This window comes from Cyanobium sp. Cruz-8D1, from assembly GCF_024345975.1.
In the GTDB taxonomy this organism is placed as follows: domain Bacteria; phylum Cyanobacteriota; class Cyanobacteriia; order PCC-6307; family Cyanobiaceae; genus Cyanobium.
The window spans coordinates 1-111603 of the sequence record NZ_JAGQCD010000006.1; the positions used below are offsets into that span (position 1 = coordinate 1).

A 111603-nucleotide genomic window follows, 5' to 3' on the forward strand; every position below is an offset into this window, starting at 1 on the left:
AAAGCCCATCCAGCGCAGCTGAGCTACCGGGGCCATGTGCTGATGGACAACCGTCATGACCTGATCGTCGATTGCCGCGTCACACAAGCCACGGGCACCAGTGAGCGGGATGCCGCCAAGGAGATGGCAGCAGGCCTCGCCGGTGCCCATCAGAAAACGCTCGGTGCCGACAAGAACTACGACACCAAAGGTTTTGTCGCTGAGATGCGGCGGATCGGTGTCACGCCCCACGTGGCCCAGAACACCGCCCGCAGCGGCGGCTCAGCGATCGATGCCCGCACCACCCGCCATGTGGGCTACGCCAAGTCGATCAATGCCCGCCGGGGGATCGAAAAGGTGTTTGGTTGGATCAAGGCGTTCGGCGGACTGCGCCAGTTCAAACTGCGCGGCACCGAGAACGTCAGTGCTGTATTCGGCCTGCACGTGATCGCCTACAACCTGATCCGCCTGGGCAACTTGCTCAGGCCCACCATGGCGGCGGCATGAACCACCAGATGCCCAAAGGTGTGCGCAAACGGCAGCAGCCGGGCCACCAAAACAGTCCAAATGCTGCGAAATCGGGCTGTCTGAGCGCTTGAACTGAACCCATCTGACGAAATCACCGAGAAATCAGCTCGGAGATGGGAAAACACGACTGCTTAGACGGTTTTTCCGCAAACTCCTAAGCCGCCTGCAGCACCCGCCAGCGGCCCCGCAGCACCTGCTGCAGCGCCGCCATCGCAGCCCCGGCCGCCTCCCCTCGCTCTTCGTCGCTGTCCGGCAGCCAGCCCAGCCAGGGCAGGCCGTCGCGGCGGCGCTTCGCGGGCTGCCAGTCGCCGCCCACCTGCACCAGCCCGGCCAGGGGCACCCGCCAACGCTCAAGCAGGGCGGCGCCGGCCGCCGGCAGTCCCGTGGCCATCTGCTCGCCCCGCAGCACCAGCAGGCAGGGCTGGCGCCAGGCTCCGAGGGCCTCGGCCCAGCTGCCGCCCCGCGTCAGCGGCAGGCCGGGATCCAGGGGCAGGGCGGCCAGCCACGGGGCCGCCGCCGCCCCTGTCGCTTCCGCGCTCAGGGCCGCCAGGCCGGCATCGGGATCGCCGGCGTCGGCCAGCTCCCGCAGGGCCACACCTTCAGCGGCGGCCAGCCGCGCCGCCACCGCCGCCAGGCCCTCCAGCTCCCGCCGCAACCCCAGGCCCACCAGCAGCAGGCCATCGCGGCGCTGCGTTTCGGTCCCTGAAACCGTCATGGTTGTTTGCACTGTCCGGGCCGGCTCGCTTCTACCATCGTGCTGCGAAGCAACGCCGCCTGCGCCCTTGTCCACTTTCTCAACCGCTGAACGAGTGGAGCAGAGCGGGCAGCCGCCCCTCACCAGCCACGACCCTCGCCGGTTGAGGTTGTTTTGCGGCAACGCCAACCCCGACCTGGCGCGGGAAATCGGCGCCTATCTCGGTGTGCCCGACGGCCCGAGGGTGATCAAGCGCTTCGCCGATGGTGAGCTCTACATCCAGATTCAGGAGTCGATCCGCGGCTGCGATGTCTTCCTGGTCCAGCCCACCTGCGCTCCGGTGAACGATCACCTGATGGAGCTGCTGATCATGGTGGATGCCTGCCGGCGGGCCTCGGCGCGCCAGATCACGGCCGTCATTCCCTACTACGGCTATGCCCGGGCCGACCGCAAGACGGCCGGACGGGAATCGATCACGGCCAAGCTGGTCGCCAACCTGCTGGTCAAGTCCGGCGTCGAGCGGGTGCTGGCCATGGACCTGCACTCCTCCCAGATCCAGGGCTACTTCGACATCCCCTGCGACCACATCTACGGCTCGCCGGTCCTGGTTGACTACCTCTCCACCCGGGATCTGGGTGAGGTGGTGGTGGTCTCCCCCGACGTGGGCGGTGTGGCCCGGGCCCGGGCCTTCGCCAAGCAGATGAAGGATGCGCCCCTGGCGATCATCGACAAGCGGCGCTCCGGCCACAACGTGGCCGAAAGCCTCACTGTGATCGGCGATGTGGTCGGCAAGACGGCGATCCTGATCGACGACATGATCGACACTGGCGGCACCATTTTCCAGGGCGCCCAGCTGCTGCGGGCGCGGGGGGCGGCCCGGGTGCTGGCCTGCGCCACCCACGCCGTGTTCTCCCCGCCCGCCGTCCAGCGGCTCTCCACCCCGGGCCTGTTCGAGGAGGTGGTGGTGACCAACAGCATCCCCATGCCCCCCGACCTGCACTTCCCCCAGTTGCGGGTGCTCTCGATCGCCAACATGCTGGGGGAAACGATCTGGCGGATCCACCAGGAGAGCTCGGTCAGCTCGATGTTCCGCTGAGCGGCACCGCCATGATCGCTCCCGAACCACCCGTCCAGCGGCTGCCGCTCAAGCGTTTCGCCCATCTCAAGCGCCATCTGCCGGTGCCGCTCACCGTGCTCGTCACGGCCCTGCTGGCCCTGACGGTGGCAGCTCCCCGGCCGGCCGGCGCCCAGGGCCGCCTGCCAGCAGGCTTCGAGCGACGGGTGGGGGTCTGGCTCACCAACAGTCCCAGCCCCCTCTATTACGACGCCAACCGCATCGAGGCCGCCGTGGGCCAACTCGATGCCGCCGGCTTCAACACCCTTTATCCCAACGTCTGGAGCCGGGGGGCCACCTTCCACCGCAGCCGCTGGGCACCGCTGGAGCCGGCCCTGGCCCGCTCCAACCCCGGCCTCGACCCCATCTGCCGCTTCACCAAGGCGGCCCACCGCCGTGGCATGCAGGTGATCCCCTGGTTCGAGTACGGCCTGATGGAGCCGGCCGACGCCGAGGTGGTGCAGCGCCATCCCGAGTGGGTGCTGCGCCGCGCCGACGGCAGTGCGCTCTACGCCATGCACGGCGCCAACCTCAAGACCTCCCCGCTCAAGGACCTGCGGGTATGGCTGAATCCGGCCCACCCGGGGGTGCGTGCCCGCTTCATCGGCCTGATCAGCGAGATAGTCCAGCGCTGCGGGGTCGACGGCATCCAGCTCGATGACCACTTCGCCTGGCCGGTGGAACTGGGCTACGACCCCTACACCCGTGCCCTCTACCTGGCGGACACCGGCCGGGAGCCTCCCGCCAACTTCAACGATCGCTACTGGATGAAATGGCGCCGCCAGCGGCTCACCGCCCTGCTGCGGGAACTGCGCAGCACCATGCAGACCGTGGGCGGCCCGCGCCGCACGGTGATCAGCCTGTCGCCGGGCCCCTTCCGTTTCGCCTACAACCACTGGCTGCAGGACTGGGAGCTCTGGGCCCTGGGTGAACTGGTCGACGACCTGATCGTGCAGAACTACGCCTATTCGGTGAAGGGCTTCGAGCGCGATCTCGACCAGCCGGCCCTGGTCAAGGCCCGCCGCTGGGGCATGCCCGTGGAGATCGGCATCCTCTCCGGCTTCGGCGGCCGCACCCCCGAGATGGCCATCCTCGAGCAGAAGGTGCGCCTTGCCGCCGCCCGGGGACACGGGGTGATCTTCTTCTACTGGGAAGGGCTCTGGGGCCAGCACGCCGGGCCGGAGGGCGCGGCTTTCCGTCTGGCCGCCTTCCGCCGCCTCAACAAAGAAGTGTTCGGAACCGGGAGCGGTGCTGCCCCCAGGATCCAGCCTCCGCCACGCCCCTAGGTGCTCTGCACCGGTCCGCCCAGACACTGCCCCACCACTTCCCTGGTGTTGGTGGAGAGCTCCGCTGCCGCCAGCTGTTCGAGGGCTTCCTGCATCCGCTCCCGCCTTCCGGGGCCGTAGCTCTGCCAGCGGCTGAAGACCTTGGCCAGGCGCGAGGCCGTGATCGGATTGCGCTGGTCCAGGGCAGCGATCTGGTCGGCCATGAAGCGGTAGCCGCTGCCGTCGGCGGCATGGAACACCGGCGGATTGCCCGCCAGTCCCCCCAGCACCGCCCGCACCGAGTTGGGTGCCGCCGGATCGAAATGCGGATGGTCGAGCAGCCGCTGCACCCGCTCCAGACCATCGGCGAAGGGGGCTGAGGCCTCCAGGGCGAACCAGGAATCGAGGATCACTGGCTTCTGCTCCCAGCGGGCATAGAAGGCCTCCACCGCCTGCTGGCGGGCGGCGATCGGGTGATCCTGCAGCGCTCGCAGGCCAGCCCGGGCCAGGGTCATCGACGGGCCATCCACCGCCGCCCGTGCCGCGGCGATCACCAAAGTGTCGCCGGCGGCCGCGCGCCAGCTCCAGATCGAAGCCGTCAGCATCCGGTCGCCCACCCCCTCCGGCCAGGCCAGGGACCACTGGGCGCTGACCCGCTCCAGGGCCCGCTGCAGCGGTTCGGCCAGGGCCTCCCCGAAGCGGCAACGCAGGGCCTGCAGGGCAGCGAACAGGGCCGGTGGATCGGGTTGCGGGGCGGCATCCTCCAGTTCGGCCAGCCCCGGCAGGGCCAGGAGCACACTGCGGCTGGCCTCCGAGAGGGAGGGATCGGCCAGGATCCGCTCGAAGGCAGCGATCAGCGCCTCTTCCAGGACCACATCCACCCGGCCGGCGGCCCGGCGCAACACGGCCCGGCGCAGCAGCAGCTGGCCCGCGTCCCAGCGGGCGAAGGGGTCGCTGTCGGCGGCCAGCAGGTGCACCAGCTCACTGCAGGGCCGCCCCAGTTCCACCTTCACCGGCGCCGAGAACTGGCGCAGCAGGGACAGGGCCGGCGGCGGCGCCTGGGCCGGCAACCCTTCGAAGCGAAAGCACTGCTCCTCCTGATCGATCAGCAGCAGGCGGGTGCCCGCCCCCCAGCGCCGCGGCAGTAGCGGGGCGGCGCCATGGTCGGGGTCTTCGGCCACCAGCCGCATCGGCAGGGGCTGGCCGGCCTGGCTCACCAGTCCCACGGCCAGCGGGATCACCAGGGGCTGCTTGTGGGGTTGGCCAGGGGTGGCGGGGGTCGACTGGCGCACGTACAGCTCCAGGATCCCGGCCGCCTTGTTCCAGCGGCGCCGCAGCTGCAGCACGGGCGTGCCCGCCTGGTGGTACCAACGCCGGAACTGCATGAAATCGAAGGGTGGCAGGCGGCAGCTGTCGTCCACTTCGCCGGCCGCGTCCTGCATCGCCTGGACGAAGTCTTCGCAAGTGGCGGCGGTGCCGTCATGCCGCTCCACATACAACGCCATGCCCCGCTGGAAGGTTTCCTCCCCCAGCAGGGTGTGCAGCACCCGGATCACCTCCGAGCCCTTTTCGTAAATCGTGGTGGTATAGAAATTATCGATCGCCTGGTACTGATCCGGCTGGACCGGATGGGCCGTTGGCCCCGCATCTTCCCGGAACTGGGTGTTACGCAGCATCGCCACGTTCTCGATCCGGTTCAGGGCCTGGCCATGCAGATCGGCCGAGAAGCTCTGATCCCGGAAGACGGTGAGCCCCTCCTTCAGTGACAGCTGAAACCAGTCGCGGCAGGTGATGCGGTTGCCCGTCCAGTTATGGAAATACTCATGGGCGATCACACTTTCGATGCGCTCCAGCTCAGCATCGGTGGCCGTGGCAGCGTCCGCGAGCACCAGCTTGGAATTGAAGATGTTGAGGCTCTTGTTCTCCATGGCGCCCATGTTGAAGTGGCGCACGGCGACGATGTTGTACTCATTAAGGTCGTACTCCAGGCCATAGACACGCTCGTCCCATGCCATCGCCCGCTTCAGGGACGCCATGGCGTGGGCGGTGAAGGGGGCATCGCCCGGCTCCACATGCAGGCGCAACTGCACCGTCCGGCCGCTGGCGGTGACGAACTGATCGCGGATCTCCTCCAGCCGTCCCGCCACCAGGGCAAACAGATAGGAGGGCTTGGGGAACGGGTCGTCCCAGATGGCGTAGTGGCGGGCTTCCCCGTCGGGTCCGGGCGGCAGGGCGCCGGCCTCGACGCTGTTGCCGTTGGAGAGCAGCACCGGGGCGGTGTGGCGGTCGGCCTCGATCCGCACCCGGAAGCGGCTGAGCAGGTCGGGGCGATCCGGGTGATACGTGATGCGGCGGAAGCCCTCCGCCTCGCACTGGGTGGTGACCATCCCACCGCTCACGTACAGCCCTTCGAGGCTGGTGTTGGCCCGCGGATCGACCCATACCGTGCTGGCGATCACAAAGGGTCGCTGGGGCGGCTGCAGCACCAGCAGGCGGTCCCCCTCCAGCTGGATGGCCTCGGCGGGCAGGGGAACACCGTCGAGCTCCAGGGAGCGCAACTCCAGATCCACGCCCCGCAGCTCCAGCGGCGCGATGGTTCCCTCCAGCGCGTCGGCGCCAGCCCCGGGGAGGAACGCCAGTCGCGCCTCCACCAGCGCGTGGTCGGCGAACAGGCGCAGCGTCAGATCGGTGCGCTCGAGCCGGTAGGGCGCGGGCCGGTAGTCGGCGAGGTGCACGACAGCCATCAGTGACTCACTTGGGGGCTGGCTTGGCGGCGCCCTGCTGCTTGATGGCGTCCTGAACCTTCTTCATCACGTTGGCCGGGACCTCCTTGGGGCAGATCTCGGCCGCTCCGAGCACGGCCGAATTGATGGCACCGCGGCGCAATTCCTCGATGGAGAGGGCTTTGGTGCCCACCTGTTGGATCTCGCCCTTGTGCTGGCCGAGAATCAATTGGGCAATGGTTTCTCCGGCGATGCCCACCGATTTCTCGAAGTCGATACCGGCGGCGCGGGAGATGCAGACGTTGACGGCGCCGATGCGGGTGTAGAGACCCATCTCGGCGGCGGTGGCGGGTGCGGCATGGGCCGCCACGGGTGCCAGCAGCAACGGCATGGCCAGCAGGGGTGCTGCCAGCAGCGGCCGGGTGCGGCGAAGCAGGAGAGACAAAGGGGTAGAAATCCGTGAACCCCCATCGTGATGCATCGCAGCGGCTGCCACACCCGCCACAGAGACCGCTCCGCGAGGCGGCCCTGGCGCCAGGGCCAAGGCGCTGACAGCGCTTAACCGATCGGCTCTCCCGCGGGCTCCAGCCGGATCTCGTGGTGGAGCTCCACCAGTTCGAGACTGCCGTGGCGCCAGGTGTGGATCGAGCGGGAGCGGTAGTTGTCCTGGTCCACCAGGCGGATCTGCTCCAGCACCTCCCAGTCGTCGTAGTGGGACTGGAACGCCATGGTGTGCTCATCGATCTGGCGGATCTGGCTGACGGTGGGGGCCCCCGCCAGGTAGCCGCAGCTGCGCCGCAACTGGTGACCGCACAGCCAGGCCTCCATGGTGCCCTCGGGCCTGTAATCGGGTTTGCTCTCAAAGAAGGGCTGATGCCCCTCCGCCCACCAGCTGAACCGGTAGCCCTCCTCCCCGTCCACCAATTCGCCGTGGACCTCGATGCGGAGGTTCATGTCGACGCGCAGCACCGCATCTTCCTCGGTGAAGAAGTAGGTGCGGCGCGAGCGCCACAGGCCCAGGTTGCGGGCAAACCAACGCCTCAGGTTGCTGTCGAGGCGGATGCGGCTCTGGACGGGAGCTCCCCTGGAAAGACCTGGTTGGCTTGGTGCGGTCATGGCTGGCCCACCCCGGCGCAGTCTGGCGAACCCTGAAGTCCTAGCGAGGTTCACGGGGTTGTGCCCAGAACCCCATAAGGTTGAGTGCATCGCCGCATGCCTGCCGTTGCCGGTCCTGGGGGAGTCCGAGTTCCCGTCGTCGGCGGTGGCAACCGCCACCACAGAGTCCGGCGCTGCCAGTGCGGAGGCCCAGAAACCGCTGCAGCTGCTGCTGGTGGCGGCCCGCCACCACATGGCCTCGGCCGACCTGAGGTCCCTTCTCGGCTTCATGAGCTCCGAGGAGTGCACCTGCAAGGTGTCGCTGCAGGTGGCCGATCCCGCCGACCATCCCGAGCTGCTCGAACTGCACCGGCTGGTGGCCACCCCGGCCCTGATCAAGCTCGACCCCCTGCCGAAGCAGGTCTTCGCCGGCAACACCCTGGCGGTGCAGCTGCGCACCTGGCTGCCCCGCTGGCAGCAGATGGAGGTGGTGACCAGCCTGGGGCTCAGCCTGAGGCCGGCGGAGATCGACGGCAGCCGCAGCCAGCGGGAGGTGCAGCTTGAGGACCAGCTGCTGGTGCTGCGGCAGGAGAACGAAACCCTGATCGAGCGGCTCGGGGTCCAGGAACGGCTGCTGCGCATGGTGGCCCATGAGCTGCGTACCCCCCTCACCGCCGCCAAGCTGGCCCTGCAAAGCCACGCCCTGGGCCAGATCGACGAGAGCCGCTTCCGCGACGTGCTCAACCGCCGGCTCGACGACATCGAGGCCCTCTCCAGGGACCTGCTGGAGGTGGGCACCACCCGCTGGGAGGCCATGTTCAATCCCCAGCGCCTTGACCTGAGCCAGGTGGTGGCCGAAGCGATCCTGGAGCTGGAGAAGCTCTGGCTGGGTCGGGGGTTGCAGCTGGTCACCGACATCCCCTCCGACCTCCCCGATGTCCATGCCGACCAGCGGCGCATGCGCCAGGTGCTGCTCAACCTGTTGGAGAACGCCCTGAAGTTCACCCCCGATGGCGGCAAGGTGAGCCTCAGCCTCATGCACCGCACCAGCCAGTGGGTGCAGGTGAGCATCTGCGACAGCGGTCCGGGCATTCCCCGCCAGGAGCAGCACCGCATCTTCCAGGATCGGGTGCGGTTGCCCCAGACCTCCGGCACCACCTCCGGCTTCGGTGTTGGGCTGTCCGTGTGCCGCCGCATCGCCGAGGTGCACGGAGGCCGCATCTGGGTGGTGTCCGAACCCGGTGAGGGTGCCTGCTTCAACTTCACGGTGCCGGTCTGGACCGGCCAGAGCTCCCCCGAGCCGGAGCGCGCCGCCAGCCCACCGTCCGCCGCCAGCGGCCTTCCTTGACGAAGGGTCCCTCTGGCCCGTAGCGTCCATCACATCAGATCGGCGGCAAGCCGGCTGTGGCCTCGCCCCCATCGTCTAGAGGCCTAGGACACCTCCCTTTCACGGAGGCGACAGGGGTTCGAATCCCCTTGGGGGTATGCATCGGTTACGGGTCCGAGCTGATAAAGCTTTGGACCCCAGGGCTATCCGTTGCCCTGTGGGCAGAGACAAGAGCCCCATCGGCGGCTAAGCCCCCATGGCTGGCTCTCGGCCTGGATCCGCGAAGCCTTTGATCAGCGGAGGGCTTCAGTCCGCTTCGAAGCGCCGCTGCGCTTCCCGCTGCACGCCCCGGAGATTGCTGGCCAGATCCTCCTTGAGGCGCTGCTCGATCAGACCGATCGGCATGCCCGGTTTGCCCTGCACCGTGAGGTCGTAGAGGAGCCAGGTGCTGGTGTCGTCGACACCCACCTGCCAGAGGCCCTGGAAGCAGCGGAAATCGCCCTCCAGCATGCGGAAGGCGAGGCGGCCCTGGTCAGGCTCTTCATTGAGCTCCAGCTGCACGCGAGCACTGAAGCGCAGGCCGCAGAACTGCTGGGTGCCCACCTGCTCCAGGGCCACCTGGTTGCCGCGACGCCAGAGCTGGCGGGAACTGGCCAGGTTGGGGATGAACTGATCGAGGTGGTCGTAGTCGATGAGCACCGACCAGATCCACTCGGGAGCGAGGTTGAGGCGCAACTGCACCGCCAGACGGCGGGTGCCGTGGGGCAGCCGCTCCATCTCCTGCTGGATCGTGTCGAGGGCACAACAGGCCTCTCTGGCGACCATGGCCTCGGGGGACGGGAGGGTCACGGGGCTGGGAAAGAACGCCAGAAGCTGTGCCAAGACGGATCGGAGCTCGCTCGGGGCTTGGGGGAAGGTGGCAGCGGTCGGCACCGGGAATGGTGCGACGGAACACAAACTAGCCCGTGTTTCCGCTTTCCGGTCAAAGAAGGCACACCGATCGGTCTGAGGCGTGTTCTCTATGATCGGGCCGATTTTCGGCACCGTCGCCCGCATGCGCGTTTCCACCGGCAAGGCCACCCAGTCCGACGGCCGCATGTTCACGGTCGTCGTTGAAGGATTCGGCGTCGGTCTGCAGCGGCGGGCTGAACGCCGCCTCACCGTGCCGTTCGGCCAACTGCAGCGACTGATGCAGACCATCGCCCTTCAGGGTGGTCGGATCCGGGCCATCAGCGCAGAGGAGGTCCCGGTCGGGTCTGCCACTGAGGCCGCCGCCACTGAAGCCCCCGCCGAAGCCCCGGCCGCCACCCCCACCCCCACCCCCGCCAAGAAAGCCCCCGTGAGCCACGCCGACGTCCCGGTCAACCTCTACAAGCCGAAGGACCCCTTCATCGGCACGGTCATCGACAACTACAGCCTCCTGACGGAGGGGGCCATCGGCCGTGTGAACCACATCACCTTCGACCTCTCCGAAGGCAACCTGCACTACGTCGAAGGCCAGAGCATCGGCATCATTCCCGATGGCGAGGACGCCAACGGCAAGCCCCACAAGCTGCGCCTCTATTCGATCGCCAGCACCCGCCATGGCGACAACTGCGAGGGCGGCACGGTCTCCCTCTGCGTCCGCCAGCTCCAGTACGAGAAGGACGGCAGCACCATCAACGGCGTCTGCTCCACTTTCCTGTGCGACATCGAACCGGGGGCCAAGGTGAAGATCACCGGCCCGGTGGGCAAGGAGATGCTCCTTCCCGCCGATGAGGATGCCAACGTGATCATGCTGGCCACCGGTACGGGGATCGCACCGATGCGGGCCTACCTGCGCCGCATGTTCGAGCCGAGCGAGCGCGCCAAGAACCCCGCGTATCAGTTCCGTGGCAAGGCCTGGCTGATCATGGGCGTGCCCAAGACCCCCAACCTGCTCTACGAAGACGACCTGCAGCGCTACCTGGCCGAATTCCCGGAGAATTTCCGCTACACCAAGGCGATCAGCCGCGAGGAGCAGAATCCCAGCGGCGGGCGCATGTACATCCAGGACCGGGTCACCGAGCATGCCGATGAGATCTTCTCCCTGATCGAAGATCCCAAGACCCACGTCTACATGTGTGGTCTGCGCGGCATGGAGCCCGGCATCGACGAGGCCATGACCGCCGCTGCCGCCGCCAAGGACCTCAACTGGAGCGAACTGCGGCCCCAGCTCAAGAAGGCCGACCGCTGGCACGTGGAGACCTACTGACCCCAGCGGCCCACCAGACCCACCAACCGCTCCAAGGCCCGCTTCCGGCGGGCTTTTTCCATGGCCGACGATCCGAGAATGCACACACCGGCAGGCTCCCTGCGGCGGCGATGCAGCGGGATGCCGGAGCAGCCGTTAAACCAGGGTGACCGGACGACCTCCCCATGACCGCCATCCTCACCAATCCCCTGCGGGTGGGTCTGCGCCAGGAGCGGGTGATCTCGCCCCAGTGCATCGTCATCTTCGGGGCCAGCGGGGATCTCACCCACCGCAAGCTGATCCCGGCCCTGTTCGAGCTGTTCCGCCAGCGCCGCTTGCCCAGCGAATTCGCCGTGCTCGGCTGCGCCCGGCGGCCCTGGAGCGATGAGGAGTTCCGGGAAAAGATGGGCGCCGCGCTGGCCGAGGAGATCGCCTTGCACCGCAGCGCCTGGGAGCAGTTCGCCCAGGGCCTCTTCTACGAGCCGGTGGATCTGCAGCAGCCCGACCACCTGGTGCGCCTCGGCCAGCGGCTGGAAGGCATCGACCGGTTGCGGGCCACCCGCGGCAACCGCACCTTCTACCTCTCGGTGTCGCCGGAGTTCTACGGCAGCGGCTGCCGTGCGCTGGCCGGGGCGGGCCTGCTGGCCGATCCCGAGCGCAGCCGGGTGGTGATCGAGAAGCCCTTCGGCCGTGATTACGCCAGCGCCCAGGCCCTCAACAAGGTGGTGCAAGCCTGCGCCAAGGAAAGCCAGGTGTTCCGCATCGACCATTACCTGGGCAAGGAAACGGTCCAGAACATCCTGGTGTTGCGCTTTGCCAACACGATCTTCGAGCCGATCTGGAACCGCAACTACATCTCCAGCGTCCAGATCACGGCGGCCGAAACCGTGGGGGTGGAGGAACGGGCCGGCTACTACGAATCCTCCGGCGCCCTGCGGGACATGGTGCAGAACCACCTCACCCAGATCCTGGCCCTCACCGCCATGGAGGCCCCCGGCCGCTTCGATCCGGAGGCGATCCGCAACGAGAAGGCCAAGGTGCTGCAGTCGGCCCGCCTGGCCAATGAGGAAGAGGCCTGGAAGTGCTGTGTGCGGGGCCAGTACGCCGCCGGCGGCAGCCTGGCCAAGCCCCTGCCCGGCTACCGCCAGGAGCCCGGGGTTAACCCCAACAGCACCACCGAGACCTACGTGGCCATGAAGGTGGCCATCAACAACTGGCGCTGGCAGGGCGTGCCCTTCTATCTGCGCACTGGTAAGCGGTTGCCCAAGCGCCTCAGCGAAGTGGTGCTCACCTTCCGCGAGGCCCCGGTGCATCTCTTCGACGCCGCCGGTGGCGCTCCCACCCCCAACCAGCTGATCCTGCGCATCCAGCCCGATGAGGGCGCCGAGTTCAAGTTCGAGGTCAAGGCCCCCGGCTCCGGGATGCGCAGTCGGCCCGTCGACATGGCCTTCAGCTACGACGAATCCTTCGGGGAACCCTCCGATGAGGGCTACGTCCGGTTGCTCGCCGACGCCATGCTGGGGGATCCCACCCTGTTCACCCGCAGCGACGAGGTGGAAGCGGCCTGGCGGCTCTACACGCCGCTGCTGGCCCTGATCGAGGAATCCCCCTGGCAGCTGCCGGTGCACCCCTACGAAGCCCGCACCTGGGGTCCGGCCGCCGCCGATGGCCTCCTGGCCGATGACGGCCTGATCTGGCGCCGCCCCTGACGAACGGCCCCTGGCCGTCCCACGTCCGATCCGTTACAGCCGCCCGGCGATCTCCGCCCCCTCCAGCGCCCCCCTATGGCTCCCCAGCTCACCCTCCAGGCCCCCCTCGATCTGCCGCCCGAGGAGGTCCATCCTTACCTCCAGCGCCTCTGGACCCATGACCTGGAGGGGTCCATCGGGGCTGCCACCTTCACCCTGGTGGTGTGGGAGCCCTCCTGGCTGGAGCAGCAGATGGTGCGCATCGGCCGGGTGGATGGGCCGATCACCGGCCTGCTGCGCCAGGAGCTTCTCGAGGCGGCCCGGCTGGCGCTGCCGGACACCGACCTGCCCCTCAGCACGGCGCCGATGGATCCCCGGCTGGCCTGGGCCATCGGCCAGAAAGATGGCGACCACAAGAGCCAGGACCTGCGGGGTCAGTTCGTGGAAAGCGCCATCAGTGCCCACATGCCGCGGCGGCTGATCACCCTGGCGCCCACCCTCGACCCCGGCCATCCCCTCGAGACCCTCGTGGCCGCTTACTGCCCGCTGCCGGAGGAGGGCGGCGTGGGAGCCGCCTGCGGGGATGTGGTGGTGCTGCGCGGCGGCATGGGAGCACTCCAGCAGAGCCTCGACCTGTTCCAGACCCTGGTGGACGACAGCCTGCCCTGCTGGGTGTGGTGGAACAGCAGCCTGGATGAACCCTCCGAGATGCTGGAGGCGCTGGCACCGGTGCCCCGCCGGCTGGTGATCGACAGTTCCCTCGGGGAACCGCGCCGCTGCCTCGACCTGATGCTGGGTCGGATCAACGCCGGTCAGGCCGTTAACGATCTCAACTGGCTGCGGCTGCGCACCTGGCGTGAATCCTTGGCGATGGTGTTCGATCCCCCGTCGCGTCGCGATGCCCTCGGCCATGTGGTCCAACTCGACATCGATGTGGAGGGGGATCACCCGGTCAAGGGTCTGCTGCTGGCCGCCTGGATCGCCGACCGTCTGGGTTGGCACCTGGTGAGCAGCTACGCGGTGGAGGTGGATGGGCCGGGCCCCGGCATCACCGCGGAGTTCGAGCGCACCGACGGTGTGTCGGTCCAGTTCACGCTCATGCCTGTGCCCATGGGGATCACCAAGACCCACCCCGGCGCCATCGTCGGCATGCGGCTGATCTGCGAACCGGTGCACCGGCCGCCCCTGTGCGTGATTCTGTGTTCGGAATCGGGGGGCTGCATGCGGCTGGAGTCGGGCGGCATGGCCAGCATGGAGCTGGCCGAGGACGTGGTGCCCTTGCCTGAGGAGAGCGAGGAGATGGAGATGGCCCGCCTGCTCTCGGGTGGCCACGATTCCACCGCCCCGTTGCTGGCGGCGGCCGTGCCCCTGGCGGCCAGCCTGCTGCCAGGCTGAAGCGCCCTCCCTCCCCGGCGAGCCACCCCGCTCACCACCACGCGACCGCATGAGTTGCCTGATCGCCGCCCCCTGCAGCGGCAGCGGCAAGACCCTCCTGAGTCTCACCCTGGCGGCCGTGGCCCGGGCGCGGGGGGAGAGCCTCCAGGCCTTCAAGGTGGGGCCCGACTACCTCGACCCCCAGCTGTTGGGGGCCGTGGCGGGTCGCCCCTGCCGCAACCTCGACCCCCTGCTCTGCGGCGAGGAGTGGGTGCGGCGCTGCTACCGCTGGCATGGCGGCCGGGCCGGGCGGGTGCTGGTGGAGGGGGTCATGGGCCTGTTCGATGGCCGTGGCTCCGGCAGTGAGGGCAGCTCCGCCGCCGTGGCGGATCTGCTGGGGCTGCCGGTGGTGCTGGTGGTGGAGGCGTCGCGCCAGGCTGGCAGCCTGGCGGCCCTGGTGCGCGGTTTCCGTGACCACGGCCCGCCCCGGGTGGCCCTGGCCGGAGTGGTGCTCAACCGGGTCGGCAGCGACCGGCACCACCGCCTGCTCGCCGAAGCCCTCGCGGCCATCGAGGTTCCCCTGCTGGGGCTGCTGCCCAGCCACCCCAGCCTGGAGCTGCCCTCCCGCCACCTGGGCCTGCTCACCCCAGGTGAACTGGGTGACCTGGGCGAGCGCCAGCGGATCTGGGCCGCTCTGGCCGAAGAACACCTCGATCTGGCCCGTCTCTGGCCCCTGCTGGGGCCGCCGGCCGGCCGGCCGGAACCGCTGGATCCGATTCGCTGGTGCCTGCAGCAGGGCCCGCCGGAGCCAGCCATCTCCGCCAGCGCCAGTGTCAGCGCCGGATCCGCGGTGGCCCCTGGCCCGCTGCCAGTGGCGATCGCCACCGATGCGGCCTTCCACTTCCGGTACCCCGAAGCCCAGGAGCTGCTTGCGGCCTGCGGCCTGCGGCCGGTGCCTTGGAGTCCCCTGGCCGACGAGCCCCTGCCTGAGGACTGCCGCGCGGTGTTGCTACCCGGGGGCTACCCCGAGCTGCATGCCGCCCAGCTGGCGGCCAGCCGCCGCAGCCTGGGATACCTCAGCGCCGCGGCCCGCGCCGGTCTGCCGATCGTGGCTGAATGCGGTGGCTTGCTGCTGCTGGGTCGCGAGCTGGAGGATGGCGATGGCAACCGGCACCCCATGGCCGGCCTGCTCCCCTTCAGCGCCCGCCGGGGTGCCCTCAGCCTCGGCTACCGCCAGGCCCTGCCCGGCGCCGATGGGCTGCTGGTGCGCCGCGGTGAAGCCCTCTGCGGCCATGAGTTCCACCGCTGGCAGCTGCGGCCCCAACCGCCCCTCGGTGATGAGTTGTCAGGCGGGGAGTGCCTGTGGCAACTTGATGGCTGGGGAACACCAGCAAGGAGCGAAGGATGGACCGCCCCGAACGTTCACGCCAGCTGGCTGCACCTCCACTGGGCTGGATGCCCGGCGATTCCCTCGAGACTGGCGAGAGCCGCCGCCAGCGCCGTGCCGCTGCCGATGAACGCCGTTTCCTTCAGCCCGCTCTCCGGGTGACCACCACCCCCCATGAACGCTGGCGCATGAACGTGCGGGGGCTGGTGCAGGGGGTGGGCTACCGGGTGGGCTGTCGCCAGAAGGCCATGGATCTTGGCCTCAGTGGCTGGGTGCGCAACCGCTCCGACGGTTCGGTGGAACTGGAGGCGGAGGGGCTTCCCGATCGGCTGGTGGAACTGCGGCTCTGGTGCGAGAAGGGGCCCCAGGGCGCCCATGTCAGCGGGGTCACCAGCGCCCAGGTGGCGGTGGCTGGCACCGACTGGTTCGAGATCCGCACCTGAACGCCCGGGGCGCCCGACGTCGCAGAGTGCTCATAGTTCCGCGTCCAGATCGTCCAGCATCCGGCGCATGGCGTAGGGCTCGTCCTGCAGAGGATCCAGCACACCCAGCTGCCGCCGCCAGTCGGCCAGGGGCCGCTCCCAACCCTCCTCCCAGCGCTGCACGCAGAAGGGGGCACTGGCCAGTCCGATGGCCATGCCGCGGGCGATCGCCTGGCTCACCAGGGCGTAGCGCTCGGGCTGGAAGCGGAAGCTGCCGAAGGACGCAGCCGTGTTCAAGACGACGAAGGCGGGGAAACCGATCTGCACGGCCGTGATCGCCAGCACTCCGTTCTCCCCTTCGCCGACGGTGGCGAAGCCGCTCACCACGTGGTGGATGTCATGGGTGGTGGCGAGGCGCTGGATCAGCCACTGCTGCGGCGTTGCCACGGGCCGGGGCCGGGCGAAGTCCGGGTCGTAGCCGAGCCGCAGCAGCACCCCGGCGACGCTGTGGCCCAGTGTCCCCCGCGGCAGCTGAGCCAGGGACGCCAGATCCAGCTGCAGGGGCGCTGGCGCCTCCGCCAGCAACTCCCGGCCACCGGGCAGGGCCAGGAAGCGCTCGAGGCAGAAGGACATCTGCTGGCTGTCGGCGAAGTTGTCCACCAGATCGGCCACGCTGGTCAGGGATCCACCGCTGCGGCCGATGTCCCCCAGCAGCCGCAGGGTGCGAAGCGAGCGCAGGGCTTCCTGGAGACGGGCCATTGGGACGGGCATGCAACCAACCGCCACTCTGACGCTTCCCTCAAGCCACCCCCACCACTGGCCTGGGCAGGGCGGTACCGGACAATGGGGTGTGAGAGACCACCGCGATGCCGACCACCAGCCTCTGGCGTGAACTGTTCGGATTCGGTCTGGCGATCAGCTTCAGCCCCTTGCACATCGGCCTGCTGCTGCTGATCCTGGTGGGCCCCAGCCCGCTGCGCCGGGGGAGCTGGTTCGTGATGGGGTGGCTGCTCACCTCCGCGGCGGCCATGGCCCTGCTGCTGGGCGTGGGCCATGGTCTGCTGCTCACCATGGAGCAGGGCACCGATCAGCGCACTGGCCTCGACCTGCTGGGGGCGGGCGGACTGCTGGCGTTGGGCCTCAACGGGCTGCTTGGTAGACGCCAGGAGGGTGGTCCCCCTGGCTGGACCCGCCGACTGGATGGTTTCTGCGCCCTGCCCCTGCCGCTGCTTCTCGGCCTCAGTGCCGCCGTGCAGGTGTCGAGCCCCGACGATCTGTTCCTGTATGCCAAGACCGCCGCCAGCCTGCTGGAGGCGGGGTTGAGCCGGCCCAGGGAAGTGCTCACCACTGGCGTCTTCAGCCTCTTCACCGGCCTGCTGCTGCTGCTGCCCCTGGCGGGGCTGGCGCTGGTGGGCCAGGAACGGCTGCTGCCCGTGCTGCAGGCGAGCAAGGGCTGGTTGTTTGCCAACGCCGAGCTGATCGTGGCCGCCGTCTGCTTCGGCCTGGCCGCCTACCTCGGCTCCCAGGGGATCGAGGGGCTGCGGGCCGGCTGAGATCAGGGACCGGCCGGTGGGTCCTCAGCCTCAAGAATCCGGCCGAGGTACTTGGGATCGTGGATGGTGCCGTGGCGCGATAACGGCAACACCCGCTCCCGTGGTAGCCCCGGCATCGTTGGCCGAGAGCGCAGCCTCAGCCAGCGTCGCACCACCGCGATCACCCCCACCAGGACCGCTGCGACGAGCAGGGCCCCCACCTCGGTGATCAGCTCTCCGCCGCCAACGATCCCACTGGCTCCGGCCTGGCTGGCGGAGGACTTGCGGGCCGGTGGGGTGGTGCCCATGTTGGGCGCAGGATCCGCCAGGGGTGGCGACGCGGCGAGCAGGGAATTCAGGTGAGGCCCCAGCAAAAACAAACGCATCAATGCTAGGAGGTGGGCTCCGGTCCGTGCCCTGCGCTGGCGTCAGCCTCCCGCAGCCAGTGTCCCCAGTGCTCCCGCTCGGCAGCATCACCGGCCCCGGCCATCAGGGTCACCGCCTGGCTGGCCCGGCTGACGGCCACATAGACCAGCCGCTGCCGCAGCAGCAGCTCCCGGGGCCAGAAGACGTCCTCGTCGATGAAGACTTCGCCGAAGGTGCTGCCCTGGCTGCGGTGGACGGTGAGCACGGCCGCCGGTCCCAGGGAGGCGAAGGCGTCGCGTACCAGGAAGTAGCGGCGCCAGAAGGGTTTGCCATCTTTCTTGCCCGCCTCGCGTGCCTGCTGGCGTAGCCCCTCCATCACCCCATCCAGGCTGGCGCGTGGACCGCTGCCGAGGGGCGGCAGCAGCCGCAGGTTCAGCTGGGCCTCCCCTGCCTCCACGGTGGCGGTGAGGGTGTCGATCACGGGGGCGCCGAGGCAGGCTTCGACACCGAAATCGGCCAGATCACAGCGGTCCGGGCGCACATCGCGCACCACCAGCTCCCGGTTACTGCCCAGCAGCAGGTCCGGTTCCTCGGCGGCGGCGTCCCCCTCACGGCAGGCCGGCGCCATCACGGCCGTGCGGGTGATGAGCACCTCACCGGGGAGCACGGGCAGCTGGTCCGCCATAGCGCCGTGCAGGGCGCGGCGGGCGATCGGCACCAGCCGCTCCAGGGACCGGTTGGTGTAGCAGAGGATCCGGGCCAGGTCGGGATCGTCGGCGGCGGCGCTGCGGCGCAAACCCTCCTGGGCGGCCGCCAGCCAGTCGTCCCGCCCCAGCAGGGACACCCGGCCCGAGCTGGTATGGACCGGGGCCAGCACGGGCGGCCGGCGGCAGGGCAGGTTCCCGTCCCGCAGGCCGCCGGCCAGGCGCAGCACCGGGCCCTGGTGGCGCACCACATGGGTCAGGGCCACCCGCTGCGCCCGGCCCATGGCAAACACCGGACTCTGCTCCTCCCCTACCGGCGGCAACTGGGCCGGATCCCCCACGAACACCAGGCGGGTGCGGTAGGCCTGGGCGCAGCGGAGGGTGATGTCCAGCAGGCTGCCATCCACCATCGAGGCCTCGTCGACCAGGACCAGTCCCAGGTTTTCGAGGGCCAGGGCGGTCTGCGTGGTTTCCTCGCAGCGCTCCCGATCCCCTTCCCGCTTCAGCTTGAGCCGCAGCAGCCGGTGAATGGTGGACGGGTACCAGGTGGGTTGCAGGCCCGCCAGGGCGAGGTGATGGCGCAGAACGCCCACCGCCTTGTGGGTGGGGGCGACCACGGTCCAGCAGAGGCCGGCCCTCTCCGCCTGGGCCAGGAAGCGCATCGACAGGAACGTCTTGCCGGTGCCGGCATAACCCTCCAGCACGAACGCCTGGCCGTCGGCAGGGGCCGACAGCCAGGCGGCGAAGGCCGCGGCGGCGTTCTGCTGGTCGTCGCTCAGGCCGGAGAGATCGCTCACCCCAGCGGCAACCAACCGGCCTGGAGGGCGATCTGCCAGGGCGATCCCAGCAGGGCCAGGCCCGGCAGGGCCACCAGGGGGCCCATCAGGCTGCCGACCAGCACCTCGGTGCGGGTGTGGCCCAGATTCTCCTTGAGGGGACGGAGCACGGGGTCGGTGCCGCTGTCGCCAGCCTCAGCCTGGGTGTCCCAGAGGCCGTCGGGGAGGCCGTTCACCCGCCGGGCCGTGAGTCCGGCGGCGCGCCTGACCCCACTGGCGTCATAGAGAACAACAAAGCAGAGCACGGCCGCCAGGGCGAACAGGGGATCGGCGAAACCCAGTTCCCAGCCCAGGCCCGCCGCGGTGCCCGTCATCAGAGCGGAATGGCTCGAGGGCATGCCGCCGGTCTCGACCAGCACCGCTGGCCGCCAACGGCGATGCAGCACCAGTTCGATCACCAGCTTGGAGAGTTGGGCCACGCCGCAGGCGACCAGGCCCCAGGCGAGCACACCATTGGCAAAGAGTTCACCCAGGGCCTTAAGGGCGCCGACGGCTTCGCTCATCGGTCGCGACTGGTGATGTAGTCGGCCAGGGCCAGCAGGGGTGCGGCCTGGGTGGTCCAGGGGGTGAGCACCGCCTTGGCTTCGCTCACCAGGGCGTCGGCGCGACGGCGGGATTCCTCCAGGCCCAGCAGCTTGGGGTAGGTGGTCTTGTCGGCGGCCAGATCCTTGCCCGCCGTCTTGCCCAGTACGTCGCTGCTGGCCGTGACATCGAGGATGTCGTCGATGATCTGGAAGGCCAGACCGATGCCGCGGGCGTAGGTGCGCAGGGCCGCGACCAGCTCGGCGGAGGCCCCGGCGATCAGGGCGCCGGAGATTACGCAGGCCCGCAGCAGGGCGCCGGTCTTGTGCAGATGGATGTATTCGAGGGTGTCGAGATCCACCTGCCTGGCCTCACACTCCAGATCCACCACCTGGCCGCCCACCAGACCAGGGGCACCGGAGGCCAGGGCCAGCTCGCCCACCACCTGCAGGAGTCGTTCGGGGGGGACTCCCGGGCTGCGCAACGCCACCATCTCGAACGCTCGGGTCAGCAGGGCATCGCCCGCCAGGATCGCCTTGGCCTCGCCATACACCTTGTGGTTGGTCGGTCGGCCGCGGCGCAGGTCGTCGTTGTCCATGGCGGGCAGATCGTCGTGGATGAGCGACATGGTGTGAATCATCTCCATCGCCACAGCCGTCGGCATGGCCAGCTCCGCGTCACCGCCGGCCAGCTCACAGGCCGCCAGGGTGAGGATCGGCCGCAGGCGTTTGCCGCCGGCGAGCAGCGAATACCGCATCGCCTCCCGCAGCGACTCCGGGCGCTCCGGGCCCAGGGAGCTCTCCAGGGCGGCCTCCACGCGCCAGCGCGCCGCCTCCAGGTAGGCGGTGAAGTCAAACGCCGTGCTCACCGCCGAGGCCATGGGGTCCAGAGTGCTGGCGCGGATTCTCTCAGGCCGATGATGGCAGGTGCCGGGTCCGCGCAACAGTTTGGGATCGGTTGGACTGCCTCAGGGGCGGATGGGTGATCAATCCCGAAAGCCTGCTTGGGGTGGCCCATTGGCCCTCAGCGGGTTCTCGACAGGAGACATTCCAGGGCTCTTGCCGTTCCCCCTGAGGGCGCTCCGGGTCCCTTGTTGATCCCCCCCCTCTCCGGGGGCTGGCCCCTTGGTTCTGCCGGCAGGCCTCCTGGCGGCAACAGTCCAGATCGTCCCTGGAGTTTCAGCGTCCGTCAGTTCGTGCACAGGCGGACCGCGGCGCTGAGCAAGGACCGAGAGGATCTTCACGCCATCAGCCTGGCCCGTTCCATGGGGTTGCGCACGATCGCCGAAGGGGTGGAAACCCCGGCCCAGCTGGCCCTGCTGCGCCGGTTCGGCTGTGATGAGATTCAGGACTATCTGCTGAGCCAGCCCCTGCCCCAGGCGGCCTTCATCCGGGTCATAGAGCAAGCCGTTGCCTTCTCCCTGCCGTCCCCTCCATCAGGGGAGCAGATCCCCTAGGGGATGCTCCAGGCCGTGGCGATAGCACCAGGCCACCACCGTGTTGACCAGCAGCATGGCCACGGTCATCGGCCCCACCCCACCCGGCACCGGCGTGATGGCGGCTGCCAGGGGCTCGACCGTCTCGTAATCCACGTCGCCGCAGAGCTTCCCCTCCAGCCGGTGGATGCCCACATCCACCACCACCGCCCCCGGTTTGACATGCATCGCGCCGATGAGCCGGGGGCGGCCGGCCGCCACCACCAGCAGATCGGCCTGGCGGGTCACCTCGGCCAGATGATGGGTGCGGGAATGGGCCACGGTGACGGTGGCGTCGGCCGCCTGGAGCATCAGGGCCATCGGCTTGCCCACCAGGATGCTGCGGCCGACCACCACCGCCTGGGCCCCGGCGATCGGCACGTCGGCGCTGCGCAGCATGGCCATCACCCCGGCCGGCGTGCAGCTGCGCGGGCCCCGCTCCCCCTTCAGCAGCCGGCCCAGGTTGAGGGTGTGCAGACCATCGGCATCCTTGTCCGGGTCGATGGCCGCCAACAGGGGTTCTTCCGCCAGTCCCTCCGGCAGCGGCAGTTGCAGCAGGATGCCGTCGACCGTCGGGTCGGCGTTGAGGCGTCGGATCAGGGCCAGCACCTCCTCGGCCGGGGTGTCCGCCGCCAGATGGCCGCCATGGCTGCTGATGCCGACGCGGCCGCAGGCTTTTTCCTTGTTGGCGACATAGACGCCGCTGGCGGGGTCATCCCCCACCCGCAGCACCGCCAGACCCGGGGCCCGTCCTGCCGCCGCCAGGCCTTCGCTGATCACGGCGCTCAGGCGGCGTTCAATCTCCGCCGCCAGTCGCCGGCCGTCGAGAAGGGTGGCCATGGGGAGAACGCGTTGCCGACCCCCAGCATGCACGCAGCAACTCCCTGATGGAGGTTCCGCTCTTGTTGGCTAGCGTGAGTGGATGGAAGTGGGGCTGCGGCGGATCAGGGGACTCTGGCGCCAGCTGCTGCGGCTCGAGCGTCCTCGCCAGGCCCTGGTGGCCTGGCGCAGCGGGGGCTCCCTGCTTGTGTTGTTGTGCTGCCTCCTGGTGGCGCTGCTCACCAGCTGGCCCTGGTTGGTGGAGCCCAACCTGCGTCCGGGGATGGCGGCCCCCTTCACCGCCCGGGCGCCCGCCGATGCCACGGTCATCGACAGCACCGATCTGGAGCAGCGCCGCAGCCAGATGCTGCCGCGCAGCCAGGTTCAGGTGGTCGACCCCCTGGCCAGCGAGGCCTTGGTGCAACGGCTGGAGCAACGCCTGCAGAACGTGCGCGAGAAGGTGGCTGACGACCAGCCCCGCCCCGACTCCCTCAACCTCACCGAAGAGGAGCGCCGCTGGCTGACGGGGCTGACGCCTCCGGAACTGATGCGTTGGAAGGTCTCCCTGCGTCGGGCCCAGCAGCGCATGCTCAGCCAGGGCGTTGTGGCCAGCCTGTCCGAGGGCCAGCTGCTGCAGGCCTCGGTGCTGCAGCTCAACAACCTCCAACCACCAGCCCGCAGCCTGGGCAGCCGCCTGCTGGCCAGCAGCCTGCAGGGACGCACCAACCTGCGCAGTGACAGCTTCCTCAGCCAGCGCCGGATCGAGGACCTGCTCACCCGCCAGGGGCTGCCCACGATCCGGGTGAGGAAGAACGACCTGATCACCCGTCAGGGGGAGGCGATCAGCCCCCAGTCCTTCGATGTGCTGGAACACTTCGACCTGGTCAATCACCGCCCCCGCCCCGTGGCCTGGCTGGTCCGCTTCAGTGAAGCCCTCGCGGCTTGCGGCGTGATGCTGCTGGTGATGCGCCGCTGGCGGGCCAGCCTCGAACCGCGTCAGGCCCTGCTGGCGCTGGCGATGCTGGTGCTCGTGCAGGGCTGCAAGCTCTGGCTGGGTAACCAGGTGAGCCCCCTGGCCCTGCTGGTTCCCCCCACCCTGCTCCTCTCCCAGGGCCTGGGCACGGCGGCCGGCCTGGCCTGGCTGGCCGTGGCCGCCATGCTCTGGCCGGTGCCGGTGCAGGGCCTGCTGGTGCCCCAGCTGGGGGTGGCGGCCCTGGTGGCGGCGATCGCGGCCGTGCTTGCCGGGCGCCAACGCAACCGGGCCCAGCTGCTGCAGCTGGCCCTGTTGCTCCCGGTCGGTGCCGTTCTGCTGCAGTGGCTGTTGATCCAGATGTTCAACCTCCGCGCCCTGGACACCACCCCGGGACCGTTCAGCGGCAGTGACCTGCTCCAGGAAGCCCTGCTGGTGACGGGGCTGCTGATGGCGGGTCTGCTGCTGGCGCCCCTGGTGGAAAGCTTCTTCGGCTTGCTGACCCGGGCCAGGCTGATGGAACTGGCCGACCTGGAACGCCCCCTGCTGCGGCGGCTGTCGATGGAGGCGCCGGGCACCTTCGAGCACACCCTGATGATCTGCGGTCTGGCGGAGGAGGGGGCCCGCGCCATCCAGGCCGATGTGGATCTGATCCGCACCGGAGCCCTGTATCACGATGTCGGCAAGCTGCATGGTCCCCAATGGTTCATCGAGAACCAGGAGCACGGCGCCAACCCCCACGACGAACTCGACGATCCCTTCGCCAGCGCCGCCATCCTCCAGGCCCATGTCGACGAGGGCCTCAAGCTGGCCCGTCGCTACCGGCTTCCCCGTCCCCTCGCGGATTTCATCCCCGAGCACCAGGGCAGGCTCAAGATGGGGTACTTCCTCTACCAGGCCAAGGAGCGGGATCCAACGGTCAGGGAAGAGCAGTTTCGCTACCGCGGCCCTGCCCCCCGCAGCCGCGAGACGGCGATCCTGATGCTGGCCGATGGCTGCGAGGCCGCCCTGCGCTCCCTGCCGCCGGGCACCAGTGAGTCGGAGGCCCAGGCGATGGTGCGACGCCTCGTCGAAGCCAGGCAGAACGATGGCCAGCTCGATGGCAGCGGCATCTCCCGGGCCGAGCTGGAACTGGTGATCAGGGCTTTTGTGCGGGTCTGGCGGCGCATGCGCCACCGGCGCATTCCCTACCCCATCTCGCCCCGCAAGGCCTTCAGCGCCTGAACCAGCGGCCTACCACCAGACCCACGCTCACCGCCACCAGCCCCCCCAGCAGGCTGATCAGCACGACGATCAGCGCTTCGTCGGGGCGCCCGCGGCGCAGGGCCAGGCTGATCTGCAGCATCCAGCTGCTGAAGGTGGTGAGCGATCCGCAGAAGCCGATGCCCCCCAGCAGCATCAGCCTGGGGCGAGGGGCCGGCTGCGCCGCGATCACGCCGATCAGGAACGTTCCGAGCAGGTTGGCGATCAGATCGAACTCGATCAGCCCGGCGTGACCCCCCATCAGGCCCTTGCCAAGGTCCTCCAGGTGCCAGCGCAGCAGGGCTCCGGGCACGGCTCCGGTGGCCACCAACAGCAGGTCCCGTGCCTCGCGGCGCAGGGCGGCATGGCCTCCGGTCGGGGACGTTGCCATGGCGTGTCCTAGGAGCTGCCCAGGGCCAGGCCGGCAGCCACGGCCAGCAGTCCCCCCAGCACCGAACCGCCACAGAGCAGCACGGCCTCCCGGCGTTGGTGCCGGTCCAGGGTGGCGTGCAGTTCGGCGATCCAGGTGGAGAAGGTGCTGAAGCTGCCCAGAAATCCCGTGCCCAGCAGCAGCAGGGTGCGCCCGGCTGCCAGGCCGCAACTGGACTGCAGACTCACCAGCAGGCCGATGGCGAAGCAGGCGATCAGATTCACCCCGAAGGTGCCCCAGTGCTTGCGGGGCAGCATCGGCTCGAAATGGTTGATGACCCGGAAGCGCAACAAGGCCCCCGGCACCGCGCCGATCGCCACGAACAGGGCGTCGTTGCCCCCCGCTGCCGCCATCTCAGCCTTTCCCCCGGGGACCACGGCCCCAGCGTTCTCGCCCGTCCAGCAGCGCCCGCAGCTTGCGCTCCAGCACCACCGTCGCCGGCACCAGGGTGATCAGATTGGCGGCGATCAGCGGCCCATCGGCCTTGAGCAGCCCGTAGACGGCCCAGGCCAGGATCCCCAGGGTGAACAGGCCGTACATCCGCAGCGAAATGGCGCTGGTGTCACCGCTGCGCACGGTCTTCACGGCCTGGGGGAACAGGCTGAGGGTGGTTAACGTCGCGGCCCCATAGCCAAGGGCACTCACCGCGATGGACTCCATTGGCGCTGGCCGCTGTTGGGAGCAGCATGACGACATTCCGCCCCATGCGCCGTGGTCCTCAGCTTCCGCGACCTGCAGAAGCAGCTGCAGGCCCCCTGGGGCCGGGAGCATGGCGACGCCGGTACCGGCTCGGCCGGCGCGGACTTCGATCTGCTCATGGTGCCCTCGCTCACCATGGACCCCTCCCAGCTGGCCCTGGTGACGGGGGCCCACCACTACGAGGAGCGGCAGCTGTTCTCCCTGATGCGGCTGCGCAATCCCGGAGTGCAGGTGGTCTACGTCACCAGCAAGTTGCTGCCCGAACTGGTGGTGGACGCGGTGCTGGAGCTGATGCCAGGCGTCCCCACCTCCCATGCCCGCCGGCGGCTGCACCTGTTCGACACCGACGACGGTTCCGCCCGACCCCTGACCCAGAAGCTGCTGGAGCGTCCGGCCCTGCTGGGGAGGATCCGGGAACGGCTACGGCCCGGCCGCAGCTTCATCAACTGCTACGTGGTGACGGAGCTGGAGAAGACGCTCTCCGAACGCCTGCAGGTGCCTTTGCTGGGCACCGATCCGGCCCTGGGCTACTGGGGCACCAAGGCCGGCAGCCGGGAACTGTTCGCCCGCTGCGGCGTTCCCCATCCCCCCGGCAGCGGGCTGGCCCACAGCCCCGGGGATCTGGCCGAGGCGGTGGCCGATCTCTGGGACTCGCACCCCGAACTGGGCGGTTGCGTCATCAAGCTGAACGAGGGCTTCAGCGGTGAAGGCAATGCCCGGCTCGACTTCACTCCCCTGGCCCTGGCCGGCCTCTCCAGGCGGGAGCGGGTCGCCCGGCTCGCTGAGGCCCTGGAGGGCCTGCCGATGCCGGCGGCCGCCTGGAAGGAGCTGCTGGCCCAGCAGGGGGCCCTGGCCGAGGCCTGGCTGGAGGGTGGAGAGGTGCTGCGTTCGCCGAGCGTGCAGGGCACCATCCACCCAGGGGGGATGGTGGAGGTGCTTTCCACCCATGAGCAGATCCTCGGTGGCGCCGGCGGCCAGACCTACCTGGGCTGCTGCTTCCCCGCCGCCGAGCCCTACCGGGTGGCGCTGATGCAGCACGGCCAGGCCATTGGGCAGGCCCTCGCCGCTGAAGGGGCCCTGGAGCGCTATGGGGTCGACTTCATCGCCCGCCGCTTTGCTGAGGACTGGGACCTGCAGGCCATCGAAGTCAACCTGCGCCAGGGCGGCACCACCCATCCCTTCATGGCCCTGCGGGCCATCACCGCCGGCAGCCTCGAGCCCAGCACGGGTCGCTTCCTCTCCCCCACGGGGCAACCGCTGCACTACCGCGCCACCGACAATTTCAGCGACCCCCGCCTGCGGGGCCTGATGCCCCTCGACCTGATCGACATCGTGGCGGAGGCCGGCCTGCACTACGACCCCGCCCGCTTGCAAGGCAGCGTCTTCCATCTGCTGGGCTGCCTCTCGGAGTTCGGCAAGCTGGGCATGACCTGCATCGGCCGGGATCCGGAGCAGGCCTCGGCCGTCTACCGCTCCACCGTGGCGGAGCTGCTGGCCGGCGCCAGTGTCCGCAGCGGGGCTCCCCTTCCCCTCTCTGTCGGCTGACGGCCAGGCCCGCGCAGGCCAGCATGGATCAGCACAGGGGGCGCATGGTCTCGATCACTGACCGCGACGACGACGGCGCCAGGCGCCCTCCCCAGGCGCCCCCAGGCCCGCCGATCTGGACCGGCTGGTTGCAGCTCGGGCTGAGCACCATGCTGGCGGTGCTGTTTCTGGTGATCCTGAGCAAGGCGCAGGAGCAGAGCCAGCGGCTGATGCGGCTGGAGCAGCGCCTGCAGGGATTGGAGAACAGCCGCGCCCTCGATCGCACCTCCGTGCTGGAGGAGCAGCAGCGAGCGATGCTGGGACGCCTGCAAACGCTCGAGACCAGCGCCCAGCGGCTCGAGGCCCTGGAGCGGCAGCAGGAGCAATGGCGATCCGCCCTGGCCGACATGCAGGGCCGCGCCGTGCGGCGCCCCCAGGCGGATCCGGACTTTTTTCCCGCTGTGCCGCTGCCGTCCTCAGGACCCGCCGGCCGCCCCAGCCCACCGGCCGCCGACCGCGGCGATGGCGGCGTTCTGCGCCCCCCAGCGCCTGGAAGCCCCTGAGGGCCACCCACGCTGACAGGGTGCTTCAGCCCTTCACCGCATCACCACTGGCGCTGGGCAGGATGTAGCGCTGCAGCAGCACGAACAGCAGCAACACCGGCAGGATCGAGATCACCGAGCCTGCGGCGACCAGGCGCCAGTCGAGGGAGAAACTGCTGGCCAGCTGCTGCAGCCCCAGGGGCAAGGTGTAGAGAGTGGGGTCGTCGAGAATGATCAGCGGCCAGAGGAAATCACTCCAGGTGCCGATGAACACGAACATCGCCAGGGTGATCAGGTCGGCCCGGGCCGCCGGCAGCATCACGTTCCACCACTCACCGATGGGGGTGCAGCCGTCGATCCGGGCCGCTTCTTCCAGTTCCACCGGCACCGCCAGGAAGCTCTGGCGCAGCAGGAAGATGCCGAAGGCCGTGGCGGCCTGGGGCACAATCAGGGCCCAGAGCGTGTTGCGCAGACCGATCTGCACCATCAGCAGATACAGCGGGATCATCACCACCTGGAAGGGGATCAGGATCGTGGCCACAACCAGGGCCAGCACCAGGCCCCTGCCGCGGAAGCGCATCCGCGCCAGGGGGTAGGCCGCCAGGGAGCAGAACAGCAGGTTGGCCAGCACCGCCAGCGCGCTGACGATCGTGCTGTTGAGCAGGTAGGTGCCCATGGGGTTGGCGGCGAACAGGCGCCCGTAGGCCTCCAGGCTCGGCTGGCTCGGCAGCAGGGCCGGGGGGCTGGTGAAGATGTTTTCCGCCGGCCCCTTGAGGGAGGTGCTGACCAGCCACAGCAGGGGCAGCAGCAGCAGCACAGCCACCAGCAGCAGCAGGGCGAGCTGCAGGCCGGTAGCCAGCGAAGAGCGGTTGGGGGCGTTCACAGACGCGGCAGTTCAGCCACCGGAAGCGGGGTCTTCTGGGGGTGGAGCGGGGCGCGCTGGCTGCCGGAGACGAGCCGGTTGAGGGCGTTGACGAAGGCCTGCGCTGCCGCCACGACGATGTCGGTGTCGGCGGCATGGCCCGAATAGAGCACCCCCTGGTGGCGCAGGCGGATGGTCACCTCACCCATGGCGTCGATGCCCTCGGTGACGGACTTGATGCTGAATTCCACCAGTTCGTTCGGCACCTGGGCCAGGTGGTTGAGCGCCTGGCAGACCGCATCCACCGGACCGGTGCCGATGGCCGCCTCGGTCAGGTCGATGCCGTCCCCATCCCGCAGGGTGACGGTGGCGGTGGGCTGCAGGTTGGTGCCGCAACTCACCTGCACCGATTGCAGCACGTAGCGGGGGCCGTCCTGTTGCTGCACCTGTTCGCTGACGATCGCTTCGAGATCCCGGTCGGTGATCTCCCGCTTGCGGTCGGCCAGCTCCTTGAAGCGGGTGAAGGCGTCGTCGAGATCGTGGCGCTCCAGGGTGTAGCCGAGCTCCTCCAGCCGGGCACGGAAGGCGCTGCGGCCGGAGAGCTTGCCGAGGGAAATCCGGTTGTCGGCCAGGCCGACGGTGCGGGCATCGATGATCTCGTAGGTGAGCCGGTGCTTGAGCACGCCGTCCTGGTGGATACCGGACTCATGGGCGAAGGCATTGGCACCCACGATCGCCTTGTTGGGCTGCACGGCCATGCCGGTGAGATTGGAGACCAGCCGGGAGGTCTTGGTGATCTCCTCGGTGCGCACGTTGGTGAGGGAATCGCGTTGCTCGGCCGGCCGGCCCAGGAACGGGTTGAAGTAGCTGCGGCGGACGTGCAGGGCCATGACCAGCTCCTCAAGGGAGGCGTTGCCTGCCCGTTCGCCGATGCCGTTGATGGTGCATTCCAGCTGGCGAGCACCGTTCTTGACGGCCTCAAGAAAATTGGCAACGGCCAGCCCCAGATCGTTGTGCCCATGCACCGAGATCACCGCCTGGTCGATGTTGGGCACCGAACGGTTGATGCCGGCGATGATCGCGCCGAATTCGGCCGGGGTGGTGTATCCCACCGTGTCGGGGATGTTAATGGTGGTGGCGCCGGCGTTGATCGCCGCCTCGATCACCTGGTGCATGAACGCAGGGTCGCTGCGGCCGGCGTCCTCGCAGGAGAACTCCACGTCCTCCACCAGGGAGCGGGCATAGGCCACCATCTCCGCGGTGATGGCGAGCACCTCGGCGCGGGTCTTGCGCAGCTTGTGCTCGAGGTGGATGTCGCTGGTGGCGATGAAGGTATGGATGCGCCGGTGGGCGGCGGGGGCCACGGCTTCGGCGCAGGCCTTGATGTCGCCGCTGGCGGCCCGGGCCAGACCGCAGATCACGGGCCCGTCGGGGGTGCCCACGCTGGCGGCGATCTTTTGAACGGCGTGAAAATCGCCGCTGCTGGCGAAGGGGAAGCCGGCCTCGATGATGTCCACCCCCAGGCGGGCCAGCTGCTGGGCGATCGCGAGCTTCTCTTCGAGGTTGAGGCTGGCGCCAGGGGACTGCTCCCCGTCGCGGAGGGTGGTATCGAAGATCAATACCCGGCCGGGATCGCGGGCCATGGGGTTAAGCGGAACAGCTATGAGTTAGATCCACTCTAGGGGCCGGACGGCCCCGCTCCAGGAGCGGAACGTACAGTGGCTCCACAGAGGTTTCCCCATGGCCGCAGGCGATCTGGCCCTGGTGTTGCATGCCCATCTCCCCTACGTGCGATCGGGAGAACCCGGCTCGCTGGAGGAGGACTGGTACTTCCAGGCGCTGCAGGAATGCTATTTGCCGCTCCTGGCCGTGCTGGAGCGGGCCGCCGCCGATCCAGAGCAGCGGCCGAAACTCACCCTCGGCCTCTCCCCCACCCTGCTGTCGCTGTTGAGCGACAGGGCCCTGAACGGCCGTTTCCCAGCCTGGCTGGCCCTGCGCCGCACCCTCCTCGACCAGGCGGATCCGGACCTGGCGCTGCCGGCCCGCCAGCTCCAGGTGACGCTCGCGGCCATCGAGGCCCAGTGGCGGGAGCTGGGGTGGAGCCTGCTGCCCGGGTTCCGGCGCCTGCAGGAGCAGGGCGTCCTGGATCTGATCACCTGCGGCGCCACCCACGGCTATCTGCCCCTGTTGCGGGAGTCGCCGGAGGCGGTGCGGGCCCAGCTGCTCACCGCCGTGCGGGAGCATCAACGGCTGCTCGGTGTGCGCCCGCTGGGCATCTGGCTGCCGGAGTGTGCCTATTACGAGGACCTCGATCGGCTGCTGGCGGAGTGCGGCCTGCGCTATTCCCTGCTCGACGGCCACGGCCTGCTCCATGGTCTGCCCCGTCCCCGCTACGGGGTCTATGCGCCGATCTGTTCCCCGGCGGGGGTGGCCTTCTTCGCCCGCGACAGCGAATCCACCCTGCCGGTCTGGAGTGCCAGCCAGGGGTATCCCGGCGACGGCGCCTACCGGGAGTTCCACCGCGACCTGGGCTGGGACCTGCCGGAAGCCGCCCTGGAGGCCCAGGACATCCACGACCGTCGCCCCCTCGGGCTCAAGCTGCACCGGGTGACGGCTCAGGGCTGTCCCCTGGAGTTGAAGCAGCCCTACGACCCGGAACAGGCAGCCCAGAAGGTGAAGCAGCACGCGACCGCCTTTCTACGGGGCCGCTCCGAGCAGATCGCCCGCCTGGCCGCCACGATCGAGCCGCCACCGCTGTTGGTGGCGCCCTTTGACGCCGAACTGTTCGGCCACTGGTGGTTCGAAGGGCCCCAGTTCCTGGCCGAACTGTTCCGCCAGGGCCCCGCGATGGACGTGGGCTTCACCCACCTGCGCGATGTGCTCAGCCAGAACCGGAACCTGCAGGTCTGCCGGCCGGCCCCCTCCAGCTGGGGCCAGGGGGGCTACCACGACTACTGGCTGAACGACACCAACGCCTGGGTCGTGGCCGAGTGGCAGCGCGCCTCCCGCGCCATGGTGCAACGGGTCAACCGGGGGGTGGGCAGCACCGACCAGCGCGCCCTGCTCACCCAGGCGGGGCGTGAACTGCTCCTGGCCCAGAGCTCCGACTGGAGCTTCATCCTGCGGGCAGGCACCACCACCGGCCTGGCCCGCGAGCGGATCCGCCGTCACCTCGACCGTTTCTGGCGCCTGATCGATGCCCTCGAGCACGGCACCGACCTGCCCCGGGAATGGCTGGTGGGGGTGCAGCGGGAGGACGGGTTGTTCCCGCAGCTGAATGCAGCTGACTGGGCGACGCGGGCGTAGGACGACTCAGAGGATCTGATCCAGAAAGCGCCGGGTGCGCTGATGGCTGGGGTTGGTGAAGAACAGCTCGGGTTCAGCCTCCTCCACGACTTCGCCGTCGGCCATCAGCACCACCCGATGGGCCACATGGCGGGCGAACTTCACCTCGTGGGTCACTACCACCATGGTGATGTCCTCGGCGGCGAGGTTCTGCATCACCTCCAGCACTTCCCGCACCATCTCCGGGTCAAGGGAGCTGGTGGGTTCATCGAACAGCAGGATGCGGGGCTCCATGCAGAGGGCCCGGGCGATCGCCACCCGCTGCTGCTGGCCGCCCGAGAGCTGGCCGGGATACTTGCCCGCCTGTTCGGCGATGCCCACCCGCTCCAGCAGGGCCCAGGCCTGCTGCTCCACTTCGGCCTTCGGGCGCTTGCGGACGAGCACCGGCGCCAGGGTGAGGTTGTCGAGCACCGAGAGGTGCGGAAACAGGTTGAACTGCTGGAACACCATCCCCACCTCCCTTCGGACGGCGTCGATGTTGCGCAGGTCGTTGGAGAGCACGATGCCGTCGACGGTGATGCTGCCCTTCTGGAAATCCTCCAGGGCATTGAAGGTGCGGATGAAGGTGCTCTTGCCCGAACCCGAGGGGCCCATGATCACCACCACCTCGCCGCGCCGCACCGTCAGGCTGGCGCCGCGCAACGCCTGGAATCCGTTGGGGTACCACTTCTCGACGGCCCGCGCCTCGATCATCAGTTCGCTGCTGGGTTGGCTCATGGGGCGGGAAGCGTCAACGGAGCGGGGAAGGGGGAAACAAATCAGGTAGCGCTGGGCACCGCGTGGGGATCGAGGCGCCGCTCCAGGGCCCGGCTGCCCAGTCCGAGGGCGGCACAGCAGCCCCAGAACAGCACCGCCAGGGTGAGGTACACCTCGCCGTTCCGCCCCAGGAAAGCCGGGTTGGCCATCACGGTGCGGGCCGTGCCGAGCAGTTCGAGCAATCCGATCAGCGACAGCAGGGTGGTGTCCTGCAGCAGCGAGATGAACTGGCCCACGATCGCCGGCAGGGCCACCCGCAGGGCCTGGGGCAGCACCACATGCTGAAGGGCCTTCGGATACGACAGCCCCAGGGAGCGGGCGGCTTCCAGCTGGCCCCGGGGCACGGCCGCCAGGCCGGAGCGCACCGCCTCCGCCAGGTAGGCGGCGGCGAAGAAGGTGAGCACCCAGGCCGCCCGCCAGACCCGCTCGGGCGCCAGGCCACCGGGCAGCAGGAAACCGAGGATGTTCTGGCCGAGGAACAGCAGGGTGATCAGGGGGGCGCCGCGGATGAACTCGATGTAGAGCACCGAACCCCAGCGCAGCAGCGGCAGGTCGCTGCGGCGCCCCAGCGCCAGCAGTACCCCGATCGGGAAGCACAGCAGGATCGCGAAGCTGGAGGCCAGCAGGGTGAGCATCAGGCCGCCCCATTCCGACGGGGAGACCGTCACCAGGCCCAGGCCGCCACTGATCAGCACCATGCCCACCAGGTAGAGCACCGGCCACACCAGGGCCGCCAGCCGTTGGCCTGCGGGCGACAGCCTGGCCCCGTAGCGACCGGCCAGCCAGCGGCAGAAGACGAGCAGCACGGTGAGCCCCCACCAGCGGCCGGCGATGGCGAGGTTCAGATCCAGGGCCCAGGGCAAAGCCAGGGCGATCAGGCTGAGCAGCCCCACGGCCAGGCGGTCGTTGCGGGGCCAGAGCACGCCAGTGCGGTCGGGGCGGGGGTGGGCCCTGATCAGGCCCCAGGTGGCACCGCTGGCTGCGACCAGCAGGGCGGTGAGCAGCCAGAGGCGCCACTGTTGCTCCACCGGGTAGCGGCCCACCGCGAACAGGGTGCTGTTCACCTTCACCACGGCCCACTGGGCCTGGGTGAGGACCCAACGCAGACATCCGATGGCGGCCAGGCTGATCAGGCTGATCAACACCAGGCTCAGCGCGGCGTCGGCGCGGGTGGCGAACAGTTCGGCGCGAAGGCGCCGCAAAAGGGGGTTCATCTCAGCGCTCCCGGATCTGCACAAGGCGGTTCAAACCGTTCATCAGAGCGGAGATCAAGAGGTCGAGGGTGAGGTAGGCCGCCAGCAGCACGAGGATCACCTCCACCGCCCGTCCGGTCTGGTTGAGCGTGGTCTCGGCCACGGAATAGAGGTCGGTGTAGCCCACGGCCACGGCCAGGGAGGAGTTCTTGGCCAGGGAGATGTACTGGGTGTTCAGACCCGGCACGATCACCCGCAGCGACTGCGGCAGCACGATGCGGCGCAGGGTGGCGAACCAGCTCAGCCCCAGGGAAGAGGCCGCCTCCCACTGCCCCTTGGGAACGGCGGCGATGCCGCCCCGCACCACCTCGGCGATGAAGGCCCCCGAATAAACGATCAGGCCGGTGAGCAGGGCGCCGAATTCGACGCTCAGACGCACCGGTGCCTGCCAGACCCCGTTCACCAGGGTGGGGCCCATCCAGCGCAGGCCCTCGCCGAACCCGGCGATGTACAGGCCCGATTTGGCCAGCACCACGCCCGGGAGCTGGATGGCCGCCAGGCCGTTGGGCAGGGTGAGGAACACCACGAAATACCAGAAGACCAGCTGCAGCAGCAGCGGGATGTTGCGCACCACCTCCACGTAGACCCGGGCCAGGCGCCGCAGCAGGCCGTTGTGGCTGAAGGAGGCCATCCCCACCAGGGTGCCCAGCAGGGTGGCCCCCACCAGACCCACCAGCACCGCCCGGATCGTGTTGACCAGACCGGCGGCCAGGGCGCGCCAGTAGGGCAGCTGGGCATTGAAGGGAATCACCGATTCCGAGATGTCGAAGCCGGCGGGCTGCTGCAGCCAGCGCCAGCTCAGCAGCAGCCCGGCCGCCGTCAGGTTGCGGATCAGATTGCCCAGCAGGAAGGCGATCAGCAGCAGCACCAGCAGACCCACCACGGCCTGCACCACCCAGGGAACGACGCGGCGGTCGCGCCACCAGGGTGGCTTTGGGGCAGGCAGTTTCGCGGCAGACAGTGGCGATGGGGTCGGGTCGGCGGGGGGGACCGGCGCCATCAACGGAAGGGCGGGGAGTAGATCAGCCCGCCATCCTTCCACTGGCGGTTGAGGCCCCGGTCGAGCTTGAGAGCGGAGGCGGGGCCCACATTGCGATCAAAGATCTCGCCGTAGTTGCCCGCCGCCTTCACCGCCTTGACCACGAAGTCGGGCGGCAGGCCCAGCTGCTTGCCGAAGTCACCTTCAACGCCGAGGAACCGTCTCAGGTCGGCGAGGTTCTTGTTGGCCTTCGCCTCGGCCAGCTTGGCGTCGACGTTCGCCTGGGTGATGCCGCTCTCCTCGGCCTGCATCAGGCCGTAGACGATCCAGCGCACGGCATCGGCCCAGGCGGGATCGCCGTTGGTGGTGGCGGGGGTGAGGGGCTCCTTGCTCATCACCACCGGCAGCAGGGTGTGGGCATCGGGGTTGGGGAAGCTGGTGCGCTTGCCGGCCAGCTGGGAGCGGTCGCTGGTGACGGCGACGCAGCGGTCGCCGAGGTAGGCGGCGAAGGTCTGGTCGCTGGTCTGGAACTTCAGCGGCGTGTAGGGGATGTTCTGCTCCCGCATCCGGTCGGCCAGGTTGAGCTCGGTGGTGGTGCCGCTCTCGACGCAGATCGGCTTGCCGGCGAGGCCCTTGAGGTCCTTGATGCCGCTGGCCACGGGCACCAGCACGCCCTGACCGTCATAGAAGGTGGTGGGGGCGAAGCTGAGGCCGTTGCCGCCGGCCGCATCGCGGCTCAGGGTCATGGTGGTATTGCGCGACAGCAGATCCACCTCGCCGCTGGCCAGGGCGGCGAAGCGTTCACTGGAGTTCAGATCGCGGTACTCCACCTTTTCGGGATCCCCCAGCACCGCGGCGGCCACCGCCTTGCAGACGTCCACATCAAGGCCCAGGTACTTGCCGTCGGGGCCCACGAAGCTGAAGCCGGGCAGCTTGCCTTCCACGCCGCAGATCAGCTTGCCCCGCCCCGTGATTGTGGAGAGCTTCTGGCTCTGCACACCGCCATCCTCTCCAGCGCAACCGGCCAGCAGGCCGGCCGCCAACAGGGACACCCCAAGGGAGCGGGTCCGGTTCCAGAACATGCGGGCATCTTGAGGTGGCCGCATTGTTGCAGGTGCGGGCCGGCGCAGGTAGGCCGCCCGGAACCTCCTCAGCGGAAGGGCGGGGCGATGTGCAGGCCGCCGCGGCTCCAGAGCCGGTTAAGGCCCCGCTCGAGGCCCAGGGGCGTGGCTGGGCCCAAGTGGCGCTCGAACAACTCGCCGTAGTTGCCCACCGCCTTCACCACCTGCAGTGTGAAGTCGGCGGGCAGGCCCAGCTGGCGACCGAAATCCCCCTCGATCCCCAGGAAGCGGCGTTGCTCCGCCTGGCTGGTGTCCTTCTTGGCGGCGGCCCGCCGGGCCTCCACGTTGGCCTGGGTGAAGCCGCTCTCCTCCGCCTGGAGCAGGGTGTGGCTGACCCAGCGCACCGCATCGGCCCAGGCCGGATCCGCCTGCACCGTCACCTTGGCGCTGGGCTCCTTGCTGAGCAGCTCGGGGAGCAGCCCATGGGCGGCAGGATCCTTGAAGCCGCTGCGCTTGGCCGCCAGCAGGGAGCTGTCGCTGGTGATGGCGGCGCAGCGCCCCTGCTCGTAGGCCGGATAGGCCTGCTCGCCCGACTGGAAGCGCAGCGGCTGGTAGGCGACCCCCAGTTCCCGCATGCGATCGGCCAGGTTGAGCTCGGTGTTGGTGCCGCTCTCGACGCAGATCGGCTTGCCGGCCAGCTGCCGCAGGCGGCGGATGCCGCTGGCCTTGGGCACCATCACCCCCTGGCCGTCATAGAAGAAAACAGGCCCGAAGCTGAGGGCATTGCCGCCTGGGGCGTCGCGGCTGAGGGTGTGGGTGGAGCTGATCGAGAGCAGGTCCACCTCGCCACTGCTGAGGGCCACGAAGCGCTCGCCTGCCGTCACCGGCCGGAACTCCACCTTGGTGGGGTCCCCGAGCACCGCGGCAGCCACCGCCCGGCAGAAGTCGGCGTCGATGCCCACGAAGGCGCCGCCGGGGCCCACCGTGCTGAATCCAGGAACGGCCCCATCCACGGCGCAGACCAGCCTTCCCCGGTCGCGGATCTTGGCCATGGTGGGGCTGCCGGGGTCCCCGTTGCCGGCGGCGCAGCCCACCAGGGCACCGACCAGCGCCAGCCCCAGCAGGCCCGCTCTACTCATCCCGGCAGGATCACCCGGTCGATCACATGCACGATGCCGTTGTCGCAGACGATGTCGGCGGAAACAACGGTGGCGTTCTTGACCTCAAAGGGTTCCGCCCGGCGGATCGCCACCGGTGCCCCCTCCAGGCTCTCCCACTCCGGCTGCTCAATCAGTTGCTCCCGCCGGTAGGCCCCGGAGAGCACATGGAATTTGAGGATCCGGGCCAGCTGGGGCACGTTGTCCACCAGGGTCTGGACCGTGCCGGGGGGAAGGGCCGCGAAGGCGTCATCGACCGGGGCGAAGACGGTGAAGGGGCCGGGGCTTTCCAGGGCACCCGTGAGCCCGGCCACCTCGACGGCGGTGAGCAGGGTGCCGAAGACGCCGGCGCCCTTGGCGGTCTCGATGATGTTGGCCATGGGGATCTCCTAGCGGTAGTCCTGGGTCTGGATCTGGCTCAGGCGCGCCTCAGGCCGCAGAAAGCGGTCCATCTGGGCCTCAAAGAAACGCCTGTTGGCCATCAGGTGCTCGGGATCGGTGTCATCGAGCGGATAGAGCAGGGCGTCGCGCAGGGCCTGGATCACCGCCGAGGTGACGTTGTACATGGAGCGCTGGAAGGTGATGCCCAGCTGGATCAACTGATCCTCCTCACCCCGCTTGTGGGTCTTGTACAGATCCACGAGATAGGGGGGCAGGAAATGCAGCATGTCCTGCATCAGCAGGGTGGGAGGGATGCCGGCCGAGCCCACGGGGAACACGTCGGCATAAAGGATGCCGTAGTGGAAATCGGCCTGATCGGAGGGCACCTGATAGGCCTGGGCGTTGTAGCTCTTGGTGCCCCGGAAGGGTGCCGTGCGGTAGAACACCGCCTCCACGTAGGGCAAAGCCGCTTCGTAAAGCCAGGTGAAGCCTTCGCTCTTGGGGATGATCTCGAAACACTCACCCTTGATATACACGTGGTGATAGATGGGCCGGCCAGCCACCGCGAAGATGCCGTTGACCAGGAAATCCATGGCGGCGGGCACTCCGGAGAAACCTCCCTCGTCGTAGATGTCGCTCATCTCGAAGAACACCGGCGCCATCACCTCCCAGAAGAGGCCGAGGTTGGCGTAGTAGCTCATCTTCTTCACCTGCTCCATGAACATCTCAGGGAACAGGCGATAGAGGCCGAGCATCAGAGGATTGCCGCGGAAGTAGGCCTTGATGGCGCGATCGGCGTTGGCCCGGTAAGCGTCACTGTCGAGATAGTCGTAGAAGCGGCCGCCCATGTCCTGATGCCAGAGCATGGCTTCCATGCACGCCTCGGCGAACTCCATGTTGATCCGGTCGTGCCAGAGGTGATGGAGCAGCTTCGGCATCTTGCCGGCCTCCCCATTGGCCATGAACTCCAGCAGTTCGGGGTGGGCCTTCTCGCCACCACGCCAGATCCGCAGCTTCGACTGATCGCCGGCGTAGGAATTGGGGAGATCGAGGTACTCCTGACTGATGAAGTACTTGAACGCCGGCAGGGGATCGAGAAACACCTGCTCGGCGATGTAGAGCAGGTCGCGCCAGTAGAAGTCCATCGGCACGGCATAGGCCTTGTAGATGCCGATGATCTGCATCAGGTTCTCCGGCGTGTCCGGCAGCATCGAGCCGCCGGCCTCCAGCCGGTGGATCACATCGGCATAGCGATGGGTGGAGGGCGGGATCAGGGGAGCGGTGACGGGCTCGGGGGCCGTGGCGGTGGGGGGCGTCATGACGTGCGCAGCTCCGAGGCTGAAGGGAGGGTGACGGCGATGAGGGGGGAGGCGGCGGCGGCGAGGCTGAGGGGCTGGGCGGCGGACCGGCTGAGGAACGGCTGGGTGCGCAGGGCCAGACCAGTGGATTCGGTCTCACTCCAGCCCGTGAGGGCCGTAGGCCAGAGGCCCGCCGCGATCACCAGCACGGCCAGGGCCATGGCCGGCGCCCGCTCGCTCCAGCAGGTGGAGGTCCATTCGGCACGCTCGTTGTCGAGGCGGCCGAAGCCCACCCTGTTGAACAGGCGGACGGCGTAGACGGCAGTGAAGCCCGAGGCGATCAGGCTGACCAGGGTGATGCGGGGGAAGATGGTCCAGCTGCCCTCGAACACCAGCAGCTCGGCCGGGAAGCCCGCCAGGCCGGGGATACCGGCGGCCGCCATCATGGCCAGCAGCAGCATGCCCATGGTGAAGGGCAGTCCGCGCAGCGGATTCATCAGGCCGGAGAGCTCGGGGATGGCGGTGGTGCCGGTCTTGCGCTCGATCAGCCCCACGCAGGCGAACAGCAGGGCCACGATGATGCCGTGGGCGAGCATCTGGGCCACCGCCCCCTGCAGGCTGAGGGGGGTGGCGGCCGACAGCCCAAGCACCAGCAGGCCCATGTGGCCGAGGGAGCTGAAGGCCATCAGGCGGCGGATGTCGTTCTGGGCGATGGCGTTGAGCGCCCCGTACACCGCGCTGATGGAGCCGGCGGCGGCGATCCAGGGCGACCAGGCGGCCCAGGTCTCCGGGAGGAAGCCCACGCCGAAGCGCAGCAGGCCGTAGGCGCCCAGCTTGGAGACGGAGCCCGCCAGCAGCATCACCACCGGGGTGGGGGTCTGGCCGTAGGTGAAGGGCTGCCAGCCGTGCAGGGGAAAGACGGGAAGCTTCAGGCCGAAGGAGAGCAGCAGCAGGGCCAGGATCCAGCGTTGGGCCGTGGGGGAGAACTGGGCCTGGCGAAGATCCTCGAAAGCGAAGAGCGGACCGGCGGGATTGAACCAGGCGAAGGCCAGCACCGCCGCCAGCAGGACCAGGCCGGAGACGGCGCTGTAGAGCAGAAAACGCACCGCGGCACCGGCCCGCTTCTCGCCCCCCCAGACCGCCACCAGCAGGGTGATCGGGATCAGCACCAGCTCGAAGGCCAGAACGAACAGCAGGGCGTTGCGGGCCAGCAAACCCCCGACGACACCCAGGTTGGTGGCCAGCATCAGGGAGAAGAACAGCCGCGGCCGGGACTGGTCAGCCGCTGCCGAGAGGATCGAAAGAGAGGTGATCAGCGCGGTGAGCAGCACCAGCGGCAGCGAGAGGCCATCCAGACCGAGATCGAGCCTGAGCCCGAGTTTCGGCAGCCAGGAGAGCTGCAGGTCGGCGGGGGGGGTCTGCCAACAGAGCAGGCCCACCAGCAGCTGCAGGGCGCCGAACAGGGCCGCGATGCCGCGGACCCGAACGGAAGCAACGGTTGCCGGCAGCAGGGGCAGCAGCAGGGTGCCGGCCAGGGGTGCGGCCAGGAGAAGCAGGAGCGTGGACGATCCCATCAGCGGAACGGGCGAACGAGTTCGGACGGAACGGAAGGGGCGGAGGCCAGCAGCCAGGCGGCCATCAGCAGCACCCCGAGAACGAGGGTGAGGGCATAGGCCTGGGTGCGGCCGGAGGTGGTGAAGCTGAGGCGGCGTGCACCCTCGAGGGCGGCACTGCCGGAGGCACCACTGAAGCCCTCGATCAGCCGGTCATCCGACCAGGCGCTGAGCCTGGCCAGGGCCACCACCAGCCACACCACGGTGCGGTGGTAGAAGCGCTCGGTCTGCATGTCGTGGGCCAGCCAGTCCTGCAGGCCGCCGAGGGCGGCCGGCAGATGGGCCAGGGGGTGGGGCCGCAGGTAAAACACCGCCGAGAGGCCGCCGCCCACGAGGGTGGAGATCAGCAGGGGCACCGCCAGCGGCCCCCAGCCCGGAAGCGGGGACAGGGCGAAGACGCCGTTGATCACCAGCAGCTGCGGCAGGTGCAGCACCAGGCCCATGAGCACGAAGGTGGGCAGGGCCATCAGCCACAGCACCTCCGCGGAGCGGGTGGTGAACACCGACGGACGCCCGCCCCAGATCAGACCGAACACCCGGATCAGGCCGGCGCTGATCAGGGCATTGGTGAACAGCACCAGGCAACCGAGCAGCACCGGATGGGAGCTCTCGGCCGTGAGCTCCATGAGCTCGCGCAGGGCGGCGAAGCCACCGAACGGCGGCAAGGCCATCAGGCCGGCGGCGCCTGTGAGGAAGGCCAGGCCCATCAGCGGACGCTTGCTCCACAGGCCCCCGAGCTGGGTGAGGTCCTGGGTGACGTTGGTGATCACGATGGCGCCGATCACCATCAACATCAGCGCCATCGGCAGCGGATACACCAGCATCAGGTGATCGGCCACGCTGATGCCGCCCAGACCCACCGCCACGAACAGCAGGCCGAGCCAGCTGCTCACCAGGAAGGAGAGGGCGCGCTTCACATCGATCTGGGCGAGGGCGATCAGGGAGGCCACCAGGGCCGTGGTTCCGCCCACGATCACGAGCACGGTCTGCACCAGGGGGCTGAGTTCGATCAGGGGCTCGAGCCGCAGCAGCACCCAGGCGCCGCCCACCACCACCACCGAGTTACGAAGCACGGTGGAGGGCAAAGGGCTCTCCATGGCCTCATCGAGCCACAGGTGCAGGGGGATCTGGGCGCACTTGCCCATCGGCCCGGCGATCAAGGCCAGCAGGATCAACGGCAGAACCTGGGGAAGGGGGTTGCCGTTGTTGACCTGATCGGCGGCCCAGGCCTGCAGCCCATGGAAGTTCCAGGTGCCGGTGATCGGCAGCAGGGCGATCAGGCCCGCCAGCAGGATCAGGTCGCCGATCCGCTTGGTGAGGAACGCATCGCGTGCGCCCTTGACCACCAGGGGCTGGTTGTACCAGGTGCCGACGATCAGGTAGGTCCCCAGGGTGAGCAGCTCGAGGATCACGTAGCTGAAGAACAGCGAGTCCGTGAGCACCAGGGCGCACAGACCGGCCTCGAAGAAGCTCAGGGACCCGAAGAAACGGGGCCAGCCCCAGTCCATCTCCAGATAGCCGATCGCGTAGATCTGCACCAACACATGCAGGCCGGTGATCACCGTCATCGCGATCAGGGCCGGCTCGGTGATCAGGCCGTCGAAGCCCACCTTGAGCCCGGCGGTCTCCAGCCAGGTCCAGCCGAAGGTGAGGGGCTTGTAGAGAGCGGCCGCACCGGCGGCGGAATTGGAATGCAGCGCCATCAGGGCGGCGGTGCTGTGGACGAAGGACACGCTCACCAGGGTGAGGTTGAGATAGCCGCAGGGGCGGGGGCCCGTGCGTGAGATCAGCCCCGGAGACCACAGCAGCGACAGCAGGGACGCCACCAGGGGGTAGAGCGGAACCAGCCAGGCCGTCTGGGCGAAGAGCAGGGTCATGGCGGGAGAACGATCGGGATCGGAGATGGCCCGCGTGGTGGCGAACACTAAGATCACAGGCGACGAGCAGAGGCCTTTCCACGAAGGAAAGATCTATGGGTTCACCAAGCACTCGTTATCAGTCGGCCGGGGTCGGTGCGGGGCTCAGGCGTCGGCGCTGCGACGACGGCGCCAGAGCCGCCATACCTTCTCGAGTTCCAGGTAAAGGAAAAACACCAGACTGAATCCCACGCAGATGGCCAGATCACGGGCTGAAAGGGGCACGGTGCCGAAGAATTGGGCCAGCATCGGGACGTAGAGCAGCGACAACTGCAACAACGCTGTGAACACCACAGCCCCCAGCAACCAGGGATTGCTGAAGGGATTCACCTGGATCAGCGGCAGGTCGCTGCGGGCCGCCAGGGCGTGTCCCATCTGCGCCAGGCACAGCATCGTGAACACCATCGTCTTCCAGGGAGAGCCGGAGCGGGAGGCGTACAGCATCATCGTGATCGTGATCACGGCGAACACCACCCCGATGCGCAGGATGTAGCTGCCGATGCCCCGGGCGAAGATGGATTCGCCGGGCTCGGCGGGGGGGCGCTGCATCAGGCCCGCCTCCCCGGGCTCCAGCGCCAGGGCCAGGGCGGGCACGCCGTCAGTGACCAGGTTCATCCAGAGGATCTGGAGGGGGGTCATCGGCACGCCCATCAGACCCAGCAGGGGGGCGGAGCCGATGGTGATCAGCTCGCCCACATTGCTGCCGAGGATGTACTTGATGAAGCGGCGGATGTTCGCATACACCAGCCTGCCCTGCTCCACGGCATTGACGATCGTGGCGAAGTTGTCATCGAGCAGCACCATGTCCGAGGCTTCCTTGCTCACCTCAGTGCCGGTGATCCCCATGGCCACACCGATGTGGGCCTGCTTGAGGGCCGGGGCGTCGTTGACGCCGTCGCCGGTCATGGCCACGATCTGCCCCAGGCCCTGAAGGGCCTTGACGATACGCAGTTTCTGCTCGGGCGGCACCCTGGCGTAGATGTTGCACCGAGCCACGATCGCGGCCAGCCCGGCGGCATCGGCCTCCTCCAGCTGCCGGCCGAGCACCACCTCGGCACCCGGCTCCACCAGACCGATGCTGACGCCGATGGCCCGGGCGGTGAGGGGGTGGTCGCCGGTGATCATCACCGGACGGATGCCGGCTTCACGGCAGCGGGCCACCGCCTCGGCCACCTCGGGACGGGCGGGATCCAGCTGGGCCATCAGCCCCAGCAACACCTGATGCTCCAGTTCGTGCTCGGGGCTGGGGTGGTGGGGGGCGCAGGCGAAGGCCAGCACCCGCAGGCCGGACGCAGCCAGGTCGCGGGCCTGGTCCAGCCACCACTGGCGCTGGGGGGTACTGAGGGTGGCCACACCGGAGGCGGCGAGCCAGCGATCGCAAGTGCCGAGGATCACTTCAGGGGCCCCCTTGCTGATCATCAAGGTGGTGGAGCCGGCCGACGTTTCCCCCAGGGGGGCCTGCAGGCTGCCGTCGCGATCCTGCACCCAGACCGCCATCAGCTGACGTTCGGAGCTGAAGGGAATCTCGGCCTGGCGTTTGTAGTGGCTGCGCAGGGCGAAACCGTCGAGGTCGGCCTTCGCCGCCGCCACCACCAGGGCCCCTTCGGTGGGGTCACCGAGGATTTCCCAGCGACTATCGGGCTCCTGCTTGAGTTCGGCGTCGCTGCAGAGGACACCGGCCTGGAGCAGAAGATTGCGGCCCCCCGGTGCCACACCAGCCGTGACTCCGGCGGGGGGGGTGAGCTCTGTGGTGTGGAAGTCGCCGTGGGGGTCGTAGCCGTTGCCGCTCACCTGCAGCGCCGTGGTGCCGCTGCGCAGCTCCTGCACCACCTGACGGTTGAGGGTGAGGGTGCCGGTCTTGTCGGTGCAGATCACCGTGACCGAACCCAGGGCTTCCACGGCCGGCAGGCGGCGGATCAGGGCGGCGCGTTGCACCATCCGCTGGGTGCCGATGGCCAGGGTCACGGTGATCACCGCCGGCAGTCCTTCCGGCACGATCGCCACCGCCATCGACAGGGCCACCTCCAGCAGATCGAGCAGGCGCTGGCCCAGCAGCCAACCCAGCACCACCACCACGGCCACCAGGGCCAGGGCGGAGACGACCAGCACGTTGGCCAGGCCATCGAGCCGTTCCTGCAGCGGCGTGGTCTCCCCCCCCGCCGTGTTGATCATCTGGGCGATCTTGCCCAGTTCGGTGTCCATGCCGGTGGCGCTGACCACGGCCAGGCCGCGGCCGCGCACCACCTCGGTGCCCTGGAACAGGCAGTTCTGACGCTCCAGGACGGGGGTGGAAGGTTCGAACACCAGTCCGGCCAGCTTGTTCACCGCCTCGGCCTCGCCGGTGAGGGCCGCCTCCCGCAGGCCCAGCTCGGCCACCTCCAGCAGGCGGGCATCGGCCGGTACCCGGTCGCCGGCCTCCACCCGGATCAGATCCCCCGGCACGAGCTGTTCGCTGGGCAGCCGTTGCCAGAGGCCGTCGCGCCGCACGGTCACCAGCGGTTGGGCCATGTCGCGCAGGGCCTGAAGCGCCTGCTGGGCGCGACTTTCCTGCAGGTAGCCGAGCAGGGCGTTGAGGCCCACGATCAGCACGATGGCGATCGCATCCTTGGGGAACCGCTGGGCCGCATAGGCCACACCGGCTGACACCGCCGCCACTGCCAGCAGCATGATCAGCATCACGTTGCTGAACTGATCCCAGAGGATGCGCAGATTGCTGCGCCCGGCCTTGAGCTCCAGCCGGTTCAGGCCAAGCCTGGCCAGCCGTTCAGCGCACTGGGCTGTGCTCAGACCCTCGGAGCTGGCCCCCAGCGCTTCAAGGCACGCCTCAGGAGCCAGGGCGTGCCAGGAGATCGCGGGGGTTGCTGTGTTCAACGTGGCGATTCACGAATCGCCCGAACATTAGGTAGGGGTTGGCTTGGCGCCCGTTCGCCGTGCACCCATGGTGGGTTGGTCTGACGTGGCTTCTTGGTGCCATGGATGGCCAGGCCCACGGCCCCTGGCGTCCTAAAGCAGTCATCGGAAAAGCCGACGCCGCATGCCCCGCCTCGACACCCTGCGGCGCCGGCTGATCGGCACTCCCTTGCCCAGCAGCGCCCACCACGGCGAGCGTTACAGCAACGCCGAGGCGCTGGCGATCCTCAGCTCCGATGCCCTCTCCTCAGTGGCCTACGCCACCCAGGAAATCGTGCTGGTGCTGGGGATGGGCGGAGTGGCGGCCCTGCCCTTCACCCTGCCGATCACGGGCCTGATCGTGGCCCTGATGCTGGTGGTGGCCAGCAGCTACCGGCAGACGATCAAGGCCTACCCGCAGGGGGGCGGCTCCTACCGGGTCTCCCAGCAGAATCTCGGCCAGGGCGCTGGCCTGGTGGCGGGTGCCTCTCTCTCGATCGACTACGTGCTGACGGTGGCGGTGAGCGTGGCCGCCGGTATCGCCGCCCTCACCTCCTATTTCCCTGCGCTGGCCGCGGTCCGGGTGCCCCTCTGCCTGCTGGCGGTGCTGCTGGTGATGCTTGCCAACCTGCGGGGGGTGAGCTCCAGCGCCAGGTTCCTGAGCCTGCCCACCTACCTCTTCATGGGCGCGGTCGTCACCCTGCTGGTGGCGGGCTTCCTCAAGCTGGGGATGGGCCAGCTGCCTCCCCTGCCGCTGGCGGAGCAGCAACGGCTGCTGGCGGCGGCCCACCAGGGCAGCCAGGGCCTGCAGGCCATCGGCCCCCTGCTGTTGATGCGGGCCTTCAGCTCCGGCTGCGCCGCCCTCACCGGCATCGAGGCGATCAGCGACAGCGTCGCCGCCTTCAAGCCGGTGGAGTGGCGCAACGCCCGTCGGGTATTGGGGGTGATGGTGCTGATGCTGGCCCTGATGTTCAGCGGCATCAGCGCCCTGGCCCACCAGAGCGGCCTGGTGGTGGAGGAGAACGGCCCCACCCTGCTCTATCAGCTGGGGGATCGGATTTTCGGGGATGGCCCGCTGTTGTTCGTGCTGCAGCTCGCCACACTGCTGATCCTGCTGCTGGCGGCCAACACCGCCTATGCCGATTTCCCCAGGCTGGCGGCCTTCCTGGCCCAGGACGGCTTTCTGCCTCGCCAGCTCTGCTCCCTGGGCGACCGGCTGGTGTTCAGCAACGGCATCTTTGCCCTCAGCGCCCTGGCCGGCCTGCTGCTGGTGATCGTTGATGGCAGCGTCAGCCGCCTGATCCCCCTTTATGCGGTGGGCGTGTTCATCAGCTTCACCCTCTCCCAGGCCGGCATGGTGGTGCACTGGTGGAAGCTGCGGGATCGGGGCTGGCGCACCAGGGCGCTGATCAACGGCATCGGCGCCGGGATCACCGCCGTGGTGGGCGTGGTGCTGCTGGTCAGCAAGTTCACCCAGGGGGCCTGGGTGGTGGTGGTGGCGATTCCGCTGCTGGTGATGCTGTACCTGCGGATCCGCGCCCATTACGACGCCGTGGCCCGGCGTCTGCGCCTTGACACCGCCGGGCGCCTGCCGTTGCCCGCCGGCCCTCCCCCCGGTGGCGGCACCCCCACGGTGGTGCTGGTGGGCCAGCTGCACCGCGGCAGCCTGGAAGCTCTCTGCTTCGCCCGCAGCAACGCCAGCGACCTAGTGGCCGTGCATGTGGATCTCGGCGACGGCCGCGCCGGGGCGTTCCGCGAGCAGTGGAGCCGGCAGCTGCCGGACGTTCCACTGGAGGTGCTGGAGTCCCCCTACCGCTCCCTGGTGGACCCGGTGGTCGACTTCGTGCGGCGCTTCGAGCGCGAGCATCACAAGGACCGTCACGCCTTCTGCATGGTGGTGCTGCCGGTGTTCGTCACCCGCCATCGCTGGGAGAACCTGTTGCACAACCAGTCGACGATTTGCCTCAGGCGCGCTCTGCGCGAGCGCGGCACCCGGGTCGTCACTACGGTCGGCTTCTACCTCTGAACGAGCCGATGCAAGCGTTCCTCACGGTCGCCGCTACCCCAGATGGACTCATCACCCTGGCGGTGTTCGTCGGGGCCATGGTGTTGTTCGTCAGCGGTTGGCTCGCCCCCGAGGTGACCGGCCTGCTGGCGGCGGCCCTGCTGGTCAGCTTCCAGGTGCTCAAGCCGGATGAGGCGGTGCAGGGTTTCGGCAGCCCCGCCCTGATCACCCTGATGGGCCTGTTCGCCGTCTCCGCCGGCCTGTTCCGCAGTGGCGGCCTGGATCGGTTGCGGGCCCTGATCGGTTCCGATGCCGTGCGCAGCCCCAAGCGGATGATCGCCCTGATGGTGGGGGTGGTGGCCCCCATCTCCAGCTTCATCCCCAACACCCCGATCGTGGCCACCCTGCTGCCGGTGATTGAGGGCTGGTGCCACCGGCGTGGCGTTTCTCCTTCCAAGGTGCTGCTGCCCCTGTCGTTCGCCACCGTGCTGGGCGGCACCATCTCCCTGCTCGGCACCTCCACCAACCTGCTGGCCAGCGATGTGAGCCGCCAGCTGGGCTTCGGCTCCCTGGAGCTGTTCAGCTTCACGGCCATCGGCATCCCCGTGTGGCTGCTGGGGGGGCTGTACATGCTGATCGTCTCTGATCGGCTGCTGCCCGACCGCGGCCAGGGGGATGGGGACCTGCTGGGCGGCCTTTCCCGCGACGGCTACCTCACCGACGTGCTGATCCCGGAGCAGTCCGAGTTGATCGGCCAGTCGCTGCACAACAGCCGCCTGCAGCGGCGCTTCGACGTGGACGTGCTGGAGCTCCACCGCGGCCAGGACAGCTTCAGCGCCCCCCTGGCCGACCTGCCCCTGCAGGCCGGCGACCGGCTGCTGCTGCGCTGCAACCGCGACAACCTGCTGCGTCTCCAGCAGGAGCACACCGTCACCCTCGCCCCGATCGGTGATCAGGAAGAGGACCTGCGCGAGCTGGCCGGCGAGACCACCTCCCCCCAGCGGGTGGTGGAGGTGCTGCTGCCCAACGGTTCCACCCTGGCCGGGGCGAGCGTGCGGGACATGCGCTTTCGCCAGCGCTACAACGCCACCCTGCTGGCGGTGCGGCGGGGGAACCAGGTGCTGCGCGAGCTGCTGGGCCGGGTGGTGCTGCAGGCCGGCGACGTGCTGCTGCTGCAGGCGCCGGTGGATGCCATCCGCGGCCTGCAGGCCAACAACGACCTGGTGCTGCTCGATGAGCTGGAGAAGGACCTGCCCACCACCGATCGCAAGCTTGTCGCGATGGGGATCACGGCGCTGATGATCCTGCTGCCGATGCTCAAGATCCTGCCGTTGATGGCCTCGGTGCTGCTGGCGATGGTGGCGATGGTGGCCACGGGCTGCCTGCGCTCCGGGGAGCTGCTGCGCTCCGTTCGCTGGGATGTGATCCTGCTGCTGGGCTCCCTTTCCTGCTTCAGTGTGGCGATGCAGAAGACCGGCCTGGCGGAGGCCCTGGCCACCGACCTGCTCCAGTCCCTCCAGGGCTGGCCCGCCTATGGGGTGTTGCTGGTGGTGTTCGTGCTGGGTCAGCTGTTCACCGAGGCGCTCAGCAACGGCACCACCGTGGTGCTGCTGATCCCGATCGCCACCGAACTGGCCAAGGGGCTGGCGCTGCCACCGATGGCCTTCATCTTCGCCATCACCTTCGCCGCCAGCCAGAGCTTCCTTACCCCGATCGGCTACCAGACCAACCTGATGGTGTTCGGCCCGGGCCGCTATCGCTTCCTTGACATGGCCCGCTACGGCGCCCCCCTGTCCATCGGTCTGGCCCTGGTGGTGCCGTGGCTGATCTGCCGCCACTTCGGCCTGTAGGCATCCGCGGCCCGATCGGCTCAGGCGGGGGGATCCTGGGCCTCCCGTTCCAGCTGGGCCTCCTCGAAGCGGGCCACCAGCTTCGGCACCACCAGCACGATCACCAGCAGCACCAGGGCGCCGAGGCCGAACTCGACCACGCCCTTCACCATCTGATCGAAGGGAATCCAGCGGCCGCCGAGCCAGGCCAGGCCCACCATCGTCGAGGCCCAGAGCACGGCCCCCAGCATGTTGAACAGCAGGAAGCGGCGGTAGGGCATCCGCACCGCGCCGGCGATGGGGCCGGCCAGCACCCGCAGCACCGCCACGAACCGGCCCAGCAGCACCGACTTGCCGGCATGGCGCAGGAACCGTTCCCGCAGGACCTCCATCTGCTCCGGACTGCGGCCCAGCAGCCGTCCGGCCCGCAGCAACAGCCCCCAGCCGGCCCGGCGCCCCACCCAGTAGCCGAGGTTGTCCCCCAGGATCGCCCCGCCGGCCGCCGCCCCCATCACCCCGAGCACCTGCAACTGGCCGCTGCCGGCCGCATAGCCCGCCAGCAGGGTGACCGTCTCGCCGGGCAGGGGCACGCCGGCGTTCTCCAGCAGCATGGCGCCGAAGACCACCCTGTAGCCCCAGTCGTGGAGGAGGGATTCCAGGGTGGTGAGGCTGATGGTCCCGTCGAACACGGCCAGGGGCCAGGTCATCGCAACACGGAAGGAATCCAGACCCTATCTCCCCGGCCAGGCCAGTGTTCCGGTGCAGAGCCAGCGGCGGCGGCGCAGCGGATTGGGGTGGGGCCCGGGCCAGGTGAAGCGGGGCAGGGCCAGGGCCGGGGTGGCGGTGGTGACCAGGGCGGCGTCGACGGTGGCCACCTGGAGGTAGTGGCGGCCGCAGATCTGGGCATCGCCGAGCAGATGGCTGTTGAAGGGATAGGAGAACGCCTGGGGCGCCTCCCCCAGCACCCGGCCGAGCACGGCGCTGGAGCGGACCAGTTCCTGCTCGAACTCCGCCGCGCTGATGTTGCAGCGGGGGACGTGGTGGTGGCCGTGGCTGCCCAGCTCGTGGCCGGCGTCCCGGGCCCGGCGCAGGTGGGCCTCTCTGGGGTAGAGGCGATCGGCCGCCGCCGCCAGCTCGCCGGCCGTGCCCCAGCGTTCCGCCAGCTCCGCCAGCAGCTCCCGCACCCTGGCGACGGGGGTGGCATCCCGCAGCCGGGCGATCAGGGCCGCACCCGCCAGATCGGCCGGCAGAGCCAGGCGCTGCTGGGCCAGCTCCGCCAGCCGGGGCGCCAGGGCGGGGTGGGCCCCATACCAGTAGAGGGCATGCTCCCAGACCAGCCCCCCGCCGGCGAGCATTCCGGACGACTGGAAGAACACGGCGGGGACGCCCAGCCCTTCGAGTACCTCCAGCCCCTCCTCGTAGTTGCAGCGCAGGCCGTCATCGAAGCTGACGATCACCGCGAACTCGTTGGCTGACGGGTACCGTCCCGCCCGCAGATCGGCGTAGGTGAGGAAGCGGGCGCCGCGGCGCTGCAAATAGCCCAGCTCCGCGGCCAGCTCGCCGGGGGGGATCGGCGGGACCCCGAAGCGGTCGAGGAAGGGCACCCGGCCCGGCTCGTCCACCCGGTGATAGAGCAAACACAGCACGTTCCCCCGCAGGCGCCGGCGCCAGAGGCGATCCAGCGGCGGCAGAAACAGCAGGTCCGCCGCCCGGTTGGTGACGCGCCCCAGGCGGCTCATGGCTGCTCCCCCCGCACCACCCGCACGGCCCCATCGCGGCGCCCCTGGTCGGCCAGGTAGGTGCGCACCAGCCCCCTGGCGATGCGGCGGTTGGCCAGCAGCCGCTGCCAGGGCTCGTAGCTGTAGCCGGTGCGCCGCAGGAACAGCTTGCCCTTCTCCCACTGGGGCACCCGCGGGGCGGTGCCGGCCTCGAGCCGGCGGGCCGCCTCGATCAGCAGCTCGATGCCCACCTGGAAGCTGCGCACCTCGATGGTCTCGACGTCGTCGTCTGGTTCCATCGGCACCCTGGCCGACAGGATGATGTCGCCGCTGTCGATGCCGGGGTCGATGTGGTGCACCGTCACCCCCACCAGCTCCGGGTGACCCTCCAGGAGCATGTAAAGGTTGCAGTTGGCCCCCCGCGAATAGGGCGACAGCCCGGTGTGCAGGTTGATGAGGCCGTGGCGGATCGAGGGGATCAGCTCCAGCACCGGCGCCCGCAGCAGCTGGGTGCCGTTGACCAGGACGATGTCGGCGGAGAGCTGGCGCAGGAAGTCGGCGGTGCGCTGCTCGTTGATGGCCGACGTGACCAGCACCGGCACCTCGGCCGGCAGCTCCGGCGGGGCGCCGTTGTGGTGGAACAGCTGCCGCTGCAGGGCCGCGCCGCGGCGGTCGTGGGGCCGCAGCAGCACGCGGGCGATCAGCTGGCGCAGCAACCGCAGGGGCCGGCGGTATCTCGCCAGCCGGGTCGTCCAGCTGCGGCTGTCGGGCGGAGATACCTGCAAGACCACCCCCACCAGGGTGAACGCCTCGGCCACCCGCCGCACCAGGTGGCGCTGGTAGAGACCGTCGCAGCAGAGCACGGCCACCCGCAGGGAGCTCACGACCATGGCGTCGCCGGGCGCAGCATCATCTGCGGATGGTACGGACGGTGCGGCCGGAAGGCGGCACAGTGGGACCGATCCAGAGCCGCCCATGGCCGTCCGAGACGTGCTGACCATCGGAGATCCCCGCCTGCGCCAGGTGAGTGCACCGGTGCAGCGATTCGATGACCCCGCCCTGCCGGTCCTGCTGCAGGACCTGCGCGACACCATGGCCGCCACGAACGGCGCCGGCCTGGCGGCCCCCCAGATCGGTGTACCGCTGCGGGTGGTGATCTTCGGCCTCAGCCACAACCCCCGCTACCCGGAGGCGCCCCCCATCCCGGAGACGCTGCTGATCAATCCGGTGCTCACGCCCCTCGGCGACGAAACGGACGATGGCGCCTGGGAGGGCTGCCTGAGCGTGCCGGGCTGGCGGGCCCTGGTGCCCCGCTGGCGCCTTCTGCGTTACCGGGCCTTCGATCCTGCGGGCCATCCCTTCGAGCGGCAGGTGGAGGGCTTCCATGCCCGGGTGGTGCAGCACGAATGCGACCACCTCGATGGGGTGCTGTTTCCGGATCGGATGCCGGCGGGGCTGCCCCATGGCTGAGCTCGTCAAGCCAACACCCCGCTGGTGGGTGCGCGGCGACCTGGACGGCTTCCTGGGCCTGGGGCTCGACAACCTGATCCAGATCCTGCTGATCGTCTCGCTCTGTCGCGGCGTGCTGGGGTATCCCGATGGCCTGATCTTCGGCACGATCCTGCCGGCCACCGGCATCAGCCTGGTGGTGGGCAATGGGGCCTACGCCGTTCAGGCCCACCGGCTGGGACGGCGCGAGGGCAGAGACGACCGCACCGCCCTTCCCTATGGCATCAACACGGTCAGCCTGTTCGCCTATGTCTTCCTGGTGATGCTGCCGGTGAAACTGGCCGCCACCGGCCAGGGCCTTGATCCCCAGGCGGCTTCGCTGCTCTCCTGGCGCGCCGGCCTGCTGGCCTGCCTCGGGTCGGGGCTGATCGAGGCGGGCGGTGCCTTCCTGGTGGCCCCCCTGCGGCATTGGCTGCCCCGGGCGGCCCTGCTCTCCACCCTGGCCGGCATCGCCCTGGGGTACATCGGCCTCGGTTTCCTGTTGCGCACCTACGCCGTGCCGGTGGTGGGGCTGGCGGTGCTGGCGGTGATTCTGCTGGCCTACTTCGGCCAGGCCCGGCTGCCCCTGCCGGGGGGTGTGCTGGCGGTGCTGGTGGGCATCGTCCTGGCCGCGGCCACGGGCCTGCTGCGGCTGGACGGCCCCACCTGGCAAACCAACCTCGCCCAGGTGGGCCTGCACCTGCCCGTGCCCAGGCTCGGTGCCCTCTGGGAGGGTCGTGACGCCCTGATTCCCTGGCTGGGGGTGACGCTGCCGATGGGTCTGTTCAACCTGCTGGGGTCGCTGCAGAACCTGGAGAGTGCCGAGGCGGCCGGCGACGCCTACCCGGTGAAGAGTTCGCTGCTGATCAACGGCATCGGCACGGTCGCCGCCGCCGGGCTGGGCTCCTGCTTCCCCACCACCATCTACATCGGCCACCCGGGCTGGAAGGGCATGGGGGCCCGCATCGGCTACTCCTGGCTCAACGGCCTGGTGATGGGCCTGGGCTGCCTGCTGGGGCTGTTCGGAGTGGTGGGCCAGCTGGTGCCGATCGAGGCCGGCATGGCGATCGTGCTCTACATCGCCCTGGTGATGGCGGCCCAGGCCTTCCAGGCCACGCCGCCGGCCCACGCCCCCGCCGTGGCCCTGGGGCTGCTGCCCGGCCTGGCCGGCTGGGGCTCCCTGATGCTGAAGGCGGGGCTGCGGGCCGGGGGCAGCGGCACCCCGGCCAACCCCTTCGGTCCCCAGCTGCTGCCGCCGCTGCAACAGGCGGACGTCTGGGCCGCCGGCGCCTTCGCCCTCGAGCAGGGCCAGATCCTGGCGGCCATGCTGCTGGCGGCGATGCTGGTGTATGTGATCGAGCAGCGCTATCGCGCCGCCGCCCTCTGCGCCCTGGTGGCGGCGGCCGCCTCCTGGCTGGGCCTCATCCACGCCTGGAGTTTCACCCTGGCCGACACCGTCCTGAACCCTGGCTGGGGCAGCGGCACCCCCTGGGCCCTGGGTTACCTGGCGATGGCGGTCGTGTTCCTGCTGGGTCGCCCCCAGCGCTGAGCAGGGCCGGTCGTGGGGTGATGCCTAGGGTTGAACGATTGCACCGCCGCGTCGTCCCAGTGAAAAGCCAGTGGACTCTTTTCGTGTGATGGGCACGTCTGGCATCGATCCGATCGCGCCCCAGCGGCTGCGGCTGCGCCGTCCTGACGACTGGCATGTGCACCTGCGCGACGGGGCCATGCTCCAGATGGTGGCCCCGGCCACGGCCCGCAGCTTCGCTCGGGCGATCGTGATGCCCAACCTCAGCCCGCCGATCACCACGGTGGCGGCGGCCGCGGCCTACGGCGCCCGGATCAGGGCGGCCCTGCCCGTCGGCAGTGATTTCACCCCCCTGCTCACCGCCTACCTCACCGACACGATCGATCCGGCGGAGATCGAGCGCGGCCACCGCGAGGGGGTCTTCACCGCCTGCAAGCTCTACCCGGCCCATGCCACCACCAACGCCGCCGCCGGCGTCACTGACCTGGCTCGGATCGAGCCGGTGCTGGCCACGATGGAGCGGATCGGCATGCCCCTGCTGATCCACGGGGAGGTGACCGACGCGGAGATCGACATCTTCGACCGCGAAGCCGTGTTCATCGAGCGTCACCTGGCGCCGTTGCTGCAGCGGCACCAAGGCCTGAAGGTGGTGCTGGAGCACATCACCACCGCCGAGTCGGTCGCCTTCGTGCGTCAGGGGGGGGGCAACTTGGCCGCCACCATCACCCCCCACCACCTGCACATCAACCGCAACGCGATGTTCCAGGGCGGGCTGCGGCCGGACTTCTACTGCCTGCCGGTGGCCAAGCGCGAACGGCACCGGCTGGCCCTGCGCCAGGCCGCCACCTCGGGGGAGCCCTGCTTCTTCCTGGGCACCGATTCGGCCCCCCATCCCCGCTCGGCCAAGGAAAGCGCCTGCGGCTGCGCCGGCATCTACAACGCCCCCTACGCCCTGGAGAGCTACGCGGCGGTGTTCGAGCAGGAGGGGGCCCTGGATCGCCTGGAGACCTTCGCCAGCCTGCATGGGCCCGCCTTCTACGGACTGCCCCTCAACGAGGGAGCGATCACCCTGGTGCGGCAGGCCCACACAGTGCCGCCACGGCTGCATAAAAACGCCGCCGACGGCAGTGCCACCGATCTGGTGCCCTTCCATGCCGGCCAGGTGCTGCAGTGGCGGCTGGAGGCCGAGGGCTGAGGGCCAGCCCATGGGCGCCGGGATGGATCAGGGGCGCGGCACCAGCGGCGCCCCGTCCGCCAGGGAGGGATCGCCGCTCAGCACGGCGGTGCCCGCCGGTGGCCCGCCGGCCGCCGGTAGGCGCTCCTTGCTGCGGTAGCCCCGGCCGTCGAACGCCTCGCGCACCCAGGTGTCCGGGGCGCCACCCCCGGACTGCAGGCGCCAGAGATCACGCCAGCGGTTGCGGCCCGCCGCCGGGACGATGACCGGCAGCCAGCTGGTGGGGAAGCTGGTGATGAGGCGGTAGCCGGTGGCTTCCTGGCGGTACACCTGGAGCGTGCAGCCACCGGTGCCGCAGACGTAGGAACCCATCAGGTAGATGAGCACGTCCTGACGGCCATCCCCATCGAGATCGGTACGGCCGTACAAGTAGCTGATCCGCCCCATGCCCCCGGCGGCGCTCCCCGGGGTGCGGCGCAGGTCGGGGAAGGCCGCCAGGATCGCCGCTTCCAGCGCCGGATCGGGCCGGTTGCTGTAGCTGGGCCCGGCGCCGGCGCGGGGTTCCCAGATGAGGATGCCGCCATCGGCCAGCAGACTCAGGTTCAGCCGGCCGTCCCGCAGCAGGTAGCCCCGCACGAAGGGAAGCTGGCGGGCCAGGGGTTCCCCCAGGCTGGGGGCCGGGCACAGGACTTTGGTGCTGGCCAGGGGTCCGAAGCGGAAGCCGCCGTTGCCGGGGTCGGCGCTGGGCTCCACCCGCCAGCTGCCCGTGGCGCGGTTGCAGTCGAGCTGCAGGACCGCCCGGGCATCGGCCTGGAGCGAGAGGGTGTAGCGGGACGCGTCCCGCGGGCGCCTCAGGCCCTGGGCGTCATCCATCGACTGGATCCCCACCAGCTGCCAGCTGGTGCCCTGTAGCGGCGGCTTCTGGGGGGCTGCCTGCAGGGGCAGCGACGCCACCACCAGGAGCGAGGCCGCGGCGATGGCGCCCCCTGTCCAGGTGCCCCGGTGCCGGGCCGTGCTGGCTGCTATGGGCATCGGGCGACTCCTGCGGGCTCTCCACAATCGGACAACAACGCCCCAGAGGCGGCAGAAGACTGACCATGGTCGTGCCGCCCTGTCGCTGCCATGGGCATCCTGCGCGCCGCCGCCACCTATTTCGCCCTGGTCTTCGGCACCGGCTTCGTTCTGGGGGCGGTGCGGGTGCCGCTGCTGGTGCCGCGGCTGGGGGAGCGCCTGGCCGAACTGTTGGAGATGCCGTGGATGGCCCTGGCGATGGTGCTGGCCGCCCGGCTTGTGGTGCGGCGGCAGCTGGCCGGCCGTGGCCCCCTCCCCCGGGTGGCCGCCGGAGCCCTCGCCCTGGCGTTCATGGTGGCGGCGGAGCTGGCGGTGGGGCTGTTGCTGCAGCAGCGCTCGTTGCAGGACATCCTCATCAACCGCGACCCGGTCTCCGGCGTCGTCTACCTGGCCCTACTGCTCCTCTACGCGCTGCTGCCGCTGCTGCTGCTGCTGGGCCAGGGCTCCACCACCACGGCGGTGCCGTAGCAGAGCACTTCGGTGGCGGCGGCGGTGCCGCCCTGCACCTCGGAGCCGTCGTAGCGGGTGCCGACGATGGCGTTGGCCCCCAAGGCCCGGTCGGCGGTCGGGGGTCGCCCCATCCTGCTGGGAGCGGCTCCGTGCTTCAAGCGGCGGGCTTCAGGCGGCCGGGCCGAGGCCGGCCTCGAGCAAGGGAATCGCCCGCTCCAGGGCCACCCCGCGGCTGGCCTTGAGCAGCACCCGATCCCCCGGCTCGAGCCAGTCGAGCAGCATGGCGGCCGCCTCCTCGGGCGTGGCCGCCCGAGCCAGCCGCGGCACCCCGGCGGCGGCGGCGAGCATCGCCTGGGCTTCGGCCTCGGCGGCCACGATCACCAGCCCGTCAAGTCCCAGCGCCCGGGCCCGACCGGCCACCTGGCGGTGCAGCTCCAGGCTGCGTTCCCCCAGCTCGAGCATCGTGCCCAGCACCGCATAGCGGCGGCCTTCCCCGGCTCCGCCCGGGGCCCCCAGCAGCTCCAGGGCCGCCAGCACCGCCTCCGGCGAGGCGTTGTAGGTCTCATCCAGCAGCTCCACCCCACCCAGGCTCCAGCGTCTGGCCCGCCCCCCCGGCAACTCCACCGCCAGGTCGACGAGGGCTGTGGCCGGGACGCCCAGCTCCTGGGCCACCGCCACCGCCAGCAGCAGGTTGCGGGCGTTGTGGCGCCCCTCCAGGGGCAGCCGCAGGCTGGGCCCGCCCACCAGGTTGAGGCAGCCACCCTCCAGCCGTCCCACCAGGTCCGGCGCCGGCGTCCCGGCTGGGAACGCCGCCAGCTCGTCCTCCAGGGCGACCCGCAGCACCCGTCCCCCCCAGACCCTCGCCAGGAAGTGCTCCAGCAGCGGATCCCCGGCCGGAATCACCAATACCCCGTCGGGCCCCAGGCCGGCGGTGATCTCGCACTTGGCTTGCCCGATCGCCTCGCGGCTGCCCAGCCGGCCGATGTGGGCGGTGCCGATGTTGGTGATCACGGCCACATCCGGCTCGGCGCAGCGGCTGAGCCGATCGATTTCCCCCAGGCCCCGCATCCCCATCTCCACCACCAGGGCCGCCGTGGCCTCGTTGGCCTTCAACAGGGTGAGGGGCGCCCCGACGTCGTTGTTCTCGTTGCCGCTGCTGGCCACCACCGGCCCCAGGGAGCCCAGGGCCGCCTTGATCAGTTCCCGCGTCGTGGTCTTGCCCGCTGAGCCGGTCACCGCCACCACCGGCATTCCGAGCCGTCGCCGCCACAGCAGGGCCAGCTGCTGGTAGGCCACCAGGGTGTCCTCCACCAGCCAGATCGGCCGCCCGCCAGTGGTCACAAGCTGCGCCACCACGTCCCCATCCAGGCGGTCCTTCTGCACCAGGGTTGCCGCCGCCCCGGCGGCAAGGGCCTCAGCCAGGAAGCGGTGCCCGTCGAAGCGCTCTCCCACCAGGGGCACGAACAGGGCGCCGGCCAGCGCGCCGCGGCTGTCGGTGCTCACACGGCGGAAGCCTTCCGGTGTGGTGGTTCCGGGGGCCATCAGGGGCTCTCCCCACAGCTGGCACAGGGGCTCGAACGGCAGCGGCATCAGCCTGTGGCACCGGGATCGAGCAGGATCATGCCGGAGCCCACCAGGGCCCTGCGGGCCAGCAGGCGCTGGCGGCCGTCCACCAGCTCCAGTCGTTCGTAGCCGAGGGCCAGGGCGCGCTGCTGCCAGCGCTCTGCCCAGCGCCGCCGGGTCGCTTCGCTGAGACCGGTGTAGGCCGGCGCCATGGTGAGCACCAGCCGGCCTTCGCTGGGCGCCGGATGGGCCGAGGCGACCAGATGCTCGGGATCGTCCTGGGCCAGCAGGGCCAGGAGGGGATCGAGCTCCAGGGGCGGTGGAGGTGGCGGTGGCTCCGGCATGGGCGCGCGTGCGGCCACGGCCGCTGGGGCGACACGTGCGGGCACAGAGACGGTCGGGGCCTCCTCGGGCGCCGGGGCCAGCAGCGGCGCCGCGGGACGTGCCGCCGGCGGCGGCGACGGCGCGCGATGGGACAACCGGCCCCAGGCCTTCCCCGCCAGCGCCAGGGTCAGCGCCAGCAGGGCCGCCAGCAGCAACGGCCAGAACAGGGGGGCCAGCCCCTGCGGCCAGAAGCCCGGCACCGACAGATCCCCCTCCCGATTGCGCCGCCAGAGTTCGCGCAGCCTCAGGCGCAGCGAGGCCAGCACGGCCCGCAAGGCGCGGCCCAACGGGCCCCAGGGACTGGCATAGGGCGCCGGTAGATCGGAAGCTGGTGGAACCGGATCAGCCATGGGCGCCGGACACGGGGGGCGAGCTCAGGAGTCGTTTCGGCGACGCAGCAGGGCCAGGGGGTTGCGGGGGCGCGGGGCCGGCGGGGGCGCCTTGCTGCCCACATCCGGCCTGGGGTCGTCGTGCAACAGGCTGGGATCGGCCCCCTGGCCCTGGGAGAAGCGCTCCACCTGGGCGGCGTCGGGGGTGGGCTCCTTGACGCCGCAGACCTCGCGGTACATGGCGTCGTAGGCCAGGGCCGAGCGGTTCCAGCTGAAGTCGGTGGTCATGGCCCGGCGCTGCAACTCCTGCCAGCTGGGCTCGTTGCGGTAGGCCTCCCAGGAGCGCACGATCGTGGTGTAGAAGTCGATCGCCTCATAGCGGTCGAAGCCGTAGCCCGTACCGGTGCCGGCGCTGGGGTCGTTGGGGGGGACGGTGTCCACCAGGCCTCCGACGCGGCGCACCACCGGGATTGAGCCGTAGCGCATGGCCAGCATCTGGCTGATGCCGCAGGGCTCGAAACGGCTCGGCATCAGGAAGGCGTCGCTGCCCGCATAGATCAGGCGTGAGAGGGCGTCGTCGTAGGTGAGGAACACGGCGAAGCGGCCGGGGTGGCGGGCCGCCATCTGCCACAGGCCCGACTCGTAGCCGCGCTCACCGGTTCCCAGCACCACGAACTGGCTGTCGCTGTAGGCCAGCACCCGGTCGGCCACCTGCAGCAGCAGGTCGACGCCCTTCTGATCCACCAGCCGGCTCACCATGCCCATCAGGTAGGTGCGGGGATTCACGGTCAGCCCCATGCGCTCCTGCAGCAGTCGCTTGCTGGCGCTGCGGCCGGAGAGGTCGTCGGCCGAGAACGGTTGCGGCAGGGTGGGGTCCGTGGCGGGATCCCAGGCTTCGGTGTCGATGCCGTTGAGGATGCCGCGCAACTTGCCGCTGACGAAGTTGAGCAGGCCGTCGATACGCTCGCCGTATTCGGGCGTGCGGATCTCCATCGCATAGGTGGGGGATACCGCGTTGACCCGGTCGGCGTACAGCAGGGCCGCGGCCATGGTGTGGTCGCCCTGCATGTACCAGGGGCACCAGGTCATCCGATCCAGCTTCCAGCGCCAGGGGCCCTGGTAACGCAGGTTGTGGATGGTGAACACCGTGCTGATTTCAGGGTCCTGGTGCATCCACACCGGAATCATGCCCGTGTGCCAGTCGTGGCAATGCAGCACCTGGGGCTTCCAGCCTCCGTTCCACGCGAATTCAGCCGTGGCGTTGGCGAAGAAGGTGAAGCGCCAGTCTTCGTCTTCACCGCCGTAGATGCGCTCCGGATCGAACACCGGATGACCCACCAGATAGATGGGCAGACCGCAGCTGGGGTGGCGGGTTTCGTAGATGGCGAAATCGGTGCCCATGGCGTGGCCGCGCCACATCGGCTCCGTGGGAATCTCCAGGCAACTCCACAACTTGCCATAGCCCGGCAGGATGATGCGCACGTCATGGCCGAGGGCCGCCAGGGCCGGTGGCAGGGAGCCCACCACATCTCCCATGCCCCCCACTTTGATCATCGGAGCGCACTCCGCAGCGGCAAACAGAACCCTCATCCGCTCTTGATCCCTGGTGCGCCCGGAACTCTACGGGCTGCCCCGGTGGGCTTCGGTGCCTCAGGGCAGCACCGTCACCGGGGTGCCGACCTGAACCAGTTCGAACAGCTCCTTGACGTCCTCGTCAAAGAGCCGCACGCAGCCATGGGACACGGCGCCGCCGACACTGGCGCGGTTCGGTGTGCCGTGGAAGCCGGAGGTCACGCACCCCTTCACCTCCAGATGCTCCTGGCCATTGAAACCACTCCGGCCCTTGCAGTCGCGGTGAAAACCGATCCAGCGGGAACCAAGGGGATTGGTGGGGCCTGGGGGAATGTGCACGCCCTTGGCCGGATGCTCCCAGATCGGATAGGCGGTCTTCTCGATCACGCTGAATGACCCCACTGGCGTCTCCCAGCCGGGCATGCCCACACCGACGCGGAAACGGCGCAGTTCCCGCTCTCCTTCCATCACCGTCAGCAGCCGCTGGCGGCGGTTCAGCACCAGCTGCCGTGATGGGGAGAGGGCGTCTGTCTCCACTGGGGCAGCGGCCGCGATGGAAGGCACCAGCACCCACCCCGTCATGGAGCTGATCAGGGCAGCGGCCAGGGGCAGGGTGACTCGGCGGACCACGATCAGGCGGCAGACAGCAGGAGTGGTAGCTGGAGGCTAGCCAGCACCAAGGTGCGACGGCTCATGGGCCAGGCGGGCCACGCCAACCGTCCAGCTACGTTTCACCGCCATGACGTCTGCCGCGCTGCTGATGGGTCTGGAGATCACGGCTGCATCGCTTTGGGCCGGAGAATCCTCTACCGGGGCGATCTGATCAGGTTCCCAAAGGAGAAGAGAACCTCGCTGGAAGCCGACAGCATCGTCTGGGGCCAGAACCTGGCCAATGGTTGGCGACGGGGCCACAGGGAAGCAGCGATGACCTCCACCTCTGGACCCGTTGGTCGGTCTTCCAACCCGCCCGTTGGAACTCCCGCTGCCCCTCCTTTGTAAAAGGGTCGGCGGCTCTGGAGGCCCGTCAGCGGGCAGATGTAGCCATGTCGCTGGGATTCCATGTGCCGGATCACCATGCCGGCGAGGTCCTTTAGCAACTGATGTTCATTGCCTGCGGGTTGTGTTGGCTGCGGGCTGAGCATCGCAGCAGATGGCGTGGGCGCAGAAGGCCAGATCCCTCGATGTTTCACTCGCTTCCAGCCCCACCCGCGACAGAAACCATTGCCGTTGGCGATCCACCATTGAGATCAGGGCCGTGGGAACACCCAGCATCTGGCTGGCCAGGCGGGTGATGCTATTGAAGTCCCCATCGGACTCCGTATCGAGAATGTGTTGCTCGTCCAGGGCCGCCTGCCGCTCAGCTTCGTTGTCCGGGATCGGATAGACGGACACCGTTTGTGGCTCCCACGCACTAAAGAAGGGCCAGGGGCCGATCAGGGCAGCCAGGGCGCCTCGGAAAAGTCTGGGTCCCGCTTCTCCAGGAAGGCATTGCGTCCCTCCTGGCCTTCGCTGGTCCGGTAGAAAAGATGGGTGGCCTGGCCCGCCAGCTCCTGGATCCCGGCCAGGCCGTCGGTTTCGGCATTGAAGGCGGCCTTGAGGCAACGGATCGCCGTGGGGCTGTGCTGCAGCACCTCCCGGGCCCAGGCCACCCCCTCGCGCTCCAGATCCTCCAGGGGCACCACGGCGTTCACCAACCCCATGGCCAGGGCCTGGTCGGCGTTGTAGCGCCGGCACAGGAACCAGATCTCCCGGGCCTTGCGCTGCCCCACCACCCGGGCCAGATAGCCGGCGCCGAAGCCGCCATCGAAGCTGCCCACCCGCGGCCCGGTCTGGCCGAAGACGGCATTTTCGGCCGCCAGGCTCAGGTCGCAGAGCAGGTGCAGCACCTGGCCGCCGCCGATGGCATAACCCGCCACCAGGGCGATCACCACCTTGGGCAGGCTGCGGATGATGCGTTGCAGGTCGAGCACGTTCAGCCGCGGCAGCCCCGCAGCGTCGAGGTAGCCGCCATCACCGCGCACGCTCTGGTCGCCTCCGGCGCAGAAGGCCCAGACGCCATCGGCGGCTGGGCCCGCGCCGGTGAACAGCACCACGCCGATGCAGGGGTCGTCCCGGACCCGGTTGAAGGCATCACAGAGTTCCTGCACGGTGAGCGGCCGGAAGGCGTTGCGCTTCTCGGGCCGGTTGAGGCTGATCCGGGCGATCCCATCGCCGCTGGTCTCGAAGCGGATGTCGCTGTAGTCGCCGGCGCTGGTCCAGCTCGGCAGGGGCGGGGGAACGGGGGTCATGGGGACGTGACCTGGGCTGCGGCCATTGTGCGCAGCCGTTGCCGCAGGGCGGCATCACGGCGTCGGTCGGTGGCGATCACCAGCAGCGCCATCGGCTGCTGCCGTGCCCAGGCCAGATCGCTCTCCAGGGCCGCCAGGCACGCCACCCGCCGGCCCGGCACCCCGTGCACTGCCGCCAGCGCCAGGGGATCCACCGCCTGGGGCATGGCGAACAATCGCTCGAAATCCATCGCCGCCGCCGGCTCGGTGCGGATGGGCAGCTGCTCGAAGATGCCGCCCCCCCCGTTGTCGATCAGCACCACGGTGAGGCGTCCCCGCAGCTGGCTCCGCCACAGCCAGCCATTGGCATCATGGAGCAGGGCCAGATCGCCGCTCACCAGCACCAGCTCGCCCAGGGCCTCGGCCAGGCCGCAGGCGCTCGAGAGGGTGCCATCGATCCCCGAGGCCCCCCGGAAGCCGTGCATCGGCCGCGTTAGGGCGCCCGGGTGGGCAAAGCTTTCCCAGTCGCGCACGGGGCTGCTGTTGGCCAGCAGCACCGGCAGCCCCGCCGGCAGCAGCCGGCTGAGCCGGCGGGCCAGGGCCGGCTCCCCCTCCTCTTCGGCCAGCTCCTGCTCCAGCAGTGCCTGCACCTGAGCCTCCGCCTGGCGCCAGCGGTCCGCCAGCGCCAGCGATTCCCCTGCGGCCTCGCCCGCTTCGGTGGGCTGGGGTTGGGCCGCCAGCCAGGCCGCCAGGCCAGCGCCGCATTGGGCCCGCACCAGCCGGAGGGGGTCGAGGGGACGCCCGTCCCCTTCGCTCACCAGCACCTGGGGTCCGACCTGGGCGGCCAGCCAGCGCTGCAGGCGACGGCTGGCGGGCAGGGGCCCCAGGCGCAACACCTGCAGGCCCCCGATCGCCGTCGCACTGGAGGAGCCCTCCGCCAGGATCAGGTCGTAGGCCTTCACGGTGGTGAGTCCCGGCAGACCCCGCAGGCTCGAGAGGGCATCGGCCAGCACGGGCCAGCCGCTGCGCCGTTGCCAGCACCGCAGGGCCTCCACGTGGGCGTGCCAGGCGCAGGGGCTGCCGCGCCAGGGCCCGGCCACCACCACGCCGGGACGGTCCGGGTCCAGGGTCGCGGCGTCTGCGGTGGCGAAGCGTGGAGGTGCCGGCGGGTTGCCCAACGGGGTCGGGGGGGCAGCGCCCGCTGGCTGGCTGGAGAGCGTGGCGGCCAGTTGGGTCAACTCCCCGCCACCGGCATGCAGCGGTTCGGCGAAGGGCAGGTTGAGGTGGACCGGGCCAGCGCCGCGCCCGGCCCCATCCCCTTGGGCGGCGGCAAGGGCGGCGCTGGCGAGGGCCTCCAGCTCCTTGGGCGCCATCGCCGCCAGCCCCTCGGGGGCGCCGCTGCCCAGCCAGCGGCAGCTGCAGGCCAGAAAGGCCTCCTGGTTGACGCTCTGGTTGGCGCCGCAGCCCTTGAGCTGGGCCGGCCGGTCGGCCGTGAGCAGCAGCAGGGGCAGGGCGCCGAAATCGGCCTCCACGGCGGCGGGCAGCAGGTTGGCGACAGCGGTGCCGGAAGTGGTGATCACCGCCACGGGCTGGCCGCTGCCCCGACCCAGGCCGAGGGCGAAAAAGGCGGCGCTGCGCTCATCGATGGCGGTGTGCAAGCGCAGGCCGCCGGGCTCCAGCAGGGCGGCGGCCACCGCCAGGGGCGCCGAGCGACTGCCCGGGCAGAGCACCCCATGGGCCAGCCCGCCGCGGCGCAGCGCTTTCAGCAGCGTCAGGGCCGCCGCCACATTGGCCAGCGATGACGGGGGCCCGGCCACGGGGGACGCTCCACTGTTCAGGATGGGGGGATCATCCTCATCGACGGCTTCGCCATGGCCAGCGGCTCCGCCATCGCCACGCCCCCCTCCGGCCCCCAGCCTGGGGCCAGTGGATGGCTGCAGCAATTCGCCCGCCTGCTGCTCTGGGTGCTGCTGGCCCTGATGCTGCGCTGGGCGGTGGTGGAGCCCCGCTGGATCCCCTCGGGCTCGATGCTGCCCACCCTGCAGCTCCAGGACCGAATCCTGGTAGAGAAGCTCACGCCCCGTTTCGGCTCCGGTGTGCGCACGGGCAGCATCGTGGTGTTCCACCCGCCGGCCCGGCTGCAGGAGGCGGGCTACGACGCCCGCACGGCCCTGATCAAGCGGGTTGTGGCGGTGGCCGGCGATCAGGTGGAAGTCAGGAACGGCCAGCTTTGGCGCAATGGCAGCCCTGCCGAGCCGGACTGGGCCCGCGAACCGATGGCCTATGCCCTGGAGCCCTTTGTGGTTCCCGCCGGCGAGGTGCTGGTGCTGGGGGACAACCGCAATGCCAGCCTCGATTCCCATCTCTGGGGACCCCTGCCGGAGGCCGATCTGATCGGTACGGCCATCTGGCGCTACTGGCCCCTGGCCCGGTTCGGTCCGGTTGGGTTCTCCTCTCCCCACGCAGGGGAAGCTCCATGATGGACTGCGTTAGGGTGCATGTCGTGTTGCAGCGCACACCGGAGGGGAAATGTTCAACCCGGAGTTCCTGACCGCCGATAACGAGGCGATCAGCGACAATTCGCTGATTCAGTACCTGCAGGAACAGTCCCCAGACGTGCTCCAGAGGGTGGCCCGCTCGGCCACCGGCGACATCCAGGACATCATTCGTCACAACGTCCAGGGCTTGCTGGGCATGCTCCCCGGCGAGCAGTTCGAGGTGAAGATCCAAGCCAGCCGCGACAACCTCGCCGGCCTGCTGGCCTCGGCGATGATGACCGGCTACTTCCTGCGCCAGATGGAGCAGCGCATGGAGCTGGAATCGGCCATGCTCGGCAGCGGTGGTTTCGAGACCGGCCTCGACGACGATCCCGGCGAACTGGAGCTCTAGTGTCCCGTCCCGGTGATTTGCGAGCAAAGTCGCTGGAGCTTCTCAAGGATTGAGTCCTCTGTCGCGCTCCACTTGTGAAGGGTGCTTTGGTTTTGTTGTAGGCGGCCACGTATCGCTCGATTTTGGCGATCAGCTCTTAACGCTGCGCGTAAGTTGTGGGTGATCACCCCAAACCAGCGCTACACCTGACTAAGGCATCCGGATAACGTCAGCCTTAGCCAGGAGGCGTTGGTGGGTGAATCGTGGACGCGGAAGCGGCGCCGATGCCCCAGCCAGGCGCGGACCTACCGCTTCGCGGGTGACCGAAGGCTAGAGAGCGCCTGTGATTGCAGTAGTTGTTCACGATCCGATGGACGTCCAGGCCCTCGGGAGCGGACCTTTCGATCAGGCGCAGGAACCCCAGGAATTCCTGAATTCCTGGTGCCCATGGCGCCGTCTGCACTGGATCAGCACCTCGCCGATGGCCACATCCAGAGCAGCGAACAGGTGGTGGGTGCCGTGACGCCAGGCCCATGGGCAGTAGCGGCTGGGGGCGGTCCAGCGCCTGGATCTGCGTCTTCTCACGGATCGGTGGAGCGCTTGTAGCCGTCAGGCTTCCGCGCAGCGGTGATGCTTCTGGTGATGGGGCTGGACTGAGAAGGTCTGCAGCCAGAGTTCAACACGACCTGGGCGCGCTGCACGATCAAATGCGGCAGTGAACGGGAACTCGCGAGAGCCTGCATCTGTTGAACCTCGTCCTCAGTGAGGACGAGCTGAGGCATCGGACGACCAAGCGCCACAGGCCACCTCGGGGGACAAGGACTATCGTGTTGCTATTTCCGGGACAACACACTAGACGTCCTCCTGCAGTGGAGAGCGGCCTAAATACCTCACCAGCTCTCATGGGAACTGGACCACTGATGGGGGTCACGTCATGTCAGGGCTGGATCGCAGCTGCGGCATTATTGCTTCGTGCCTGGTCCCATTTGATCGAGGTCATACCGGCTGGTGTCCTGCGTGACTGGACTCTCTTGCGAAGCTTGCGGCTGTAGCCGTAGGCGGCACCTAGCCCTAAGAGGGGTAGAGGGCCAGGTGTCGGAACGGGAATTGTCTCTACCGAAATAATCTCTGGCCTTCTTGCTCGTTCTCTGCATTCAAGTGCATTCGGATTTTTGATACAAGGGATACCACGATAATCGTATTCAAGAGGACTGAATCGAGATCTCGATGGCAATTCATACTCTCCGAAGTAGAATTGATAGAGCCTGTCTCCCACGGCGTAGGCAAAGCCGTTGCCTGAAAACTGGTACTCTGTTGGCGGACTGCCAACCGAAGGATTAAAGAGATTGTCGGTGGGAAGCCCAGATAGAAGCGGATCAAAAAAGCCTGCGGGCAATAACGCAGTTACTTCATTTCCTTCGTCTGTCCCAGTGATGCTCCTCATTAAATATCCAGAAAACCCATTCACGGTTGACCTCGTACTTTCAGTCGTAATACGAAGTCTGCCGCCTTCGATGCGGACGGGATCGCCATCAATTAGGAGCTTGTCAAAGTTAAACAGAAATGTCTGTAGTGCTTCAGCCTTTGCCGGGAAAAGGAAAGTAGAGACAATACAACTCAACACGACTGCCACCAAAGGGTTTACGTCGGATCGTGTGACACGCCTGTTCAGCATACCTTTTAGAGAGTGCTTCACTTGGGAATCAACGCAAGTGAGCGGAAGAATGAAGCGCCAGGCACATGAGAACCAGGGCTGACATGAACCTATTCATAAATCACAATTATAGAAAACTAGCAGGTGCAAGGTTGAAGGAGATCGCGGCGCTGCACATTGGATGCAGATGTGTTCTGTATTTGAGCGTTACCATCCTGTGTTGAGAAAGCAGGCAGCATTAATTCAAGGAGTCGAATCCTGCGATGGCCATTATTCAGCAAATAGTCAGTAACGATGCCCTCGTGTTTCCCGTGAACGATCGGATCAGCACTTCAGAGCCTCTCCAGGCCGTGTGTGAGGTGGATACCGCCTTTTGAGCGGGCGTCCCAGCGGATGGAGCAAGACCTGCGCACAGGCTGAGGACCCCTGCGACGCTCCCTTTCGACCTCCTGGGCTTCAGCTGGCCTGCCCTGCAGGCGCTCGGCGGAGGCCTGCAGCCCGCCCAGGATGGAGGAGGCCAGCTGTTCCGGGAAGCCGCTGGACAGCTCCGCCTGCCCAGCCAGGCCATCGCCACCACTGGTTCTGATGCCTGAGCAGGGCGGTTTTCTCCTGGGCTCCGGCGATCGAGAGGCGCAGTTCCTTGTCGGCTGCGGCCGTGCTGCCTGGAAGCGGTTCAGCCACCACACCCTGCAGCAGGTGGCCGATGGCTCCCCCCGCAGCGCCGGGTGGCCCAGGCCAACCGGCAGCGAGAGCGAGAGGGGCTTGAACTGCGGCACGTCAGCCAGACAGGGTCGTAGTGGAACTCCTGCGGGCCCCGCCCCTGCCCGCGCCACTCCCCCACCCGGCCCGTTCGCTGCCGCCAACAAGAAAGAGGCGCAGCAGGCCTGCCGCGTTGAGCAGGCCAAGGGTGAGACCATCGGTGGTCATCCGAATGCGTTGCCCCTCAAAACGCATAGGGCACCAGAGCGGACGTGCTGCTCATGGCTGGGAAGGCGAGGGGATAGGGGCGCCGGACCCGCAAGGACCAGCAGGATCGTGCTCAGCTGCAGGGTCAATTTCAGCCACAGCAGCCACAGCGGGCGGCTGACCCGGACGGTGGTGGTGATCGGCCGGCGCGTGCGGCAGAAGGCCGACCGTGGGGGATTCCGTCCCTTCTCGCTGAGGCGAATCTTGGCGTGGTGGGCCATGAGAAGCGAACCTCCTCGCCGCCGTACGCATCGCCTTTCGGATTGCCCTCCTGGCCGTATTTCTGCGCCCAACGGGTCTCAAGGGTGAGCACAGCTCCGACATTGAGCTTGTCGCGGCGGTGCTGGAGGCGGGCTTCAATCCAGTCGCCGAAAGCTTTGGCCTTGAGGATCACCCCCACCCGATCACCGGGGGCCGGCGCACCACCGTGATCAGCGAGGCGTGCCGCCATCGTGGTGCCAGGCATGGCGATGGCGTGGATCACCAGTTCTTGCTTGACCCTGGGGCGCCCCTGGTGGTGTTTGCCGTGGCAATCGGCTCCATTTCGGCGCTGTTGAGGTTGCGGCGCAGGTGGTCCCGCGGTGCGCACGATCGCCTGATGGGCCTCTCCCGGTTCTGAGGACAAGTCGATAGGAGTCACGCCTTGATCACCAACTGTCCCTCGATGACCAACCCCATCAGAAACAGGTGCCGGTTCACAGCGCAGCAGAAAGCTGAGGTCGTGGAGCTCTGCCTGCAGGAGGGTCTCACTCCAGTCAAATCCTGATCGGTGTCCACGAAATTGGGCGAACCCCACCCGCTAGCCAGATTCACCTTGACTTTGGAATACCAATGGCTGTCTAAAAATAAAGGAATCTTCTGGAATCACGGACAAGCGGCCAAACAAGCAAACGATTTGGCTGCGGCAGAACTGCATCATATTGACGGTAAGCGGCCAGGGGAAAGCATCCCTTCATGGCATAAAATTTGTGTGCCCAGTAAGCCTAGGCTTCCACTGTTTGATTCCATCAAAGTCATTTAGGTGAACTTCAATGCCCTCTAAACCAGCTTTACCCATCCATGGCTTCCGACGCAACAAGGCGGCTTACTCAGGCGTTGTTGGCGCCGTGCTGGTCGCCAGTGCTTTGGGCTTCGGTGCTACTTCGGCGAACGCAGCAGTTGTCAGCCTTGATTTTGAGGACATCGCTCCATATCCTAATGGCAATAATGTTTTCATTCAAGAGTTTTACAATGGCGGCACTAGCAGTATCGGCACCTCTGGCCCCGACTTGGGGATTTCGTTTGGGGATAATGCCCTGTTGATCTGTCTCAATGAAGTGGGGACGAGCTGTTCCAATACTTCGCGAGGCGGCCTTGGCGATCCTGCATCCCAGAAAGGGGCGTTGTTCTTCCTCTCCGGAAGCGAAACCTTCCTGAATTACGCTTCAGGTTTTGATACCGGATTCTCATTCAATTACGTCTCATTCAGCTTTAATGGCAGCGTTGGAGTTTACGATGGATTGAACGGGACCGGCAACTTACTGGCGTCGCTCAACTTGACCCCCAATGCCGGGTCTTGCCCTGGATTCGATGCTGATTTCTGTCCGTTCTCGCCATCCGGCGTGCTGTTCCCGGGCACAGCAAAGTCGATCGGTTTTGGTGGCGTCGCCAACCAGATCGTGTTTGATGACATCACCTTCGGTTCAGACATCCCAGGACCAGGACCAGAAACTGACACTGTTCCTGGCCCCCTGCCACTTCTTGGTTTAGGCGTTGCCTTCGGCTACAGTCGTAAGCTACGGAAGCGTATCAGCGGTAGCCACAAACTCGGCTGATTGCCCCCAGTAACACTGAACAACTCCCTAGGATTAGCTCGCATGGATGTCCCCGTTTTGGCCCTGTCAAAACGGGGACTTTTTTTGAAATACTGTCGCTCCAGCAGCACGCTGCCTTCTCTTTTGTCAGCCTCCGCATTCCCATAAAAGCATCACTATTGTTCGCTCTGCCTTACCTCCCTCACGGCTAAGTCCTGGCCACTCGAACAACGGCAGCACGAGCGGCTTGGCGCTACCCTAAGCGGCGATGGAGATCCTCAACGACCCAGGCGACACTCAATTTCGAGCGACTGAGTCATGTCACTAATCCAATAATGTTGTGTGACATTCAACCGCGCTTCGTGTATCAAAAGCCATCCAGCAAAGGCCGAAGTTTTTCCAGGGACCGCCGCCCGGCATGACCATTCTCTTGGCGGAAAACGCCGCAATTGTCGTGCTTCGAGCGGCTGGCTGTGAACCTTTCGGCACCAGCACTGCCGGCTGCTCAGAGCCTCCTGAGACCCCACCACCCGCTGATCGGGCGCCTTTAGTCGCAGCCGGATCAGCGACGGAACTTCCGTTCCTCACTTCCCTTCCCTATCTGTCCGCCATGGCCCGTTCACCTGCGCACCACGAGCAAAGTGTCGAGGCGACTGCGCATGCTCCCCGGCTCATGGCTGCCCAGCTGGGGATCCTCGCCGTCTGCCTTCTCAGCCTCTACGTGGTGGTGGTGCTCGCCGCCATCCTGCCGACGGCCCTCCTGGATCCGGCCTGGCAGTTGCGGTTCACGAACGCGCTGATTGTCAACGGCTTCCTCGCTCTTCTTGGCCTGGCCCTTGTCCACTTGGCCGCCTATCTCGATCCCGCCAATCCCCATCTGGGCCGTCGACGCAATGACTTCGCCACCTGGGCTCTGATCCCCGTGCTGGGGTTTCTCCTCCTCATCCCCCTCCAGGGCTACGCCGTGTGGCGCGGCATCGGCACCGCGAAAATGGAGCAGAACAATCAGCTCAGGCAGGTGACCGGCAGGATCTCGGCCCTGCGGGAGGCGATCAACACATCCACCAACACCCAGGACCTGCAACGCCGCTGGCAGGCACTCAAGGCTCCCCCCCTGAGGCCCACCGACCTGACCCAGCCCTGGCCGCAATTGCGCAACGGCCTGCTGGAGAGCTTGGAGCAGATGGAAATCCGAGCCGGCGATCGCCTCAAGGGGATCCAGCCCTCCGTTCTGTGGCAAATTACCCAGGGCAGCATCGGTACGGTTCTCTCAGCTTTCGTGCTGGTGGTGGGCTTCGCTTCTTTTACTAAGCGCAAAGGCAGGGAACGGACGCTCCTTCAGCAGTGGCAGGATAAGTTCCAAAGCCGCAGAGGATCAGCGGGCTTCAGGTTGTCGCAACGAACAACCAGGTGACATCGGGAGTAGCCTGAAGAGGTTATGCCGAGCCTCAGTGCGGGGAGAGCCTCTTGGCACCTCAGCCACCATCCGACTGGAAGTGATCGACCTATCCAGGCATTCTCGATTTTCAGCCCAGGACGACTGGGTCTTCCCCGAGATCTGTGAGCAAAGTCGCTGCAGCGCTTGCACTGAGTGATCACCTCGCTGGTGGCCACGTTCAGCGCCGCCAACAGAGTTGTGTTGCCGTGGCGGATGTAGTCGTGGGTCACGCCCTCGACGTACCCAAGACCCATGGGTAACAGCGCTGAGTCCTGTCCAGAGGTTGGATCTGCGTCTTCTCACGGAGCTGTGGAGAGCTTGTAGCCGTCAGGCTTCCGCGCAACGGTGATGCTTCTGGCGGCGGGGCTGCACCGAGAAGGTCTGCAGCCAGCGATGGACTCTGTCGTCCCCGTAGATGCGTGGCCGGCCGGGGCGCAGCTCGTCGTGCAGACCTTCCAGCCCCAGTTCCCGGTACCGCTTGCCGACGGTCATGCCCGTCAGGTCCATCCGATCGGCGATGGCGGTGTTGGTTTCGCCGGCACCGCAGGCAAGAACGATCGGGGCACCCGGAGACACGCCTGTTTCTCGTCGCTATTTCCGGAACGGCTCACCAGGGCTGAGGCTTTTGGCTCTGTTGTGTCTCCCCCGGCACCAGCCCCAGGCGCACCAGCGTGTTGTCGATTCCGGCCAGGGTTTGCCAGGAGCCTTGATCAGGCGCCCACTCCCCCGTCGCGATCCGGTCCGCCAGGGCGGTGAGCTCCGCTGCTGAGCTAGCCACGGGGGCCTCGTGGTGGGCCGGCACCACCCAGCGCAGATCCTTCAGGCCGGCCAGCACGCGGATCCAGGCCACCAGGGCAGGCCTCTGGCGGGGGAACACCAGCCGCTCCAACACCGCCGCCACCTGCAAACGGCTGCGGCCGCCCGGCGTCAGGGCCTCGAAATCCTCCTGCCAGCCGGGCAGCCAGCGGAACGGGTAGAAGCCGAAATGGGCCCTGGCCCCGCGGCATCCCGGTGCCAGGCAATGGCGCAGCACCTCGCCCAGGGGTGGCACCTCCAGGGGCCTGGGCCGCAGGTAGGTGGCGAACAGCACCATCCGCCACCAGCCCTTGCGGCGCCGCTGGGGATCATCCAGCAGCGGTTCATCGCCCCGCTCGCGGGCATGGAACAGCAGCGGCGTGGGATCGAGATCGAACACCGCCGGCGGCTCCGGCGGAATCGCCACCAGGGCATCGGTCAGCAGCAGGCTGCCGCTGGCCCGATCGAAGCAGGCGATCTCCAGGAAGGTGCCCAGCCCCAGGTCGAGAGGGCCCAGGGGCAACCAGTCGAGCTGGTCGCCGTGGGGTACCCCATCGCTGAGCAGCACCCGGGTGCGGGAGGCGGGGAACCCCAGCCAGGCGGACGGCAGCGGCAGCGGGAAACTCCACTGCTTCGGCGACACCCATACCTGGGCCGCGGGGAAGGCCCGGGCCATGGCCGGCACCGGCAGCTTGTGCTCCAACCCCGATGCGGTGGGCAGCACGATGGTGCACACCCGGCCGTGGCGCTCCTCCAGTTCCCGCAGGCGGGAGAGCACCTCGGCGGTGGGCGCCACCGGGGCATAGAGCAGCAGTCCCTCCCGCACCCGCAGCACCAGCATCCGGATCGGCACCGCTACGTACCAGACCCCCTGCACCTGCTCGAAGCTCCACAGCCTGCCGGCGATCAGCTCCCGCACCAGGGTGCGGCGGCGGCCGTAGGGGTAGAGGGGCAGCAACGGCCACCAGGGCCAGCGTTGGTCGGCGGGCGAGGGCGTCGCAGCGACGTTGGCTGTCTCGCTCACGCGGAGGGGAAGCGGGAGGCCCGTGGGGAACGGCGCCGCTGCGCCAGCAGACCATGGCGGGGCGCCAGCAGGAAGCAGAGCAGGAACAGCAGCGTCTGCACCAGCACGATGCAGCCAGCCGTGGAGGCATCCATCCAGTAGCTCCAGTAGATCCCCACCACGCTGGAGAGCACCGCCGAAAGGATCGAGAGCCACACCATGCGGTCGAAGCGATCGGTGAGCAGGTAGGCGGTGGCCCCCGGGGTGACCAGCATCGCCACCACCAGGATGATCCCCACCGTCTGGAGGCCGGCCACCGCCGCCAGCGACAGCATCGACAGCAGCAGGTAATGCAGCACGCCGGTGTGGAGGCCGATCGAGCGGGCGTGGGTGGGATCAAAGCAGAACAGCAGCAGGTCCTTGCGCAGCACCAGCAGCACGGTCAGCACCAGCAGGCTGATCAGCACCGTCTGGAGGATGTCGGAGGAGCTGATGCCCAGCACGTTGCCGAACAGGATGTGGGACAGGTCGAGGCTGCTGCGCACCTTGGAGATCAGCGTCAGGCCGAGGGCGAAGAAGCCGGTGAACACCAGCCCGATCACGGTGTCCTCCTTGATCCGGGTCATCTGCTTGATGAAGCCGATCAGGGCCACCGAGCCGACGCCAAAGACAAAGGCCCCGACCGCAAAGGGCAGATTCAGGGCGTAGGCGATCACCACACCGGGCATCACCGCATGGGACACCGCATCGCCCATCAGGGCCCAGCCCTTGAGCGTCATGTAGCAGGAAAGCAGGCCGCAGACACAGGAGACCAGGGTGCTGACCAGCAGGGCCCGCACCATGAACTCCTGCTGCAGCGGTTCAACTAGCCAGGTGAGCAGGGTGGTCATGGCGCCTGCGGATCGGGGTCCATGGCTGTCGCCGACTCCGCCTCCAGACGCAGGCCACCGAAGGTCAGGGCCAGGTTCTCGCTGGTGAACACCGAGGCGGTCTCGCCATAGGCGAGCACGGTCTTGTTGATCAGCACCACCTGGTCGCAGAAACCGGTGACGTGGGAGAGGTCGTGGGTGGAGATCATCAGCGTGCGCCCCTCAAGGCGGAACTGCTCGAACAGCTCGATCATCAGCTTCTCGGTGCGGATGTCGACGCCGTTGAAGGGTTCATCGAGCAGCATCACCGAGGCGCCCTGGGCCAGGGCCCGCGCCAGGAAGGCCCGTTTGCGCTGGCCCCCGGAGAGGGCCCCGATCTGGCGGTGGCGCAACGGCCACAGGTCCACCCGATCCAGCGCCTCCCGCACCGCCTCCCGGTCGAGCGGACGGGGTATCCGCAGCAGATTCATGGCGCCGTAGCGGCCCATCATCACCACCTCATGGACGTTGACCGGAAAGTTCCAGTCGACGCTCTCGGTCTGGGGGACATAGGCCACCGCCCTGGCCCGGCGGGCCTGGTGCAAGGGCAGACCATTGATGGCGATGCTGCCGGCCGTCGGGCGCACGAAGCCCATCAGGGCCTTGAACAGGGTGGACTTGCCGGCCCCGTTCATCCCCACCAGGGCGCAGATGCTGCCGGCATCGAGATGCAGGGAGGCGTCGTGGACGGCCACCACCCCGTGGTAATCGACGCAGAGATGGCGAACCGAGATGCGCTCGTTGGCGCTGGGGTGAGGAAGGCGCGAGGGCATCGGTTCAATTCCCCGCCAGTCCCGCTTGCAGGGTTCTTACGTTATGACGCTGCATCTCCAGCAGGTTGGGGGCCGGACCGTCCGGCAGGGAGAGGGAATCCACATGGAACACCCCCCCGAAGCGGGCCCCCGACTGCCGGGCCACCTGCTTCTGGGCCTCGGCGCTGACCGTGCTTTCGCAGAACACCGCCGGCACCTGGCGCTCCTTCACCAGGGCGATCAGGCGGGCCATGCGCTGGGGTGTGATCTGGGATTCGGCGTTCACCGGCCACAGATAGGCCTCGGTGAGGCCATAGTCGCGGGCGAGGTAGGAGAAGGCCCCTTCACAGGTGGCGAGCACCCGCTGGCGGGGGGGGATCTGGCCCAGGGACACCTGCAGCTCCCTGTGGAGCTCGTCCAGCTGGGCGTTGTAGCGCTCGGCGTTGCGGCGGAAGGTCTCCGCGCCGGCGGGATCGAGCTGGGTGAGGGCCAGGCGGATGTTTTCCACATACACCTTGGCCAGCCGGGGGGACATCCAGGCATGGGGGTTGGGCTGGCCCTGGTGGGCGTCGCTGGCGATCGGCAGGGGTGTGATTCCTGCGGTGAGGGGCACATGGGGCACATCCCGGAGGCTGGCGTAGAAGCGCTGGGCCCAGCGCTCCAGCCCGAAGCCGTTCTCCAGCACCATCTGGGCCCCCGAAGCCCGCTTCAGGTCGCTGGGGGTCGGCTCGTAGCCGTGAACCTCGTCGCCCAGGCGCGTGATCGATTCCACCCGTACCCGCTCGCCTGCCACCTGGCGGGTCATGTCCGCCAGGATCGTGAAGGTGGTGAGCACCAGGGGGCGCCCATCCGGCGCCGCGCCCGTCTCCTTGGGTCCGGGGGGCGTTCCCTTCTCCGCCGGCCTGCGGGCACAGCCGCTCGCCAGCAGCGGCACGACAAGGGCGGTGCCCAGGAGAACCCGCGTCAGACGTTTGCTGAGGCCGCGTGGGCCCTGGCCATCCCTGCGGAGCTGAGGCATTCCGGCTGTGGGCAAGTGAGAAGGCTTGGCATGAACATTTTGGCGGTTGTTCCCCCCGATCGGTGGCTGGCTCAAGCCATAGAAAAGCCCCCTCCGCAGAGGGGGCCAAGGGATGCATCGCCTGGCCACGGAGGCCGGACCGATCGCTGGATCAGCCGATCGCCGGGGCGCGCAGGGCGACGGGAATCGACTGGGTCGCGGCCAGATCAAGCGGGAAGTTGTGCGCATTGCGCTCGTGCATCACTTCCATGCCCAGGCCGGCACGGTTGAGGATGTCGGCCCAGGTGTTGATCACCCGGCCCTGGCCATCGAGGATCGACTGGTTGAAGTTGAAGCCGTTCAGGTTGAAGGCCATCGTGCTCACGCCCAGGGCGGTGAACCAAATGCCGACCACCGGCCAGGCTGCCAGAAAGAAGTGCAGGCTGCGGCTGTTGTTGAACGAGGCGTACTGGAAGATCAGGCGACCGAAGTAACCGTGGGCGGCCACGATGTTGTAGGTCTCTTCCTCTTGGCCAAACTTGTAGCCGTAGTTCTGCGACTCGCTCTCGGTGGTTTCACGCACCAGGGAGCTGGTGACGAGCGAACCGTGCATGGCGGAGAACAGGGAGCCACCGAACACACCTGCCACACCCAGCATGTGGAACGGGTGCATCAGGATGTTGTGCTCAGCCTGGAACACCAGCATGAAATTGAAGGTGCCGCTGATGCCGAGGGGCATGCCATCGGAGAAGGACCCCTGGCCGAAGGGATAGATCAGGAACACCGCGAAGGCCGCCGAGAGGGGGGCGGAGTAGGCGACGCAGATCCAGGGGCGCATGCCCAGGCGGTAGGAGAGTTCCCACTGACGGCCCATGTAGGCCGAGATGCCGATCAGAAAGTGGAAGACCACCAGCTGGTAGGGGCCACCGTTGTACAGCCACTCATCAAGGCTGGCGGCTTCCCAGATGGGATAGAGGTGCAGGCCGATGGCGTTGCTGGAAGGAACAACGGCACCGGAGATGATGTTGTTGCCCTGGATCAGGGAGCCGGCGACGGGCTCACGGATGCCGTCGATGTCAACGGATGGGGCCGCGATGAAGGCGACGATGAAGCAGATGGCGGCAGCCAGCAGGCAGGGGATCATCAGCACACCGAACCAACCGACGTAGATGCGGTTGTTGGTGGAGGTGACCCAGCCACAGAAGCTTTCCCAGCTTCCGGAGCGGCCGCTGCGGAGGGCAGTGGTCATGGAAGTAAGACGGGTGTAAGAGGAGAGATACCTCCACAAGGGAGGTGCATTCACGTTAAGTAATGCCGTTCTGGATGGGCTCACAGCGCAATCATCCTTCAGGTAATCGGGCCGGAACTCAATAAAAGTTGATGAAGAGACTTCATGAATCGTCTTTATGTGCTGGCTGGTAGGGAGCCGGTCCCCAGGGAAGCCAGCTGCTGGCCGAGCCAGTCACGTCCCTGCTGCAGGAACCCGGGCCAGTCGAGCTTTTCCGCCTCGGCCGCCCGCGCCACCAGCAGCGGCGCCTCCCGCTTGATCCGCTCCAGGTCCGGCGCCTCGACGCCAGCTGAGAGGGCCAGCACATCGGCCATGGCATGGCACACCACCCGGGTGAGATAGGCCGCGCTCAGGGCCTGGAGCGCCCCGCCCACCAGCCAGGTGGCGCCATGCAGGCGTACGGCCGCCGCCAAGGCCTGGCTGCTCCACTCCACCACCCCCAGCAGCAGCGAGGCCTTGGCCAGTTCGACAGCGGCGGCCTTGAGCTGCTCCACGCTCCAGGGGCAATCCCAGAGACGGGCCATCTCCTGGAGCATCAGACCATTGGCCGCCGCCAGCACCACCAGATCCATTGAGGCAAGGGGGGCGGCAAACACCCCGGTCGCCACGACCCACTGGGTGCGCTGCTGCAGCTGCATGAGTCGCTGCCGTCGCAGGAGCTCCAGCTCCGCTTGCCAGTGGCGGTGGAGATCTTCGCTGCGCCGCAGCGGTGTGGCCCGGCGCAGGGCGGCACCGTCGCTGCTGAGCCAGCGGGCCAGGGGCTGCAGGCTGGCCGTCAACGCGTCGGGGCGGCCGTCCCAGCTCAGCACCCGCTCCGGAGCGGCGGCGGGCCACTGGGACACCAGCTCGGCCACCAGAGCCTGCGGGTCGCAGGGAGCCTCCGGTTGCACCAGCAGCCAGACGGGCTGACCCACGGGGACCGCCTCGAGCCAGCGCAGATCGGCGGCCCGCAGGGGGGACACCAGGTGGAACAGCACCACATCAGCGGCGGCGAGGCCGTCCGGCCAGCGGCGCTCCTGGCTCACCGCCGGGAGGGCTTCGCCCCAGCGCAGGCTCAGGCCCAGCCGACCGCGCAGGGCCCGCTGCAGCTGGGGCGCCCAGGCGGCGTCAGGGGCCACGGAGCCCACCAGGGCCAGATGCAAACCGGGCCGGTTCCCTTCCTCGCGCAGGGCGGCCAGGCCCTCGCGGCGTCGCGCCTGGCCCTCGCCGGGCTCGCCTTCGAGCCGCTCGAACTGCACGAGGAGATCGTCGCAGCGCCGCAGCCAGGCCTCGAAGCTGCTGGGCAGCCGCGACGTTGCCAGCCGGGCGGGCCGCCGGCCCAGCCACCACCAGCCCGCCGCGATTCCCGCCAGCCCCATCAGGCCCCACCCTTCCCCGGGCAGCGACCGCAGGATGAACTCGCCACCCAGCACCCCTCCGGCCAGCAACAGGCCCTGCCTGCCCCAGCCGGCTGACAGCAGTGAGGACAGCAGCGACGGCAGTGCGGCTGGGCGCAGGGGGTCCTGGGGCATCACGGGTGGCTCCCGGCGGCGATGCCTCTCTAGCTCAGAAGTGACGGGGCTCACACCCCCGACCACCTCTCCCTTAGGCCAAGGCCCCTGCAGACCCCGGCAGGGCGCAGCATGATTGTTGCTGTCGTCCGGGTCTGCTCCGTGCCGCCTTCCGATGACCGTGCCGGCCTGGCAGCAACGCTGGACGGTCTGTTCCTTCTGGACGACCAGCTGCAGGAGCTGCGCCGCACCCACGCTGAGCTGCGCCGCAGCGATCACTGGCACGGCGGCCTGCCTGTGCTGCTGCTGGAACGCTGCTGGCTGCGCCTGAGCCGTGTCTCGGTGGAGCATCTCGCCCAGCGGCTGCCCCCGGATTGCAGCCAGGAGGCCCCCGAGCTCTGCCGTTACCGGGAGCTGGTGGCAGCCGGTCGCTCGCCGTGGGAAGCCGAGCGGCTCTGCTGGGAGGACTTCGGGGCGGAGGCCTGCCGGGAAGCCCTGCGCAAGTTCTGGGCCGCCCAGGAGCGGGGGACCCAGGGCTGGACCCTGGAGACCTATCTCGACCTTCTCCAGCAATACCGCCAGCGTTTCGCCCTGGAGGGCCCTCGGCCCGTTCCTTTGTTGGTGCTGGCCCGGCGGGAAGGCCCCGCGCGCCTCGGCAGGCATCGGTTGCTGTGGCTGGTGCCCGAGGCGGCCGGCGGCCGGCCGTCGATGCGCGACACTTGCCCCTGATTGCAGGCTGCGGCCATGGGCGACGACACCAACACTCCTTTTCCCGTGGGCTCCGGCCGTGGGGACTCCCCCGAGCGGGGCAGCCGTTCGGGGGGCAACCGGGAGCCGGGTGGCTTCCGCATCCGTCTGAGCGACAACGAACTGCAGGCGGCCCGCGCCCTCCAGGACGCCTTCGGCCTGCGCTCCACCGTGGCAGTGCTGGGCTTTGCCCTGCGCACCCTTGCCGACCAGCTGGAGAAGGGGCAGCTCGAGGCCCTGGTCGCCGAGAGCCGGGCTCAGGCGGGTTCCCGCGCTCCGGCACCCCGCGGCGGGGGTGGTGAGCCCCGCCGCGTCATCGGCGGCGACGGCCAACCCCGCTCCGGCGGCCGTGGCGGCCAGGGCGCTGCCCGGATTGATCCCTTTGCCCGGCCCAGCAAGCCGGCGGCTCCGGTCGAAGTGAGTGAACCCGAAGCCCCTGCCGAGGAGGTGGCCCCGGATTCCGTCGATGAGACACCCGATTCCGTCGAGGTGGCCCCGGACGCCCTCCCGGAGCCTGGTGAAGCTCCGGTAGCCGCTTCCGAACCCGAGGTCGACGCCACCCCGGACGCGTGAGCCAGCCCAGGACCGCTCCGGCACGGCCCCGGGTGCTCTCCGGTGTCCAGCCCACCGGCGCTCTGCATCTCGGCAACTGGCTCGGGGCGATCCGTAACTGGGTGGATCTGCAGGACAGTCACGAGACCTTCTTCTGCGTGGTCGACCTGCACGCGATCACGGTGCCCCACGATCCGAAGCGTCTGGCGGAGGACACCCTCACCACCGCCGCCCTCTACTTGGCCTGCGGCATTGACCCGCAGCGGGCCACCGTCTTCGCCCAGAGCCAGGTCAGCGCCCACAGCGAACTCTGCTGGCTGCTCAATTGCGTCACGCCGCTCAACTGGCTGGAGCGCATGATCCAGTTCAAGGAGAAGGCGCTCAAGCAGGGCGACAACGTTTCCGTCGGCCTGCTGGATTACCCGGTGCTGATGGCCGCCGACATCCTTCTCTATGACGCCGATCTGGTGCCGGTGGGAGAAGACCAGAAGCAGCACCTCGAACTGGCCCGCGACATCGCCCAGCAGCGCATCAACGCCCGCTACGCGCCGGATCTCGAACATCCCATCCTCAAGGTGCCCGAGCCCCTGATCCTGAAGGAGGGGGCCCGGGTGATGAGCCTCACCGACGGCAGCGCCAAGATGAGCAAGAGCGACCCCAACGAGGGCTCCCGCATCACCCTGCTGGACCACCCCGAGCTCATCACCCGCAAGATCAAGCGGGCCAAGACCGATCCGGTCGTGGGCCTGGAGTTCGGCAATCCGGAGCGGCCAGAAGCCGACAACCTGCTCGGGCTCTATGCCCTGGTGTCCGGCCTCGGTCGTGAGCGGGCGGCGGCGGAGTGCGCCTCGATGGGCTGGGGTGGTTTCAAGCCTCTGCTGGCGGAGGCCACGGTGGAAGCCCTGCGGCCCGTGCAGCAGCGTTACGTCGAGCTGCGCAGCGATCCGGCCACACTCGAGGCCGTTCTTCGTGACGGAAGGGAGCGGGCTGCGGCCGTGGCCGGAGCAACACTGCAGCGGGTGCGCAGCGCCCTGGGATTTCTGGCTTTGGATTGAAGCGAGCGGTTCCCCCTCTGGAAAGGCGCCGCCGGAAAGTGTGAATCAATCGTTAAGTATTGATCACGACAACTGATGGTTCGTCCTGGGTGTAACTGGGAGCGCCCCCCATTCCCGTCTGCTAATTCAAGTTTTCCTCAGAGCCGACCCCGCGCTGCAAAGCTTCGATCGCCATGGGCTCACGGCCGAGGTGCTGGCCCGGTTGGCACCGGAATGGGCTTCCCTGCCGACGCTGGAGGGCGTCAGCCATTACGGCCAGCCGGTGAAAGACCGCAGTGAGCTGCAGCGCTTCTACCAGCGTGAGTTGGATCCCTTGCGCCGGCTCACCAGCGCCTGAGCCGGTTCAGGGTTCCCGGTACACCACACGGCCCCGTTCGTCGTTGCCCACATCGAGCAGGTGGTTGAGCAGCAGACGCTCAACCTCGGCGCTGACCACGCTGCTGTTGGCCTGGGCAGGAAGCTGGAGATCCAGCAACGCGTCGTTGAGGGTGAAGCCAGCCTTGCCGGCCCGTCGGGCGAGCTGCAGCAATTGCCGTTCGATCGGCGGGTAGGACGCCGTATCGCTGTCCGCCAGGGCCTCCTCCAGCAGCAGGGACTGATTGGCCTGCCGCACCATGTCGGGCACCAGCACCAGGTCCAGCAGCTGGCCGATGCCGCAGAGCCCGAAGGTGAGCAGCCAGAGCGTGCCGCTCAGGGGCTTGCGGTTGTAGAAGCGCTGCAGGCCGCACAGCCCCACCAGGCAGGTGCACCACAGCAGATAGCTGAGCGCCACGCTGCGCCGCTCGGACGCAGGGTTGAGCGCCAACCCCGCGGGACGGCTGGGGACTGGCCGCTGTTGTGGGCTCTGGACGGGTCCTGGCGTGGGTCGGGCAGCCATCAGGGTGCTCAGCACATCCAACTTAGGGCCGCTGCCGAGCCTCGATACCATGCCTTGAACAGGTGCCCTCCATGCCGTCCGCGTCCCCTTCGCCAGTGCCACCGGCCTCCAGCCCCACCCCCTCCAGCGGCGGAGCTTCCGATGGCGCCGCCATGGTGCTGCCGAAAACGAGTCAAAGCCCCCAGCTGCTGCGGATTCGCCACTCGATGAGCCATGTGCTCGCCATGGCGGTGCAGAAGCTCTTCCCCCGGGCCCAGGTCACCATCGGTCCCTGGACCGAGAGCGGCTTTTACTACGACTTCGACAACCCGGAGCCCTTCACCGAGGCTGATCTGAAGGCGATCCAGAAGGAGATGGGCAAGATCATCGCCCGCAAGCTGCCCCTGGAGCGCATCGAGGTGAGCAGGGAGGAGGCGGAGCGCCGCATCCGGGCCCAGAACGAGCCCTACAAGCTGGAGATCCTGGCCGGTCTGACCGAGCCGATCACCCTCTACACCCTGGGGGACCAATGGTGGGACCTCTGCGCCGGTCCGCATGTGGCCCACACCGGCGAGCTCCACCCCAAGGCCTTCGCCCTCGAGAGCGTGGCCGGGGCCTACTGGCGCGGCGACGAGAAACGCGCCCAGCTGCAGCGCATCTATGGCACCGCCTGGGAGACCCCGGACCAGCTGGCGGAACATAAGCGGCGCAAGGAGGAGGCCCTGCGCCGCGACCACCGGCGCCTCGGCACCGACCTGGACCTCTTCTCGATCGAGGAGGAGGCGGGTGCCGGCCTGGTGTTCTGGCACCCCCGCGGCGCCCGCATGCGGCTGCTGATCGAGGACTTCTGGCGGGCGGCCCACTTCGAGGACGGCTACGAGCTGCTGTACACCCCCCACGTGGCCGACCTCAACCTCTGGAAGACCTCGGGTCACCTCGATTTCTACAGCGAGAGCATGTTCGGGCCGATGGTGGTGGATGAGCGGCAGTACCAGCTCAAGCCGATGAACTGCCCCTTCCATGTGCTCACCTACGCCAGCCGGTTGCGTTCCTACCGGGAGCTGCCGATCCGCTGGGCCGAACTCGGCACGGTGTACCGCTACGAACGACCAGGGGTGATGCATGGGTTGATGCGGGTGCGCGGCTTCACCCAGGACGACGCCCACGTGTTCTGCCTGCCGGAGCAGATCTCCGATGAGATCCTGCGGGTTCTCAACCTCACCGAGCGCATCCTCTCCACCTTCGACTTCCGCAGCTACGAGATCCATCTCTCCACCCGTCCGGAGAAGTCGATCGGCGAGGACGCCGTCTGGGAGCTGGCCACCGCCGGCCTGGTCGAGGCCCTGGAGCGCAAGGGCTGGGCCTACAAGGTGGACGAGGGGGGCGGCGCCTTCTATGGCCCCAAGATCGATCTCAAGATCGAGGACGCCATCGGCCGGATGTGGCAGTGCTCGACCATCCAGCTCGACTTCAACCTGCCGGAGCGCTTCGATCTCCACTACGTGGCGGCCGATGGCAGCCGCTCGCGGCCGATCATGATCCACCGCGCCATCTTCGGCTCCCTGGAGCGTTTCTTCGGCGTGATGGTGGAGAACTACGCCGGTGATTTCCCCTTCTGGCTCGCCCCCGAGCAGGTGCGGCTGCTGCCGGTCACCGACGACGCCCTCCCCTGGGCCGAAGAGCTCAAGGGTCAGCTGGTGGCCGCCGGCATCCGCGCCGGCATCGACCACAGCGGCGATCGGCTCGGCAAGCTGATCCGCAACGGCGAGCAGATGAAGATCCCCGTGCTGGGGGTGATTGGTGCCCGGGAAGCCGAAACCCGCAGCGTCAGCCTGCGCAGTCGCCGCCAGGGGGATCTGGGCAGCGTCGAGGCTGAGGCCCTGGTGTCCGCCGCTTCGGCCGCGAATGCCAGCCGGCTGGCCACCCTGGCCCTGGCATGAGCCTCCTGCTGGCGGGCGACATCGGCGGTACCAAGACCCTGCTGAGCCTCTGGCACTCGGGCGCGGACCGGCTCGAGCTGCTGCTGGAGGAGCGGTTCGTCTCGGCGGCCTGGGACGACCTGGCCCCGATGGTGCGCCACTTCCTGGCCGGCGCCGGAGCGGTGGCCGAAACGCCACCGGCGGCCGCCTGTTTTGCCGTGGCCGGACCGGTGCAGGGGGGGCAGGCCCAGCTCACCAACCTCCCCTGGCGGCTCGATGCCGAGGCCCTGGCCCGCGGGTGCGGTCTGCCGGCGGTGGAGCTGGTCAACGACTTCGCCGTGCTGATCTACGGCCTGCCCCATCTCCAGCCTGGCCAGGTGGCGCCGGTGCGTGATGGTCGCCGCGACCCGCAGGCGCCGCTGCTGGTGCTGGGGGCCGGCACCGGCCTTGGGGTGGCCATGGGCCTGCCCAGCGCCACTGGTCTGCGGGCCATCCCCAGCGAAGCGGCCCACGGGGAATTCGCCCCCCGCAGCCAGCAGGAATGGGAGCTGAAGCAGTGGCTCCAAGCCGATCTGTCCCTCGCGCGGGTCTCGATCGAGCGGGTGGTCAGTGGCACCGGCCTGGGCCATGTGGCCCGTTGGCTCCTGCGTTGCCGCCACCCCGATGGCGACCATCCCCTCAGCGCGCACGCCCGGCTCTGGAGCGCGGCCGATGATGGGCCTGCCCAGTCCGACCTACCCGCCGAGGTGGCGATGGCCGCCGCCGCCGGCGACCGTCTGGCGGCCGACGCCCTGGACCTGTGGCTCGGAGCCTACGGCAGCGTCTGCGGCGATCTGGCCCTGGCCGCCCTGAGCCGGGGCGGGGTCTGGCTGGCCGGCGGCACGGCCGCCAAGCTGCTCGACGGCCTGCGCTCGAGCACCTTCCTGGAGCCCTTTCTGAACAAGGGGCGCCTGCGCTCCACCCTGGAGCCCGTGCCAATCACCGCCGTGGTGGATCCGGCGGTGGGGAGCTTCAGCGCCGCCTGCCGCGCCCGGATGCTGCTGGGCTGAGGCCAGCACACCACAGGGTCGGCTGCAACACTGAGCCCAACGACAGGTCACGTATGGTTCAGCCCCAGATTGGCCAGGGGGTGGTAGTGGAGGTTCCGGCCACCACCGCCAACATCGGCCCAGGATTCGATTGCCTCGGCGCCGCCCTGGCCCTCGGCAACCGCTTCGAGCTGCGCGTGATCGAGGGGGGCGGTGAGCGCTTCGAGCTGATCATCGAGGGCCCGGAGGGGGCCCATCTGCGCGGCGGCCCCGACAACCTCGTCTACCGCTCCGCCCAGCGGGTCTGGCGCGAGGTGGGGCTGGAGGCGGTGGCCCTGGAGGCGCGGGTGCAGCTGGCGGTTCCCCCCGCCCGGGGTCTGGGCAGCAGCGCCACCGCCATCGTGGCGGGTCTGATCGGCGCCAATGCCCTGATGGGGGAACCACTCAGCCGGGAAAAGCTGCTGGAGCTGGCCATCGACATCGAAGGCCATCCCGACAACGTGGTCCCGTCCCTGCTGGGGGGCCTGTGCCTGACGGCGCGGGCCGCCTCCCACCGCTGGCGGGTGGTGCGCTGCGAATGGAACCCGCTGGTGAAGGCGGTGGTGGCGATTCCCACGATCCGGCTGAGCACCAGCGAGGCCCGCCGCGCCATGCCGCGCAGCATCCCGATCAGCGATGCGGTGATGAATCTGGGGGCCCTCACCCTGCTGCTGCAGGGGCTGCGCACCGGCAATGGTGACCTGATCGCCGATGGCATGCACGACCGCATTCACGAGCCCTATCGCTGGGGGCTGATCCAGGGGGGCCGGGCCGTGCGGGAGGCGGCCCTGGAGACCGGGGCCTGGGGCTGCGTGATCAGCGGCGCCGGCCCCAGCCTGCTGGCCCTGGCTCCTGCCGATCGGGCCGAGGCGGTGGGGCAGGCCATGACCGGCGCCTGGCAGGGGGAGGGGGTGAGCAGCCACAGCGCCGTGCTCGGACTCCAGGAGGGCGGCAGCACCTGGGCACCCCTGGTCGAGGCCAGCCGCCCACAGGTCATCGCTGCCGACTAGAAGAGCGCTCCAATGGGTACAACTACCCAGTTGATAAGCTCTGCGCCCAAGGGAGGCCTGCCACTGAGGTCGAGTCCCCCGTCATACTTCCTGCCTGGAGCACCGCACAGTGATGGACGCCAGCCTGCCGCTTTCGCTCGCGTCCTCTACGTTTCCCGCCGGACTCTCTGAAGGTGCCGGATTTCCCTGGCTCAGCCTCATCGTGCTGCTGCCGGCCACGGCAGCCCTGGTGATGCCCCTGCTGCCTGGCGACGGCAGCGACCCCCGCCTGCCCCGCACCGTGGCCCTCGGGGTGCTTGGCGTGGATTTCGCCCTGATCCTGTGGGTGTTCGCCCGTCATTTCGATGGCGGTCTCAGCGAGCTTCAGCTGGTGGAACGGGTGTCCTGGGTGCCGGCCCTCGGCCTGGAATGGTCCCTGGCCGCCGATGGGCTCTCGGCCCCCCTGGTGGTCCTCAGCGGGCTGGTCACCCTGCTCTCGGTGGCGGCCAGCTGGAACATCCGCCTCAAGACACGCCTCTATTTCGGCCTGCTCCTGGTTCAGGCCACGGCCCAGAGCCTGGTGTTCCTCTCCCAGGATTTCCTGTTGTTCTTCCTGGCCTGGGAGCTCGAACTGGTGCCGGTGTATCTGTTGATCGCCATCTGGGGCGGCAAGCAACGCCAGTACGCCGCCACCAAGTTCATCCTCTACACGGCCACGGCCTCCCTGCTGATCCTGATCAGCGGCCTGGCCCTGGCCCTCTCCGGCGACAGCTTCACCCTCAACCTCAGCGAGCTGGCGGCCCGCTCCCCGGGCGGCACCTTCGGCCTGCTCTGTTATCTGGGTTTCCTGGTGGGCTTCGGCGTGAAGTTACCGATGTTCCCGTTGCACACCTGGTTGCCTGACGCCCATGGCGAAGCCAACGCGCCGGTGTCGATGCTGCTGGCGGGGGTGCTGCTCAAGATGGGCGGCTATGCCCTGCTGCGCTTCAACGTGCAGATGCTCCCCGAGGTGCACCTGAGGCTGGCGCCGGCCCTTATCGTGCTGGGGATCATCAACATCATCTACGGCGCCCTCAACGCCTTCGCCCAGGACAACGTCAAGCGCCGCATTGCCTGCAGTTCGGTGAGCCACATGGGCTTCGTGCTTCTGGGGATCGGCGCCATTGATGCCCTCGGCATGAGCGGCGCCATGCTGCAGATGATCAGCCATGGGCTGATCGCCGCGGCGATGTTCTTTGTCACCGGCGTCTTTTACGAGCGCACCGAGACCCTTTCGATCCCCAACATGGGTGGTCTGGCCAAGGTGCTGCCGATCACCTTCGCCTTCTTCCTGGCCAGCTCCCTGGCCTCCCTGGCCCTGCCGGGGATGAGTGGCTTCATCAGCGAGATCACCGTGTTTCTTGGGGTCACCTCCTACGAGGGCTTCACGGTCGGCTTCCGCGTCATCGCCATCGTCCTGGCTGCCATCGGCCTGGTGCTCACCCCTGTGTACCTGCTCTCCTTGTGCAGGCGGGTCTTCTTCGGTCCCCGGATTCCGGCCCTGGCGGTGGTGGGCGATATGAAGCCCCGGGAGCTGCTGATCGGCCTCAGCCTGCTGGTGCCCACCCTGGTGATCGGTTTCTGGCCGCGGGTGGCGATCGACCTTTATGAGGCCAGCACCAATGGTCTGGCCGCCGAGCTGGCCAGCCAGGGGGCCGTGGCCATGGGACGGTTGGCCGCCCTCGGCTGACCCGCACCCCTGCGCCGGGGTGGGCTGAAATGGGATCTTCCACCGCAGCGGCCGCCCGGCGATGACCAGCACCCTCCAGAGCCCCCCTGCCCTGCTGGCCGGAGAGGGACTGCCCCACTTCGAGGCCATCACCCCGGATCAGGTGCGGGCCCACATCCCCGAGCTACTGACTGGCCTTGGGGCGGAGCTGGATCGGGTCGAGGCGGATCTGACTGAGGCGGCGGCGGCCGCAAGACCCCTCAGCTGGGCCGAAGTGATGGATCCCCTGCACCGCCTGGGCGAACGGCTGCGCTGGAGCTGGGGGGTGGTGAGCCACCTCAACGGCGTTTGCAATAGCACTGAACTGCGGGAGGCCCACGCCAGCCAGCAGGCGGCGGTGGTGGCCTTCGGCAACCGTGCCGGCCAGAGCCGGGTGCTCTACGAGGCCCTGCGCCGCCTCCAGGGCCAGGGGGGGCTGGATGCCACCCAGGAGCGCATCCTCACGGCGGAACTGCGGGACATGGAGCTGAGGGGCGTCGGCCTGGAGGGCGCCGCCCAGGAGGCCTTCAACGCTGCCAGCCAGGCGCTGGCGGAGCTGGCCACCGGCTTCGGCAACCGGGTGCTGGATGCCACCAACAGCTGGACCCTCAGGCTCACGGATCCCGCCGAGGTGCTGGGCCTGCCCGAGAGCCTCAGGGAGCAGCTGGCCCAGGCCGCCCGCGATGCCGGCGATGGCCAGGCCACGGCCGCTGCGGGGCCCTGGCTGCTCGGGCTCGACATGCCCCGCTTCGGCCCGTTCCTGAAGTACAGCCGCCGCCGAGACCTGCGGGAGATTGCCTACAAGGCCCACGTCAGCCGCGCCTCGGGCGAATCCGATGGCAACTGGCCCGCGATCGAGCGGATTCTCAGCCTGCGCCGTGAGCAGGCCCACCAGCTCGGCCATGGCTCCTGGGCCGAGGTGAGCCTGGCTTCGAAGATGGCCGGTTCGGTGGCCGAGGTGGAGGCCCTGCTGGAGGACCTGCGCACCGCCGCCTACCCGGTGGCCCTGCTGGAACTGGAGGCGTTGCGCGCCTGTGCGGCTCGGGAGGGGGCGGCCGAGGCGGCGGATCTCAAGCCCTGGGACGTCAGCTTCTGGGCGGAAGTGCGGCGCCAGGAGGCGTTCGATCTCGACAGCGAGGCCCTGCGGCCCTGGTTCCCCCTGCCCCGGGTGCTTGAGGGCCTGTTCGGCCTCTGCGACCGCCTGTTCGGCCTCCACATCCACCCCGCCGATGGCGAGGCGCCCGTCTGGCATCCGGATGTGCGTTTCTTCCGCGTCGATGACGCCAGCAGCGGCCAGCCCCTGGCGGCCTTCTATCTGGACCCCTACAGCCGGCCGGGCAGCAAGCGCGGTGGCGCCTGGATGGATGAGTGCCTGGCGCGCTCCGTGGACGGGACGGGCGCGCCCGTCCTGCCCGTGGCCTACCTGGTCTGCAACCAGAGCCCACCGGTGGGTGACACCCCCAGCCTGATGACTTTCGAGGAGGTGGAGACCCTGTTCCACGAATTCGGCCACGGCCTCCAGCACATGCTCACCACGGTGGAGCGTCCCCAGGCGGCCGGCATCAACAACGTGGAATGGGATGCGGTGGAGCTGCCAAGCCAGTTCATGGAGAACTGGTGCTACGACCACGCCACCTTGATGGGCATGGCCCGCCACTGGCAGAGCGGTGAACCGTTGCCGGAGGCGGAGTTCGCCAAGCTCCGGGCCGCCCGCACCTTCATGGGCGGTGCCGCCACCCTGCGCCAGGTGCACTTCGCCCTCACCGACCTGCGCCTCCATAGCCAGTGGACCCCGGAATGCGGCCAGACGCCGGAACAGCTGCGCCGCGAGATCGCCGCCACCACCACCGTGCTGGAGCCGATCGAAGAAGATGCCTTTCTCTGCTCCTTCGGCCACATCTTTGCCGGCGGCTATTCCGCCGGCTACTACTCCTACAAGTGGGCCGAGGTGCTCAGCGCCGATGCCTTCAGCGCCTTCGAAGAGGTGGGCCTGGAGAATGAGGCGGCGATCCAGGCCACCGGCCGCCGCTTCCGCGAGACGGTGCTCAGCCTCGGCGGCAGCCGCCACCCCGGCGAGGTGTTTGAAACCTTCCGGGGCCGGGCCCCCAGCCCGGAGGCCCTGATCCGGCACTCGGGGCTGGGGGCCACTGGCGGCTGAGGGGTGGGATCTTCAGTCCGCTGGTGGCCGCCACGGCTGGATGAATGCCGATCGCACTCAACCCTACGAGCGTACCAATGACGTAGCAGATCCATAGGCCATAGAAGGATCTGTTCCTGAAGAGGCTTGTCGGATGATGGGGAGCTGAAGCGACCGCCGGCTGGGCAAGGACTGGCTGGGGTTGCCAGGTCTTGTCTTGGGTGGCAGCTTCATGGTGAAGGACAGGGCCACGATGATCACCATCATGGCGCTGCCAAGAAGGCGCAGGGTGGGCCTCACCGTATAGGCCTCGATGAGGTGGTTGGCGAGGGGGGCGGTGATCAGTGGGGAGAGCCCAAAGCCAATGATCGTCAGTCCAACGGCCAACCCTTTCTTATCAGGAAACCATCCGGAGACCACCAGAATCGGAACCCCATAGACAATGCCAATCCCTGGCCCTCCAATGATTCCGTAGCTGACAACAAGCTCTCCCACCTGGGTGGCAAAGCTTGAAAGAATGTAGCCCAGGCCAACGATGATGCCGCCGACCGCTGTCGTCAGGCGGATTCCGAGGCGGGACAGATAAAAGCCAGTCAAGGGCTTCAGCGCCGCTTAGAACACCAGCACGACAGTGAACGGCATCAGGCTTTGCGTCGCGCCCATCCCCAGCGCCTGCTCCAATGGGGTTCTGAAGAGGCTCCAGGACTACACACTGCCCAGACAGAGCAGGATCACCATGCCCAGGGGAATCAGGAGCCATCGCCCTTGGCTGGCCGGCCGTCCCAGGAGCCTGACCTGGCGCCCAGACTGAATCGTCAGGTTCATCGGGGTCCTGGAAGAGCGTGGGCAGAGCGGCTGATCGGGCTGCTTGTGCTGTTGCTCCACAAGTGACGTCTATCCCGTGTTCAGAGGACGATTGAGGGGCTTCGTAACACTTTCAGGCCGCTTGGATCAAGGCTAAAGCGTTTCTGTTCGTCCATCCCCAGCGACCTGGCTCGAATTGTCGGGATCCACACGAATCTGTGCAGCCTCAGTTAGTATTAAACGGGCTGATCCATTTCCAGTGAGTCCTTCGTCCTTTGCCGGAGACACGTGATGGCAGCCCAGCGAATTCTGATCGTGGGCGGTGGCTTCGCCGGACTCTGGAGTGCCCTTTCGGCTGCCCGGCAGCTGGACCAGCTGGGCATCGGCCAGGACAGCATCGAAGTGTTGCTCATCAACCGCGACGCTTTCCATGGCATTCGTGTGCGCAATTACGAGCCCGACCTCACACCACTCAGGGTCCCCCTGGCGGCGGTGCTGGCTCCCGCCGGTGTCCGCTGGCTGGTGGGGGAGGTCGGCCCCATCGATCTGGCCGCCCGGACCGTCACGGTGCTGGCGGAGTCTGGCCCCCAGATCCTTGCCTATGACCGGCTGGTCTTCGCCCTGGGCAGCCAGCTGCTGCGGCCCAAGGTCCCGGGCCTGGCAGAGCACGGCTTCGATGTCGACACCTATGGCGGCGCCTTCCGGCTCGCGCAGCACCTGGAGGCCTTGGCGCAGCACCCCGAAGCACCCGGCCAGTTCACGGCCGTGGTGGTGGGGGCCGGTCTGACCGGGATTGAGGCCGCCTGCGAGCTGCCGGCACGGCTGCGGGCCGTTCAGGAGCGCGCCGGCCTGGCCCAGCCGCTGCGGGTTGTCCTGGTGGATCACAACCCCACAGTGGGCTCCGACATGGGTGATGCGGCGCGGCCGGTGATTGAGCAGGCCCTGGCGGCCCTCGGGGTGGAGGTGTCCCTCGGCGTGCGGGTGGACGGCCTCGATGGCTCCTCGATCCGCTTCGATTCCGGTGAGGTCCTGGCCTCGTCAACGGTGGTCTGGTGTGCCGGAATGCGGGCCAGCCCGCTCACCGCTGGCTGTGGGGTGGCCACCGATGGCCTCGGTCGCCTTCCGGTCGATGCCTTCCTGCGGGTCGAGGGGCTCAGGGATGTGTTCGCCGCAGGCGACAGCGCCAATCTGGCGCTGGGTGATGGCCACACCTCGGTCATGTCCTGTCAGCACGGCCGGCCCATGGGCCGGTTTGCCGGGCACAACGCGGTCTGCGATCTGCTGGGCCTGCCGCTGTTGCCGCTGCGGATCGATTGGTACACCACCATCCTCGATCTGGGTCCCTGGGGGGCCCTTTACACCGAAGGTTGGGAGCGTCATGTCGTCGCCACCGGGGAAACGGCCAAACGCACCAAGCGGCTGATCAACGGCGAGCGCATCGTCCCGCCCATGAGCGGCGACCGCGGCGAGATCCTCGCGGCCGCGGCACCGGTGATCCAGCGTCCACCGCCGATCGTGCCCCAGGGGAGCCAGCCATGAGCTCCCCAGCCCAGGCGGCCCCCCCCGGCGCACCCGTGACACGCCTCCTGTTGATCGCCCTGTTGGTGGTTGGGGTGACCCTGTTTTTCAGCCAGGGCTGGTATCGCCAGCTGGATCTCGCTGCGCTGCAGGCCTCCCGTAGCCAGCTCGTGGCCTGGCGCCAGGCGGCCCCGCTGGCCACCGCTGCCGGGTATCTGCTGGTGTACGTGCTGGTCACGGGCCTCTCCCTGCCGGGCGCCACCGTGCTCACCCTGGCGGGGGGCGCCGTCTTCGGCCTGCTCCAGGGCACGCTGCTGGTGTCGCTCGGCTCCACCCTCGGCGCCACGGCGGCCTGCCTGCTGGCCCGCACCCTGTTGCGGGAGCCCGTGCGCCGCCGCTTCGGCTCCCGTCTGGGGCCGATCGAGGCGGGTGTCCGGAGTGACGGTGCCAGCTACTTGCTCAGTCTGCGGCTGGTGCCGGTGGTTCCGTTCGTTCTGGTGAATCTGCTGATGGGACTCACCCCCATGCGGCTGCTGCCCTTTGCCTTCGTTTCCCAGCTGGGCATGCTGCCGGCCACCCTGGTGTACGTGAATGCCGGCACCCAGCTGGGCCAGCTCACGAGCCTGACGGGTCTCCTCTCGCCGGCCCTGCTCGGTTCCTTCGCCCTGTTGGGCCTGCTGCCCTGGATCGTCAAGCTGCTGCTGGGCCGCTGGCGGCTCTGGCGGCTCTACCGCCCCTGGAGCCGGCCCCGTGTTTTTGATCGCAACCTGATCGTGATCGGCGCCGGCGCGGCCGGCCTGGTCACCGCCTACATCGCCGCCACCGTGCGGGCGAAGGTGACCCTGATCGAGCGGGCCCGCATGGGCGGGGACTGCCTCAACACCGGCTGTGTGCCCAGTAAGGCCCTGATCAGCAGCGCCCGCCTCGCCGCGCGCCTACGCCATGCCGACCGCTATGGCCTCAGCCCCCAGGAGCTCCAGGTGGATCTGCGCCGGGTGCTGGAGAGGGTGCGGCAGAAGGTGGCGGCCATTGCCCCCCACGACAGCGTCGAGCGCTACACCGCCCTGGGCGTGGATGTGCGCCTCGGCCAGGCCCGTCTGGTGAGCCCCTGGCAGGTGGCGATCACCGCCGCTGATGGCACCGAAACCGTGCTGTCGGCCCGCGCCATCGTTCTGGCCACCGGGGCCGCCCCGGTGATCCCTGCGCTGGCCGGCATCGACACGGTGCGTGCGCTTACCAGCGAGACCCTCTGGGACGCGCTGGCCGAGCACCGCTCCCCCCGGCCCAGCCTGGTGGTGCTGGGCGGCGGGCCGATCGGCTGCGAATTGGCCCAGGCCCTGGCCCAGCTGGGCCTGCCCGTGACCTTGCTGCAGCGCAACGCCCGGCTCCTGCCGCGGGAAGATCCCGAGGTGGGGGCGCTGCTGCGCGAGGTGCTGGAGCGCGACGGCGTGCGGGTGCACACCGGATGCCGCGTGGAGCGCGTCGAGCCCACGGCCGAGGGCGGCGTGCAGGTTCACTTCCAGGATTGCGGTGGCGGCACCTGCGTCGAGGCCGACGAGCTGCTCTGTGCCGTGGGCCGCCAGGCCCGGTTGGAGGGCCATGGTCTGCAGGCCCTGGGCATCCCCACCGGCCGCACCATCGACACCAGCCCCCATCTTCAGACCCTCTACCCCAACATCTATGCCGCCGGGGATGCGGCCGGCCCCTGGCAGTTCACCCACACGGCCGCCCATCAGGCCTGGTACGCGGCCGTCAACGGTCTGTTTGATCCGGTGCGCTTCGCCGTCGATGGCCGCGTCATTCCGCGCACCACCTTCACCGACCCGGAGGTGGCCCGGGTGGGGCTGAACGAATCCGAGGCAATGGAGCAGGGGGTGGCCTTCGAGGTCACCCGCTTTGCCCTGGCCGAGCTGGATCGGGCCATCGTCGAATCGGCCGAAACCGGCTTCGTCAAGGTGCTCACTGTGCCTGGCAAGGACAGGATTCTGGGCGTCACGATCGTGGCGGAGCAGGCCGGGGAGCTGCTGGCTGAATTCGTGCTGGCGATGCAATGGAACCTGGGCCTGGGCAAGGTGATGGGGGCGATCCACGCCTATCCCACCCTGGCGGAAGCCAACAAGTACGCCGCCGGTGCCTGGAAGAAAGCCCATGCCCCCCAGCGCACCCTGGCCCTACTGGAACGGTTTCATACCTGGCGTCGGGGCGGCTGAGGCTCACGCCTGCGAGTGCAGCCCGATGCTGTTGCCTTCGCTGTCGAGCACCAGGCTCATGAAGCCGTAGGCGCCGATCGACATCTTGGCTTTGAGCACCGTGCCGCCGGCGGCCGCCACCCGGCTTTCTTCCACGGCGCAATCGTCGCAGTGGAAATAGATCAGGGTGCCGCCTCCCCCCGGGGCCATGCCCTCCATCTTCGCCAGGGCGCCTCCGGCCCCCACCTGGTCGTCCTGCATCGGGAAGGCGAAATACTCCATGTCCGCCTCGCCCATGGATTCCAGGCTCACCTCAAACACGGTTTCGTAGAAGGCCCGGGTCCGGGCCATGTCGTCGACGTAGAGCTCGAACCAGATGACGGGGTTGACGGCCATGGGTCCAATGAGATCCTGGGCTGAGATTAGGGCAGGAATCCGGGAATCACCCCGCCACCCCCTGCTGCTGCCGGGGGCTGGCGGCCTTCCAGTTCTCCTTCACCAGCTGGCGGGCCCGGCCCAGGGCCAGGGCCCCGGCGGGCACGTCCTTGGTGAGGGTGGAGCCGGCCCCCACCGTGACTCCGGCCCCGAGGGTGATCGGCGCCACCAGCACCGAATTGGCACCGGTCTTGCTGCCGCCGCCGATCACGGTGCGGTGCTTGCGCACCCCGTCGAAGTTGGCGGTCACCGTGCCGGCGCCGATGTTCACATCAGCGCCAAGATCGGCATCACCCAGGTAGCTGAGGTGGTTGGCCTTGCAGCCCTCCCCCAGCTGGCTGTTCTTGACTTCCACGAAATTGCCGATGCGGCAGCCGGCGGCCAGGTGGGTTCCGGCCCGCAGCTGGGCGAACGGCCCGATGACGCAGCCGGGTTCCACGTGGCTGTCGCGCAGCACCGAATGGAGCACCTCCACGTCGGCGGCTAGGTGGCTGTTCTCGATCAGGCAGCCGGGGCCGATACGGCAGCCCTCGCCGATGCTGGTGACCCCGCGGAAATGGCACTGGGGCTCCACAAGCACGTCGCGGCCGAAACGGGTGTGCTCGCTGAGGGTGCAGCTGGTGGGATCGGTGAAGCTCACCCCCTCCGCCATCCAGTGGCGCCGCAGCCGCTCCTGCAGCACCGCCTCGCAGTGGGCCAGCTGCTGGCGGTCGTTGATGCCGGCCACCTCGTTGGGGTCGTCCACCGCCAGGTGCATGGCCGGCCGCAACAGGGCCACGGTGTCGGTGAGGTAGAGCTCGCCCTGGTCGTTGTCGCTGCTCAGGCTGGGCAGCACGGCGGCAAGGCGGGCCCAGTCGAAGCAGTAGATCCCCGCATTGGTGAGTGTGTTGCCGAGCTGCTCGGCCGTGCAGTCGCGGTGCTCCACGATGCCGCTCACCTGTCCCGCCCCATCGGCGAAGACGCGGCCGTAGCCGCTGGGGTCGGCCAGCCGGGCGGTGAGCAGGGTCACCGCGGCGCCACTGGCGCGATGGCGGGCCAGCAGCTGCTCCAAGGTTTCCGGTCGCAGCAGGGGCACATCACCGTTGAGCACCAGCAGCTCGCCCTCGAAGCCCGCCAGGGGTTGGAGCAGTTGCTGCACCGCGTGGCCGGTGCCGTTCTGGGGCTGCTGCAGGACGCATTCCAGCCCCTCCACGCCAGCCAGGGTGCGCTCCACCCGCTCGGCCTGGTGGCCGACCACCAGCAGCTGGCGGTCGGGGGCGAGCCGGTGACAGCTGCCCAGCACCCGTTCCACCAGGGTGGCGCCGGCCAGGGGCTGGAGCACCTTCGGCAGGGCACTCTTCATGCGGGTCCCTTTCCCGGCGGCCAGGACGGCAACGGCGAGCATCGGCGGCGGCGGGGTGTCTGCGCCGGAATCTACCGGTGCCCTAAGGAGCAGCCCAGTGCGTTGATCGCTCTCCGTGGCCCTAAGCAACAGCCGGCTCAGTGGCGCAGGCGGGCCAGGTCCTCCCAGAAGCCGGGGTAGGAGACGGCGGCCGCCTCCGCCCGCCCCAGGCGGGTGTCGCCGCGGGCCACCAGGGAGGCCACCGCCAGGCTCATCGCCACCCGGTGATCGGTTTCGCTGTCCACCTCTGCTCCGTGCAACGGGGTGGGGCCTTCGATGCTGAGGCCATCGGCGTGCTCCTCGAGCCTGGCCCCCATGGCCGTCAGCTGGCGGGCCATCACCGCCAGCCGATCGGTCTCCTTCACCCGCAGCTCGGCGGCGCCGCTGATGCGGCTCACCCCCTCGGCGCAGCAGGCCGCCACCGCCAGCACAGGGATCTCATCCACCAGGCGGGGGATCATCGGTTCCTCGATGCGGAAGGCCCGCAGGGGGCCGTGCTGCACGCGCAGATCCCCCACTGGCTCGCCGGCCACATCGCGGGCGTTGAGCACGCTGAGGCGGGCGCCCATCTCGGCCAGCACATCGAGAATGCCGGTGCGGCTGGGGTTGAGGCCTACGTTTTCAACTGTGAGATCGGCCCCCGGGGTGATCGCCGCCGCCACCAGCCAGAAGGCGGCCGAACTGATGTCGCCGGGGACCACCACCGTCTGGCCCCGCAGGCTCGGGCCGGGCTTCACGGTGATGAAGCGGCCCTGGTCGCCATCCACCACGAGGTCGGCGCCGAAGGCCCGCAGCATCCGCTCGCTGTGGTCGCGGGTGGGGGCCGGTTCGATCACGGTGGTGGGACCGCTTGCCGTCAGGGCGGCCAGCAGCAGGGCGCTCTTCACCTGGGCCGACGCCACCGGCGTGCCGATGACACCGCCGTGGAGGGTCTGGCCCTGCACGGCCAGGGGGGCCAGATTGCCGTTCTCGCGCCCCTGGATCTGGGCCCCCATGTGAGCCAGGGGAATTCCCACCCGGCCCATGGGCCTGGAACGCAGGGAGGCATCTCCGGTGAGCACGAAGTGACGCCCGGCGCGGCCAGCCAGCAACCCCAGCATCAAGCGCATGGTGGTGCCGGAGTTGCCGCAGTCGAGCACGTCGGCAGGCTCTTGCAGCCCGTCGAGGCCCACCCCCTCCACGATCACCGGCTGGCCGGCGCTGATCGCCGAGACCGTCACGCCCATGGCCCGCAGGCAGGCGGCGGTGCTGAGGGGGTCTTCAGCGGGAAGGAGCCCTTCGATGCGGGTGGGCCCTTCGGCGATCGCCCCGAACAGGAGCGAACGGTGGGAAATGGATTTATCGCCGGGCACCGTCAAACTCCCCAGCAGGCTGCCGCCGGCCGGCAGCAGCAGGGGCGCCGGCAGGGCGGCCACGCTCGCTTCGACGCCCGCGGAAGAGGACAACAGTGTGGCGCCAAGTGGAGCGATCCTATGGAGCGACCGGTTCCTGGCCGCTTCGTTCAGGGTCGGATGCCGATCGCCCGCAGCTTGGACGACAGGCCCCAGACCTCCACCACCAGCCGGTGCCAGGCGGTGATCGTCTCCATGGCCAGTCCCATCGGCTTGGGGGCAGCGGCTCGTAGGGCCCGGGCCGCTGCCAGCGACCGGTGCGCCTCATCAAGCCGCTGGCCCAGGTTGGCCTGGTCGCCGGCGGCCATCACCGTCTCCGGGCAGTGCTCCAGCAGCAGCAGGCCGCGATCGAAGGACTCGGCGTAGTCCTGGAGCAGCGGCACCAGGATCTCCTCCAGCAGCGGGCCGGTGGGATCGGGCAGGGAAGGGGCGGGCTCCATCCCGTCAGCGTAGGAAGTCCTGCCGTCGTCTCCCCGGTACGGATCACCAGTCCCCAGCAGGGGCATGGAACGATGGCTTCCGAAGGGTTGCCCCATGACTGACGTTGCTGCCTTGGATGGCCTGCTCCGCCGCCACGTCGATGGCGCTGGTCGGGTGGACTACGGGGCCTGGCAGCGCCAGGGCGCGGCCGAACTGGAGGACTGGCTGGCGGCCCAGCGCCCCTTTGATCCGGAACCCAACTCCAGGGCCGACGCCATGGCCCTGTGGATCAACCTTTACAACGCCTTGGTGATCAAGGCGGTGCTGGCGCGCTTCCCGCTGGCCTCGATTCGCCCCACCATCGCAGGGGTGCCCAACTGGCCGGCGTTCCTGGCTTTTTTTTCCCGGCCTGTGATCAGCCTGCAGGGCCAGCCCCTCAGCCTCAACCGCATCGAGCACGAGATTCTTCGCCCTCGATTCGGCGACCCCCGCCTTCATTTCGCCCTGGTCTGCGCCGCTGTCGGCTGCCCCCTGCTGCGTCCGGAGGCCTACCGGGCCGAGCGGCTCGAGGCCCAGCTGGAGGAGGAGACCCTGCGCTTCCTGCAGGATCCACAGAAGCTGCGCTTTGATTCGGCCAGCGGCCGCCTGCACGGCAGCCGGATCTTCCAGTGGTACCGCCAGGACTTCCTGGCGGTGGCGCCCTCCATCGCCGCCTACGTGGGCCGCTACCTCCCGGAGTTGGCGTTGCCGGCTGGCGTCAGGCTCAGCTACCTCCCCTACGACTGGGCGCTCAACGGCTGAGCCTCAATCGCAGATCTCGCCGTAAAAGCGTTTGAGCTTTGAGGCCGGCACGCCCAGGCCCCACAGCAGGCCGATCATCAGATAGATCCCTGTGGCCTTCCAGGACCCCCAGCGCACCACCCGGCGGTCGGAGGACTCCACCACCCGGTTCAGCTGCCGGATGCGGCCCAGCCGGCCGAGCCGTTCGCACAGATCGGCGTCCTCCATGATCGGCAGGGTGTCATCAAAGCCCCCGCAGCGCTCGAAGTCGCGCCGGCGGCAGAACATCACCTGGTCGCCGAACAGCACCCGGAAGCCGTTCAGGAGGTAGCGATGGGGCCGGAACAGCAGCGCCGCGTAATGGGTCTTGAGGGCGTTGTGCAGGCTCACGCCCCAGCGGGTACGACGGGCGCCCCGCATCAGGGAAAGGAAGCCACCGCAGCTGACGGCCGGGTCGGCCAGGGTCGTGGCCATCAGCTGCACCAGATCCGAAGGCACCAGCGTGTCGGCATGCAAGAAGCAGAGGATTTCCCCGCTGGCCGCCGCCGCTCCCCGGTTCATCTGCACCGCTCTCCCTTTCCGCTGCGAGCGGATCACACGGCAACCGTGCATGTGGGCCAGGGTCAAGGTGGCATCGGTGCTACCGCCATCCACCACGATCACCTCTTCGGCAGCCGGATCAAGGATCTCCAGCTGGGTGAGGGTGCGGCCCAGGTGAGCGGCTTCGTTGAGGGTCGGGATAATGATCGAAACCGACGGCGCTATCAACTTGCTGCGCAACAACCTTTCATTCTACGATCAGCAGGCGGCTTGCTGGTGGGATGAAACCGCCACCATCTTTCCGCTCAGCCAACTCAATCCACTTCGCTTTCTCTTTTTCGATCGATTCGTTCCCCAGTGGGGAAATCTGCGTGTTCTGGATGTGGGGTGTGGTGGTGGCTACACCTGTGAATTCCTGGCCCGTCGGGGGGCCTGCCTGAGCGGCATCGACCGTTCCGGCCCCTGCATTGAAGCGGCCCGGAGCCATGCGGCGGCGTCGGGTCTGGAGATTGACTACCGGGTGGGAATGGCGGAGCAGCTTCCCTTTGGGGCCGGAAGCTTCGATGTGGTGATCTGCGTCGATGTGCTGGAGCATGTCGATCGTCCGGACGCCGTGATCGCGGAGATGGCCAGGGTTCTGGCCCCCGGAGGTCGCTTCTGCTTCGACACCATCAATCGCACCTTCCGCTCCCGGCTCACCATGATCTGGTTGCTGGAGACGTTGCTGCGGCTGATCCCGGCCGGTGTTCACGACTGGGAGCGGTTCGTGACGCCCGTTTCCCTGCGTGGCTGGCTGGTGGCCAGTGGATTCAGCACCATCGCGATGCAGGGCATGGATCTGTTCGGCCGTGGTCCGCTGCGCACCCTGGGCCGGCTGCTCCATTACTGGCGCACCGGTGGCTTCCAGGTGGACTTTGACCAGGACCTGGCGGTGATGTTCATCGGTGTCGCCAGCCTCAGCCCAGCAGAAGCCCCCCGGATTCGCTGAAGGCCGCCCGGGCGCTGCGCAGATCGAAGAGCAGGTCCTCCAGGGTGAGGCGGTCTAGTTCCCTTTCCAGGGCCTGCAGCAGGCGTCGGTTGAGCACCCGGGTCACCCGGTCGCTGGGCTGGGGGTCCTGCTCGGGTTCCCGGGGGGCCACCAGGCTGGCGGCCGGGGCGTCGACGGCCGCCAGGATCGCCGCCAGGGGCAGGTCGGCGGGCAGGCGCCGCAGCCGGTAGCCCCCCTGCCGGCCCCGCCGCGACTCCACCAGGGCGGCCCGGCGCAGCTTGAGCATCAACTGCTCCAGCATCGGGGCGGGCAGGTCCTGGGCCAGGGCCAGGGCGCTCACCGACTGCCAGCGCGGTGGATCCAGGGCCAGCTCCAGCAGGGCCTTGAGGGCGTAGATGCCGCTGCGGCGCAGCATCAGTGGCCAGCGGCGAGGCGCTCCAGCACGTACTCCAGGGTGTAGCCGAACAGGGCGGGGTCCGGCTCGCCCTGGCCCAGATCATCAAGGCCGAGTTCGCTCCAGCGACCATCCACCCGCGCCTCCAGGGCCGCATCCCGGCCTAGGGCCTGGCCCCAGTCGTGGCGCTTCTCCGGGCCGATCTTGGTGGTGGCATCAATCGCCAGCCGTCCCCCGAGTCCGAGCCGCTCGCTGGCGAAGTCGAGCGAGTCGAAGGGGGTGTCCTCCAGTACGAACAGGTCACGCTGGGGATCCACCTGGGCACTGATCGCCCAGATCACCTGGCGCGGATCACGGATCGCGATCGACTTGTCGACCACCACCACGAACTTGGTGTAGGTGAACTGGGGCAAGGCGCTCCAGAACGCCATCGCCGCCCGCTTGGCCTGGCCCGGGTAGGCCTTGTCGATGGCGATCACCGCCAGCTTGTAGCTGAGCCCCTCCATGGGCAGGAAGAAATCGACGATCTCCGGGATCTGCTGACGCAGGATCGGCGTGTAGATCCGGTTCAGGGCGATCGCCAGCATCGCCTCCTCCTTCGGCGGGCGGCCGCTGAAGGTGGTCAGGAAGATCGGCTCACGGCGCTGGGTGACGCAGTGGAAGCGCACCAGGGGCGAGTCCTCCTCGCCGCCGTAGAAGCCCATGTGGTCGCCGCAGGGGCCGTCGGGGAGCACCTCACCGGGGGTGATGGTGCCCTCCAGCACCACTTCGCTGTGGGACGGCACCTCCAGATCGAGGGTCTTGCAGCGGGCCAGCCGCACGCCCTCACCGGCGTAGAGGCCGGCGAACAGCCATTCGCTCAGCTGCACCGGAATCGGCGTCGCCGCCGCCATCACCAGCAGTGGGTGCACCCCGATGGCGACGGCCACCTCGAGCTTGCGGCCCAGCGCCGCCGCCTTGCGCAGGTGCCGGGCCCCGCCTCGCACACTCAGCCAGTGCACGGTGGCGCTGTTGACCGACTGGCGCTGCAGCCGGTAGACGCCGACGTTGGGGACCCCGGTTTCGGGGTCCTTGGTGATCACCAGCCCCAGGGTGATCACCCCGCCCGCATCCCCCGGCCAGGGGCGCAGCAGGGGCAGCTGCTCCAGGTTCACCGCTTCGCCCCGCAGCACCTGCTGGTGGCAGGGGGGGGTGAGGTCGCGGTCGGGCCTGGCCTTCACCAGGTCCCAGAACACCCCCCCGAACGTCATCACCTCCTTGAGCCCCTTCGGCGGCCGGGGCTGCTGCAGCAGGGCCAGGCGCTCGCCGAGGGCCTCGAGCTCCTCGGGCCGTTCCATGCCCATGCTCCAGAGCACCCGTTCCACGGTGCCCATCAGGTTCACCGCCACCGGCATGGGGGAGCCGATCACGTTCTCGAACAGCAGGGCCGGGCCGCCCATGGCCAGCACCCGATCGGCGATGGCCGCCAGTTCCAGATCCGGGTCCACCGGCGCCGTGATGCGCCGCAGTTGGCCGCGTTTCTCCAGCAACGCCAGGAAATCGCGCAGATTGCGCTGGCGCCCCAGGGCTTTGCCCCGTCCGATCCCATCCGCCACCACCCCAGCCACCGTTGTCCTGCGCTGTCGAGCTGCTGCCTACTGTGACGCACCCCCGTAGCGATCGCGTCCCGTGCTGCTCTCCTACTTCCACACCTCCGAAGCCGTTCCCCCGCTGCTTTCCCCCGAGGAGGGAGGTCCCGATGCGGCCGTGGTCATCGACGTGCTGCGGGCCACGACCACCATCGCCTGGGCGCTGCAGAACGGGGCCGAGGCGATCCAGGCCTTTGCCGACCTCGGCGCCCTTGAAGCCGCCGCAGCCGACTGGCCGGCCGCCCGACGGCTGCGGGCCGGGGAGCGCGGCGGCAAGCGGGTGGAGGGCTACGACCTCGGCAACTCCCCCCTGGCGGTCACGCCGGAGCGGGTGGAGAGCAAGCGCATTTTCCTGAGCACCACCAACGGCACCCGTTCCCTCGACCGGGTCCAGGCGGTGCCCCTGCTGCTCACCGCCTGCCTGCCCAATCGCACCGCCGTGGCCAGGCGGCTGATCGAGCGCCAGGCCCTGCGGGTGTGGATCGTGGGCAGTGGCTGGGAGGGGGATTATTCCCTCGAAGACAGCCTGGCGGCGGGGGCCGTGGCTTCGGCCGCGATCGAGCTGGCGGTGGCGCCCCACATGGGGGTGCGCTGCGCCAACGACGAGATGCTGGCGGCCCTCGCCCTCTGGCAGCAGTGGCGCCATGACACCGAGACCTGCCTGCGCAGCGCCAGCCACGGCCAGCGCCTGATCGGCCTGGGCAACCACGACGCCGACTTTGCCTGCTGCGCCGCCGTGGACAGCCTGGAGATCGTGCCGATCCAGGCCGAACCCGGGGTGCTGCGGGCCAGTTGAGGCGCGCCTTGCCCTCTTGGGCGGGTCCCTTACGATTCGCCGGTCCTGGAGCGGTCTGGCGGTGAGCAGTTTTCTGGCAGCAGCGCTGCAACTCACCAGCACCCCGGATCCGGAGGCCAATTTCGCGGCGGCCGAGGAACTGATCGAGCTGGCGGCCCGCCGCGGCGCCGACCTGGTCGGCCTGCCCGAGAACTTCGCCTTCATGGGCGATGACGCCCGCCGGCTGGAGCTGGCACCGGTTCTGGCCGAGCGCTGCAGCCGCTTTCTGGTCACCATGGCTCGCCGCTACCAGGTGACCCTGCTGGGCGGCGGCTTCCCGGTGCCGGCCGGGGAAGGCCAGACCTTCAACCGCGCCGAACTGGTGGGCCGGGAGGGCCAGCTCCTGGCCCGCTACGACAAGATCCACCTCTTCGACGTGGACCTGCCCGACGGCATCACCTACCGGGAGTCCGCCACGGTGCAACCCGGCCACGAACTGCCCCCCGTGGTCGACGTGCCGGGGCTGTGTCGCATTGGTCTGTCGATCTGTTACGACGTGCGCTTCCCCGAGCTGTATCGCCAGCTGGCGGGCTCAGGGGCCCAGTTGCTGATGATCCCGGCCGCTTTCACGGCCTACACCGGCAAGGACCACTGGCAGGTGCTGCTCCAGGCCCGGGCCATCGAGAACACCGCCTACGTCCTGGCCCCCGCCCAGACGGGGCTCCACTACGGCCGCCGCCAGACCCATGGCCATGCCCTGGTGATTGACCCGTGGGGCACCGTGATGGCCGATGCGGGGGTGGAGCCGGGCCTGGCGATGGCCCCGGTCGACATGGCCCATGAGGCCAGGGTCCGTGCCCAGATGCCGAGCCTGCAGCACCGTCATCCGGCCCTTTTCTGAGTGTTCATGGGAGTGCGTGCGGCGCGATTCGCCTGGTTACTGAGCCTGCCCCTGTTGCTCGGCTCTTTGCCCGCCCAGGCGGCAAGCGCCCTGTCGGCCTGGCGCCTCAGCCGGGAGGGGGTGCTGGAACTGCGCACCTCCCCGGGGGTGCGGCTGCAGGCTTTCTACGAGGAGGGTTCGGGCGTCACCGGGCCCCGGGTCTGGGTGGATCTACCGGGCGCCCCCCAGCGCAGCCGTTCGGTGCCCGTCGGTGGTCTGGTGCGGGAAGTGAGGATCGGCCGGCCCGATTCCGGCACCACCCGGCTGGTGCTCGAATTCAGGCCTGGCACCCGCCTGGATCCACGCCAGCTGCGGCTGGTGGGCACCGCCCGTGACCGCTGGCGCCTGAGCCTCACCGGGCTGCCCCTGAGTGGCTTCACCCGCAATGTCGGCGAGGGGGACATGGACGCGCCAACCTCCAGCTGGAGTGCCACCCGCCCCGCCTTCAGCGGCAGCGGTCGGGCCACCTCCGGCCGGCCCCTATCCCCCGATGGGCTTCCTGTGGTGCCCCGGGGCCGCTTTCGGGTGGTGATCGACCCTGGCCACGGGGGCCCTGACCCGGGCGCCGTCGGGATCGGTGGACTGCGGGAAGCCGATGTCGTCCTGGATGTGAGCCTGCAGGTGGCCCAGCTGCTCCAGGCCCGGGGGGTGCAGGTGCTGATGACCCGCGCCTCGGACGTGGACGTTGACCTGCCGCCGCGGGTGTCGCTGGCCAACAGCAGCAACGCCGCCGTCTTCGTCAGCATCCACGCCAATGCCCTGAGCATGGCCCGCCCCGATGTGAATGGGGTCGAAACGTTTTATTTCCAGTCGGGCAGCTCCCAGCGGCTGGCCCAGGCGATCCAGTCCCGGATCATGGCGATCTCGCCGGGGACCCCCGACCGCGGCGCCCGGCCGGGCCGCTTCTTCGTGATCCGCCGCACGGTGATGCCGGCAGCGCTGGCGGAAATGGGCTTCGTCACCGGTCGCATTGACGCTCCCCGCCTGGCCGATCCCAATTTCCGGCGCCGCATGGCCGTGGCCATCACCGCTGGGATCCTCGACTATCTCCAGGGGGACTCTTGAGCCTGCTCGTCGGTCTGTTCGACAGTGGCCTCGGCGGGCTGACGGTGCTGCGTCAGGTCCATGCCCTCTATCCCCACTCCCCCTGCCTCTACCTGGGGGACACGGCCCGGGTTCCCTACGGACAACGGTCGAACGAAGAGATCCGGGCGATCGCTTCGGAGGTGGTGCACTGGCTGCGGTTGCAGGGGGTGGGGGTGCTGGTGATGGCCTGCAACACCTCCAATGCCCTGGCGCTCGACGTGGCCGTGGCCGAAGCCGGGGTGCCGGTGGTGGGCCTGATCGACAGCCTGGCCAGCGAACTCACCAGCGACCACGTCGGGGTCCTGGCCACCCCGGCCACCGCCGCCAGTGGCGCCTACCGGCGTTCGATCCAGGCCTGCCGACCCTCGGCCAGGGTGCTGGAAATGGGTTGCCCCGCCTTCGTGCCCCTGATCGAAGCCGGCGACCTGCAGGCCCCCGAGCTGCGCGCCGCCGCCGCCGCCTACCTGGCCCCGTTGCTGGAGGCGGAGGTGGACACCATCGTGCTGGGCTGCACCCACTACCCGCTGCTGCGGGCCCTGCTGGCCGACCTGCTCCCCCCCGACGTGCAACTGGTGGACCCGGCCCTGGCGGCTGCCCAGCGCCTCGGGCCCTTGCTGGCCAGCCTTGGCGATTCCCCCGAAGTGGACCAGGCGGTGGAGTCGGTGCGTCCGCCCCTGGAGCGCACCCGTTTCTGTGTCACCGGGCCCGCCGAGGCCTTCGCCACCGCTGCCGCCGCCTGGCTGGGAAGCCGGCCGGCGGTGCGCAGCGTCAGCCTGCAGTCGCCCACCCGCGCCTATTGAGTCACGGCCCCTAGGATCGCTTCATCGTGGAGGTGACGTGGCGACGGTTGCAGAGTTGCTCCAGCCGGTGGAGTCCGACCTCGATGCCCTGCTGGCCGACCTGCGCAGCCTGATCGGCGCCGGCCATCCGATTCTTCAGGCCGCCGCCGAGCACCTGTTCGCGGCCGGTGGAAAGCGCATACGGCCGGGCATCGTGCTGCTGCTGTCGCGGGCCATCGCCCCCGATGGTGGCCTCAGCTCCCGGCATCGGCGGCTGGCGGAGATCACCGAGATGATCCACACCGCTTCGCTTGTCCACGACGACGTGGTGGACGAGGCGGCCACCCGCCGTGGTGTGGCCACGGTGCACAGCCGCTTCAACCATCGCGTTGCGGTGCTGGCCGGTGATTTCCTCTTCGCCCAGGCCAGCTGGCACCTTGCCAATCTCGACGATCTCGAGGTGGTGAAGCTGCTGTCCCGCGTGATCATGGATCTGGCCGATGGCGAGGTGCGCCAGGGCCTGTTCCGTTACGACACGGGCCAGAGCTTCGAGACCTACCTCGAGAAGAGCTACTGCAAGACGGCCTCCCTTATCGCCAACAGTGCCCGGGCCGCCGGGGTGCTCACGGGCTTAACCGAACCACGCCTCGACGCTCTCTACCGCTTTGGTCGCCAGCTCGGCCTGGCGTTCCAGGTGGTCGACGACATTCTCGATTTCACCGCCAGCGACCAGCAACTCGGCAAGCCCGCCGCCAGCGACCTCGCCTCGGGCTACCTCACGGCCCCCGTGCTCTATGCCCTGGAAGAGCGGCCGGCCCTGGCCGGGCTGATCGAGCGGGAATTCTGCGAGGCCGGCGACCTGGATCAGGCCCTGGCCATGGTGCGCGGCTGCGAGGCCATCGGCCGGGCCCGCGCCCTGGCCGAGGGCTTCGCCCGTGAAGCCCACGAGGCAATTGAGTGGTTGCCGCCTTCAGAGCCCCGCAGCGCCCTGCGCGCCCTGCCGGAGTTCGTCCTCAGCCGCCTCTACTGATCCAGTCGCACCTCTTCCAGGGAATGGAGGCAAACCGCCCCCTCGGGGTAGGCCTGGCAACTCACCCCTGGCGGCAGAAGGACGTGCACGCGGCAGCCGGCACTGAGGGCGGCGGCCACACCAGCACTGGAGTCCTCGAAGGCCCAGCAGTCCGTTGGAGCCACCCCCAGGCGTCGGGCCGCCAGTAAGAAGGAATCTGGAGCGGGTTTACCGCCGCCCAGGTCCGGGTCATCGCCATAGACCCGTTCCCTGATCAGGGCCATCCAGGGGTGGGGCGCCACCTTGATCTCCACCGCCGCACGCGCGCTGCTGGTGGCCAGGGCCATGGGGATCTCCAGGGCCAGGCAACGTCGCACCAGGGCTTCGGCACCGGGCATCGCCGGGGCGCCCACCAGCAGGGCCTCGGCGATGGGCTGGCGCACGGCCAGCAGCTCCTGATCGCTCAGCGGCGGGCCTCCCGCGGCCGTGATCCACTGGCGCACCTGGCTGGCGCAGTCGAGGCGCCGCCGGCCCCGCAGGCTCAGCAACTCGGCCCCATCGAGGGGGCGACCGAAGCGGCTGGCCACCGTTTGCCAGGCCCTGGCATGGGCGGGTTCGGTGTCCAGCAGCAGACCGTCGAGATCGAACAGGCAGGCGGCGGGTCGCTGGGGCATGCTCCCAGCCTGCATCAGGACGGATCGGTCTCGGGGTAACGGTCCTCCAGGGCGGTTTCCAGGGTAGTGAGCAGCAGCACCAGGGCGGCCCGCTCGTCGAGCTCGCTGCCGCTCACCTCCTCGATCCAGCGGTGGCAGAGGGCCTCGATCTGCTGGAACAGCCCAGTGCCGCCCCGCAGCAGGGTCATCACCTGCTCGACGTTGTCTTCATCGATGTCCGGCGGCAACCCCACCACATAGCGGCGACCGTCGTCCCCCACGTAGGTGAGGTTGCCCTCGGCGTCCCGTGTCGGGCCGGCATGGGGCGTGATGGGCTGCTCCTCCATGGCCTTGCGCTCCATTCCCGTGGGTTCGCCCCCTGGCTAACGCCGCCGGGCGATCTTGCCAAGCAGCGATGAGCAGCCCTGATCGGCCCGGCGGACGCTCCGGGCCGGCGGGGTCTCATCGGTTCAGCTTCTGCATCCGCCAGGTCACGAAGGTGCCGACCGGGCTCCAGAGCAGGAAGGGCACCAGCAGCAGGCTGGCGGGGCTCGAGATCGGCAGCAGCGCTAACGCCAGGCCCAGGCCCCAGAGCCAGCCAGCCAGGCCTGCGGCCGTTCCCCAGGCGAGCCGCCGGGTGCGGCAGATCAGCAGCGTGTAGCTCTGCACCAACACCAGCAGCACCAGGAAGCCCACCATGGCCAACGGTGCCGACACCCCACCGGCCCACCAGCGCAGCAGGGACGCAGCGTAGAAACAGAGGTAGATGACCGACCAGATCAGTGGGATCCAGCGCTCAAAGGTGAGCCAGCGGGGCCGGCGCAGCCGCAGGAACCAGGCGAACTGCTGCCGGCTCGGGGTCAGGACGGCGATCACCAGGCCCATCACCAGCAGGATCGTCAGCCAGGCGGGCATGGGGTGGGAGCCGTGTCCCTCCAGCGTGGCCTGTCTGCGGTTGAATGCACCATGCCCCAGCCCGTTCGGCAGGCTTTGCCATGACCCAGGACTCCTCGCCCACCATCGAGTCGGTGCTCCAGGAACAGCGGCAGTTCGATCCGCCGCCCCAGCTGGCCGCCGAGGCTCGCATTGGTTCGATGGCGGCCTACGAAGCGCTGGCGGCGCGGGCCCAGGCCGATCCCGATGGCTTCTGGGGAGAGGCGGCCCGGCGCGAGCTGCACTGGTTCGAGCCCTTCGACACGGTGCTCGACTGGAGCAACCCGCCCTTCGCCCGCTGGTTCGAAGGGGGCACCACCAACCTTTCCTACAACTGCCTCGATCGCCATCTGGAGGGCCCCCGGGCCGACAAGACGGCCCTGATCTGGGAGGGGGAACCGGGGGACATGCGCCGCTTCACCTACCGCGAGCTGCACGCCGAGGTCTGTCGCGCCGCCAATGCCCTCAAGGCCCTCGGTGTCGGCAAGGGGGATCTGGTGGCCCTGTACATGCCGATGGTGCCGGAGGCGGCCATCGCCATGCTGGCCTGCGCCCGCATCGGCGCCCCCCACTCGGTGGTGTTCGGTGGCTTCTCCGCCGAGGCCCTGCGCGACCGCCTGATCGACGGCCAGGTGAAGCTGGTGATCACCGCCGACGGCGGCTTCCGCAAGGACAAGGCCGTCTCCCTCAAGCCAGCGGTGGATCAGGCCCTGGATGAGGGGTGCCCCAGCGTCGAGCACGTGCTGGTGGTGCGCCGCACCGGCGAAGCCACCGCCTTCGAGGCCGGCCGCGACGTCTGGTGGCATGAGCTGGTGGACGGCCAGAGCGCCGATTGCCCGGCCGAGCCCATGGCCAGCGAAGACCGCCTCTTCGTGCTCTACACCTCCGGTTCCACCGGCAAGCCCAAGGGGGTGGTGCATACCACCGCCGGCTACAACCTCTGGGCCCATCTCACCTTCCAGTGGATCTTCGACATCCGCGAGGACGACATCCACTGGTGCACCGCCGATGTGGGCTGGATCACCGGCCACAGCTACATCGTCTATGGGCCCCTCTCCAACGGCGCCACCACCCTCATGTACGAGGGGGCACCGCGGCCCGCCAAGCCGGGGGCCTTCTGGGAAGTGATCGAGAAGCACCGGGTGACGATCTTCTACACCGCCCCTACGGCCATCCGCGCCTTCATGAAAAACGGCCGCGCGGTGCCCGACCGCTACGACATGTCCAGCCTGCGCATCCTCGGCACCGTTGGCGAGCCGATCAATCCGGAGGCCTGGATGTGGTATCGCGATGTGATCGGCGGCGACCGTTGCCCCGTGGTGGACACCTGGTGGCAGACCGAGACCGGTGGGGTGATGATCAGCCCCCTGCCCGGGGCCACCCCCACCAAGCCCGGCTCGGCCACCCTGCCCCTGCCCGGCATCGTCGCTGACGTGGTGGATCTGGAGGGCAACAGTGTGCCCACCGGCCAGGGGGGCTATCTGGCGGTGCGGCGGCCCTGGCCCGGCATGATGCGCACCGTGCACGGGGACCCGGATCGCTTCCGTAGCAGCTACTGGGAGCACATCCGGCCCGCCGATGGCAGTTGGCTGTATTTCGCCGGCGACGGCGCCCGCCGCGACGCCGATGGCTATTTCTGGGTGATGGGACGGGTCGATGACGTGATCAACGTCTCTGGCCACCGGCTGGGCACGATGGAGATCGAATCGGCCCTGGTGAGCCATCCGTCGGTGGCGGAGGCCGCGGTGGTGGGCCGGCCCGACGATCTCAAGGGGGAAGGGATCGTGGCCTTCGTCACCCTGGATGTGGGGGTGGAGGGCGACGCGGCCCTCGAGGCCGAGCTGCGCCGGCATGTGGGCCTGGAGATCGGGCCGATTGCCCGGCCCGACATCATCCGCTTCACCGATGCCCTGCCCAAGACCCGCAGCGGCAAGATCATGCGCCGGATCCTGCGCTCCCTGGCCTCGGGGCAGGAGCTGAGCGGCGACACCTCCACCCTGGAGGACCGTTCGGTGCTCGACCAGCTGCGGGTCTGAGGCCCCGCGTCCGTCCGGGCGACCTCAGGCAGCCCCGCTCCAGGTGCTGATCTGCTCGGCCAGCCGCTCCATACCCCGCTGGCGGGCCGGATCATCGGCCCAGTCCCCCAGGAACTGTTTGCGCAGGCCGCCGCTGGCGGGGGTGAGGTGATCCCCGGGCAGCTCCAGCAGGGTGGAGGCATCGCCTGTCCTGGACTGCAGCACGCCGATCAGCCGGCCGCTCTGGTCGATGCTGTCGCGGCTGAAGCGCACCAGCAGATTGCGGGGCTGGCGGTAGCTGCGGCCGATCTGGAGCAGGGTGTCCTCCGGGGAGGGGCTGAATTCGCTGCGGAAGCGGAATTGCTGGCCCAACTCCGCCAGGAACGGGATCGATCGCTCGGCCGAGAAGTTGTTGAAGCTGAGGGCCACCAGGCCATCGCAGCGGCGGCCGCCATCGGGGGCGAGAAGGTGCAGCTTGCAGCCCAGGCTGTGGCCCAGCCGCAGCAGGGTGGCTTCGGGCTGGCCGGCCTGTTGTTCTCGCCACTGGCGGAACAGCCGCCAGGCGGCGTTGGCCTGGGACTGGTGGTCGAAGCCGGGCACGTAGCTCCAGGCATGGATCCGCCAGCCCCTGGTGGCCAGGGCCTCAAGAAAGCGCCGGTAGCTCAGCTGGGGGGTGGCGGCCAGGTAGCTGCCACCGATGAATTCGATCAGCCCCCGGGGCCGGCCCGTGGGCTCCAGCGTCCAGAGCTCCCCCTGCTGTCGCCATGGCGTCACGGTTTCGTTCCCCCCCTACGGATCGCGGCGCGGCTCAGGAGGCCTGGAGGCCACGCAGGGCCTCCAGGGCCTCGCGCCGGTGGGCCGGGCCATCGAGCAGGTTGTTGAAGACGTGGCGAACCACCCCCTGGCCATCGATGACGTAGGTGACCCTGCCGGGCAGCAGGCCCAGCACGCTGGGGACGCCGAAGGCCTTGCGCAGCCGGTTGCCGCCATCCACCAGCAACGGAAACGGCAGCCGGTGGCGGTTGGCGAAGCGCCGGTGGCTGGCGGCATCGTCGCCGCTGACCCCCCACACCGCGGCCCCGAGCTCCTGCAGGTCGGCGTAGCTGTCCCGAAAGGCGCAGGCCTCCATGGTGCAGCCGGGGGTGTCGTCCTTGGGATAGAAGAACAGCACCAGGGCTTTGCCGTCCAGCTGGTCGCTGCGCCGTTCCGTGCCGTCCTGGTCGTGGAGAGCGATCAGGGGGGCGGTGTCGCCGGGGGCGAGGGCTGGAGCCACGAAAGCGGAGAAACGGCGGGACCTCTCCAGCCTAGGAAGCGCGAAACCGGCGAGGCCTTGCCCGGGTTGCGACGATGGGGGGCGTGCGGACGGCGCCCGATGCAGGAGCAACCCGGTCTCTGGCAACAGAACGATCTGCTGGGAGTGGCGGCCCCGGTGCCCGCCACCCCGGCTCCAAAACGGGTGTCAGCTCCGGATCCGGCCCCAGCCGAGCCTTCCCGGCCGGCCCCCCTCTCCCTGCCCGTCTGCGCCGGCCGCCCGCCGCAGGCCCTGCCCCGGGTTCCCGAGACCCTGT

General features: G+C 68.8%; 106 protein-coding genes, 1 tRNA gene and 1 pseudogene (1 of these 108 only partly in view). 46 read left to right on the forward strand and 62 right to left on the reverse strand.

The annotated features are described in order from the left end of the window. Window positions 1-486 (forward strand): transposase (locus KBZ33_RS05335; RefSeq protein ID WP_254951383.1); only part of this gene is annotated, 486 nt, incomplete at its 5' end. A 175-nt stretch (window positions 487-661) separates the two neighbouring features. Here KBZ33_RS05335 and KBZ33_RS05340 read toward each other — a convergent pair. Next, on the reverse strand, window positions 662-1222 hold the full coding sequence (locus KBZ33_RS05340) for a hypothetical protein (protein ID WP_254951381.1): 561 nt from the start codon (window positions 1220-1222) through the stop codon (window positions 662-664). 67 nt (window positions 1223-1289) lie between these two features. On the opposite strand from KBZ33_RS05340, the gene KBZ33_RS05345 reads away from it, so the two are divergent. Both KBZ33_RS05345 and KBZ33_RS05350 read left to right on the forward strand, forming a co-directional pair. Next, window positions 1290-2297 carry a ribose-phosphate pyrophosphokinase gene (locus KBZ33_RS05345; RefSeq protein ID WP_254951379.1) on the forward strand — a complete coding sequence of 336 codons (1008 nt, stop codon included), beginning with the start codon at window positions 1290-1292 and terminating at the stop codon, window positions 2295-2297. Between the two features lie 11 nt (window positions 2298-2308). After that, window positions 2309-3601, forward strand: a complete 1293-nt coding sequence (locus KBZ33_RS05350; protein ID WP_254951377.1) for a glycoside hydrolase family 10 protein — start codon at window positions 2309-2311, stop codon at window positions 3599-3601. Here the strand turns inward: KBZ33_RS05350 and pepN are convergent. From pepN to KBZ33_RS05365, 3 genes are all read right to left on the reverse strand, one after another. Beyond that, window positions 3598-6324 (reverse strand): aminopeptidase N, encoded by a 2727-nt coding sequence (gene pepN, locus KBZ33_RS05355; protein WP_254951375.1) that lies wholly within the window; start codon window positions 6322-6324, stop codon window positions 3598-3600. The two genes, KBZ33_RS05350 and pepN, sit on opposite strands and share 4 nt — an antisense overlap. Before the next feature lie 7 nt (window positions 6325-6331). Beyond that, a complete protein-coding gene (locus tag KBZ33_RS05360) occupies window positions 6332-6748 on the reverse strand; it encodes a cAMP phosphodiesterase (protein ID WP_254951373.1) in 417 nt (138 codons plus the stop codon). Between the two features lie 113 nt (window positions 6749-6861). Then, window positions 6862-7419, reverse strand: coding sequence for a hypothetical protein (locus KBZ33_RS05365; RefSeq protein ID WP_254951371.1), 558 nt, complete (start codon window positions 7417-7419; stop codon window positions 6862-6864). 145 nt (window positions 7420-7564) lie between these two features. Between KBZ33_RS05365 and KBZ33_RS05370 the strand changes: the two genes are divergently transcribed. Together KBZ33_RS05370 and KBZ33_RS05375 are read left to right on the forward strand one after the other, a co-directional pair. After that, the gene (locus KBZ33_RS05370; protein ID WP_254951369.1) at window positions 7565-8746 is read left to right on the forward strand and encodes a histidine kinase; all 1182 of its coding nucleotides are present in this window, start codon (window positions 7565-7567) and stop codon (window positions 8744-8746) included. 64 nt (window positions 8747-8810) lie between these two features. After that, window positions 8811-8883 (forward strand) — tRNA-Glu (locus KBZ33_RS05375). A gap of 148 nt (window positions 8884-9031) precedes the next feature. Here the strand turns inward: KBZ33_RS05375 and KBZ33_RS05380 are convergent. Continuing rightward, window positions 9032-9550 (reverse strand): SRPBCC family protein, encoded by a 519-nt coding sequence (locus KBZ33_RS05380; protein ID WP_254951399.1) that lies wholly within the window; start codon window positions 9548-9550, stop codon window positions 9032-9034. A gap of 229 nt (window positions 9551-9779) precedes the next feature. Here KBZ33_RS05380 and petH point away from each other — a divergent pair, with 229 nt between their 5' ends. The 5 genes from petH (at window position 9780) to KBZ33_RS05405 (ending at window position 15829) form a co-directional block, all read left to right on the forward strand. Further along, window positions 9780-10958 carry a ferredoxin--NADP reductase gene (petH, locus tag KBZ33_RS05385; RefSeq protein ID WP_254951398.1) on the forward strand — a complete coding sequence of 393 codons (1179 nt, stop codon included), beginning with the start codon at window positions 9780-9782 and terminating at the stop codon, window positions 10956-10958. 164 nt (window positions 10959-11122) lie between these two features. Beyond that, on the forward strand, window positions 11123-12646 hold the full coding sequence (zwf, locus tag KBZ33_RS05390; RefSeq protein ID WP_254951368.1) for a glucose-6-phosphate dehydrogenase: 1524 nt from the start codon (window positions 11123-11125) through the stop codon (window positions 12644-12646). 75 nt (window positions 12647-12721) lie between these two features. Continuing rightward, window positions 12722-14020 carry a glucose-6-phosphate dehydrogenase assembly protein OpcA gene (locus KBZ33_RS05395; protein ID WP_254951366.1) on the forward strand — a complete coding sequence of 433 codons (1299 nt, stop codon included), beginning with the start codon at window positions 12722-12724 and terminating at the stop codon, window positions 14018-14020. 49 nt (window positions 14021-14069) lie between these two features. Continuing rightward, entirely contained in the window at window positions 14070-15548 is a 1479-nt protein-coding gene (locus KBZ33_RS05400; RefSeq protein ID WP_254951364.1) for a cobyrinate a,c-diamide synthase, read from the forward strand. After that, on the forward strand, window positions 15545-15829 hold the full coding sequence (locus KBZ33_RS05405; RefSeq protein WP_254951363.1) for an acylphosphatase: 285 nt from the start codon (window positions 15545-15547) through the stop codon (window positions 15827-15829). Before KBZ33_RS05400 ends, KBZ33_RS05405 begins: the two co-directional genes overlap by 4 nt. A gap of 30 nt (window positions 15830-15859) precedes the next feature. Here the strand turns inward: KBZ33_RS05405 and KBZ33_RS05410 are convergent, their stop codons facing one another. Next, the gene (locus tag KBZ33_RS05410) at window positions 15860-16567 is read right to left on the reverse strand and encodes a Coq4 family protein (protein ID WP_254951362.1); all 708 of its coding nucleotides are present in this window, start codon (window positions 16565-16567) and stop codon (window positions 15860-15862) included. Between the two features lie 107 nt (window positions 16568-16674). On the opposite strand from KBZ33_RS05410, the gene KBZ33_RS05415 reads away from it, so the two are divergent. Beyond that, complete coding sequence (locus KBZ33_RS05415) at window positions 16675-17361, forward strand: GAP family protein (RefSeq protein ID WP_254951360.1); 687 nt, start codon at window positions 16675-16677, stop codon at window positions 17359-17361. Window positions 17362-17363: 2 nt separating this feature from the next. On the opposite strand, the gene KBZ33_RS05420 is transcribed toward KBZ33_RS05415, so the two are convergent. From KBZ33_RS05420 to crtE, 4 genes are read right to left on the reverse strand one after another with little or no spacing between them, the layout of a single operon-like run. Further along, window positions 17364-17726, reverse strand: coding sequence for a hypothetical protein (locus KBZ33_RS05420; protein ID WP_254951358.1), 363 nt, complete (start codon window positions 17724-17726; stop codon window positions 17364-17366). Between the two features lie 5 nt (window positions 17727-17731). Further along, window positions 17732-19207, reverse strand: a complete 1476-nt coding sequence (locus KBZ33_RS05425; protein ID WP_254951356.1) for an ATP-dependent RecD-like DNA helicase — start codon at window positions 19205-19207, stop codon at window positions 17732-17734. Continuing rightward, complete coding sequence (locus KBZ33_RS05430) at window positions 19204-19749, reverse strand: divergent PAP2 family protein (protein ID WP_254951354.1); 546 nt, start codon at window positions 19747-19749, stop codon at window positions 19204-19206. The genes KBZ33_RS05425 and KBZ33_RS05430 overlap by 4 nt, the downstream gene beginning before the upstream one ends. Beyond that, window positions 19746-20648, reverse strand: coding sequence for a geranylgeranyl diphosphate synthase CrtE (crtE, locus tag KBZ33_RS05435; RefSeq protein WP_254951353.1), 903 nt, complete (start codon window positions 20646-20648; stop codon window positions 19746-19748). Before crtE ends, KBZ33_RS05430 begins: the two co-directional genes overlap by 4 nt. Window positions 20649-20963: 315 nt before the next feature. On the opposite strand from crtE, the gene KBZ33_RS05440 reads away from it, so the two are divergent. Beyond that, window positions 20964-21224, forward strand: coding sequence for an EAL domain-containing protein (locus KBZ33_RS05440; protein ID WP_254951351.1), 261 nt, complete (start codon window positions 20964-20966; stop codon window positions 21222-21224). Here KBZ33_RS05440 and folD read toward each other — a convergent pair. Next, window positions 21204-22082 (reverse strand): bifunctional methylenetetrahydrofolate dehydrogenase/methenyltetrahydrofolate cyclohydrolase FolD, encoded by an 879-nt coding sequence (folD, locus tag KBZ33_RS05445; RefSeq protein ID WP_254951349.1) that lies wholly within the window; start codon window positions 22080-22082, stop codon window positions 21204-21206. The genes KBZ33_RS05440 and folD overlap by 21 nt on opposite strands. Before the next feature lie 82 nt (window positions 22083-22164). On the opposite strand from folD, the gene KBZ33_RS05450 reads away from it, so the two are divergent. Further along, window positions 22165-24255 (forward strand): HDIG domain-containing metalloprotein, encoded by a 2091-nt coding sequence (locus tag KBZ33_RS05450; RefSeq protein WP_254951347.1) that lies wholly within the window; start codon window positions 22165-22167, stop codon window positions 24253-24255. Here KBZ33_RS05450 and KBZ33_RS05455 read toward each other — a convergent pair. Genes KBZ33_RS05455 through KBZ33_RS05465 form a run of 3 tightly spaced genes read right to left on the reverse strand, consistent with a single transcriptional unit; the run spans window position 24245 to window position 25363 of the window. Next, the gene (locus KBZ33_RS05455; protein ID WP_254951345.1) at window positions 24245-24664 is read right to left on the reverse strand and encodes a CrcB family protein; all 420 of its coding nucleotides are present in this window, start codon (window positions 24662-24664) and stop codon (window positions 24245-24247) included. The genes KBZ33_RS05450 and KBZ33_RS05455 overlap by 11 nt on opposite strands. Window positions 24665-24672: 8 nt before the next feature. Next, entirely contained in the window at window positions 24673-25056 is a 384-nt protein-coding gene (locus KBZ33_RS05460) for a CrcB family protein (protein WP_254951343.1), read from the reverse strand. A 1-nt stretch (window position 25057) separates the two neighbouring features. After that, window positions 25058-25363 carry a SemiSWEET family sugar transporter gene (locus KBZ33_RS05465; protein ID WP_254951341.1) on the reverse strand — a complete coding sequence of 102 codons (306 nt, stop codon included), beginning with the start codon at window positions 25361-25363 and terminating at the stop codon, window positions 25058-25060. 51 nt (window positions 25364-25414) lie between these two features. On the opposite strand from KBZ33_RS05465, the gene KBZ33_RS05470 reads away from it, so the two are divergent. Continuing rightward, complete coding sequence (locus KBZ33_RS05470; RefSeq protein ID WP_254951339.1) at window positions 25415-26947, forward strand: peptide ligase PGM1-related protein; 1533 nt, start codon at window positions 25415-25417, stop codon at window positions 26945-26947. Window positions 26948-26991: 44 nt separating this feature from the next. After that, window positions 26992-27489 carry a hypothetical protein gene (locus KBZ33_RS05475; RefSeq protein WP_254951337.1) on the forward strand — a complete coding sequence of 166 codons (498 nt, stop codon included), beginning with the start codon at window positions 26992-26994 and terminating at the stop codon, window positions 27487-27489. Between the two features lie 25 nt (window positions 27490-27514). Here the strand turns inward: KBZ33_RS05475 and KBZ33_RS05480 are convergent, their stop codons facing one another. Together KBZ33_RS05480 and KBZ33_RS05485 are read right to left on the reverse strand one after the other, a co-directional pair. Next, a complete protein-coding gene (locus KBZ33_RS05480) occupies window positions 27515-28351 on the reverse strand; it encodes a carbohydrate ABC transporter permease (RefSeq protein ID WP_254951335.1) in 837 nt (278 codons plus the stop codon). Next, window positions 28348-29973 (reverse strand): 2-isopropylmalate synthase, encoded by a 1626-nt coding sequence (locus tag KBZ33_RS05485; protein WP_254951334.1) that lies wholly within the window; start codon window positions 29971-29973, stop codon window positions 28348-28350. The genes KBZ33_RS05480 and KBZ33_RS05485 overlap by 4 nt, the downstream gene beginning before the upstream one ends. Window positions 29974-30070: 97 nt before the next feature. Between KBZ33_RS05485 and KBZ33_RS05490 the strand changes: the two genes are divergently transcribed. Continuing rightward, window positions 30071-31636: a glycoside hydrolase family 57 protein gene (locus KBZ33_RS05490; RefSeq protein WP_254951332.1), complete on the forward strand. Its 1566-nt coding sequence runs from the start codon at window positions 30071-30073 to the stop codon at window positions 31634-31636. Window positions 31637-31642: 6 nt separating this feature from the next. Here the strand turns inward: KBZ33_RS05490 and KBZ33_RS05495 are convergent, their stop codons facing one another. The 10 genes from KBZ33_RS05495 to KBZ33_RS05540 form a co-directional block, all read right to left on the reverse strand. Continuing rightward, complete coding sequence (locus tag KBZ33_RS05495; RefSeq protein WP_315859143.1) at window positions 31643-32392, reverse strand: amino acid ABC transporter ATP-binding protein; 750 nt, start codon at window positions 32390-32392, stop codon at window positions 31643-31645. A gap of 41 nt (window positions 32393-32433) precedes the next feature. After that, on the reverse strand, window positions 32434-33645 hold the full coding sequence (locus tag KBZ33_RS05500; RefSeq protein WP_254951331.1) for an amino acid ABC transporter permease: 1212 nt from the start codon (window positions 33643-33645) through the stop codon (window positions 32434-32436). 1 nt (window position 33646) lies between these two features. Continuing rightward, on the reverse strand, window positions 33647-34684 hold the full coding sequence (locus KBZ33_RS05505) for an ABC transporter permease subunit (RefSeq protein ID WP_254951329.1): 1038 nt from the start codon (window positions 34682-34684) through the stop codon (window positions 33647-33649). Continuing rightward, entirely contained in the window at window positions 34684-35745 is a 1062-nt protein-coding gene (locus KBZ33_RS05510) for an amino acid ABC transporter substrate-binding protein (protein WP_255011582.1), read from the reverse strand. Before KBZ33_RS05510 ends, KBZ33_RS05505 begins: the two co-directional genes overlap by 1 nt. Before the next feature lie 68 nt (window positions 35746-35813). Continuing rightward, a complete protein-coding gene (locus KBZ33_RS05515; protein WP_254951325.1) occupies window positions 35814-36863 on the reverse strand; it encodes an amino acid ABC transporter substrate-binding protein in 1050 nt (349 codons plus the stop codon). Next, window positions 36860-37261 (reverse strand): fasciclin domain-containing protein, encoded by a 402-nt coding sequence (locus KBZ33_RS05520; protein WP_254951323.1) that lies wholly within the window; start codon window positions 37259-37261, stop codon window positions 36860-36862. Before KBZ33_RS05520 ends, KBZ33_RS05515 begins: the two co-directional genes overlap by 4 nt. Before the next feature lie 9 nt (window positions 37262-37270). After that, window positions 37271-38581: a CO2 hydration protein gene (locus tag KBZ33_RS05525; protein WP_254951322.1), complete on the reverse strand. Its 1311-nt coding sequence runs from the start codon at window positions 38579-38581 to the stop codon at window positions 37271-37273. After that, a complete protein-coding gene (locus KBZ33_RS05530) occupies window positions 38578-40134 on the reverse strand; it encodes a NuoM family protein (protein ID WP_254951321.1) in 1557 nt (518 codons plus the stop codon). Before KBZ33_RS05530 ends, KBZ33_RS05525 begins: the two co-directional genes overlap by 4 nt. Further along, the gene (locus tag KBZ33_RS05535) at window positions 40134-42050 is read right to left on the reverse strand and encodes an NAD(P)H-quinone oxidoreductase subunit F (RefSeq protein ID WP_254951320.1); all 1917 of its coding nucleotides are present in this window, start codon (window positions 42048-42050) and stop codon (window positions 40134-40136) included. Before KBZ33_RS05535 ends, KBZ33_RS05530 begins: the two co-directional genes overlap by 1 nt. A 144-nt stretch (window positions 42051-42194) precedes the next feature. Beyond that, on the reverse strand, window positions 42195-44960 hold the full coding sequence (locus tag KBZ33_RS05540) for a cation-transporting P-type ATPase (protein ID WP_254951318.1): 2766 nt from the start codon (window positions 44958-44960) through the stop codon (window positions 42195-42197). A 163-nt stretch (window positions 44961-45123) separates the two neighbouring features. Between KBZ33_RS05540 and KBZ33_RS05545 the strand changes: the two genes are divergently transcribed. Both KBZ33_RS05545 and KBZ33_RS05550 read left to right on the forward strand, forming a co-directional pair. Continuing rightward, complete coding sequence (locus KBZ33_RS05545; RefSeq protein WP_254951316.1) at window positions 45124-47004, forward strand: APC family permease; 1881 nt, start codon at window positions 45124-45126, stop codon at window positions 47002-47004. A gap of 8 nt (window positions 47005-47012) precedes the next feature. Beyond that, on the forward strand, window positions 47013-48833 hold the full coding sequence (locus tag KBZ33_RS05550; RefSeq protein WP_254951314.1) for an SLC13 family permease: 1821 nt from the start codon (window positions 47013-47015) through the stop codon (window positions 48831-48833). A gap of 20 nt (window positions 48834-48853) precedes the next feature. On the opposite strand, the gene KBZ33_RS05555 is transcribed toward KBZ33_RS05550, so the two are convergent. From KBZ33_RS05555 to KBZ33_RS05565, 3 genes are read right to left on the reverse strand one after another with little or no spacing between them, the layout of a single operon-like run. Next, a complete protein-coding gene (locus KBZ33_RS05555) occupies window positions 48854-49519 on the reverse strand; it encodes a DedA family protein (RefSeq protein ID WP_254951313.1) in 666 nt (221 codons plus the stop codon). A gap of 24 nt (window positions 49520-49543) precedes the next feature. Then, complete coding sequence (locus KBZ33_RS05560; protein WP_254951311.1) at window positions 49544-50551, reverse strand: polysaccharide deacetylase family protein; 1008 nt, start codon at window positions 50549-50551, stop codon at window positions 49544-49546. Next, complete coding sequence (locus KBZ33_RS05565; RefSeq protein ID WP_254951309.1) at window positions 50548-51420, reverse strand: formyl transferase; 873 nt, start codon at window positions 51418-51420, stop codon at window positions 50548-50550. The genes KBZ33_RS05560 and KBZ33_RS05565 overlap by 4 nt, the downstream gene beginning before the upstream one ends. An 85-nt stretch (window positions 51421-51505) precedes the next feature. Here KBZ33_RS05565 and def point away from each other — a divergent pair, with 85 nt between their 5' ends. The 3 genes from def to pyrC all read left to right on the forward strand — a co-directional run bounded on the left by def (window position 51506) and on the right by pyrC (window position 54741). Beyond that, on the forward strand, window positions 51506-52000 hold the full coding sequence (def, locus tag KBZ33_RS05570; RefSeq protein ID WP_254951307.1) for a peptide deformylase: 495 nt from the start codon (window positions 51506-51508) through the stop codon (window positions 51998-52000). Further along, on the forward strand, window positions 51993-53567 hold the full coding sequence (locus KBZ33_RS05575) for an NCS2 family permease (protein WP_254951305.1): 1575 nt from the start codon (window positions 51993-51995) through the stop codon (window positions 53565-53567). The genes def and KBZ33_RS05575 overlap by 8 nt, the downstream gene beginning before the upstream one ends. 88 nt (window positions 53568-53655) lie before the next feature. After that, window positions 53656-54741: a dihydroorotase gene (gene pyrC, locus KBZ33_RS05580; RefSeq protein ID WP_254951303.1), complete on the forward strand. Its 1086-nt coding sequence runs from the start codon at window positions 53656-53658 to the stop codon at window positions 54739-54741. 27 nt (window positions 54742-54768) lie between these two features. Here the strand turns inward: pyrC and KBZ33_RS05585 are convergent, their stop codons facing one another. Beyond that, complete coding sequence (locus KBZ33_RS05585) at window positions 54769-55752, reverse strand: META domain-containing protein (protein WP_254951301.1); 984 nt, start codon at window positions 55750-55752, stop codon at window positions 54769-54771. Between the two features lie 90 nt (window positions 55753-55842). Here KBZ33_RS05585 and KBZ33_RS05590 point away from each other — a divergent pair, with 90 nt between their 5' ends. Beyond that, window positions 55843-56259, forward strand: a complete 417-nt coding sequence (locus tag KBZ33_RS05590) for a hypothetical protein (protein WP_254951299.1) — start codon at window positions 55843-55845, stop codon at window positions 56257-56259. Here KBZ33_RS05590 and KBZ33_RS05595 read toward each other — a convergent pair. The 8 genes from KBZ33_RS05595 to menD form a co-directional block, all read right to left on the reverse strand. Beyond that, the gene (locus KBZ33_RS05595) at window positions 56196-56372 is read right to left on the reverse strand and encodes a heavy metal-binding domain-containing protein (protein WP_254951298.1); all 177 of its coding nucleotides are present in this window, start codon (window positions 56370-56372) and stop codon (window positions 56196-56198) included. The genes KBZ33_RS05590 and KBZ33_RS05595 overlap by 64 nt on opposite strands. Window positions 56373-56409: 37 nt before the next feature. After that, a complete protein-coding gene (gene murF, locus KBZ33_RS05600; protein ID WP_254951296.1) occupies window positions 56410-57831 on the reverse strand; it encodes a UDP-N-acetylmuramoyl-tripeptide--D-alanyl-D-alanine ligase in 1422 nt (473 codons plus the stop codon). Beyond that, window positions 57831-58538, reverse strand: coding sequence for a hypothetical protein (locus KBZ33_RS05605; protein ID WP_254951294.1), 708 nt, complete (start codon window positions 58536-58538; stop codon window positions 57831-57833). Before KBZ33_RS05605 ends, murF begins: the two co-directional genes overlap by 1 nt. Window positions 58539-58562: 24 nt before the next feature. Then, a complete protein-coding gene (glgA, locus tag KBZ33_RS05610; RefSeq protein WP_254951293.1) occupies window positions 58563-60107 on the reverse strand; it encodes a glycogen synthase GlgA in 1545 nt (514 codons plus the stop codon). Between the two features lie 60 nt (window positions 60108-60167). Continuing rightward, window positions 60168-60719 (reverse strand): L,D-transpeptidase, encoded by a 552-nt coding sequence (locus KBZ33_RS05615; protein ID WP_254951292.1) that lies wholly within the window; start codon window positions 60717-60719, stop codon window positions 60168-60170. Between the two features lie 474 nt (window positions 60720-61193). Then, window positions 61194-61481, reverse strand: coding sequence for a hypothetical protein (locus tag KBZ33_RS05620; protein ID WP_254951291.1), 288 nt, complete (start codon window positions 61479-61481; stop codon window positions 61194-61196). A gap of 41 nt (window positions 61482-61522) precedes the next feature. Further along, window positions 61523-62377, reverse strand: a complete 855-nt coding sequence (gene menB / locus KBZ33_RS05625; RefSeq protein ID WP_254951289.1) for a 1,4-dihydroxy-2-naphthoyl-CoA synthase — start codon at window positions 62375-62377, stop codon at window positions 61523-61525. Next, window positions 62374-64173, reverse strand: a complete 1800-nt coding sequence (gene menD, locus KBZ33_RS05630) for a 2-succinyl-5-enolpyruvyl-6-hydroxy-3-cyclohexene-1-carboxylic-acid synthase (RefSeq protein WP_254951287.1) — start codon at window positions 64171-64173, stop codon at window positions 62374-62376. Before menD ends, menB begins: the two co-directional genes overlap by 4 nt. A gap of 54 nt (window positions 64174-64227) precedes the next feature. Between menD and lepB the strand changes: the two genes are divergently transcribed. Next, window positions 64228-64836 (forward strand): signal peptidase I, encoded by a 609-nt coding sequence (gene lepB, locus KBZ33_RS05635; RefSeq protein WP_254951284.1) that lies wholly within the window; start codon window positions 64228-64230, stop codon window positions 64834-64836. A 49-nt stretch (window positions 64837-64885) separates the two neighbouring features. Further along, window positions 64886-65245 (forward strand): DUF760 domain-containing protein, encoded by a 360-nt coding sequence (locus KBZ33_RS05640; RefSeq protein ID WP_254951283.1) that lies wholly within the window; start codon window positions 64886-64888, stop codon window positions 65243-65245. A 916-nt stretch (window positions 65246-66161) separates the two neighbouring features. Here the strand turns inward: KBZ33_RS05640 and KBZ33_RS05650 are convergent. Further along, a complete protein-coding gene (locus tag KBZ33_RS05650; protein ID WP_254951281.1) occupies window positions 66162-66857 on the reverse strand; it encodes a hypothetical protein in 696 nt (231 codons plus the stop codon). Window positions 66858-67935: 1078 nt separating this feature from the next. Further along, window positions 67936-68310, reverse strand: coding sequence for a hypothetical protein (locus KBZ33_RS05655; protein WP_254951279.1), 375 nt, complete (start codon window positions 68308-68310; stop codon window positions 67936-67938). A 640-nt stretch (window positions 68311-68950) separates the two neighbouring features. Between KBZ33_RS05655 and KBZ33_RS05660 the strand changes: the two genes are divergently transcribed. Beyond that, on the forward strand, window positions 68951-69658 hold the full coding sequence (locus KBZ33_RS05660) for a hypothetical protein (RefSeq protein WP_254951277.1): 708 nt from the start codon (window positions 68951-68953) through the stop codon (window positions 69656-69658). Between the two features lie 652 nt (window positions 69659-70310). Further along, a complete protein-coding gene (locus tag KBZ33_RS05665; protein ID WP_254951275.1) occupies window positions 70311-71051 on the forward strand; it encodes a hypothetical protein in 741 nt (246 codons plus the stop codon). Window positions 71052-71230: 179 nt separating this feature from the next. Here the strand turns inward: KBZ33_RS05665 and KBZ33_RS05670 are convergent. From KBZ33_RS05670 to KBZ33_RS05705, 8 genes and pseudogenes are all read right to left on the reverse strand, one after another. After that, window positions 71231-71376, reverse strand: a pseudogene (locus tag KBZ33_RS05670) (IS630 family transposase); the annotation flags it as partial. Window positions 71377-71402: 26 nt separating this feature from the next. Further along, window positions 71403-71651, reverse strand: a complete 249-nt coding sequence (locus KBZ33_RS05675; RefSeq protein ID WP_254951273.1) for a hypothetical protein — start codon at window positions 71649-71651, stop codon at window positions 71403-71405. A gap of 31 nt (window positions 71652-71682) precedes the next feature. Further along, a complete protein-coding gene (locus tag KBZ33_RS05680) occupies window positions 71683-72894 on the reverse strand; it encodes a DUF4336 domain-containing protein (protein ID WP_254951271.1) in 1212 nt (403 codons plus the stop codon). Further along, window positions 72891-73763 (reverse strand): metal ABC transporter permease, encoded by an 873-nt coding sequence (locus KBZ33_RS05685; protein ID WP_254951269.1) that lies wholly within the window; start codon window positions 73761-73763, stop codon window positions 72891-72893. Before KBZ33_RS05685 ends, KBZ33_RS05680 begins: the two co-directional genes overlap by 4 nt. Further along, complete coding sequence (locus tag KBZ33_RS05690; RefSeq protein WP_254951268.1) at window positions 73760-74554, reverse strand: metal ABC transporter ATP-binding protein; 795 nt, start codon at window positions 74552-74554, stop codon at window positions 73760-73762. The genes KBZ33_RS05685 and KBZ33_RS05690 overlap by 4 nt, the downstream gene beginning before the upstream one ends. A gap of 4 nt (window positions 74555-74558) precedes the next feature. Beyond that, window positions 74559-75551 carry a metal ABC transporter substrate-binding protein gene (locus KBZ33_RS05695; RefSeq protein WP_254951266.1) on the reverse strand — a complete coding sequence of 331 codons (993 nt, stop codon included), beginning with the start codon at window positions 75549-75551 and terminating at the stop codon, window positions 74559-74561. Window positions 75552-75702: 151 nt separating this feature from the next. Next, a complete protein-coding gene (psbA, locus tag KBZ33_RS05700; RefSeq protein ID WP_254951264.1) occupies window positions 75703-76779 on the reverse strand; it encodes a photosystem II q(b) protein in 1077 nt (358 codons plus the stop codon). Between the two features lie 155 nt (window positions 76780-76934). Further along, on the reverse strand, window positions 76935-78329 hold the full coding sequence (locus tag KBZ33_RS05705; protein WP_254951262.1) for a YcjF family protein: 1395 nt from the start codon (window positions 78327-78329) through the stop codon (window positions 76935-76937). A gap of 141 nt (window positions 78330-78470) precedes the next feature. Between KBZ33_RS05705 and KBZ33_RS05710 the strand changes: the two genes are divergently transcribed. The 4 genes from KBZ33_RS05710 to KBZ33_RS05725 all read left to right on the forward strand — a co-directional run bounded on the left by KBZ33_RS05710 (window position 78471) and on the right by KBZ33_RS05725 (window position 80999). Next, window positions 78471-79037, forward strand: coding sequence for a hypothetical protein (locus KBZ33_RS05710; protein WP_254951260.1), 567 nt, complete (start codon window positions 78471-78473; stop codon window positions 79035-79037). A 15-nt stretch (window positions 79038-79052) separates the two neighbouring features. Then, a complete protein-coding gene (locus KBZ33_RS05715; RefSeq protein WP_254951258.1) occupies window positions 79053-79628 on the forward strand; it encodes a hypothetical protein in 576 nt (191 codons plus the stop codon). Then, window positions 79625-80662: a tryptophan--tRNA ligase gene (gene trpS / locus KBZ33_RS05720; protein ID WP_254951256.1), complete on the forward strand. Its 1038-nt coding sequence runs from the start codon at window positions 79625-79627 to the stop codon at window positions 80660-80662. Before KBZ33_RS05715 ends, trpS begins: the two co-directional genes overlap by 4 nt. A gap of 190 nt (window positions 80663-80852) precedes the next feature. Further along, window positions 80853-80999 (forward strand): hypothetical protein, encoded by a 147-nt coding sequence (locus KBZ33_RS05725; protein ID WP_315859145.1) that lies wholly within the window; start codon window positions 80853-80855, stop codon window positions 80997-80999. Between the two features lie 6 nt (window positions 81000-81005). Here KBZ33_RS05725 and KBZ33_RS05730 read toward each other — a convergent pair whose 3' ends face one another. After that, window positions 81006-81467: a TM2 domain-containing protein gene (locus KBZ33_RS05730; RefSeq protein ID WP_254951254.1), complete on the reverse strand. Its 462-nt coding sequence runs from the start codon at window positions 81465-81467 to the stop codon at window positions 81006-81008. A 143-nt stretch (window positions 81468-81610) separates the two neighbouring features. On the opposite strand from KBZ33_RS05730, the gene thrS reads away from it, so the two are divergent. The 5 genes from thrS (at window position 81611) to KBZ33_RS05755 (ending at window position 89398) form a co-directional block, all read left to right on the forward strand. Further along, window positions 81611-83458, forward strand: coding sequence for a threonine--tRNA ligase (gene thrS / locus KBZ33_RS05735; RefSeq protein ID WP_396108025.1), 1848 nt, complete (start codon window positions 81611-81613; stop codon window positions 83456-83458). Next, entirely contained in the window at window positions 83455-84486 is a 1032-nt protein-coding gene (gene glk / locus KBZ33_RS05740) for a glucokinase (protein WP_254951252.1), read from the forward strand. The genes thrS and glk overlap by 4 nt, the downstream gene beginning before the upstream one ends. A 53-nt stretch (window positions 84487-84539) precedes the next feature. Next, on the forward strand, window positions 84540-85514 hold the full coding sequence (gene thrB / locus KBZ33_RS05745; protein WP_254951251.1) for a homoserine kinase: 975 nt from the start codon (window positions 84540-84542) through the stop codon (window positions 85512-85514). Window positions 85515-85626: 112 nt separating this feature from the next. Next, window positions 85627-87222, forward strand: a complete 1596-nt coding sequence (locus KBZ33_RS05750) for an NAD(P)H-quinone oxidoreductase subunit 4 (protein ID WP_254951249.1) — start codon at window positions 85627-85629, stop codon at window positions 87220-87222. 61 nt (window positions 87223-87283) lie between these two features. Then, window positions 87284-89398, forward strand: a complete 2115-nt coding sequence (locus KBZ33_RS05755) for a M3 family metallopeptidase (RefSeq protein WP_254951247.1) — start codon at window positions 87284-87286, stop codon at window positions 89396-89398. Between the two features lie 63 nt (window positions 89399-89461). On the opposite strand, the gene KBZ33_RS05760 is transcribed toward KBZ33_RS05755, so the two are convergent. Further along, on the reverse strand, window positions 89462-89974 hold the full coding sequence (locus KBZ33_RS05760) for an MFS transporter (RefSeq protein ID WP_254951246.1): 513 nt from the start codon (window positions 89972-89974) through the stop codon (window positions 89462-89464). Between the two features lie 498 nt (window positions 89975-90472). Here KBZ33_RS05760 and KBZ33_RS05765 point away from each other — a divergent pair, with 498 nt between their 5' ends. Together KBZ33_RS05765 and KBZ33_RS05770 are read left to right on the forward strand one after the other, a co-directional pair. Next, window positions 90473-91720 (forward strand): NAD(P)/FAD-dependent oxidoreductase, encoded by a 1248-nt coding sequence (locus tag KBZ33_RS05765; protein WP_254951244.1) that lies wholly within the window; start codon window positions 90473-90475, stop codon window positions 91718-91720. Then, window positions 91717-93909 (forward strand): FAD-dependent oxidoreductase, encoded by a 2193-nt coding sequence (locus KBZ33_RS05770; protein WP_254951242.1) that lies wholly within the window; start codon window positions 91717-91719, stop codon window positions 93907-93909. The genes KBZ33_RS05765 and KBZ33_RS05770 overlap by 4 nt, the downstream gene beginning before the upstream one ends. 3 nt (window positions 93910-93912) lie before the next feature. Here KBZ33_RS05770 and KBZ33_RS05775 read toward each other — a convergent pair whose 3' ends face one another. The 4 genes from KBZ33_RS05775 to KBZ33_RS05790 all read right to left on the reverse strand — a co-directional run bounded on the left by KBZ33_RS05775 (window position 93913) and on the right by KBZ33_RS05790 (window position 97601). Continuing rightward, window positions 93913-94284 carry a VOC family protein gene (locus tag KBZ33_RS05775; RefSeq protein WP_254951240.1) on the reverse strand — a complete coding sequence of 124 codons (372 nt, stop codon included), beginning with the start codon at window positions 94282-94284 and terminating at the stop codon, window positions 93913-93915. A gap of 46 nt (window positions 94285-94330) precedes the next feature. Beyond that, window positions 94331-95707 carry a bifunctional UDP-N-acetylglucosamine diphosphorylase/glucosamine-1-phosphate N-acetyltransferase GlmU gene (glmU, locus tag KBZ33_RS05780; protein ID WP_254951238.1) on the reverse strand — a complete coding sequence of 459 codons (1377 nt, stop codon included), beginning with the start codon at window positions 95705-95707 and terminating at the stop codon, window positions 94331-94333. 95 nt (window positions 95708-95802) lie between these two features. Further along, window positions 95803-97149 (reverse strand): 3-phosphoshikimate 1-carboxyvinyltransferase, encoded by a 1347-nt coding sequence (gene aroA, locus KBZ33_RS05785; RefSeq protein ID WP_396108030.1) that lies wholly within the window; start codon window positions 97147-97149, stop codon window positions 95803-95805. A 56-nt stretch (window positions 97150-97205) separates the two neighbouring features. Beyond that, on the reverse strand, window positions 97206-97601 hold the full coding sequence (locus tag KBZ33_RS05790; protein WP_255011584.1) for a DUF2605 family protein: 396 nt from the start codon (window positions 97599-97601) through the stop codon (window positions 97206-97208). 28 nt (window positions 97602-97629) lie between these two features. Between KBZ33_RS05790 and KBZ33_RS05795 the strand changes: the two genes are divergently transcribed. Beyond that, window positions 97630-98316 (forward strand): DUF547 domain-containing protein, encoded by a 687-nt coding sequence (locus KBZ33_RS05795; RefSeq protein ID WP_254951234.1) that lies wholly within the window; start codon window positions 97630-97632, stop codon window positions 98314-98316. Between the two features lie 3 nt (window positions 98317-98319). On the opposite strand, the gene KBZ33_RS05800 is transcribed toward KBZ33_RS05795, so the two are convergent. After that, window positions 98320-99063 (reverse strand): TIGR04283 family arsenosugar biosynthesis glycosyltransferase, encoded by a 744-nt coding sequence (locus tag KBZ33_RS05800; RefSeq protein WP_255011589.1) that lies wholly within the window; start codon window positions 99061-99063, stop codon window positions 98320-98322. Between KBZ33_RS05800 and ubiG the strand changes: the two genes are divergently transcribed. After that, complete coding sequence (ubiG, locus tag KBZ33_RS05805) at window positions 99038-99823, forward strand: bifunctional 2-polyprenyl-6-hydroxyphenol methylase/3-demethylubiquinol 3-O-methyltransferase UbiG (protein ID WP_254951229.1); 786 nt, start codon at window positions 99038-99040, stop codon at window positions 99821-99823. The two genes, KBZ33_RS05800 and ubiG, sit on opposite strands and share 26 nt — an antisense overlap. Here ubiG and KBZ33_RS05810 read toward each other — a convergent pair. Together KBZ33_RS05810 and KBZ33_RS05815 are read right to left on the reverse strand one after the other, a co-directional pair. Further along, on the reverse strand, window positions 99792-100238 hold the full coding sequence (locus KBZ33_RS05810) for an Rrf2 family transcriptional regulator (protein ID WP_254951228.1): 447 nt from the start codon (window positions 100236-100238) through the stop codon (window positions 99792-99794). The genes ubiG and KBZ33_RS05810 overlap by 32 nt on opposite strands. Then, window positions 100238-101824 carry a UbiD family decarboxylase gene (locus KBZ33_RS05815; RefSeq protein ID WP_255011590.1) on the reverse strand — a complete coding sequence of 529 codons (1587 nt, stop codon included), beginning with the start codon at window positions 101822-101824 and terminating at the stop codon, window positions 100238-100240. The genes KBZ33_RS05810 and KBZ33_RS05815 overlap by 1 nt, the downstream gene beginning before the upstream one ends. Before the next feature lie 61 nt (window positions 101825-101885). On the opposite strand from KBZ33_RS05815, the gene KBZ33_RS05820 reads away from it, so the two are divergent. The 5 genes from KBZ33_RS05820 (at window position 101886) to sds (ending at window position 106455) form a co-directional block, all read left to right on the forward strand. Beyond that, the gene (locus KBZ33_RS05820; protein ID WP_254951223.1) at window positions 101886-102641 is read left to right on the forward strand and encodes a 2-phosphosulfolactate phosphatase family protein; all 756 of its coding nucleotides are present in this window, start codon (window positions 101886-101888) and stop codon (window positions 102639-102641) included. A gap of 61 nt (window positions 102642-102702) precedes the next feature. Continuing rightward, window positions 102703-103521 carry a carbon-nitrogen hydrolase family protein gene (locus KBZ33_RS05825; protein ID WP_254951222.1) on the forward strand — a complete coding sequence of 273 codons (819 nt, stop codon included), beginning with the start codon at window positions 102703-102705 and terminating at the stop codon, window positions 103519-103521. Between the two features lie 6 nt (window positions 103522-103527). Continuing rightward, window positions 103528-104625: an N-acetylmuramoyl-L-alanine amidase gene (locus tag KBZ33_RS05830; RefSeq protein WP_254951220.1), complete on the forward strand. Its 1098-nt coding sequence runs from the start codon at window positions 103528-103530 to the stop codon at window positions 104623-104625. Beyond that, the gene (murI, locus tag KBZ33_RS05835) at window positions 104622-105446 is read left to right on the forward strand and encodes a glutamate racemase (RefSeq protein ID WP_254951218.1); all 825 of its coding nucleotides are present in this window, start codon (window positions 104622-104624) and stop codon (window positions 105444-105446) included. Before KBZ33_RS05830 ends, murI begins: the two co-directional genes overlap by 4 nt. A gap of 37 nt (window positions 105447-105483) precedes the next feature. Beyond that, complete coding sequence (gene sds / locus KBZ33_RS05840; protein ID WP_254951216.1) at window positions 105484-106455, forward strand: solanesyl diphosphate synthase; 972 nt, start codon at window positions 105484-105486, stop codon at window positions 106453-106455. Here the strand turns inward: sds and KBZ33_RS05845 are convergent. The 3 genes from KBZ33_RS05845 to KBZ33_RS05855 form a co-directional block, all read right to left on the reverse strand. Then, window positions 106449-107108, reverse strand: a complete 660-nt coding sequence (locus tag KBZ33_RS05845; RefSeq protein ID WP_254951214.1) for an HAD family phosphatase — start codon at window positions 107106-107108, stop codon at window positions 106449-106451. The two genes, sds and KBZ33_RS05845, sit on opposite strands and share 7 nt — an antisense overlap. A 14-nt stretch (window positions 107109-107122) precedes the next feature. Further along, on the reverse strand, window positions 107123-107449 hold the full coding sequence (locus KBZ33_RS05850) for a hypothetical protein (protein ID WP_396108036.1): 327 nt from the start codon (window positions 107447-107449) through the stop codon (window positions 107123-107125). Between the two features lie 100 nt (window positions 107450-107549). After that, entirely contained in the window at window positions 107550-108002 is a 453-nt protein-coding gene (locus tag KBZ33_RS05855) for a tryptophan-rich sensory protein (protein ID WP_254951211.1), read from the reverse strand. An 80-nt stretch (window positions 108003-108082) separates the two neighbouring features. Between KBZ33_RS05855 and acs the strand changes: the two genes are divergently transcribed. After that, window positions 108083-110056: an acetate--CoA ligase gene (gene acs, locus KBZ33_RS05860; protein WP_254951209.1), complete on the forward strand. Its 1974-nt coding sequence runs from the start codon at window positions 108083-108085 to the stop codon at window positions 110054-110056. Window positions 110057-110080: 24 nt separating this feature from the next. On the opposite strand, the gene KBZ33_RS05865 is transcribed toward acs, so the two are convergent. Together KBZ33_RS05865 and KBZ33_RS05870 are read right to left on the reverse strand one after the other, a co-directional pair. Continuing rightward, a complete protein-coding gene (locus tag KBZ33_RS05865) occupies window positions 110081-110809 on the reverse strand; it encodes a DUF1350 family protein (RefSeq protein ID WP_254951207.1) in 729 nt (242 codons plus the stop codon). Window positions 110810-110843: 34 nt separating this feature from the next. After that, window positions 110844-111308 (reverse strand): peroxiredoxin, encoded by a 465-nt coding sequence (locus KBZ33_RS05870; protein ID WP_254951205.1) that lies wholly within the window; start codon window positions 111306-111308, stop codon window positions 110844-110846. A 99-nt stretch (window positions 111309-111407) separates the two neighbouring features. On the opposite strand from KBZ33_RS05870, the gene KBZ33_RS05875 reads away from it, so the two are divergent. Beyond that, window positions 111408-111603, forward strand: partial view of a 3'-5' exonuclease gene (locus KBZ33_RS05875; RefSeq protein WP_254951203.1) — the 5' end (the start) only. 701 nt of this gene lie beyond the right edge of the window; only the first 196 of its 897 coding nucleotides appear in the window; it begins with the start codon at window positions 111408-111410; its stop codon lies beyond the right edge, outside the window.

Excerpts from the sequence above, each read along its gene's own strand:
- KBZ33_RS05340 (WP_254951381.1), bottom strand. The coding sequence starts at position 1,222 with ATGACGGTTTCAGGGACCGAAACGCAGCGCCGCGATGGCCTGCTGCTG.
- KBZ33_RS05350 (WP_254951377.1), top strand. The coding sequence starts at position 2,309 with ATGATCGCTCCCGAACCACCCGTCCAGCGGCTGCCGCTCAAGCGTTTC.
- pepN (WP_254951375.1), bottom strand. The coding sequence starts at position 6,324 with ATGGCTGTCGTGCACCTCGCCGACTACCGGCCCGCGCCCTACCGGCTC.
- KBZ33_RS05365 (WP_254951371.1), bottom strand. The coding sequence starts at position 7,419 with ATGACCGCACCAAGCCAACCAGGTCTTTCCAGGGGAGCTCCCGTCCAG.
- KBZ33_RS05380 (WP_254951399.1), bottom strand. The coding sequence starts at position 9,550 with ATGGTCGCCAGAGAGGCCTGTTGTGCCCTCGACACGATCCAGCAGGAG.
- petH (WP_254951398.1), top strand. The coding sequence starts at position 9,780 with ATGCGCGTTTCCACCGGCAAGGCCACCCAGTCCGACGGCCGCATGTTC.
- zwf (WP_254951368.1), top strand. The coding sequence starts at position 11,123 with ATGACCGCCATCCTCACCAATCCCCTGCGGGTGGGTCTGCGCCAGGAG.
- KBZ33_RS05395 (WP_254951366.1), top strand. The coding sequence starts at position 12,722 with ATGGCTCCCCAGCTCACCCTCCAGGCCCCCCTCGATCTGCCGCCCGAG.
- KBZ33_RS05400 (WP_254951364.1), top strand. The coding sequence starts at position 14,070 with ATGAGTTGCCTGATCGCCGCCCCCTGCAGCGGCAGCGGCAAGACCCTC.
- KBZ33_RS05410 (WP_254951362.1), bottom strand. The coding sequence starts at position 16,567 with ATGGCCCGTCTCCAGGAAGCCCTGCGCTCGCTTCGCACCCTGCGGCTG.
- KBZ33_RS05415 (WP_254951360.1), top strand. The coding sequence starts at position 16,675 with ATGCCGACCACCAGCCTCTGGCGTGAACTGTTCGGATTCGGTCTGGCG.
- KBZ33_RS05420 (WP_254951358.1), bottom strand. The coding sequence starts at position 17,726 with ATGCGTTTGTTTTTGCTGGGGCCTCACCTGAATTCCCTGCTCGCCGCG.
- KBZ33_RS05430 (WP_254951354.1), bottom strand. The coding sequence starts at position 19,749 with ATGAGCGAAGCCGTCGGCGCCCTTAAGGCCCTGGGTGAACTCTTTGCC.
- crtE (WP_254951353.1), bottom strand. The coding sequence starts at position 20,648 with ATGGCCTCGGCGGTGAGCACGGCGTTTGACTTCACCGCCTACCTGGAG.
- folD (WP_254951349.1), bottom strand. The coding sequence starts at position 22,082 with ATGGCCACCCTTCTCGACGGCCGGCGACTGGCGGCGGAGATTGAACGC.
- KBZ33_RS05450 (WP_254951347.1), top strand. The coding sequence starts at position 22,165 with ATGGAAGTGGGGCTGCGGCGGATCAGGGGACTCTGGCGCCAGCTGCTG.
- KBZ33_RS05455 (WP_254951345.1), bottom strand. The coding sequence starts at position 24,664 with ATGGCAACGTCCCCGACCGGAGGCCATGCCGCCCTGCGCCGCGAGGCA.
- KBZ33_RS05460 (WP_254951343.1), bottom strand. The coding sequence starts at position 25,056 with ATGGCGGCAGCGGGGGGCAACGACGCCCTGTTCGTGGCGATCGGCGCG.
- KBZ33_RS05465 (WP_254951341.1), bottom strand. The coding sequence starts at position 25,363 with ATGGAGTCCATCGCGGTGAGTGCCCTTGGCTATGGGGCCGCGACGTTA.
- KBZ33_RS05475 (WP_254951337.1), top strand. The coding sequence starts at position 26,992 with ATGGTCTCGATCACTGACCGCGACGACGACGGCGCCAGGCGCCCTCCC.
- KBZ33_RS05485 (WP_254951334.1), bottom strand. The coding sequence starts at position 29,973 with ATGGCCCGCGATCCCGGCCGGGTATTGATCTTCGATACCACCCTCCGC.
- KBZ33_RS05490 (WP_254951332.1), top strand. The coding sequence starts at position 30,071 with ATGGCCGCAGGCGATCTGGCCCTGGTGTTGCATGCCCATCTCCCCTAC.
- KBZ33_RS05495 (WP_315859143.1), bottom strand. The coding sequence starts at position 32,392 with ATGAGCCAACCCAGCAGCGAACTGATGATCGAGGCGCGGGCCGTCGAG.
- KBZ33_RS05500 (WP_254951331.1), bottom strand. The coding sequence starts at position 33,645 with ATGAACCCCCTTTTGCGGCGCCTTCGCGCCGAACTGTTCGCCACCCGC.
- KBZ33_RS05505 (WP_254951329.1), bottom strand. The coding sequence starts at position 34,684 with ATGGCGCCGGTCCCCCCCGCCGACCCGACCCCATCGCCACTGTCTGCC.
- KBZ33_RS05510 (WP_255011582.1), bottom strand. The coding sequence starts at position 35,745 with ATGTTCTGGAACCGGACCCGCTCCCTTGGGGTGTCCCTGTTGGCGGCC.
- KBZ33_RS05515 (WP_254951325.1), bottom strand. The coding sequence starts at position 36,863 with ATGAGTAGAGCGGGCCTGCTGGGGCTGGCGCTGGTCGGTGCCCTGGTG.
- KBZ33_RS05520 (WP_254951323.1), bottom strand. The coding sequence starts at position 37,261 with ATGGCCAACATCATCGAGACCGCCAAGGGCGCCGGCGTCTTCGGCACC.
- KBZ33_RS05525 (WP_254951322.1), bottom strand. The coding sequence starts at position 38,581 with ATGACGCCCCCCACCGCCACGGCCCCCGAGCCCGTCACCGCTCCCCTG.
- KBZ33_RS05530 (WP_254951321.1), bottom strand. The coding sequence starts at position 40,134 with ATGGGATCGTCCACGCTCCTGCTTCTCCTGGCCGCACCCCTGGCCGGC.
- KBZ33_RS05535 (WP_254951320.1), bottom strand. The coding sequence starts at position 42,050 with ATGACCCTGCTCTTCGCCCAGACGGCCTGGCTGGTTCCGCTCTACCCC.
- KBZ33_RS05545 (WP_254951316.1), top strand. The coding sequence starts at position 45,124 with ATGCCCCGCCTCGACACCCTGCGGCGCCGGCTGATCGGCACTCCCTTG.
- KBZ33_RS05550 (WP_254951314.1), top strand. The coding sequence starts at position 47,013 with ATGCAAGCGTTCCTCACGGTCGCCGCTACCCCAGATGGACTCATCACC.
- KBZ33_RS05555 (WP_254951313.1), bottom strand. The coding sequence starts at position 49,519 with ATGACCTGGCCCCTGGCCGTGTTCGACGGGACCATCAGCCTCACCACC.
- KBZ33_RS05560 (WP_254951311.1), bottom strand. The coding sequence starts at position 50,551 with ATGAGCCGCCTGGGGCGCGTCACCAACCGGGCGGCGGACCTGCTGTTT.
- KBZ33_RS05565 (WP_254951309.1), bottom strand. The coding sequence starts at position 51,420 with ATGGTCGTGAGCTCCCTGCGGGTGGCCGTGCTCTGCTGCGACGGTCTC.
- def (WP_254951307.1), top strand. The coding sequence starts at position 51,506 with ATGGCCGTCCGAGACGTGCTGACCATCGGAGATCCCCGCCTGCGCCAG.
- KBZ33_RS05575 (WP_254951305.1), top strand. The coding sequence starts at position 51,993 with ATGGCTGAGCTCGTCAAGCCAACACCCCGCTGGTGGGTGCGCGGCGAC.
- pyrC (WP_254951303.1), top strand. The coding sequence starts at position 53,656 with ATGGGCACGTCTGGCATCGATCCGATCGCGCCCCAGCGGCTGCGGCTG.
- KBZ33_RS05585 (WP_254951301.1), bottom strand. The coding sequence starts at position 55,752 with ATGCCCATAGCAGCCAGCACGGCCCGGCACCGGGGCACCTGGACAGGG.
- KBZ33_RS05590 (WP_254951299.1), top strand. The coding sequence starts at position 55,843 with ATGGGCATCCTGCGCGCCGCCGCCACCTATTTCGCCCTGGTCTTCGGC.
- KBZ33_RS05595 (WP_254951298.1), bottom strand. The coding sequence starts at position 56,372 with ATGGGGCGACCCCCGACCGCCGACCGGGCCTTGGGGGCCAACGCCATC.
- murF (WP_254951296.1), bottom strand. The coding sequence starts at position 57,831 with ATGCCGCTGCCGTTCGAGCCCCTGTGCCAGCTGTGGGGAGAGCCCCTG.
- KBZ33_RS05605 (WP_254951294.1), bottom strand. The coding sequence starts at position 58,538 with ATGGCTGATCCGGTTCCACCAGCTTCCGATCTACCGGCGCCCTATGCC.
- glgA (WP_254951293.1), bottom strand. The coding sequence starts at position 60,107 with ATGAGGGTTCTGTTTGCCGCTGCGGAGTGCGCTCCGATGATCAAAGTG.
- menB (WP_254951289.1), bottom strand. The coding sequence starts at position 62,377 with ATGACCCCCGTTCCCCCGCCCCTGCCGAGCTGGACCAGCGCCGGCGAC.
- lepB (WP_254951284.1), top strand. The coding sequence starts at position 64,228 with ATGGCCAGCGGCTCCGCCATCGCCACGCCCCCCTCCGGCCCCCAGCCT.
- KBZ33_RS05640 (WP_254951283.1), top strand. The coding sequence starts at position 64,886 with ATGTTCAACCCGGAGTTCCTGACCGCCGATAACGAGGCGATCAGCGAC.
- KBZ33_RS05655 (WP_254951279.1), bottom strand. The coding sequence starts at position 68,310 with ATGCCTGGCACCACGATGGCGGCACGCCTCGCTGATCACGGTGGTGCG.
- KBZ33_RS05665 (WP_254951275.1), top strand. The coding sequence starts at position 70,311 with ATGGCTGCCCAGCTGGGGATCCTCGCCGTCTGCCTTCTCAGCCTCTAC.
- KBZ33_RS05685 (WP_254951269.1), bottom strand. The coding sequence starts at position 73,763 with ATGACCACCCTGCTCACCTGGCTAGTTGAACCGCTGCAGCAGGAGTTC.
- KBZ33_RS05690 (WP_254951268.1), bottom strand. The coding sequence starts at position 74,554 with ATGCCCTCGCGCCTTCCTCACCCCAGCGCCAACGAGCGCATCTCGGTT.
- KBZ33_RS05695 (WP_254951266.1), bottom strand. The coding sequence starts at position 75,551 with ATGCCTCAGCTCCGCAGGGATGGCCAGGGCCCACGCGGCCTCAGCAAA.
- psbA (WP_254951264.1), bottom strand. The coding sequence starts at position 76,779 with ATGACCACTGCCCTCCGCAGCGGCCGCTCCGGAAGCTGGGAAAGCTTC.
- KBZ33_RS05705 (WP_254951262.1), bottom strand. The coding sequence starts at position 78,329 with ATGCCCCAGGACCCCCTGCGCCCAGCCGCACTGCCGTCGCTGCTGTCC.
- KBZ33_RS05715 (WP_254951258.1), top strand. The coding sequence starts at position 79,053 with ATGGGCGACGACACCAACACTCCTTTTCCCGTGGGCTCCGGCCGTGGG.
- thrS (WP_396108025.1), top strand. The coding sequence starts at position 81,611 with ATGCCGTCCGCGTCCCCTTCGCCAGTGCCACCGGCCTCCAGCCCCACC.
- glk (WP_254951252.1), top strand. The coding sequence starts at position 83,455 with ATGAGCCTCCTGCTGGCGGGCGACATCGGCGGTACCAAGACCCTGCTG.
- thrB (WP_254951251.1), top strand. The coding sequence starts at position 84,540 with ATGGTTCAGCCCCAGATTGGCCAGGGGGTGGTAGTGGAGGTTCCGGCC.
- KBZ33_RS05750 (WP_254951249.1), top strand. The coding sequence starts at position 85,627 with ATGGACGCCAGCCTGCCGCTTTCGCTCGCGTCCTCTACGTTTCCCGCC.
- KBZ33_RS05755 (WP_254951247.1), top strand. The coding sequence starts at position 87,284 with ATGACCAGCACCCTCCAGAGCCCCCCTGCCCTGCTGGCCGGAGAGGGA.
- KBZ33_RS05765 (WP_254951244.1), top strand. The coding sequence starts at position 90,473 with ATGGCAGCCCAGCGAATTCTGATCGTGGGCGGTGGCTTCGCCGGACTC.
- KBZ33_RS05770 (WP_254951242.1), top strand. The coding sequence starts at position 91,717 with ATGAGCTCCCCAGCCCAGGCGGCCCCCCCCGGCGCACCCGTGACACGC.
- KBZ33_RS05775 (WP_254951240.1), bottom strand. The coding sequence starts at position 94,284 with ATGGCCGTCAACCCCGTCATCTGGTTCGAGCTCTACGTCGACGACATG.
- glmU (WP_254951238.1), bottom strand. The coding sequence starts at position 95,707 with ATGCTCGCCGTTGCCGTCCTGGCCGCCGGGAAAGGGACCCGCATGAAG.
- KBZ33_RS05790 (WP_255011584.1), bottom strand. The coding sequence starts at position 97,601 with ATGCCCCTGCTGGGGACTGGTGATCCGTACCGGGGAGACGACGGCAGG.
- KBZ33_RS05795 (WP_254951234.1), top strand. The coding sequence starts at position 97,630 with ATGACTGACGTTGCTGCCTTGGATGGCCTGCTCCGCCGCCACGTCGAT.
- ubiG (WP_254951229.1), top strand. The coding sequence starts at position 99,038 with ATGATCGAAACCGACGGCGCTATCAACTTGCTGCGCAACAACCTTTCA.
- KBZ33_RS05810 (WP_254951228.1), bottom strand. The coding sequence starts at position 100,238 with ATGCTGCGCCGCAGCGGCATCTACGCCCTCAAGGCCCTGCTGGAGCTG.
- KBZ33_RS05830 (WP_254951220.1), top strand. The coding sequence starts at position 103,528 with ATGGGAGTGCGTGCGGCGCGATTCGCCTGGTTACTGAGCCTGCCCCTG.
- KBZ33_RS05845 (WP_254951214.1), bottom strand. The coding sequence starts at position 107,108 with ATGCCCCAGCGACCCGCCGCCTGCCTGTTCGATCTCGACGGTCTGCTG.
- KBZ33_RS05850 (WP_396108036.1), bottom strand. The coding sequence starts at position 107,449 with ATGGAGCGCAAGGCCATGGAGGAGCAGCCCATCACGCCCCATGCCGGC.
- KBZ33_RS05855 (WP_254951211.1), bottom strand. The coding sequence starts at position 108,002 with ATGCCCGCCTGGCTGACGATCCTGCTGGTGATGGGCCTGGTGATCGCC.
- acs (WP_254951209.1), top strand. The coding sequence starts at position 108,083 with ATGACCCAGGACTCCTCGCCCACCATCGAGTCGGTGCTCCAGGAACAG.